This is a genomic window from Rhodoferax sp. EU05-FHT12H12 (assembly GCF_058791215.1).
Genome location: NZ_JBYTDI010000002.1, coordinates 1 through 112,506, shown reverse-complemented (window position 1 = coordinate 112,506; position 112,506 = coordinate 1). Strand labels below are relative to the sequence as shown.

Sequence of the window (112,506 nt, the reverse complement as noted above, 5' to 3'; positions counted from 1 at the left end):
GCGGTGGCTGCGTGCACGGTGGTCATCAGGCCACGCTTGATGCCGAACTTGTCGTTGATCACCTTGGCCAAAGGCGCCAGGCAGTTGGTGGTGCAAGACGCGTTGGAGATGATGGCCTCACCCTTGTAGGTGGCGTGGTTCACGCCATAGACAAACATGGGGGTGTCGTCTTTGGAGGGAGCGGACAGGATGACCTTCTTGGCGCCTGCGTCGATGTGCTTCTGGGCGGTTTCCTTGGTCAGGAACAGGCCAGTGGATTCGACCACGATGTCGGCACCAACGTCGGCCCACTTCAGGTTGGCAGGGTCACGCTCTTGCGTCAGGCGGATCTTTTTTCCGTTGACGATCAAGACGCCGTTGTCGACGGACACTTCGCCCTTGAAGCGGCCGTGCACGCTGTCGTATTGCAGCATGTAAGCCAGGTAGTCAGGCTCCAGCAGGTCGTTGATACCAACGATCTCGATGTCATTGAAATTCTGAACTGCGGCACGGAACACCATGCGGCCGATGCGGCCAAAGCCGTTGATACCAATCTTGATTGTCATTTGCTTCTCTCTTCAATTAAAAAATCGTAGGACACAGAAACCAGAATTACTTGCGGGCCAGTGCGGTCTGCACGGTGTCGGCCACGTTCTCGGCCGTGAAGCCGAAGTGCTTGAACAGCACCGGTGCGGGGGCGGACTCACCGTAGGTGTCCAAGCCGACCACGGCTGCGGTGCCGTACTTCCACCAGCCGCTGGTGGAGCCCATTTCCACCGCAATGCGGGGCACACCAGCCGGCAACACGCTGGACTTGTACTCGGCGCTTTGCAGATCGAAGGTGGTGGTGGATGGCATGGAGACCACACGCACGGCGATCTTGCGCTCAGCCAGCAGTTTTTGGGCGGCGATGGCCAGTTGCACTTCGGAGCCAGTGGCGATGATCACGGCTTGGGCCTTCTTCTTGATACCGGCGTCGGCAGGTTCGGCCAGCACATAGGCACCCTTGCTGATGGCGTCCAGGCCCGAGGCGTCGGGCGCCACGGCGGAGTCGCCCTTGGCGATGTAGGCAATGTTCTGGCGGCTCAAGAGCAATGCTGTGGGCTTGGCTTTGTTTTGCAAAGCAACCGTCCATGCCACGGCGGTTTCAGCCGTATCGGCGGGACGCCACACATCCAGGTTGGGGATCAGGCGCAGGCTGGCAGCGTGCTCGATGGACTGGTGGGTGGGGCCGTCTTCGCCCAGACCGATGGAGTCGTGGGTGAACACGTGCACCACGCGCAGCTTCATCAGGGCGGCCATGCGGATGGCGTTGCGGCTGTAGTCGCTGAAGGTCAGGAAGGTGCCGCCGTAGGGGATGAAACCACCGTGCAAGGCCACGCCGTTCATGATGGCGGCCATGCCGAATTCGCGCACGCCGTAGTTGATGTGGCGGCCGCCCTGACCGGCTTCGTTGGTCACCACGTCACCCGTCATGGCGTCAAAACGCAGGTTGGGTGTGCTCTTGGTGTTGGTGAGGTTGGAACCGGTCAGGTCGGCCGAGCCACCCAGCAGCTCGGGCAGCGCAGCGGTGAAGGATTCCAGAGCCAACTGGCTGGCCTTACGGCTGGCCACGGTCTCGCCCTTTTGGTGGGCCGCGATGACGGTGTCCACGGCGGTCTGCACAAAGTTCTTGGGCAGGTCGCCCTTCATGCGGCGCACGAATTCTTTGGCCAGCTCGGGGAAGGCGGCTTTGTAGGCGGCGAACGTGTCGTTCCAGGCAGCCTCGGCGGCCTTGCCCTTTTCCTTGGCGTCCCAGTCTGCATAGACTTCCTTGGGGATCACAAAAGGTGCGTGGCTCCAGCCGATGGCTTCACGCGTGAGCTTGATTTCTTCGGCGCCCAAAGGCTCGCCGTGGGCCTTGGAGGTGTTGGCGCGGTTGGGGCTGCCCTTGCCGATATGGGTCTTGTTGATGATCAGGGTGGGGCGGTTGTCGGTGCTGGCCTTGGCTTGTGCAATGGCGGCAGACACGGCGGCGGCGTCGTGGCCGTCCACCGGGCCGATCACGTTCCAGCCGTAGGCGACAAAACGCTGGGCCGTGTTGTCGATGAACCAGGGGGCAACCTGGCCGTCGATGGAGATGCCGTTGTCGTCGTACAGGGCAATCAGCTTGCCCAGCTTCCAGGCGCCGGCCAGGGCGGCGGCTTCGTGGCTGATGCCTTCCATCAGGCAACCGTCACCCATGAACACATAGGTGTGGTGGTCCACGATGGCGTGGCCTTCGCGGTTGAACTCTTTGGCCAGCAGCTTTTCAGCCAAGGCAAAGCCCACGGCATTGGTGATGCCCTGGCCCAGAGGGCCGGTGGTGGTTTCCACGCCGGGGGTGATGCCGAATTCGGGGTGGCCCGCGGTCTTGCTGTGCAACTGGCGGAAGTTCTTCAACTCGGCGATGGGCAGCTTGTAGCCGGTCAGGTGCAACAGTGCGTAGATCAGCATCGAGCCGTGGCCGTTGGACAGGATGAAACGGTCGCGGTTGGCCCATTGGGGGTTGCCGGGGTTGTGGCGCAGGTGCTCGCCCCACAAAGCCACTGCCATGTCGGCCATGCCCATGGGGGCGCCGGGGTGGCCGGAGTTGGCTTGTTGCACAGCGTCCATGGACAGTGCGCGGATGGCATTTGCCATGTCTTGGGTATTGGGGGTGGGGGCCATTGAGGGCAACTCCGGGGTAAGGTTGGAAAACGGTGGGAAGGGTGAAACTCCCCCGATTTTACCGGGCCGCGCCAAAGGGACGTTACAGCGCGGTACCGCGCGGAATTTGAACCATGGGCTATGCTTTTGTGCATGAGCCAACTCTTCACCCCCCTGACCCTGCCATCGCCGCGCGGTGGCCTCACGCTGCCCAACCGCATCGTCATCGCGCCGATGTGCCAGTACCAGGCCGTCGACGGCTGTGCCACCGACTGGCACCTGATGCACTGGGCCAATCTGCTCAACGGCGGCGCTGGGCTGTTCATGATTGAGGCCACGGGTGTGCTGCCCGAAGGCCGCATCACCCCCGCCTGCCTGGGCCTGTGGGACGACCGTACCGAAGCCGCACTGGCCGACAAGCTGGCACGCGCGCGCAAACTGGCGCCCCGGGTGCCGGTGTGCATCCAGCTCGCCCACGCGGGGCGCAAGGCCTCCAGCCACATCCCCTGGGAAGGCGGCCAGCTGATGGCGAAAAACGACGGCGGCTGGGAAACCTTTGGCCCCTCGGCGCTGCCACAGCTGCCCGGTGAAACCCCGCCCACGGCACTGGACGCGGCCGGCATGGAACGTGTCAAGCAGGCCTTTGTAGACGCTGCGCGCCGTGCGGACCGCTTGGGGCTCGACGCGATTGAAGTCCACAGCGCACACGGCTACCTGCTGCATGAATTTTTGTCACCGATTGCCAACCAGCGTGACGACGCCTATGGCGGCAATTTCGAAAACCGCATCCGCTTTCCCCTGGAGGTGTTTGCCGCAGTCCGTGCCGTGTTTGATGGCGTGCTGGGCCTGCGCCTCTCGGCCAGCGACTGGGTGGACGGCGCCTGGGATGTGGAGCAAAGCGCCGAGTTTGCCAAACGCCTGAAGGGCCTGGGCTGCGACTTCATCCATGTGTCCAGTGGCGGCGTGTCGCCCCAGCAAAAGATTGCCCTGGGCCCCAACTACCAGGTGGATTTTGCGCAGCGCATCCGCGAGGTGAGCGGGCTGCTGACGATTGCCGTGGGCCTGATCACCGACCCGCAGCAGGCCGAGGCGATTTTGCAAAACGGCGAGGCCGACCTGGTGGGCCTGGCGCGTGCGTTTTTGTACCAGCCCCGCTGGGGTTGGCAGGCGGCTGCCGCACTGGGTGGGCAGGTAGAAGCCCACCCCACCTACTGGCGCAGCCTGCCGCGCGAGGCGCAGCAGGTCTTTGGTGCCGTGAAGGTGGGCGGACGCTGAGCCAGGCATGCAGGGCCTGCACCTGACCGCGGACTTGTACGGCTGCCGCTGTGCCATGCCATGGTTGACCGAGGCCACGGCCCTGGGTGCCTTTTGCGTGCAGGCCGTGGAAGCAGCCGGGCTGCAGGCCGTGGGCCAGCAGTTCCACACCTTCCCCGCCACCGCCCTGGGCCCGGGCGGTGTCACCGCGACCGTGCTGCTGGCCGAGTCACACCTGTGTGTGCACACCTGGCCCGAACAACGTGCGGTAACGCTGGATGTGTACGTGTGCAACTTTGGCGCAGACCATTCGGACAAGGCGCACGCGCTGCTGGCCGCGCTGCTGCAGCGTTTTGACGCCACACAGGTGCAGCAGCACCAGTTGCTGCGCGGCACGCCACCTGGCGGGTAAAGGGCCCAGCACCAAAACAAAAAGGGAGCCAGTGGCTCCCTTTTTGTTGGCAGGCCACAGGCCGATCAGGCGCGGTGACGCATGCGACGGCGGCTGATGGTGCCGATCAGGCCCAAGCCTGCGAGCAACATGGCATAGGTTTCTGGCTCGGGCACGGCGGTCACCACGTTGGACTGCAAAAACTCCACGCGTAGGCCGGCGGGGTTGCCACTGCCTTGGGCGAAGTTGGTCAGCACAAACTCCAGGGTGTTCAGGCCGGCGTTGAAGCCGCTGTTGGCCGCAAAGCTGGCGTACTGGTTGAAACTGCCTGCGCTACCGATGGTCACGCCATTGAGCTTCACGATGGCCTGGTTGTCTGCCGCAAACTGGCCGGTGAAACTGGCCGTGCTGGCATCAAAACCGCTCAGGTTGAAGGACAGGGTCCAGGAGTAGGTGCCCGTGTTCACGGGGTCCAGCGATGCGGCCTGGTTGGCGGTGGGGGTGATCCACTTGGACGCCGACGTGTTGGCAAGCCAGGGGTTGACGGGCCAGGCGTTGTCGTAGCTCACATAACCGTAGCCATTGCCGTTGAGCACGTAGTTGGTGTCCTGCAAGCCGCTGGCGAAGCTGCCGGTGTTGACCAGGCCGGAAATAGACGCGGCCTGGGCCGAGAGGAAGGAGCTGGCGGCCAGAACGGCGGCGATGGCTATTTTTTTCATGGATTCCCTGGAAAGAGGCCTGCGACGAACAATGCCCTGATTGCAAAGAGGCAGGCGGGTTGGCACGGGTGGCGCGCGGCGCCATCCGGCGGGCTGCGTGTGACAAAAATCACACTTTGCGGCCCGGATTAGCCCCCGGGCGTCGCAGCGGGGGGCTCGGGGGCCCAGGTGGGGTGCACCGCCAGGGCTGGGCTGATGGCCTCGCCGTCCACACCCAGGCTGGAAATAAAGCCCCCCCAGTTCCACTCGGCATAGCGCCACTCGCTGCCTGCGCGCACCACGCCGTCAGGCGGCTGCACCTCCTGCACCGGCACCCCCTTCAGCGCAGTGGCCATGTAGTCGATCCACGCAGGCAGTGCCAAGGCCGAGCCAGATGCGCGCGTGCCCAGGCTGCGCGGCGTGTCGTAGCCCACCCACACCACGGCCACCAGACCCGGCTGGTAGCCGGCAAACCAGGCGTCCACCACATCGTTGGTGGTGCCGGTTTTGCCATACAGGTCGGGGCGCTTGAGCGTAGCCTGCGCGCGCGCGGCGGTGCCGCTGCGCGTAACCTCTTGCAGCAGGGTGGAGACCATGAAAGCGTTGCGCGCAGGAATGGCACGCTGGGTTTCGTCCACCACCGGGATGGGCGCCTCGAACACCACCTCGCCACTGGCGCGGGCGATGCGCTGGATCAGCAGCGGGCTGACACGGTAGCCACCATTGGCCAGCACGGCATAGGCACCCGCCAGTTGCAGCGGCGTGGTGGCACCGGTGCCCAGGGCCTGGGTCAGGTCCGCGGGCTGGCGTTCGGCCTCGAAGCCAAATCGGCTGGTCCAGTCGCGAGCCCCCTGTGGCGAGAGCAACTGCAGGAGACGGATGGACACCAGGTTCTTGGAGCGGGCCAGCGCGTGGCGCAGGGTGATGGGGCCGTCCGCGCTGCCGTCGTCGTTCTCGGGGGCCCAATCGCCCACGTTCTCCAGCGGCGCATCGTTGACCAAGCTCTCGGGTTGCATGCCGTTCTCAATGGCGCCGGAATAGATGAAGGGCTTGTAGCTGGAGCCAGGCTGGCGCCAGCCCTGGGTCACGTGGTTGAACTGGTTGCGGTGGAAGTCAAAGCCACCTACCAGCGCGCGGATCTGGCCATTGGCCGGGTCCATGGCGACGAGTGCGCCCTCGGTCTCGGGCCACTGCACCAGGCTCCAGGCCTTACCCTGCTGCAGCACGCGCAGCACCGCGCCCCGGCGCACGCGCAACTTGGCCGAGGCGTTGTCGGCCAGGCCGCTCTGTGCCGGGCGCAGGCCGGAACCTTCCACCGTCACCACCTCGCCCGAGGCGAGCACCACGGTGACGGACTTGGTGCTGGCGCGCGTGACGATGGCCAGGCGCAGGTCTTCGTCATCGTCGTAATCGGCCAGCGCCTGGGCGACCGCGGGGTTGTCGTCTTTGAGGGAATCCGCCAGGCTCTCCTGCCCCTCGGGGCCGCGCCAGACCTGGCGCAGCGAGTGCTCCACCAGCGTGCGACGCAGCGCCTTGTAGGCGGCCTGCTGGTCGGCTGCGCGCAGCGTGGTGGTGACGTTGAGGCCGGTGGTGTAGCTGAGCTCGCCAAACTGGGCGTAGACCTGCTGGCGCACCATCTCGGCAGCGTATTCGGCGTGCACGTCCACGTCATTGGGCCTGCGCACCACCAGCTTTTCCAGCAGGGCCGCGGCGTACTGGCCGCCGTCGATCACCCCCTGCGAACGCATGCGACCCAGGGCAATCAGCTGGCGCGCACGCGCGCGGTCCAGGTTCTGGATGGGGTTGGCAAAGTAGGGGTTTTGCGGCAGGCCGGCCAGCATGGCGCACTCGGCCGGCGTCAGGGCTGCGAGCGTTTTGCCAAAGTAGGTTTGGGCCGCAGCCTCAAAGCCGTACGAGCGCGCGCCCAGGTAGATCTGGTTCATGTAGAGCTCCAGAATCTGGTCCTTGCTGAGCTGCGACTCGATCTTGAAGGCCAGCATCGCCTCCTTGAGCTTGCGCTCCAGGGTGCGCGAGCGGCTCAGGAAGAAGGTGCGCGCCACCTGCTGCGTGATGGTGGAGGCGCCCTGCATGCGCCCACCAGTGGTGATGGCGAGCAGCGCCCGCGCCACACCGATCGGGTCCAGCCCGCCGTGGCTGTAGAAGCGCGCGTCTTCCACCGCCAGCAGGCTGTCCTTCATGAGCGGAGGGATCTGGTCGATGCGCTGGTAGACGCGGCGCTCTGCGCCAAAGCCGCCTATGGGCACACCATCGGCCGTCAGCACCCGCAAGGGCTGCTTGGGCTGGTAGTTGGAGAGTGAGGAGGTGTCGGGCAGCTGCGGGTAAAAAAACGCGGCCGCTGCCAGCAGAAAGAGGGCGAACACCACCACCAGCACCAGGCCGGTTTTGAGGACGCGCATGGGCCATGGGCCCCAGGAGTTGGTGTGCATAAGAAAGCGTGGCTGAGGGCGGATTATGGGCAGGTCTGCCGCGCAGACACCGCCAGGGGCTGTGTCACAAGTGTGTCCAGCTGTTGCTCAGGCCCCGGCATGGTGGCCCTGCGTGAAGGCTTCTTCAAAGATGGAGTAACCCGCCCAGTCGCTGTGGGCGAAGCGCAAACGGCCATGGGCCAGCACAAAATGCTCTTGTTTTGATAGCTGCTTGCGCACATTCGACGGGGGCTGGAGGCCGATTTGACCACTCATTGACGGGATGGGGATGGCCATGGCGTGGCCGTAGCGGGTCAGCTCCACGCGGCTGGCTTTGGCGGGCAGGTCGGGGTGGGCGGTGGCCAGCTCGGCCAGGATGGTGTCGCGCCAGTGCGTCCAGGGCTGCGCCAGCAGCTGCTTGCGCCCGGCAGCCGGACCACCGGGCACATCGCCCAGCGCGCGGTAGTGGGTGAGCACCGTGGCGCCGGGCACGGGCTGCAGGCTTTGGTGCATGGCGTCCACATAACCCAGGCCACCGCCGGTCTCGCTGTAGATCACATTGTCCCAACTCGGCGCCGGGCCTGGCCGGTCATGCAAGGGCGCGCGGATGTGGATGTTGGCCACCAACCAGGGGGCGTAGACCACACGCTGCGCCGCTTGGCGCAGAAACTCGGGCGCGCCCTCCACCACACGCGCAGCCACAAAAATGGGCAGCGCCACGATGGCTTGCTGTGCCTGCCAGCGCTCTACCTGCTGGGTGGCGGTGTTGAAGGCATCCACCTCCACGCCGTGGCGGCTCTGTGCCACGCGCAGCACCACGCAGCCGGTGCGCAGGCGCTCGCCCAAGGGCGCGGCCAGGCGGCGTGTGAGCCAGGCATTGCCCTCGGGCCAGGTCAGCAGGCCCTCGCGCTCCACCGCATCACTGCCCGGCGCATGGAAGCCGTGGCGGCTGGCAAAGTAGTGGATGCCGGCCCAGGCCGACACGGTGGCGATGCCGGCGCCGTAATCGTCGCGGCAGCAGTAGTCCAGGTACCAGCGCAGCGGCGGGTCGGTCAGTCCGTTTTGCTCCAGATATGCTATAAAAGTCATAGCCGACAGCGCACGCTGCACGGGGGCTACAGGCCTATTTCTTATAGGAATGGCCCACTTCGCCGCCTGGCGTGCCTGCTCCACCAGCACCGCAAAACGGCGGTACTGCGCCAGCGTGGACGCACCCACGCCCTGCACTGGCAGCAGACCGTCCTGCCAGGCACCGTGAAAGAACAGGCGCTCTTGCGGGCTGTGGCACAGGTGGCGTTCGTCGTACTGCCAGCGCCCGGCCACCCGTTGGCGCAGGCCCAGTTCCTCCAGCAGGCCTTGCACCTCGGGTGCGTCATCGCTGGGCAGCGGCAGGTAGTGCGCGCCCAGCGGGCAGGCCATGCCGCCCACCGTGCCGCCGCGTGCATTGCCACCGGCGCTGTCTTCCAGCTCCAGCAGCGCAAAGTCGTCCTGCCCGCGCAGGCACAGCGCACGCGCGGCAGCCAGGCCGGCCACGCCACCACCGGCAATAACGGTGTGGGTGCGGTGGGTGACGGCAGGGGTGGGCCAGGTTGTGGTGTCGCGCAGCCGGTGGCCGCGTTCGTGGGCGATTCCGGTGAAGCCGCCGGTGATGTCGTTGTGGGCTGAACACGCCGCCAGGGGTATCGCCGCAGCGGCCAGAAAGTGGCGACGCTGCATCACTTCGCCACCCTGCCCCATTCCTCTTCGTAGGTCGTCACCAGCACCTGGTTAGACAGCCGGTTCACCTCAGTGGGCACACGGCCCATGTCTTGCGGAAAGTCAAACAGCAGCGGCAGGCTGGGCACGTTCAAAAAGCGCAGGCCTGCGGGCAACGCGGTAGGCATGCGCCAAGGGCGGCGGCTGGCCAGCACAAAGCCCCATTCGCCAAAGCTGGGCACATGCGCGTGGTAGGGCGTGGCGGTCAGTCCCACGGACTCGATGGTGGTGACCACGGTCCAGAAGCTCTTGCGCGCAATCAGCGGTGAGGTGGTCTGCACGACGGCGTAGCCGCTAGCGGCCAAGTGTTTGTCCAGCAGGGCGTAGAAGGCGTTGGTGAAGAGCTTGCCGACCGAGAAGTTGGTGGGGTCGGGAAAGTCCACCACCACCACGTCAAACACCTCGTCGGTGCCCTGCAACCAGGTGAAGGCGTCGGTGTTGATGACCTTCACCTTGGGGGAGCGCAGCGACTCGCTGTTGAGCGCGGCCAGCTCCGGCGTCTGGGTGAACAGCGTGGTCATGGCCGGGTCCAGCTCCACCAGCGTGACGCTCTCTACACCGGAGTACTTGAGGACCTCACGCACCGCCATGCCATCACCACCGCCCAGTACCGCCACTTTTTTGGGCGAGGCGCCGCTGGCTGAAAACGCGGCCATGGCGGGGTGCACCAAGGCCTCGTGGTAGCGGTACTCGTCGCGCTGGGCAAACTGCAGGTTGCCGTTGAGGAACAGGCGGTAGCCCAACTGCCCCTCGCCCGACGAGTGCGTCACCACGATGCGCTGGTAGGGGCTGGACTGGGCGATGATGGCCTTGTCCTGGTAGAGCCGGTCTTCGGCCCAGGTGGTGATGTGGTCGGCCGCGACCATGCCCACACCCAGCAGGGCCAGCACCACGCCACAGGCCCAGGCATGCGCGGCAAACCGACGCAACTCATGGCGGAACAGCCACAGCGCCCACAGGGCCACCGCTGCATTCAACAGGCCGAACAGCAGCCCGGTGCGCACCAGCCCCAGCTTGGGCACCAGCAACAGCGGGAATGCGACCGATACGGCGAGCGCGCCCAGGTAGTCAAAGGTCAGCACCTGCGAGACCAGGTCCTTCAGCGCCACATTGCGCTTGAGGATGCGCATGACCAGCGGAATCTCCAGCCCTACCAGCATGCCCACCAGCAGCACCATGGCGTAGAGCACAAAACGGAAGGAGCCCGGCACCCAGGCGTGCGCTACAAAAAGAATAGCTGGCAGCGCACCACCAGCAAGGGCCACCATCAGTTCTATGCGTAAAAAGTGAGCGGTGAGCTGGCGCTCGAAAAAGCGCGATAGCCAGGAGCCAATGCCCATGGCAAACAGGTAAGCCCCGATGACGGTGCTGAACTGCAGCACCGAATCGCCCAGCAGGTAGGACGCCAGCGCCCCGGCCGCCAGCTCGTACACCAGCCCGCAGGCCGCCACCACAAACACCGAGGCCAGCAGCGCGACTTCGACCGGGCGCGGCCCGACAGCGTGTGGAGACACAGGTTTCACCGCCGGGCCGCCCCAAGGTGTGGACTTGGGGTTTTGCCAAACGCGCCCCCGCGGGGGGCAGCGACCCGCGCAGCGGTGGAGCGTGGGGGCATCAATGGATGGCAGCCGCCACGATGATGCAAATGCCCAGCGACATGGCCGCCACCACCAGGGCCAGCGCCTTGTTCTGCTTTTCCACAATCTCCAACCACAGGTTGTAGGGCGTGATCTTGTCAATGATGAGGAAGCAGATCCAGAAAATCAGCACCCCCATCACCGCATACAACACCGAGCCCAACACCACATCCGGTTTCAACCATTCCATGGTCATCTCCTTAAATGCACTGCACGTTGCAGGCGTGAACCATCAGCCCTTGGGCACCACCAGTTTTTGCCCGACCTGAATTAGGTTGGGGTTGGGAAGGTTGTTGCGTGTCTCGATTTCGGTGTAGCGCTGGCTATTGCCCAACTGCGCCGCCGCAATTTTGGACAGGGTGTCGCCCACCTTGACTACGTAGACGACTTCATTGCGATCGGCCCCTTTAACCTGAGCCAGATTGGCACTCATGAAGTATTTCTTAATGAGGTCCAGATACTCCGGGCCGGCCTTGACCTTGCGAATCGCAATGTTCAGGTTCTCCAGCAACTGTGCGTCGCCCTTGCGTACACCGATTTTGTATTTGAGATCGGAACCAGGGAGCTTGGAGACGGCAAACTGAAGGTCGGTACCGCGTATCTCTGAAACAGCAAACGGGTAGTCATAAATCACACCATCGACCTTTCCACCCTTGATGAAATGTTGGATCCAGATCCGTTGACCGTTAATGGAGGCATCGCTGAGTTCAACTAGGCGGGCCTTGGGAAACTGCTGGGATGCATAGGCCTTTACATCGGGGTCACCCTTGAGGATCCCGATGGTCATGCCATTCACATCTGCAATGCTTTTGATGGAGGAGGACCTGGGTGTGATCAGTGCATAGCCAAAGTCATCGACATAGGGAATGGAATACACCACGCCAGGCAGATCCTCATCGGAGAAGGTGAGGCCATCAATCGCAATATCGACGGTGGCGTTGCCACGGTTATCCGTCTTCAGCAAAGCCTCTGGCACAGCGGGGTAGGTGTCCACCACATTGTCCGTATCCACGGCAATTTGTTTGTGTTTTTGCACAAACTCCGATTGCGCAAACAACACCTTCAAGAACTCATAGTTGAAGCCTTGTGGGCGGCCATTTTCTACATAATAGAACGGTGGTGAAGGGGATTGCACGCTGGCACGCACCACACCTTTTCCCACGATCGTGCTGTAGGTGTCGGCCGCGGCGGCAGACGCTGCAGGCTGTGCCTGCTCCTGCGGTTTGGCAGGGGCAGCTGGCACATTCGCGGCTATCGGGGCGTGGGCATCGCTAGCCTCTTGTTTGCGTGATTCGTTGAATTTGATGAAGCCATACATTGCACCGCCCACGGCGACGGCAATGAGAACCAGGCGGGGAAAGGGTTTTAAAGCCATATATCTTCTCTGAATTCGTTGAGTTATTTGTTATCGGACTGGGACTTGAACCAATCGACACCATCGGTCGAAGGACCGGTCGGAACGTTCTGGCGGACATGTTGGGTCAATGTGCTGGGCAGGGCATTCGACGCATTGTTCTCAATCAGCAAGCGCTTGGTGTCACCCAGCACCAGGGACTCCGCGTTCTTCTCCCACTCGGCCAGCATCTGCATGGCGTCTGCCTCGTAGATGCCATTGTTCAGATCCACCGAGCGCATGAAACTGTCAGACATGCGAGCAAAGTCTTCGATCTCCCCGATCTTCATGGCGTAGTCTGCCGCCAGGTATTCATTGGCCATATCAAACATGGCACGGGTATCGGGGTCTCCATTGATGATGGCCTGCGCAGACTTAATGGCAGAGTAGGCGTTATCCATCATCTCCTTCTTACGCTCCTTGACCTTGATCTCGCTCTTCATGTCTTTGATGAGGAAGCTGGAGACTTCTTGGTACTTGGTGAGGACGCGGTACAGCAGCTCCAGCTTGGCCAACAAGTCCTGATACGTCAAATTGGCATCGTTCATGCGCCCTACCTCGCGGGAGGCAAGCGCCAGATCCATAGTCTTGTTCTGTTTCTTGGCCTCACTCATCAGTCGCATGGAACCATCGCGCGACTTGTTGTTGTTGCTGATTTCTTCCTTGCATTGACGGATCATTCCAGACAATTTGGCAATTCGCGTGTTCATGTTGGCGAGCTTGCCTTCCAGCTCTTCTACATAGTTCTTCATGATGCCGATGGGGTCAATCTCCACAAAGATCTGAGTGATCTTGCGCATCAGGCTCATGTACATGTACTTGCCCAGACGCCAGAAGCGCTTGTCGGAAACCACGAAACCCAACACCACTGCCGCAACCCCCAGCAGAGTGGCGTAGATCGTGTTCTCCAGCAAGGTGATGATGTAGGGCAATGCCTTGTACAGCAGGTACCCAGTACCTGCCACCAGGGTCACACCCACTATTTGTCCGGTAACCCCTTCGGGGCGCTCCCAGAAATTTTTGGGCTTGAAATTCTGCGGTATGAGGTCGGTCATCATTTGGCCTTTCTGGCTGTCAAACGTTGGGGGAGGCGCATGATTCAGCTCCCCAAGTACTTCAGAACTTTGGTCCGGGCTTCCACCATCCGGCCCTTGACGGTGGCTAGCGCTTCTTCAAACTGCTGGTTCACTTGCGCAATATCGCGCTGCTTTTGCGCCATTTCTTTTTCTATCTCGCCAATTTTTTCCATGGCGTTGGCCGCGTCCTGACGGAGCTGCACCAGCCGGCGCTCCATTTGCTTTTGCTCCTGCTCCGTGTCGGTAATGATTTTGCGCAAAGTCTCCATTTCCCGTCCTCGGGCGTGAACCTGCTGATCTTGTTGTGCCGACGCCTGTGTCTGAAAGCGCTGGGTTTCTGCCTCCAGAGCCGGCAGATGCTGCATGTCTATCGATTGAATGATCTGTTCGAGGCTGCGCGTCTTGCCCACAATCCCAAAGGCGGCTTTGTAGCGCGAGCCTTCGTCAGCGATGTAGCCCTCCAGCGGGGTAATGGCCTCCATCAGCGCCGTATAGGCCGTGGTTCTGTCCATCACGATGGCCATCATGCGATCGGCCATGGGGTTGTTCAACGCGGGCGGTACAGGTCGATTGATGCTTTCCCCAGCGGAAGGCGTCACCGCAGCGGCTGAAGTCGTGGCCGCAGGCGGTTCGGGTTCAAACAGCACATTTTTGATCTTTGCCAACAGTCCCTGACCGTCATCTTTGGAATTATCGTTTTCCGACATGTTGCCCTCTCCCTCTCCGAGTAAATGAAAAATATACCGAATTTATTTGTGCCCGCCGCCCGATGAGAAGCCGCCGTACGATCCGCCCGAGGAACGGTAGCTGCTGCCGGAGCAGTTCTCCACGTTCGGGTCACAGTCGGGTGAGCAGCGTGTCATCGCCACGAAGAACAGCACCACCACGATAAACACCCAAAACTCCTGGCGCATCAAGGGGTTGGTGCCGGACACCAGCGGCCCCACGTCGGCGCGTTTGAGCAGGTCTTGTTTGTCCTTCAACTTGAAGGCCATGGCCACCGTCGCACTGTCAATCGTGTTGCCCACCGACCAGGTCAGCTCGTTGGCCGTTTGTTCCAGCGACAGCAGATTTTTGCCGCTGCTGTAGTCGCGGTTTTCCGTCACCTGGTCACGTTGCACCTGCCAGTAGAACTCGCCCACCACATAGTTGGTGCGCGCGGTGTAGCTTTCCTTGAGCTGGTAGTGCGTGCCCAGGTATTTGGCGCTTTGCCGGTTGTCGCTCACCACCGGCGCTCCGGTCGCAGGGCGCACCACGCTCCAGCCCTCGGTGGAATCCACCAAAAAGATGAAGCCGCGTTTGGCGTTGTACAGCAGGTACTCCTCCCAACCGAAGTGCTCGTCGGGGTCGGACGGGTCAGTCCCCATGCGGTGCTGAAAGCCCACCACCTGCCACTGCGCGCCCTGCAGCGTGCCTGTAGTGCCCAGCGGGATCAAGGGCTGCACCGGCTCGTCCTGGATCGCGTGTTTGAGTTCGCCGCCTATGCCCTGCGACAGGTCGATGATGCTGTTGCACGAACCGCAGCTCATGCTCTGGCTGCCGGCCAGTTTCACGGTCAGTGTGGCGCCGCAGTTCGGGCAGGCGAACTGCCGGCCCTTCTCATCCTTGGCCGATTCGTCCTTCAGGCCCGTGAGCTTCAGGTCCTCCAGCAGCACCGATTGGCCCATGCTCACGCTGGTCGGCTGGCTGCTGTAGTCCACGCTGAGCACCTCGCCCGCGCCCTTGGCGTCCACCGCCTGGCTGCGCAGCTCCACCATCGCAAAGCTGGTGCCCAACTCAGGCAGGCGCGGCAACTCGCCCTGCGCCGCGATCAGTGCGACCGACTGGTTGGAGGCGACGGTAAACGACTTGCCATTGATGGCCGTGGTGGCCCCCACACGGAAGCGATCGGCCGGCGGCATCTCGCGCTGCACGGCCTGCGCTGTGGTGAAGACATAGGCGCCGTTGTCTTCGCTCAAGTACGCACTGCTGCCATCCCCCAGCACTGCATGCCACTCGGTCCAGGTGCCTTCGCCGTACTTGTATTGCAGCCGCCCCAGCAGCGTGAAGCTTTGGCCGTTCCAGGTGCCGCCGGCGCCCAACTGCAACAGGCTGTGGTCGTCGAACAGCTCGGCCATCTTGCCGATGCGCTGCAACACGTCGCCATTGCGCACCACGGTGCTCTGGCAAAAGCCGCACACCGCATGCGTGCTCTGCGCACTCAAAAAACTGACAGGCGCACCACAGCCCGGACACGGGGCCCGGTAGGCGCGTTGGGTGTTGCTAGTGTCGAGTGCCAAGGCGTGAAGAGGAGTCTGGGTGACCGAGGGTTATGCGGAGGTAAAGGAGGAGCCCGAAGGGCGGGGGACACGCAGCAGAACGCTCGGCCGCTCCGCCCGCCGCGTCGACGACTACACCAGCTTCTTCAGCAGTTCCGCCTTCTTGGCGTCAAACTCTTCCTGCGTCAGGATGCCCTTGGATTTCAGGTCGCCCAGCTTCTCCAACGTGGCCATCACGTCTTCTGGCTTCACACCCGCAGCCTGCACCACTGCGGCTGCAGCAGGAGCCGCGTTGCCCTGCAGTCCAGCGGCCAGGTTCTGCGCCAGCACCTGGCCCAAGGCCACGCCAGCCCCCAGACCCATGGCATCGCCCGCCACGCCACCACCGGAGCCTGCGCCTTCGGCAAACTTGGGGATGGCCTGTGCGGTCTGGTACTGCATGAACTTGCCCATGTCGTTGCCGACCATGCCCATGCCGATCTTCTGATCCAGGATTTTTTGCAGCTCTTCGGGCAAGGAGACGTTTTGCACCGTCATGCCTTCTAGCTTCAGGCCAATCTTTTCAAACTCGGGCGCCAGCTGGCGCACCAGCGCCTGTGCAAAGCTCAGCTGGTTGGCCGCCAGGTCCAAAAAGGCAATGCCGCTGCTGGCCACCGCATTGCTGATGTTCTGCAACACCAGGCCACGCAGCTGGCCGTCGATGTCGGCCGTGGTGTAACTCTCGCGCGTGCCCGAGATTTCGGTGTGGAACAGCTTGGGGTCGGCAATGCGGAAGTTGTAGTTGCCAAAGGCGCGCAGGCGCACGGCGCCAAAGTCCGCATCGCGGATGGTGATGGGTTGGGGCGTGCCCCACTTCTGGTCGATCTGCTGGCGCGTGCTGAAGAAGTACACATCACTCTTGAAGGGGGACTCGAACAGCTTGTCCCAGTTCTTGAGGTAGGTCAGCACCGGCAGGGTCTGGGTAGTCAGCGTGTGCGTGCCGGGGCCAAACACATCAGCCACCTTGCCCTCGTTCACAAACACCGCCAGCTGCGACTCCCGCACGACCAGCGTGCCGCCGTTCTGGATTTCCATACCCGCCATGGGGAAGCGCCAGGCCAGCGTGCCATCGTCTTCCTCAGTCCATTGAATGACGTCAATAAACTGTTTCTTGATGAAGTCCATCAGTCCCATGGTGCCCTCCTGAATATGTGTGGGGAAGATGATAGCCGCAGGCCGTGGCACTGGGCTATGCTCTGCGCCCATGTCTTCCCTGTCCTCCGCCATCGTGCTCGCCGCCGGCCGCGGCGAGCGCATGCGCCCGCTGACCGATACCTGCCCCAAACCCTTGCTCGCCGTGCAAGGCAAACCCCTGATGCAGTACCACCTGGAGGCGCTGGCCCAGGGTGGTTTTGGCAGCGCGGTGGTGAACACGGCGTGGCTCGGTGAGCAGATAGAGGCCCGTTTTAAGCATGTTTTAGGCCTCAAGCCCCCGTCAAATATTCGCGAGCAGCTATCAAAAACAGAGCAAATCTCTCTTTCCTACTCGCACGAAGGGCAGGACTTTGGCGGCGCACTGGAGACGGCGGGCGGCATTGCCCGCGCGCTGCCGCAGCTGGCGCCGGTGTTCTGGTCCATGGCGGGTGATGTGTATGCACCCGACTTTGTCTTCACCCAGGCTGCGCTCGACCGCTTTGCCGCCAGCGGCAAGCTGGCCCACCTGTGGCTGGTGCCCAACCCGGCACACCACCGCCGTGGCGACTTTGGCCTGGAACAGGTGAACGCGCAAGGCGTAGGCCTGTGCACCGACCCACCCGCCGACAGCCCCACGCCGCGCTACACCTTCAGCACCTTTGCACTGTTCCACCATGCCCTGTTTGCGGCGCCCTGGTGCGACATCCCGCCCGGTAACCCGGAAGGTGTGAAAGCACCGCTGGCCCCGCTGCTGCGCAAAGCCATGGCGCAAGCGCAGGTGAGCGCTGAGATTTACACTGGCCGCTGGACCGATGTCGGCACGCCCGAGCGGCTGGCAGAACTGAACCACTGACACCATGACACACCCCCTATCCGCCCACTACGCCGCCCGCCGTGCAGCCTTGGCCGCGCGCATTGGCAAGCACGGCGTGGCCGTATTGCCCACCGCACCCGAGCAACAGCGCAACCGCGACAGCGACTTTCTTTTCCGTTTTGACAGCTACTTCCATTACCTGAGCGGCTTTGCCGAGCCCAGGGCCTGGCTGGTGATTACGGGGGATGGCAAGACCACCTTGTTTTGCCAGCCCAAGGATATGGAACGCGAGATCTGGGACGGTTTTCGCCTGGGGCCCGATGCAGCACCGGCTGCACTGGGCGTGGACGCGGCCTACTCGGTGGATGAACTGGACCAGCGCATGCCCGCGCTGCTGGATGGGGCCGATGCGGTGTGGTACCCCTTTGCCACACACAAGGGCCTGGAGACCCGGGTGGACGGCTGGCTCAGCGGACTGCGCGCCCGGGTGCGCTATGGCGCGCTCACCCCCGAACAGGTGCGCGACCTCTGCGGCCCGCTGGACGAAATGCGGCTGATCAAAGACGCCTACGAGCAGGACACCATGCGCCGCGCCGCGCAGATCAGCGCGCAGGCCCACATCCGCGCCATGCAGCGCTCGGCCCGCATGCTGCGCGCCGGCCAGGACGTGCGCGAGTACCACCTCGACGCCGAGTTGCTGCACGAGTTCCGCCAGCAGGGCTCGCAGTACCCGGCCTATGGCTCCATCGTGGCCGCGGGAGCCAATGCCTGTGTGCTGCACTACCGCGCCGACGCCGGCCAGGTGCGCAATGGCGAGTTGGTGCTGATTGACGCGGGCTGCGAGCTGGACGGTTACGCCAGCGACATCACCCGCACCTTCCCGGCCAATGGCAAATTCAGCGGGCCACAGCGCGCGCTGTACGAGCTGGTGCTGGCCTCCCAAATTGCCGCGATAGACGCCACCAAGGCGGGCGCCCGCTTCACCGACCCGCACGAGGCCACCGTGAAGGTGTTGGCCCAAGGCATGCTGGACCTGGGACTGCTGGACAAAAACGCCGTGGGCGGCCTGGACGATGTGATCGAGAGCCGTGCTTACTTCCAGTTTTATATGCACCGCACCGGCCACTGGCTGGGCATGGACGTGCACGACTGCGGCAGCTACACCGAGCCCAGCGAACTGGGCCAGGGCAGCGTGCGCAAGGACGCGTTGACCGGGGCCGACATCGTCAACCGGCCAGCGCGCATTTTGCGCAGTGGCATGGTGCTGACGATCGAGCCTGGCATGTACGTGCGCCCGGCGCCCGGCGTGCCGGAGCAGTTCCACAACATCGGCATCCGCATCGAGGACGACGCCATCGTCACCGACACGGGTTGTGAACTGATCACCCGGGGGGTGCCGGTGGAGCCGGATGCGATTGAAGCGCTGATGCGCGACTGACATGGCCGCCTCCGCCCGCCCCACCAGCAAAGACAGCAGCCCCCAGCGGGCCGCGCTGGCCTTGCGACTGGAGCGGGGGCCACTGACCGTCTCACTGCGGCGCAATGCGGTCAAGGCTTTTGTGATTGCCAAGAGTCCGCATGTGGTGATTGGGGTGGTGCGCTGGGGCCAGGAGTATGGCCTGCTCGCCATCTCGCCCGCGGGAGACTATCTGCGCGTGAATGGCTCGTACGAAGAGCTGCTGGACACCCAAGAGGTACGCACCGCCATCGTCAAGGTGTTCATGAGCGGCGAGTTGCCTCCGGGCCGCTCACGCGGGGATGGCCCGCCGGTGTGGGGCATTGAATTTTTGGATGGCGCATTGCGCCAGGCACCACGCTGATGCCTGCGGGCCTCCGCCCGCTACGGGCGTGACGCGTCCCCGTCCTCTGCAGCACGCTGCACCTCTTCCCAGTGGCGCTTGGGCAGGTGGCCAAGCAGGCGCTCCATCACCGTGTCCATCACCGCATCATTGATTTCGTGGCCCAGGAAGGGGATCACATCGGCGGTCACGTCGGCACCCAGGCTGATCAGGTGCTCTGCACCGGTGACGGTATAGCCATAGTGGATGACGGCATCGCTCTTGCCGTGCACCAAGTGCAGGGTGGTGTGGGGGTGGGGTGCCTGCGGTAGCGCGGCAAAGCGGCCAGACAAGGCCACCACACGACCCGCCAGATGCTGCGGCAACTGCGTGGCTTCCAGCGACATGATGGCGCCCTGGGAAAACCCAATCAGCGCAGTGGCCTCGGGCCCCACGCCGCTTTGGCGCTGCCAATCCTGAACCATAGCCACAAAGGCGGGCATGGCTTCGGCCACGCGTGCGGGCCGGTCTTCCTCGGTGATGCCACGCACCGAAAACCATTGGTAACCCTGCCCCAGGTCCGAGGGATGCGGCGCCTGCACACTGACCACCAGGGCATCAGGAAAGGCCTGGGCCAGGCGTTGGCCCAAGGGCACCAGCCCCTGGGGTGTCGCACCCACGCCGTGTTGCAACAGCATGAGCTGCTTGGCTGGCCCCGCAGGGCGCTGCACCACAACGGCTTCAGACATAGGCTTTCTCCTCCAAACGCTGGGCATGGCCCAGGGTCAGCCGCGCCAGCACCAGTGCCACGATGGCCGAGCCCGCGATGCCCGCCACCATGGGGCGTGCGCTGCCATCCACAAACAGACCGGTGAGCGCCATGACCACCGCACCGGTGACGAACTGCAGCGTTCCCATCAGGGCCGAGGCCGTGCCTGCAATGCTGCCATGCTCTTCCAGCGCCAGCACCGCGGTGGTCGGCACCACCAGGCCCAAAAAGCCGTAGCCCACAAACAGCACACCAATCATCACGTCCAGCCGGTCCACACCGGCCAGATTGATCGCCAGCAGCAGCGTCATCATGGCGGCATAGCCCACCACCGCAAACTTGACCAGGCGCACCAAGCCAAACCGCGCGCTGAGCTTGCCGGTGAACTGCGAGATACCAATGAAGGACGCCGCGTTGGCAGCAAACGCAAGGCTGTATTGGCGAGGCGTCAGCCCGTAGTGATCGATCAGCACAAACGAGGAGTTGGCCAGGTAGGCAAAGAAGCTGGAAATACCAAAGGCGCCGATGAACACCAAACCGAGGAAATGCCGGTCACGCAGCAACACGCCGTATGCGGCAATGGCGCTGCCCACGCTGCTGTTGACGCGGTCTTGGGCGGTACGGGTTTCGGGCAGGCTGGTGGCCAGCAACACGATGCCCAGCAACGCAGCCACCATCACCGCCCAGAACACGCTGCGCCAGCCCACAGTCTCGATCAACACACTGCCCGCCAGCGGCGCCAGAATGGGCGACACGCTGAACACCAGCATCAACAGCGACATCAGGCGCGCAGCGTCGTGGCCGGTGTGCAGGTCGCGCACCACGGCACGTGGCACCACCATGCCAGCGCAAGCGCCCAGGCCCTGGATGAAACGCAGCACCACCAAGGTTTCAATGTCCGGCGCCAGGGCGCAGCCCACGCTGGCCACGGCAAACAACACCAGACCAAAGTACAGCGGGGGTTTGCGTCCCACCATGTCCGACACGGGCCCGTAGATGATTTGGCCAATGCCCAAAGCGATGAAGAAGGCCATCAAACTGGCCTGCACGGCCCCCATGGAGGCCCCCAGGTTCTGCCCGATGGAGGGCAGGGCGGGAAGGTACATGTCGATGGCAAACGGGCCAATCGCCGACAGCAGACCGAGCACCAGTGCGGTGCCAAAAAACGAAGATTTCATGGCTTGGAGAATACCCTTCACCCCCCAACCTGTGGGGGCATAGGGATACTTTGACGTTCGCACAAAAACGACCGCCAGGCGCCCCGTCGGCTTGGGCTCTAATACGGCGTTGAGTCCCTCACTGCAAAGCCCCATGACTGATACATCCTCTTCGACCGCCCCTCTTCTCATCATTGGGGCAGGTCTCGCCGGTTGGACCACCGTCCGCGAATTCCGCAAGCTGGACACCACCACCCCGGTAGTGCTGGCGACCGCCGACAGTGGCGACTTTTACGCCAAACCCACCCTGTCCAACGCCTACGCCCAGAAGCGCACGCCCGCCCAGCTGGTGAGCACGCCTGCAGCCAAGATGGCGGAGACCCTGAACGTCACCTTGCTGGCCCACCACCGGGTGCAATCGCTGGACAAGGCGGCGCGCAGCGTGGTCGTGTCCCATGAAGGCCAAAGCCAGACACTGCACTACAGCCGACTGGTGCTGGCCACGGGCGCCCAGCCCATCCGCATCCCGATGGGCGGCAATGCAGCAAGCCAGGTGAAGTCCATCAACACCCTGGACGACTTTGCGGTCTTCCACCAAGCACTGGGACTGGACCCCGGCGCGACCGGAGTGGCCTCCGGCAAAACCGTCGTCATCATGGGTGCGGGCCTGATTGGCTGCGAGTTTGCCAACGACCTGTTGCTCGCCGGCGCCACGGTGCATGTGGTGGACCCATCCCCCCGCCCCTTGGCCCTGTTGCTGCCTGCTGAAGCCGGCGAGCAACTGCAGGCCGCCCTGCTGGCGCGCGGTGTGGTGTGGCATCTGGGGACCACTGTGACCCACCTGGACCAGCAACAAGGCGGGCTGCAGGTGCAGTTGGCCGATGGCAGCACGGTAGGCGCCGACATGGTGCTCAGCGCTGTGGGCCTGCGTGCCGACACCACGCTGGCCGCCGCCGCGGGCCTGGCCTGCGAACGTGGCATTGTGGTGAACGACCTGCTGCAAACCTCGGCCGCCGGCATTTATGCGCTGGGCGATTGCGCGCAATACGCCTCGGCCGGGCAGCGCACCTTGCCCTACGTGATGCCCATCATGAACGCCGCCCGAGCCCTGGCCGCCACACTGGCCGGCACGGCCACACCCCTGGTGTTTCCGCTCATGCCCGTGAGCATCAAAACCCCGGCTTTGCCTACGGTGGTGGCCGCACCACACCCCGACCAGCCAGGCACATGGAAAGCCGGGGATGGCGAGGGCTTTTGGCAGTTCGTGGATGCCGACGGCGTGCAGCGCGGTTTTGTATTGACGGGCGCAAGCACGGCCCGCCGCATGGAACAAAGCAAGGCCACACAAGCCTGAATAACCCCATTCTTTATGCGCATAAAGTTTCATGCTTCTGCGACAAGGGATTAGGTAGCCAGGTCTACAATCCACAACCCATGACCGCACTGAGGGGCATGCAACTGTGCAAGGCCCCTCGTCCAGAGGACCTTCAATGCCCCAGCCACCCGCCGCTCTTGTTCCCCACCCGCCAGTGTCCAACTCGGTCGAAAAAAAGGCCCAGTTGCGCCAGGCCGCGCTGGAGTACCACGAGTTCCCCACCCCCGGGAAAGTTGCCATCTGTGCGACCAAGCAGTTGATCAACCAGCATGACCTGGCCCTGGCTTACTCGCCCGGCGTGGCCGCGCCCTGCGAAGAAATTGTCAAAGACCCCAACAACGCCTTCAAGTACACCAGCCGGGGCAACCTGGTGGCCGTCATTACCAACGGCACTGCCGTATTGGGCCTGGGCGACATCGGTCCGCTGGCCTCCAAGCCGGTGATGGAAGGCAAGGGGGTTCTGTTCAAGAAGTTCGCCGGCATTGATGTGTTCGATATCGAAATCGATGAGAAGCACGACCTGGACAAACTGGTCGACATCATTGCCTCGCTGGAGCCCACCTTCGGCGGCATCAACCTCGAAGACATCAAGGCACCCGACTGCTTTTACGTGGAGCGCAAGCTGCGTGAGCGCATGAAGATTCCGGTGTTTCACGACGACCAGCATGGCACTGCCATCTGTGTGGGCGCGGCCATCCTGAACGGCCTGAAGGTCGCCGGCAAAGACCCCAAACACGTGAAGCTGGTGACCTCAGGCGCCGGTGCTGCCGCGCTGGCCTGCCTGGGCCTGCTGGTAAAGCTGGGGATTCCACGCGAGAACATCTATGTCACAGACTTGGCCGGTGTGGTCTACGAGGGCCGCACTGAACTGATGGACGAGGACAAGATCCAGTTCGCCCAAAAGACCGATGCGCGCACGCTGCGCGAAGTGATAGTGGGCGCAGACATCTTCCTGGGCCTCTCCGCAGGTGGCGTTCTCAAACCTGACATGGTCAAGTCCATGGCAGACAAGCCCTTGATCTTCGCCTTGGCCAACCCCACGCCGGAAATTTTGCCGGAAGAGGTCAAGGCCGTTCGCGACGACGCCATCATGGCCACCGGCCGCACAGACTACCCGAACCAGGTCAACAACGTCCTGTGCTTTCCTTACATTTTCCGTGGTGCGCTGGATGCAGGGGCCTCCACCATCACCCTGGAAATGGAAATTGCCGCGGTGCACGCCATTGCGGAATTGGCGCAGGCCGAGCAGAGCGAAGTGGTGGCAGCCGCCTATGTGGGCGAACAACTGGCGTTCGGCCCCGAATACCTGATCCCCAAGCCGTTTGACCCGCGCCTGATGATGAAGATCGCCCCAGCCGTCGCACAAGCGGCAGCGGACAGTGGCGTGGCGCTGCGCCCCATCACCGACATGGACGCCTACTGCGAGCGACTGCAGAGTTTTGTCTATGCCTCTGGCACCACGATGAAACCCATCTTCAACGCCGCCAAGAAGGCCCTGCGCAAACGCGTGGCCTACGCAGAAGGCGAAGATGAACGCGTCCTGCGCGCTGCCCAAATTGTGGTGGACGAGCGCTTGGCGCTGCCCACACTGATCGGTCGGCCTGCGGTGATTGCCGAGCGTGTGGAGAAGTTTGGCCTGCGCCTCAAGGAAGGCGTGGACTACAACGTGGTCAACGTCGAGCAAGACCACCGCTACCGCGACTTCTGGCAAACCTACCACCAGATGACCGAGCGCAAAGGCGTGACGGTGCAGATGGCCAAGATCGAAATGCGCCGCCGCCTGACCCTGATCGGCTCCATGCTGTTGCACAAGGGCGATGTGGATGGCCTGATTTGCGGCACATGGGGTACCACCGCGACCCATTTGCACTACATCGACCAGGTCATCGGCAGACGCCATGGCGGCAGCCCCAGCACACCGCAAGACGTACAGATCTATGCCTGCATGAACGGTCTGATGCTGCCCAACCGCCAGGTATTCCTGGTCGACACCCACGTCAACTACGACCCGACGGCTGAGCAACTGTGCGAAATCACGGTCATGGCCGCCGAAGAGATGATGCGCTTCGGCTTCAAGCCCAAGGCCGCCCTGCTCAGCCACTCCAATTTCGGCAGCAGCAACGAGCCCAGCGCGATCAAAATGCGCCGAACCCTGGAGCTTCTGCGCGAGCAAGCTCCGTGGCTGGAAGTGGATGGCGAAATGCACGGCGACGTGGCACTGGATGGTGCCGCCCGCAAAGCGCTCATGCCCAATAGCACCCTGCAAGGTGATGCCAATCTGCTGGTGCTGCCCAACATCGACGCAGCGAACATTGCTTACAACCTGCTCAAAACGGCTGCAGGTGGCAACATTGCCATTGGCCCCGTGTTGCTGGGCGCCGCCAAGCCGGTGCATGTGCTGACCGCCAGCACCACCGTGCGCCGCATTGTGAATATGACGGCCTTGACGGTGGCGGACGCCAACGCGACCCGATAGACATTGCCCTAACAGTTAGTACACACTTTAGTCTGTAAAAACCCGCAAGGCCTTGCTCATTTCTTGAGCAAGGCCTTGCTTTTTTGTGCCGGATACGCGACACTATGCGCTTGCTTTTTCGGGTTTACCCGCAGTAAACACACAAGGATTCAGGGTGCGCAAGGGTGATTCCAAGTTAGTACTCACTGGCTTGTTCTTGAGCCTGGCACTGGTTGCCGGCTCCCTCTTTGCCAAAGATACGCGGTCTTTGCCGCCCGGTACCGAAGTTGCACTGGGTAGTCTGCCAGTCCAGGCCCAAACCACTTACGCGCTGGTCCGGCAAGGCGGCCCCTTCCCCTACGCCAAAGATGGCGTGGTCTTCGGTAACCGAGAGCGTCTGCTGCCCCTGAATACCCGTGGGTATTACCGCGAGTACACCGTCAAAACCCCGGGTGCATCGACCCGTGGCGCACGCCGGTTGGTATGCGGTGGCCCGGCCACCGTGCCAGATGCCTGTTATTACACGGCCGATCACTATGCGAATTTTCGCAAGATCGTGCCTTGATTTGAATTTTGTACTTTGAGAAAGAGAATCGGGGATGGATATGCCACTTCGAACTGTCAGAACGAACATCGTTCAATCGATCCGCGCCTTCCGGGTGTCGGATCTGCAGGAAGCCGCCCAAGGCTTGGGACACCACTTTCTGTACGCCAACCTGGCCAATGCCCAAACCAAGCAGGATGTGCTGGACATGATTGGTCAGCAGTTCATGCTGCCCACCACGGTCAGCAAAAACTTCGACGCCTTGTACGACAGCATGACCGACCCGGTGCACAAATCGGGCCCACAGCCCGGCTTTATTGCCGTGCTGGAGCACATCCCTGCGAACGTGAAGTTCGACAAGGAAGCGCGCGAACAGCTGCTGGACATCTTCCGCGACACCGCCGATTACTGGGGAGACCGGAAGATTCCATTCCGATGCTTCTATTCTTTTCTGTAGCCCGTTCTGCACACACCAGCCAAGCAGAACGGGCGAACGAGGCAAGTAATGAAGCCGCACCTACCGAGGTGGTGGGCGTGGAGTTGGGCACCGACGCCGGAGAGAAAATGCCGACCGACAAGTTGTTGGACGTTTCTCCCTTGGCACTGCGCATGAGCAGCCCCTTCAACGCAGGGTACTGGCTGGCCGCAGCCTGAGCGACTGACGCCCCGCGCGGAACCCATTGGTTCCGCGGCAAAGCCTGTCCCCGCGACAGGCTTTTGCGTTTTTCAGCGCTGTACTATTGCGCCAAACACATAGACACTCGTTGGCATGGGCATCCTGGCAAGGCTTATCCCCAAGGCGTTGAAGCGCCGGATTCTGAACGCGCTCTCGGATGGAGAGGACATGTTCTCGCGGATCTTCAATACCAGTGCTGACTGGATTGTGATCACCCGCCTGAGTGACAGCACGATTGCCAGGGCCAACTCCGGTTTCGAGGCCATCAGCGGCTACCGCCAGGAAGAGGTCTTGGGACGGCGCATGCTGGACTTCAATGTCTGGGCCCATCCCGAGCAGCGCACCGCACTGGTTGCAGACATGATGCGGGAAGGTTCGGTCCGCAACCGCATGGTCACGCTGCGCCGACGCGATGGGGCCCTGCGCGACTGCGTGGTCAATTGCACCCTGATCGCCTTGGACAGCCCGGAACACTCGCACGCCGTCTGGATTGCCCGCGATGTGACCGAGCACAACATCGTGCATGAACAGTTCAAGGCGGCGTTCCAGCTCACGCCGGATTTCATGTCCATCTCGCGCGTCACCGATGGACGGTATGTCGAGGTGAATGCCGCCTTCGAACGCATCACCGGCATTGCCCGGGCAGACGCGTTGGGCAAGACTTCCACCGAACTGCGTATCTGGGCCGAACCGGACAAGCGCCCCAGCCTGATCCAGTTGCTGGAATCAGAAGGTGCGGTGTACGACTTTCCCATGGCCTTGAATGCCAAGGGCCAGGTCCGCGAAGCCCTGCTCAATGCGGTGGCGTTTGAGTCCCGTGGCGAGCACTACATCATTGCCCTCCTGCGCGACGTCACAGATGAACGCAAGGCAGCTCGCGCCCTGCAAGAGAGCGAATCCCGCTTTGCACGCTTGTTCGACCAGTCGCCGCTGCCCATGTGTTATTCCAGCGACGAGAACCAGTACCAGACCACGCAGTGGAATCTGGCATGGTTCGAGGCCTTCGGTTTTGACCCGGTGGAAGACCAGGGTAAATCGGGCCTGACGCTCAATGTATGGGTAAACCCGCAGGAGCGGGTACGGCTGCTGCGCCAGACGGCAGAAGGTACCGCCTTCACGGATGTCGAGGTGCAGATGCGCCGTCGCGACGGCGAGTTGCGCTGGATCTCACTGTCCACGCGTCTGTTTGACGAGTTGCGGCGCACCATGGTGCTGTTCACCTACTTTGATATCACCGAACGCAAACACGCCCAAGAGGGCATTCTGGAGCTCAATGCACAGTTGGAGGCTCGCGTAGCGCGGCGCACGGCGGAGCTGCAAGGGGCTAACGAGGAGTTGTCCCAGGCGTTATCCACTCTGCAAATCGCGCAGAACCAGCTGGTTCAAAGCGAGAAACTGGCAGCACTCGGTGCCTTGGTCGCCGGGGTGGCCCATGAGCTGAACACGCCGATTGGCAATGGCCTGACCGTGGCCAGCACACTGGAGCACCGCATTGAGAGCTTTCAAGGGCTGATGCACAGCGGTCTGCGCAAGTCGGACCTGCAAACGCTGCTGACCGACATGCAACTGGCCTCCGAGATTCTGGTGCGCAACCTGGGCCGTGCTGCCGCCCTGGTGGCCAGCTTCAAGCAAGTGGCGGTGGACCAGACCAGCTCCCAGCGGCGCAAGTTTGACCTCGGCGCCGTGGTCGCAGAAATTCTGGTGACGCTGAACCCGGCGCTGCGCAAAACCGCATGCAGCGTCCACACCCACATCGAGGAAGCCCTGGTCATGGACAGCTACCCCGGCCCGCTGGGGCAGGTGCTGACCAACCTGATCAACAACGCGGTACTGCACGGCTTTGCGCCCGGCGATGCGGGCAAGATTGAGGTACAGGCGTGGGCCCAGGATGGCAAGCAGGTGGTGATAGAGGTACGCGACAGTGGCCGCGGCATCACACCCGAGAACCTGCACCGCGTATTCGACCCCTTCTTCACCACCCGGCTGGGCCAGGGCGGTTCAGGGCTGGGCCTGCACATCGTGCACAACCTGGTGCACAGCGTGCTGGGGGGCCATATCGAGGTCCACAGCCGCCCCGGGGCCGGTGCCACGTTCAGCATCACCCTGCCAATCACCGCGCCCGAGCGTGTGGAAGGTGCCGCCAGTCTGCACCTCAGCGACGGCTAAGGCACGCCGCCCCTTCAGGCTGCGGGGTGCAACTGCTGAACCAGGTCCAGGTAATCCTGCACCGGCACTTCTTGGGCACGGCGCTGTACGTCGAAGGTACCGGCGAACCCTTTGTCCTCCAGCCAGCGGCCCAGGGTGTGGCGCAACAGTTTGCGGCGCTGGCTGAACGCCACCTGCACCATCTCGGAGAACAGGCGCTGGTCGATGGCTGGCGGCTGGGCCAGCGGCACCATGCGTACCACGGCGCTGTCCACGCGCGGCGGCGGGTCGAAGCTCTCCGGTGGCACAAACAGCACATCCTCCATGGCGTAGCGCCACTGCAGCATCACACTCAGGCGGCTGAAGTCGGAGGTATCGGGCAGCGCCACCATGCGGTCGATCACCTCTTTTTGCAGCATGAAGTGCTGGTCTTCGATGCAACCCACATGGTCCAGCAGGTGGAACAGGATGGGGGTGGAAATGTTGTACGGCAGGTTGCCCACCACGCGCAGTTTGGGGCGCGGCACGGGCATCGTGCTTGCTATTGTTTTAGTAGCTGCTGGCGCAGTATCTATAAGGCTAAAGTCCACATTTAGCACATCAGACTCGATCACGGTCAGCTGCCCGTGGCTGCGCAGGCGCTTGGCCAGGTCGCGGTCCAGCTCGATCACCGTGAGGTGGCCCAGCCGCTCCACCAGCGGCTGCGTCAGCGCGGCCAGGCCGGGGCCAATTTCCACCATGGGGTCACCCGGCTTGGGGTCAATGGCCCGCACGATGGCATCGATGATGCCGCCATCGGACAGGAAATGCTGGCCGAAGCGCTTGCGGGCAATGTGCGGCTGGGTCATTGGGGTAACTCGCGCATTTCCACATAGGCGCGGCCGCGCACATCCTGGGCCCAGTTGCGGTAGGCCTCGTCGTAGCGGCTGCGGCGCAGCTGGTTGCGTACCGACTCGCGCACCTGCTGCGGGCTCAGCTCCACGCGGCGGCGCTCCAGGAGCTGTATCAAGTGCACACCAAACCGCGACACCACGGGCTGGCTGATTTCACGTTCCTTGAGTCCATTCATGGCTTCCTCAAACTCTGGCACAAACATGCCGGGGTTGGCCCACCCCAGATCACCGCCTTGCTCGGCGGACGTGTCCTGGGAAAGGCTGCGCGCTGCATTGGCAAAGTCAGTTTTGCCACCCATGATGCGCTGGCGCGCATCGGCCAGCTTGGCGATCGCCTGGGCCTGCGAGAGTTGGGGGCTGCTGCGCAGCAGAATGTGGCGCGCGTGGCTCTGGACCACGGTTTGCACCAAGCGGGGGGGGGGCCGTTTCTCTATGACTTTGAGGATGTGGAAACCGGCACCAGAGCGCACGATCTCGGACACCTCACCCACCTTGAGTGCCTGCGTGGCTTCCACAAAAAGCAGGGGATAGCGGTCGGCGCGGCGCAGACCCAACTGGCCCCCGTTGTTGCGGTCGGCCGCCGAGGCTTCTTTCACCACACGGTCAAAATCTTCCCCCGCACGGACGCGATCGAGCAAGCGTTTGGCCTGCACAAAAATGGCGGCAGCCTGCTCAGCAGTCGCTTTTTCGGGCACCGCCACCAGAATCTGGGCCAGGTTGATGTCAAAGGTCAGCGGGTCGGTGTTGGCTGCCAGCTGGGCTTGCATTGCGCGCTCCACGTCCACATCGGAAACCTTGATGGTGGACTCCACGTCGCGTTCGTGCAGGCGGTTGAGCATGAGCTGGTCACGCAGACCATTGCGGAAGGTGTCCACACTCACACCGTCTTTGGCCAGGCGCTCGCGCAGGCCGGCCACATCCACTTCGTTCTGCGTCGCCACGGCTTGTTCGGCCCGGTCGATGGCCGGAGTGTCAATGCGGATACCGGTTTCCCGGGCCAGCTGCAGCTGGGCACGGTCATTGATCATGCGCTCCAGCACCAAGCGGCGCAGTTCGGCAGCGGGCGGCATGGCCTGGCCCTGCTGCACGATTTGTTGCGCCACGCGCTTGATGTCACGCTCCAGTTCCTGGTGCGTAATCGGTTCGGAATTGACCAGCGCCACGATGTAATCCAGTGACTGGCTGGTTTGCGCGTGCAGCGATGGCAGAGCCAAACCGCACACACAGGCAAGGGCCGTGGCCCACAGGCGAAATTTCATGGTTTTCAATCGTAGTTACTGAAGCGGCTGTTGGAGCCGCTGGCGTCACGCAAGTTCTGGTAGCGCGAAATATTGGATTTCAGTGTTGACAAGGGGCTCACGCCCAAGCGGGTGAAGCCCACGAATTCCAGCTCGAATTTGATGCTCTCGGTGGCCGAGGAAGTGCTGGTCTGTACCCGTCCCACCACCACCCGTGCCAGCCAGCAGCCCGCATCGTACTCGACACCCAAAATGGTGTCGACCAGGCGACGCTCGTTCATGCTGTAGTTCATGCGACCCACGGCGTAGTAGCGACCTTCCCCTTGGCCACGGCCGGTGCCCAGGTCCTGCCCGCGGTCTCCCCACAGGTCGTTGAGCGGCCACTGCCAGCTCACATCCACCTGCTCGCTCACATCGCGCTGAAAACGGTAGGCTGCATTGAGCACCCGGTAGCTGCTGGGGCTGTAGCGGGCGCCGATGGTGGAGCGCACCGACTTGTCGGTGCGGGGGTTGTACTGGACCGTGGAATCCAGTGCCCAGCGCTCATTGACATTCACACTCGCCCCCAGCAGCACATCACTGAAGCCCGCGCGGGCTGGCTCCGTGGTGGGCGTGAGGGTAACCAACTGGTCTTCAAACCGGAAACGTTGCGCAATGCCGAAGCGGGCCAGTTGCGCGCCGCTGCTGGCATCCAGAAAGCGCGTCGTCAACCCGAAGGTGAGCAGGTTGTTGTCCGAAATCTTGTCGTGCCCGCCATAGGCGTTTTCGGTGAAGATGGTGGCAAAGTTGAAGTCATTGGCACCGGTGTCGTAGTTGGGCAGCAGGCTCTGGTTGCGGTAGGGCGTGCGCACATAAAACAGGCGCGGCTCCAGCGTCTGCACCATGCTTTGGCCCCAGTAGCTGGTGTCGCGCTCAAACACCAGGCCCGCATCCAGGCTGAAGGTCGGCACCGTGCTGTCGGCCGAGCGGGTGCCATCGGCCAGCATGGCGTCAAACTGGTACGCCGCGGTGTGCAACTGCAGCTTGGGCACCACAAAACCGGCCGAACCCAGCCAGGGGTAGCTGACCTGGGCCAGGCCATAGACACGCTGCGCATTGGGCTGCAGCGTGAGGCTGCGGTCTGCCTCGAACTGGGTGAAGTCGCCTTCCACCGACCAGTCAAACCCGCGGTCGTTGGTCTGCGCATAACGCGCTACCAGCTGGGGCACACGGTCATAGGGCGGCACGATAGGCGACGTGGCATCTTGCAGCGTTTGCCACTTCAGCACACTGGCACTCAGGCTGTAAGGGCCCTGCGACCAGCTCACGGACCCATTGCTTTGCAGAAGACGCTGCGTCAAAGTCCCGTTCGAGGAGCTGGTGAAATCGCGCCAGTAGTTGTCGTCGCTGACGCGGTTCACGTTCAGCAGGTAGCTCACCTGGCCCACCTCGGGCCAGCCGGTGTCCACCGTGCCGGTCTGGTTGATCGATGCGCCCCAGCGGTCGGCACTGCGCAGCTTGTCACCGGGCATGTAATTGGCGCGCAACACCCCCGAGTAGGTGGGTTCAAGGTAGCGGAACTCCCCGCCCAGATCCACGCCACGCGCCGTCATCAGCGTAGGCGTGATGGTGGCATCGCGTTGGGGCGCAATGTTCCAGTAGTACGGAACACTGAGTTGCGAGCCGTTGACGCTGTCGGCGCCAATCGTGGGGGGCAACACACCAGATTTGCGCTTGTCGCTCAGCGGGAAACTGATGGCCGGCACCGGCAGGATGGGTACGTCCTTGAAGCTCAGGTAGCCGCCATGGGCCACACCTACATCTTCGCCACTGTCAAATTCGATGTTCGCTGCCTTGAGCACCCAGTCGGGCATCCAGCTGGGGCCGGGTTTGCGTCGGCAGGTGGTGTACGTGGCGTTGTGGACCACGGTGGTATTGGCATCCACAAAGTCGGCGCGGCTGGCCTCGCCATGGGCATCCCCCTGCAGAAATTGGTAGCGGGGCTCCACAAAGAAGCCCTCGAAGGTCTCCACCTGCAGTTCCAGCAAGGGGCCTTCAAACACATTGCCGCCGCGGTTGATGCGCACGTTGCCGCTGGCCTTGGCGCGGTCCGTGGCTGCGTCGTACTCCAGCCGGTCGGCCTTGATGACGGTGCCGGGCTTGCGCAGCTCGGCCTGGCCTTCCACCACGGTCTCCAGGTCCGGGCGGCCGGAGATGCGCTCGCCCATCAGAAAGGTCGGTGCTTCGTTGCGCTGGGCTGGCGACAAAGACTCGACGAGCCTGGGGCTGGTCGTCAGGCGGGCAGGCTCAGCCTCGGGGTTGGTGGCGGGCGCCTCCTGCTGGGCCTGCGCCGCCATCTGCGCGCACGCCAAGGCCACCAAGGCAACCTGTCGGGTCAGTGGGGGCAAACAGGGGGTCGGCCTGCTGGTCAGGTCGCGCAGAGAAAAACGCATGGGGCAGGGCGCAGGGTCGGTCGGCAAATCGGTTCAAAGAAACAGCCACTACCGGGTGGGCGCATCAGGCGCTGCCAAGGGGCTTTGTAGAATGGATTATCCATGAGCCCAAGCACCGCCCTTCCCCCGAACGCCCCCACCGCCGCCAACGCCGACATCCACTGGTCTGACCCGGTGCGCCAGGCCTTGTTTGCCACCTGGTTCGCCCAGGTACAAGCCACCCACCAGCTGGATGCCAGCAGCCTGGGCCTGGCCTCGGCCGATGCCAGCTTTCGCCGTTATTTCCGGGTGCAGGGCCCCAATGGCACGCGGGTCATCATGGACGCACCACCCGACAAGGAAAACTGCCAGCCCTTTGTGGACATTGCCGGGCTGCTCACCCAGGCCGGACTGCACGCACCCGAGATCCTGGATTGGGACCCGTCGCATGGCTTCATGCTGCTGAGCGACCTGGGCACGCTGACCATGATGCAGTTCATGGCCGCGCGCGGCGACCTGGACCCCGCCATCAGCGTCACCGGCCAGGCGCTCAGTGCGCCGCCGCTGGACCTCTACCTGGGCGCGGTGGACACGCTGCTGCAGTGGCAACTGGCCTCCAAACCCGACGTGCTGCCGCCCTACGACCACGCGCTGCTGCTGCGCGAGCTGGAACTGTTCCCGCAGTGGTACATCGGTGCACACCGCCAGGTCACCCTGGATGCGGCCCAGCGCAAGGTGCTGGACGACACCTTTGCCCTGCTGATTGAAAACAACCTGTCCTGGCCCAGTGTCTATGTGCACCGCGACTTCATGCCGCGCAACCTGATGGTTCCCCTGGCAGGCCTGCCGCCCAAACTGGATGCCACCACGCTGGGCGTGCTCGACTTTCAGGACGCGGTCTACGGCCCCATCACCTACGACATCGCCAGCCTGATGCGTGACGCCTTCCTGAGCTGGGACGAAAGCTTCTGCCTGGACGTGACCATCCGCTACTGGGAAAAGGCCCGCAAGGCTGGCCTGCCCGTGGGCGACGACTTTGGCGAGTTCTACCGCGGCGTGGAATGGATGGGCCTGCAACGCCACCTGAAAATTGCCGGCATCTTTGCCCGCCTGACCCTGCGCGACGGCAAACCCAAGTACTTGGCCGATACGCCGCGCTTCATCCACTACATCCGCAGCACCTGTGGCCGCTACATGCAGCTCAAGCCGCTGCTGCGCCTGGTGGAAAGCATCGAGGGCATCGAGATGCCCAATGTCTTTGCATTCGGTCGTTCGTAGCACCAATTTATAGCCAAATAGGCCTCTAGCCCCCGTATATATTGCGCGAGCAGCTCCTGATTCAATAGCAAAACCTGCCGCCATGCCCCGCTTTTACTGCCCCGCCCCCCTGGTGCCCGACGCCCTGCTGGAGCTGCCCGCCGGTGCGGCACGCCATGTGCAGGTGCTGCGCCTGCAGCCCGGCGACACCATCACCCTGTTCAACGGGGAAGACCACCGCGAGTTCGACGCCACCGTCACCCGCATGGGCCGCAGCGATGTGCAGGTGCAGGTGGGCCAGGCCCGCGCCACCGCACGTGAACCGGCCCGCCGCGTACACCTGGCGGTCGGCATGCCGGCCAACGACCGCATGGACTGGTTGGTGGAAAAAGCCACCGAGTTGGGCGTGGCCAGCATCCAGCCCCTGATGACGGAACGCAGCGTGCTGCGCCTGGCCGGTGAACGCGCCGAGAAAAAAGTGGCGCACTGGCACAGCGTGGCCGTCTCGGCCTGCGAGCAGTGTGGCGGCAACCGCGTGCCCACAGTACACCCGGTGCAGACGCTGGCGCAGTGGCTCAAGACCTTGCCGGTGGCGGCGGCGGACTCGCAGCGCCTGCTGCTGTCGCTGCGCGAGAGCAGCGCAGCGCTGCACACCCGCCCCCTGACGCAGGAGGCCACGTTTCTCTCCGGCCCCGAAGGCGGCCTGGGCAGCACCGAGGAAGACCTGGCACTGGCCCACGGCTTTGCCCCGGTATCGCTAGGTTCGCGCATACTGCGTGCAGAAACTGCCGCCTTGGCCGCGCTCACCACCTTGGCGCTCCTGCCCTAACCCACCCCGCCTTCGGGCAATCCCCATGAACCGCAACCTCTGGCTGCTGGCCCTGTGCCAGGGACTGTTCCTCACCAACAACGTGACCTTCATCGCCATCAACGGCCTGGTGGGGCTGGCGCTGGCGCCCTATGGCTGGATGGCCACACTGCCGGTGATGGGCTATGTGGTGGGCGGGGCACTGGCCACGCCACTGGTGGCGCAAACACAGGCACGGTATGGGCGACGCGTTTCGTTCCAGATCGGGCTGGCCGTGGCTGTGGTCTCCGCACTCTTGGGCGCCTGGGCCGTGGCCGACAAACAGTTCTGGTGGCTGGTAGCCGCCACCGTGGTGGCGGGCTATTACAGTGCCAATGGCCAGCTTTACCGCTTTGCCGCCGCTGAACTGGCCCTGCCCGCGTTCCGCGAAAAAGCCGTGTCGCTGGTGCTGGCCGGGGGACTGATTGGCGCCGTAGCCGGCCCCAACCTGGCCGCGCGCACACGTACGCTGCTGGACGTACCGTTTGCCGGCGCCTATGTGGTGCTGGCCGGGGTGGCGCTGCTGGCGATGGTGTTGATGGCGTTTGTGCAGTTTCCAGCACACCAGGCGCCCACGGCCCAGACGGTTCGGGGGCGCCCACTCTGGGACATTGCACGCCAGCCGGTGTTCATGGTGGCCGCCGTCAGTGCGGCACTGGGCTATGGCGTGATGAACCTGCTGATGGCTGCCACACCGCTGGCCATGCAGCAATGTGGCCTGGGTTTTGACGATGCAGCTTTTGTGCTGGAGTGGCATGTGATCGGCATGTTTGCGCCCGGCTTTTTCACTGGCCACCTGATCAAGCGTTTTGGCACGCTCACCATCATGGGTGTGGGCGTGCTGCTGAACCTGCTGTGTATTGCCATTGCGCTTTCCGGTGTGGAGCTGCACCAGTTCACCATCGCGCTGTTTTTGCTGGGGGTAGGCTGGAATTTCCTGTTCACCGGCAGCACCACGCTGTCGCTGGCGGCTTACCGACCTGAGGAGAAAGACCGGGCCCAGGCGGCCATCAACTTTGCCGTGTTTGCAGTGATGGCACTGAGCTCCCTGGCCTCGGGGGCACTGGTGGTGACCAGCGGCTGGACCTGGCTCAACCTGGGCTCGCTGCCCCTGGTGCTGCTGACCGGCGCTGCCCTGCTCTGGCTGGCGTTGTACCAGCGCCGGCAACGGGCCTGAGGCGGTTTCAGCGCCGGGCCGCCCCAAGCTGAAAGCGCACCCCCTTGGGGGCAGCGCCCCACGTAGCGATGGAGCGCTGGGGCTTACTGGCCCAGCAGGGCGTCTTTGAGCTTGAAGTCGGCGGGGGCCGGACCCACCCAGATCTTGAGCACCATGCCGAAAAACTCGGCATCGCCCACCGGGGCGCCCTGTGCTTGGCCCTGGATGAAGAAAGTGGTGCCCTTGCCCGGCACATACTCCATGGCAAAGGTATCCCCGGCCACCAGCCTGGGTTTGCCCGAGAAGATGTCGATCAATCGGGTGCTGGATGCCGTGTGCTTCTGCACAAGTTCAGGCGAGGAGTTGCTGTTCAGGCCCTTGATGAAGGCCAGCCCCAAGTCGGTGCCGGGCACATCGCGCAGGGCCACAAAATTCAGGCGTTTGGGCCCCGCCAATGCCAAAAGGGCCTCGGGCGTGCTGACCTTGCTCTGGGTGTAAAGCGCCAAGTCATAAACCTTGAAGATGGCTTTGTAGCGTGTCCCCATGCCATTGACCAGCAGCGTGGTGCCCTGGACTACCTGGGTGGGAGCAAAGGTACTGGTCACCGTGGTGGCTGCCTGCACCTGCAAGACAGCGCAAGCACAGAACAAAGCCCCAACCAACAGCGTTTGCCGAAGGGGGAATGGAATGGGTTTCATGATTCACTCTCGTTGTTGTGGCGGTTTGCCATCCACGCCTCCAGGGCCTCCACCGCCAACGGTCGGGCGATGTAATAACCCTGCAGGGTGTGGCAACCACTCTCACGTAAAAATGCCTGCTGCTCTACCGTCTCCACACCCTCGGCCACCACGTTCAGGCCCAGGGCCTCGGCCAAACCAACCACACCACGCACAATGGCGCGCGAATCACTGTCCACATCGGCATCGTTCACAAAAGAGCGATCGATCTTGAGCTGGTTGGGACGCAGGCGCTTGAGGTAGGCGAGTGAAGAGTATCCGGTGCCGAAATCATCGATGGCAATCCCGACACCAAGCTGACGCAGACGCTCGATGATGCGCTGGCTGGTTTCCGTCTCGGCCATCAGCACACTCTCGGTAATTTCGATCTCCAGCTCGTTGGGTTCAATGCCACTGGCGTCCAGCGCGGCCTGCAGGCTGTCGAGCAGGCGGTGGTCGCGGAACTCCAAGGCCGACACATTGACCGCCATATTGCCCACCTGGATGCCACGGGCCTTCCAGTCAGCCAGTTGGCGGCAGGCCTCGCGCAAGGTCCAGACACCCATCTCGGCAATCTTGCCCGACTCTTCGGCCAGACCGATGAACTGGCCCGGCAGCAACAGCCCCCGGGTGGGGTGCTGCCAGCGCACCAAAGCCTCGACGGCCACCATGCGCCCGGTCTTGGCATCGACTTGCGGCTGGTAGTACAGCACCAGTTCGCCATGGGCAATGGCGTGGGCCAGTTGCTGCTCCAGCTCCAGGCTGGCCTGCAGGCGGAAGTTGAGTTCGGAATGGAAAAAGCTGTAGCGCGCACGCCCCAGGGTCTTGGCCTGGTAGACCGCAATGTCGGCGTGTTTGACCAGGGTCTCAAAGTCCTGCGCGTCTTCGGGGAACAGCGCAATACCAATGCTGGCCGATACCCGCACCGTGGTGTTGGCCAATTGCACCGGATCTTCCACCACGCGCAGAATGCGCTCGGCCATCTCGCCCAATGACTCCCAGTGGTCAATGTCGCTCACCATCACCAAAAATTCGTCACCGCTTTGGCGGCACACCACGTCGACCTCGCGCAAGGTATCGCGCAGGCGGCGGGCCACCTCGATCAACAACTCGTCGCCCGCAGCGTGGCCCATGGAATCGTTGACGGCCTTGAAACGGTCCAGGTCGATAAAGAAGATACCGAACTGCTGCTGGTTGCGGTGGGCCTGCAGCATTTCGCGCTGCACCAGGTCAATGAACAAGGCACGGTTGGGCAGCCCGGTGAGCTGGTCGTAAAACGCCATCTGCTGCAGCTGGGCGTTTTTGGTGCCCAACTGGCCAAACAAGGTGCGCAGCTCTTCCTGCACGCGCCCCAAGTGGCGACCCAGCAGGCCCAGCTCATCCTGGCGGCGCCAGACAAAACGGGCCCGGTCCACGATGCTGTCTTGTCCGTGGTCCAGCAGGGCCGAGGCCTGTTCCTTGAGCCGTTCAATCGGGCGCAGCACGCGTGACACCAGCACCGGCATCAGCACCGCCAAAATGGCAAGCACCTGGAGTGCCACCAGCGACAGCATCTGGCTGCGCCGGGCCTGCAGCAAGCCCTGGCCATAGGTCGCATCGAACCACACCACCAGGGTGCCCAGTACTTCGCCTGAACGCACCACGGTCTGGGTCCGCCGGGTCAGGCTGCCGGCAGCGGTTTCGGTGGCCAGGGTCTTGCCGTAGTCCGGGCGCACACGCTCCAACTCCGGGGTGTTGGCCAGTCCGTCTTCAATACGCACCGCCACAACTTGCGGGCTCTCCAGCAAACGCACCGCCGCGGCGTCCAGCGCCACGCGGTCCACGACCCACATGGGTTCGGCAATGGAGACGCTGCCGATCTTCATGAGCGCCGTCTCGCTCTGGGCCAGCAGGGCCTTTTGCGACTTCTCGGCCAACTCCTGCTCCATCGTCAGCAGCAGCAGGGCTGGCAGGGTCACGCCCACCACCACCACCACCATCATGGTGTAACGCAAAGGCAATCCGGCCCGCCAACGGGCACGCAGGCTGGACAAGCTCAGGGGAAAGCGGTTCATAGGGGCGTGTGGCACTCAGACAAGCACAGGTAATGCCAGGCTCAAAAACGCTGGTCCAACCACTGGCGCAGCGCGGCAAACACAGGCGTGGCATCCAGCTCATTAAAAATCTCGTGGTACAGGCCCTCAAAACAGCGCGTGGTGACCACGGCGGCAGGTGCCGCAGCCGCAAAGTCGCGGCTGCCCTGCGGCTGCACCAGCCGATCGTCACCGGCGTACATCAGCAAGGTGGGCACCTTCCACTGCGGCGCCAGGGCTACGGTGGCCGGGCCAGCCGTGGCAATGAAGCGGGCCAGGCGGGCGGAAATGCGGTCGTGCACCAAGCGGTCCGACTGGTACGCCGCCACCACCGCGGGGTCGTGCGAGATGTAGTTGGCGTTGAGCCCATTGCCCACGCGCAGATTGGGGAAAAACTTGGGCAACACCGCCACCAGCAGCTTCTGGAAGCCACTGAGTCCGGGGTTCAGCGCGGGCGAGGACATGACCAGCGCATCCACCGGGCGGATACCCAGTGACACAAAACGCCCCGCCACCAGCCCGCCCATGCTGTGGCCGAGCACGATCAACGGTGTGCTTTTTTCCATGCGGGCGCGTGTGCTGTCCACAATGTCGGCCAGATCGTCGAGCAGGCGGGTGTCGGTGGGCAGGCTGCCCGGGGCACCGCCCGATTCGCCATGGCCACACTGGTCGTAGCCCCGCACCGCAAAGCCCCAGTCATTGAGCTGGCGCGCCACATGGTCATAGCGCCCTGCGTGCTCGCCCAGGCCGTGTACCAAGATCACCACGCCGCGCAAGTGCACACCGGGCTCCAGCGGCCAATCTTGAATGACCACGTTATCGCCATCGCTGGCCACGAAGGTGGTAAGGGTGGTATCAGCGCACATGCAGGACTTCCAGGGTTCAGGGGAAACGGGAGATCACCTGGGCCACCGCTGCAGTGAGCTTCTTGGCATAGGGGACGTGCAAAAATTCGTTGGGCCCATGGGCATTGCTCTTGGGCCCCAGCACACCACACACCATCATCTGCGCCTTGGGAAATCCCTTGGACAGCATGTTCATGAGTGGAATGGTGCCGCCTTGGCCGATGTGGCCACAAGGTGCGCCAAAGTGGGCTTGCGACGCTTCGTTGAGCGCAGCCTCGAACCAGGACGCGGTGCCCGGCGCATTCCAGCCCGTAGCGCTGGACAGCCCCTCGAACGTGACTTTGGCCTGGTAGGGCGCATTGTCTTCCAGCAGCGCTTTGAGCTCCTGCACCGCTGTGGCGGCCTCCACCAGCGGCGGCAGGCGCAGGCTGAGCTTGAAGGCGGTGTAGGGGCGCAACACATTGCCAGCGTTCTTCATCTCCGGAAAACCATCGGCTCCGGTCACGCTCAAGGTAGGCTGCCAAGTACGCTTGAGCAGGGCCTCCAGCGGGTCTGTGGTGGTGGGGAGGGCAAAGGTGGTGGCTCCACCACAGTCGTAATGGGCCCAGGGGAAGCGCTTGAACAGTTCGTCGCCCAAAATACCCGCGGTCGCCTGGGCCTGCTGCAGTCGCTCGCTTGGCACTTCGCAGTGAAAGCTGGCTGGCAAGAGGCGACCGGTCTTGCTGTCTTCCAGACGGTCCAGTACCTGGCGCATGATGCGAAAACTCGATGGCACCAGACCGCTGGCATCGCCCGAGTGGATGCCTTCGGTGAGGATCTCCACCTTGAGCACGCCACTGGCCATGCCACGCAGGCTGTTGGTGAGCCAAAGCTGGTCGTAATTGCCGGCGCCCGAGTCCAGGCACACCACCAGCCCCACATCGCCCAGACGGGGCTTGAGGAGGTCAATGTACGGTAGCAAATCGTAGGAACCGCTTTCCTCGCATGTCTCAATCAAGCCGACCACACGCGGGTGGGCGACGTTCTGGCTCTTGAGCGCCTGCAGTGCAGCGATGGCGGCGTAGGCGGCATAACCATCGTCGGCGCCGCCCCGACCATACAACTTGCCGTCTTCGTATTTGGGGGTCCACGGGCCCAGGTCGTTGCGCCAGCCCGAGAACTCGGGTTGCTTGTCCAAGTGGCCATACATCAACACGGTCTGGGCTGAAGCGCTACCGCTGGCCGCCACCTCAAAGAAGATCACTGGCGTGCGCCCTTCCAGGCGCACCACCTCCAACGTGAGGCCGGAGACCTTTTGCGACTCGATCCACTGCGCAGTGTTGCGCACGACGGTGTCGATATAGCCTTCGCTGGCCCAATCAGCATCGAACAAGGGGGACTTGGCGGGAATGCGGATGTAGTCTTCCAGACGGTGAACAATGTCACGGTCCCAGACTTGACTGACCTGCTCCAGCGCTTGCGGCGCATTCAAGGCGGCGGACGGTACGCGGGCGTTCATGGCGAACTCCTGAATCGGCAGAGTTGGTAAGGCGACATCATGCCATGGGCTCGGCCGCTTCCGGCCGTGGCAAACCCTCAACGCAACAGCGATTGGCGCCAGCGCAGGCCCTGACTGGTGGCGCCAGGTACAGCCCCCCCCCGTGGACGGTACTCGCACCCCACCCAGCCGGCATAGCCCATCTGGTCCAGCAGTTTCAGCAAGTAGCTGTAATTCAGCTCGCCCCCGTCGGGCTCCTCGCGCTCGGGCACACTGGCAATCTGGATATGGCCCACGGCGCCGGTGGGCAGGTACTGGCGCAGCTTGCTGGCCACGTCCCCCTCCGTCACCTGGCAGTGGTAGAGGTCCATCTGCACCTGCAAATTGGGCGCCCCCACCTCCGCCACCACCGCATGGGCCCGAGCCTGGTGGCGCAAAAAGTAGCCTGGCATGTCGCGTGGATTGAGCGCTTCAATCAGCAGGGTGCAGCCCAGCGCCGCCGCCTGCCCAGCGGCCCAACGCAGGTTGTGCACATAGGTGGTGTGCAGCGTGTCCAAATTGGCATCCGGCGGCACCAGCCCCGCCATCACATGGATGCGCGGGCATTGCAAGGCCTGGGCATAACGCAAGGCTTCGATGATGCCCGCGCGAAACTCCGCCTCGCGCCCCGGCAGGCTGGCGGTACCGCGTTCACCGCGGTCCCAGGCGCTGGCCATGGTGGCCAGGTCAGCGCCCCCCGGCGGTGCATTGAGCAGAACCTGCTGCAGGCCCGCCTGTCGCAGCGCGTGCGCAATCTCGCCCGCGGTCCACGCATAGGGAAACAAAAACTCCACCCCCGCAAAGCCGTCATGGGCCGCCGCGGCAAAGCGCTCCAAAAACGGGAGCTCGGGGTACAGAAAGCTCAGGTTGGCGGCAAAGCGGGGCATGGCAGTGGCGGGTTCAGCGCGGCATTCAGCGGGCCAGCTTGTAGACCGAGGTACCGGCGCGCAGATTCGGCACGAAGCGGACGGTACGGCCATCCTGCAGACCAAAGCTGTCAAGCACCCGCAAGCCATTGCGCTGCGCCAAGACAGCCAGGTCGGCGTGGGTGCCGACGCGAATGTTGGGCGTGTCGTACCACTGGTAGGGCAGGCGCTTGGTGACTGGCATGCGGCCTTGCAGGATGCTCAGGCGGTTGGGCCAGTGCGCAAAGTTGGGGAAGGCCACGATGCCGACCCGACCTACACGCGCCGTTTCCTTGAGCATGGTTTCGGCATTACGTAAGTGCTGCAGCGTGTCGATCTGCAGCACCACGTCAAAGCTGGCGTCGCCAAACATGCTCAGGCCCTGATCCAGATTGAGCTGCAGCACATTCACTCCGCGCTGCACGCAGGCCAGCACGTTGGCATCGTCCAGCTCCACGCCGTAACCGCTGCAACCGCGCTCGCGCTGCAAGTAGTCCAACATGGCACCGTCGCCACAGCCGAGGTCGAGCACGCGCGCACCGTGGGGCACCAGGCCGGCGATGGCGTGCAGGGTATTCAAGTCCGTCATGCCGCCACCTTCAAACCGCTGGAAATGCTATCGAAATAAGAGCGCATCACGCCCATGTAACGGGGGTCGTCGAGCAAAAAAGCATCGTGGCCGTGCGGCGCATCGATTTCGGCGTAGCTGACGTCACGCTTGTTGTCCAACAAGGCTTTCACCACCTCGCGGCTGCGTTTGGGACTGAAGCGCCAGTCGGTGGTGAAACTCACCAGCAGGAATTTGCAGGTGGCGCGTGCCAGTGCCTGGCTCAGGTCGCCGCCAAAGGGCTTGGCCGGGTCAAAGTAGTCCAGCGCCCGCGTGATCAGCAGGTAGGTGTTGGCGTCAAAGTATTCGGCAAACTTGTCACCCTGGTAGCGCAGGTAGCTCTCAATCTGGAACTCCACATCCTGGGTGCTGTATTTGTACCCACTGGCACTGGCCAGCACCGCATCCTTCAGCTCACGCCCGAACTTTTCGTTCATCACATCGTCGCTCAGGTAGGTGATGTGGCCAATCATGCGGGCAATGCGCAGCCCCCGCTTGGGGATGACACCATGTTCGTAGAAATGCCCGCCATGAAAGTCGGGGTCAGTGACGATGGCGCGGCGTGCCACTTCATTGAAGGCAATGTTTTCCGCATTCAGGTTGGGCGCACTGGCCACAACCACGGCATGGCGCATGCGTTCGGGGTACTGCAGCGTCCAGCTCAAGGCCTGCATGCCGCCCAAGGACCCCCCCAACACCGCGGCCAGGGTCTGGATGCCCAGCGCATCCAGCAGGCGGGCCTGGGCATTGACCCAGTCTTCCACGGTCACCACGGGAAAGTCGGCGCCATAGACCTTGCCCGTGTCGGGATGGGTGTGCATGGGGCCGGTGGAGCCGAAGCAGGAGCCCAGGTTGTTCACGCCAATCACGAAGAACTTGTTGGTATCCACCGACTTGCCGGGACCAATCATGTTGTCCCACCAGCCTTCGGACTTGTCCTGGCCTTCGTACACACCCGCCACATGGTGTGAGGCGTTGAGTGCATGGCAGACCAGCACGGCGTTGGATTTGTCGGCGTTCAGGGTCCCGTAGGTCTCGTAACTCAGGGAATAGCCGTGGATGCTTGCCCCGCTTTGCAGCGGCAAAGGGGCATCAAACGTGATGGACTGGGGCGTGGCAATCAGCATAAAAACAAAACCCGGCAACGCTAAACGCGGGCCGGGTTGCAATGCCAGAAGGCGGGTCCGTGTTTAGCTGTATTTATTAAGCGCCCGCAAGCTGGAGCAAATTGGCGCTGTGAGCGGGCAGTATACCAAGCGGGCCCTTTCAGGCCAGCAGCGCCACCAGGCCCAGCACCGCAAAAATCAGCGCCGATACCAGGTGCACCACGCGCATCGGCACCAGGCGCGTCATGCGCTCGCCCAGCCAGACCACGGGCGCGTTGGCCAGCATCATGCCCAGCGTGGTACCTGCCACCACCCAGAAGTAGGCGTTGTAGCGGGCGGCCAGCATGACGGTGGCGATTTGGGTTTTATCGCCCATTTCGGCCAGAAAGAAGGCCACCACGGTCGTGCCAAAGACGCCCCAGCGCGGCTGTGCATCGGTGTCTTCTTCGTCGAGCTTGTCGGGGATCAACATCCACACGGCCATGGCAATGAAGGAGGCGCCCAGAATCCAGCGCAGGGTCGTGGGGCCGATGACGGTGGTGACCCAGGCCCCCAGGGCGCCGGCCATGGCATGGTTGGCCAGGGTAGCGACCAGAATGCCCCAGACGATGGGCCAGGGTTTGCGAAAACGCGCGGCGAGGATGAGCGCGAGCAACTGGGTTTTGTCGCCCATTTCTGCAAGCGCAACGATACCGGTGGAGAGGAAAAAGGCTTCCATGAATGAAGAGTCCATGGCCGGGGACCTACCCATGACTGCACGACACCCCCGGCCGAAATCAGAGGCGTGCAGTCAAAGGTCTCGCCAAAACCCGCGAAACGGGCTCTGCTTGCGCCATGGGTGCCGTTGCCGGCACCACAAGTCTGTTGACGCAAGCCCCTCTCAATGAAGAAGGGCGGCTACTCCCCAATGACAGCCCGCATTGTACCCGCCGGCCCCTCAGGCCCCGCGGCCCCGATCTGGCGCATTTTTTGCTTTCTTTTGGTGCATGGAGCAAATTTCACATGGATTTGCACCAATAAGCAGCATTTCAATACAAGAGGAACTTATGGAAGCACTCAAACAGGGCGCGGATGCCTTGTTCATCCTGCTCGGCGCCATCATGGTGTTGGCCATGCACGCCGGTTTTGCCTTTCTGGAGCTGGGTACGGTCCGCCGCAAAAACCAGGTTAATGCGCTGGTGAAGATCCTGGTGGACTTCTCGGTCTCCACCGTCGTCTACTTTGCGGTGGGCTACGCCGTGGCCTATGGCACCACCTTCTTCGTGGGCGCAGAGCAGTTGGCCGCCAAGAACGGCTACGACCTGGTGAAGTTCTTCTTCCTGCTGACCTTTGCTGCCGCCATTCCCGCCATCATCTCGGGGGGGATTGCCGAGCGCGCCAAGTTCTGGCCCCAACTGATTGCTACCGCGGTCATCGTCGGTTTTGTCTACCCCTTTTTCGAGGGCATTGTGTGGAACCAGCACTTTGGCGTGCAGGCCTGGATCAAGGGCCTGACCGGCGCCGAGTTCCATGACTTTGCCGGCAGCGTGGTGGTGCACGCCGTGGGCGGCTGGATTGCACTGGGCGCCGTGCTGCTGCTGGGCGCGCGCAGCAACCGCTACCGCAAGGATGGCGCCATCTCCGCACATCCACCGTCCAGCATTCCCTTCCTCGCACTGGGCGCCTGGATTCTGACGGTGGGCTGGTTTGGCTTCAACGTGATGAGCGCGCAGACGCTGGACAAGATCAGCGGGCTGGTGGCAGTGAACTCCCTCATGGCCATGGTGGGCGGCACACTGGCCGCGCTGGCAGTGGGCAAAAACGACCCGGGCTTTGTGCACAACGGCCCGCTGGCCGGGTTGGTGGCAGTGTGTGCGGGCTCCGACCTCATGCATCCGCTGGGCGCGCTGGTGGTGGGCGGCGTGGCCGGCGCCATCTTTGTGGTGATGTTCACGCTCACGCAGAACAAATGGAAGATTGACGACGTGCTGGGCGTATGGCCCTTGCACGGCCTGTGCGGCACCTGGGGTGGCGTGGCAGCCGGTATTTTTGGCAGCCAGACCCTGGGTGGCCTGGGCGGCGTGAGCCTGGGCGCACAGGTGATTGGCACGCTGATGGGCGTGGCCTGGGCCACCGCCGGGGGCTTTGTGGTCTACGGCGTGCTCAAGGCAACCATCGGCCTGCGCCTGAGCCAAGAGGAGGAATTCGACGGCGCCGACCTCTCCATCCACAAAATCAGCGCAACCCCCGAACGCGAGGCCAACTGGTAGAACGGAACCAAGAGGCCTGATTGCTCCTGATTCAGGAGCTGCTTGCGCATATTCCACGGGGCCTAGAGGCCAATTTGATACTCAAGGTACCCCGCCGGATCGCGGACTCAGGTTGGCAGCGATGCCCAGCGCCGCAACACAGGCCCCAGCGATAGGCGGCCACAACCATACAAGGCCAACACCGCCAGCAGCACACCCCAGGTCACGTGCTGTTGCAAGGCCGCGGGCGCAATCTCGGCCAGTGCCAGCACCGCCACGCCATTCACCACACTGAGGCCCAGCGCCGCAAACCGCCCGGCCAGGCCCAGCACCAGCAACACGGGCAAGACCAGTTCACCCGCAGTGCCCATTGCTGCGGCCACTGCGGGCGAAAGCAGGGGCACGTGGTACTCGTCCGCAAACAGGGCCAGCGTGATGTCCCAGTCGCGCAGCTTGGTCAGACCCGAGAGAAAAAACACCTGCGCCACATACAGGCGCGCCAGCAGCGCAGCCAGGGGTTGCAAGGCGTTCAGACCTCGCTCTACCCAGTCCCACAGCGCCAGCGCGCGGGCAGTCCTGGAAGAGGCGAGGAGGTGCAAAGAGGGCATGGAGGTAGGCGTCATCGCGGCGTGGGTGGGGTTGAAAAATCAGGGGCCTGGACGGCCAGCAGCAGTCCGCTCTGCACGGCGTCGGTGAACCAGGCGTTGATGTCGAGTTGCGGGGCGGCATCCATGGCCGCCCCCAGCGACACGCCTTGCAGCAGGGCCGTCGCAAAAAGGGCCTCGTCGGGCAAGGCATGCCGCAACCGCGGGCGGTAGCCCTGGCGCCAGACCAGGGCATTTTCCGCCTGGCCCGCGCGCAGCAGGGTTGCCGCCTCGGCCAGGGTCACCCCCTCATCCCCATGCGCCAGCACCAGGCTGGCCGCGGGCCATGGGCTGTGCAGCAGTGCCGTGCCGGGGGCGAGCTGGAGCTGCAGCACGTCCAGGTCGTGGCTACCCAGCAGGGCCAGGGTGGCGGGCTGCAGTTCGGCATCGGGCGCACTGGCACAGGTGTGCAGCGCCCACTCCACCCGGGCAACATCGGCCAGGTACGGATCGTCTGCCAGCTGTGGGCTGGCAGCCACAAAATCGATCAGAGTGTTGCCCCACCGCGCCATGTCGCCCACCTGGGGCGGCGAGGCATGCCACAGCGCGCGCGCCAGGGCGGCAAAACTCTCTGCGCCCAACATTTGGGCCAGCACCGGGTAGGCCGCCAGCAGCGCACGCTCAGCCAGGGCACGCCCATTGGATTGGTAAGCTTTTAGGCCTCTAACCCCCATGGAATCTGCGCAAATAGCTATATTTTTTATAGCGTTTTCAATGTCCAGCGAAAACAAGCCTTCCAGGAAACGCTGCTGTTGCTGTGCCAGCGCGCTCATGCCAGGGCCTCTGCCGTGTCGCGCATGGTCGGCGCCGCCTGGCGTGCGATGGCCACCTCGTCCAGCAGCACGTCCAGCGCAGGTACATCGGTGTCCCACTCCACCAGCGTGGGGACCGCACCAAAGCGCGCCAGCGCATGCTGGTGCAGCGCCCACACGGCAGGGCTCACCCGGCTGCCATGGTCGTCAATCACGATGTCGCCATACGCGTCCTGCACATGGCAGTGGCCCGCCACATGCAGCTCGCCCACGGCATCGGGCGCGATGGCGTCCAGCCAATCGCGGCAGGCCTGCACAGGGTCGCCCGCCTGGCCTGCCAGTTGGGCGTTGCGTGCATTCACGTAAATATTGTTCACATCGACCAGCAGGCCACAGCCGGTGCGCCGGGCCAGGGTCGTCAGAAAATCGGGCTCCGACCAGTCTTGCGCATCGGCACTGCACCAACGCACGTAGGCCGACAGGTTTTCCACCAGGAAGCGGCGCCGCAGCCGATCCTGCACCTGCTGCACATGGCGACACAACAGGTCCAGGGCTTCGTTAGAAAAGGGGATGGGCAGCAGGTCCGCGCCGTGCACACTCTGCGCTCCCAGCGTGCCGCGCGCAAAACAGGCGTGGTCGCTCACACGCACCGGGTCCACGCGTTGCACCAAGTGGGCCAATTGGTCCAGGTGCCAGGGGTCCAGCCCCACCGCAGAACCCAGCGACAGCCCCACGCCATGCAGGCTGATGGGGTACTGCGCCCGGGCTTGCAATAACACCGCCATTGCCGCGCCGCCATGGTCAAAGAAATTTTCGGAGTGAACTTCCAGAAAATCCAGCGCTGGGCGCCGCGCCAGCAGCTCTGCGTAATGGGGGTGCCGCCACCCAATGCCCACCTCGCCACAGGGCGCAGGCATGGATGAAGGCGAAGGGGTGGCGGTCATGCGACGAATGATCAGCTTTTCATCTTCTTGGCATCGTCCATGGACATGCCCTTCATGTCCTTGCACGTGCCTTTGACTACGTATTTCCATTCGCCCTTGTCCATGTCCACTTTGGATTGGCCCGCGCAAGAATGGGTACCCGAGAGGTTGGCACAATCGTTTTGTCCCGCTTTGGCGATACCAAAGCACTTTTCTTTCTCTTGCGCCGCCACGGGGGCAGAAGCCAGGGCCAAAGTCATCAGGCTGGCAGCAGTGACGGCGATCAGGGCACGTTGATTCATGAGAAAACTCCTAGGTTGGAAAGGAAACAACCAGATGGGTGTGGCACGGGATTGCGCCAGAACGCTGGTTGGGGTTTAGTCCCGCGGGCAGCCTGTTTCTTACAACAGGGCGTGGCAGTTTTTGAGATCCAAGGGTTTTCCCCTGTCAGTCCCAGCGCCCCAACGCGGCGAAACCGTACACTGCGCCCACACCACCCACAGACCACCATGCCCAGTTTTGAACTGCAGGTCGCCGACCTCCGCGATTACCTCCTCAAGTTTGCACGCCTGCAATTGCGCAACGAGGTTTGGGCCGAGGATGCCGTCTCCGAGACCGTACTGGCCGCAATCGCCAAGCCCCAGGCGTTTGACAACCGCTCCCAACTCAAGACCTGGCTGGTGGGCATCCTCAAGCACAAGATCATTGACGCCCTGCGACACCACCGCCGCGAAGTCACTGCGCCGGACACCAACCCTGACAACCAAATGGACCCACTGGACTTGATGGCCTTCCAGCCTGACGGACACTTCAGCCAGATGCCGTCAGAGTGGGGCAACCCCGAACAAGACACCAGCCGCCGCCAGTTTTTTGAGATCCTGGAGGCCTGCACAACCAAATTGCCTGCGGTACAGGGCCGACTCTTTTTGATGCGCGAGTGGCTGGAGCTCTCCAGCGAGGAAATTTGTAAGGAGCTGCAGCTCACGCCGACCAATCTGTACGTGCAGCTGCACCGAGCCCGCCTGCGTTTGCGCGAATGTTTGGAGATGCATTGGTTTGCAAAGGCTGTTCAACCATGATGCCATTTAGAAAAAGCTGCCGCGAGGTGGCGGCCCTTCTGGTCGCCCGGGAAGACCGTGCCCTGCCCCTGGGGGACCGTATTGCCCTGCGCCTGCACCTGCTGGCATGCGCGGCCTGCCCACGCTTTGAGCGCCAGATCCTCACCATGCGCAACAGCCTGCAACAGTGGCGCAACTACGCCGAGACCGAACCCAATGCAGAGGCCGACGGTAAAAAAAATAAAAAATAGACGACTTTCCAAAAAAAAGCGCATAATGATCTCGCATTGCCCTGAGTATGGGTGTGCAAGTTTGCGGTGTTTAGTCAGTTTCGCGTCTGCTTTAAGTCTTCACTGGTTTGTTGATTGCGGTTAAGGACTCCATCGCGTTTTGAGTTATTTTGAGGAGTCCCTCCATGGGCAACAAACTTTACGTAGGCAACCTGCCTTATTCTTTCCGTGACGAAGACCTGCAACAAGCGTTTGCCGCACACGGTTCCGTTTCCAGCGCCAAAGTCATGATGGAGCGCGACACAGGTCGCTCCAAAGGCTTCGGTTTTGTGGAAATGGGCAGCGATGCTGAAGCACAAACCGCCATCAACGCCATGAACGGTCAACAGTTCGGTGGCCGCGGCTTGGTGGTGAACGAAGCACGTCCCATGGAACCCCGTCCTCCCCGTTCCGGCGGCTTCGGCGGTGGTGCTGGTGGTGGCGGCTTCGGTGGCGGCCGCTCCGGTGGCGGCGGCTACGGCGGCGGCGGTGACCGCTCCGGTGGCGGCGGCTACGGCGGCGGTGGCGGCGGCCGCTCCGGTGGCGGTGGTTACGGCGGTGGCCGTAGCAGCTACTAAGCAGCAGACAGCAAGTACACGTACTTTGCAAAAAAAAGGGACCGCAAGGTCCCTTTTTTATTGCTACGTCAGCCTTTAATTCTCATCTTCACGGCGTTTGCGCGGCCGCCCCGCCAACACCTTGTCATACAAGCCGTTCGGCAGTGCGCGCAAGATTTTGGCCACCCAGCCCATCTGCCACGGAATCACGCGGTAACTTGCACCTTGTGCAATCGCATCAAACGCCCGCGCAGCAAATTCATGGGGCTGCATCAAGAATGGCATGCTGTAGCGGTTCTGGCGTGTGAGTGGTGTGTCGATATAGCCAGGACACAGGGTAACGACCTTGATGCCGCTGCTACCCAGCTCACCGCGCAAAGATTCGCAGTAACTGATCACTGCCGCCTTGCTCGCGCAATAGGCACCATGGCCCGGCAAGCCACGAATCCCTGCCACACTGCCAATACCTACCAAAGCGCCGCTTCCGCGCTGCTCCATCGCCCGCACAAAGGGGTGAAAGGTTGCGGCCAATCCCACGTTGTTGGTGCTGAAAGTGCGCACCATGACATCCAGGTCACGGCGAACACCCGTGTCCATCCCCACGCTGATGCCTGCATTGGCAATCACCACATCGGGCACACCGAGCTCTGCGAGACAAGTTTGTCCTGCCGCCACAATGCTGTTGATGTCTGACACATCCGCACCGTACACCCGGTAACGCGTGGCATCCAGCGCCTGGCTGCGGGCCCAGGTGTGGATTTCTTCGACCCGGCGGGCAACCAGGGCCAAGGTATAGCCAGCCTGGTAATAGCGCCATGCCAGGGCCTGGCCAATGCCACTGGAAGCACCAGTAATGAAAATCAAAGCGGCCATTGGGTGCTCCAGAAACGCGGGTAAAAGTTAGCGGGAATCAGGCACCAAAGTGCCATGCACACGACCGCGCAGGCGCATGACTTGGTCCACGTTGTCGAAGTCCATGGCATCGGCCGTGAACCGGTCCTTGCCACGGGTGAGCTCCACCGGCTGCTGGGATTTCACCACTTCGGTGTCCATGAACGCGTGCAGAAATTCACCCCGGTATTCCATGCGAGGCGTGGCCTTACCAGCCGCCGTGGTGTCTGCCTCGCGCACCACCACGGCTTTGCCTATCAGCTGGACCTCCGAGCCACTGTCATTGGTCAGACCGCGAAGGGCACTGGCGGTGGTGAGGCGACCCTGGGCATCAAACGAACGGATGCGAATGCCGTCAATCTCGATCCATTTGGTGTCGGGGTAGTGACGTGCCACACTGCCTTGGACCTCGGAACGCATACGCCCCGTTGCATCGTAGGTCTTGATGGAAAACCCGTGCATGAAATAGTCAGGTTCGTGACCGCGCACACGCTCGGCCAGCGCCACCTCCGGTGTTGGCGTGCTACGCACCAGCCAGTATGTGCCAAGCGCCAGCGTGCCCATCACCATCAGGGGGAGGTAGAGCAGGACGCGATCCCACACTTCGTACAGGAAGTTTTTCACTGTGTATAACTTTCCAGCAAGTCCGCATAACGGCCACTTGCCACCAGCAACAAGTCGCACAGCTCGCGCACCGCGCCGTGGCCGCCCGAGGCGCGGGTCACGTACTGCGCAGCACCCAGCACTTCCACATGGGCGTTGATCGGCGCACACGCGAGCGCAGCGCGGCGCATCACGGGGAGGTCGGGCCAGTCGTCGCCCATGGCGGCGGCCCGCGACCAGTCCAGGCCTAGTGTCTGCAGGGTCTGCTCGGCAGCAGGGCGCTTGTCCTCGGTTCCAAAGTGGGCATGCAGCACCCCCAGAGCCTGCAAGCGGACCCGCAAGGGCTGTGAGTCACGGCCGGTGATGATGACCGGGGTGATGCCGGCCTTTTGCAGCAGCTTCAGGCCGTGGCCATCCAGGGTGTTGAAGCGCTTGAGGGTTTCGCCAGATTCGGAGAACAAGAGACCGCCATCGGTCAACACACCGTCGACATCCAGGAACACTACCTGGATACCCTGCGCACGCAGCAACAGATCGGGCGCAAACTGGATTTGGGGTGTTGCGGCCATCAGATGACTTTCGCGCGCATCAAGTCGTTGCTGTTGAGCGCACCGCACAAGGCACCCTGTGCATCCACCACCAGGACGCTGGTGATGCGCTTGGCCTCCATCAGGTCAGCCGCATCCACCGCCAGTGCATCGGCTCCCATGGTGTAGGGGCCTGCGCGCATCACGTCCTGCGCCGTCTTGGCCCGAAGGTCCACGCCCTGCTCGACCAAACGGCGCAAATCACCATCGGTAAAAATGCCCAGCACGGTGTTGTCAGACCCCACCACGGCGGTAGCGCCTAGGCCTTTGGCGCTCATCTCGCGCATCAGCTCACTGAAACTGGCCGTCGGTGCCACGCGCGGCACGGCATCGCCAGAACGCATCACATCGCTCACATGCGTCAACAGTTTGCGGCCCAGGGCGCCGCCGGGGTGCGAGCGCGCAAAGTCTTCCGCGCGGAATCCTCGTGCATCGAGCAGGGCCACGGCCAGCGCATCGCCCATGGCCAACTGGGCCGTGGTACTGGCAGTCGGCGCCAAGTTGAGCGGACAGGCTTCTTTGGCCACTCCCGTATCGATCCAGAGGTCCGCGTAACGCGCCATGGTGGAGTCGGCGTTGCTGGTCATGGCCACCAAAGCAGAGCCGAGTCGTTTGAGCACGGGCAGGATGGCCGCCATCTCCTGCGACTCACCGCTATTGGAAATCATCAGCACCAGGTCGGTCGGAGTGACCATGCCCAAGTCGCCATGGCTGGCCTCGGCCGGGTGCACAAACAGAGCGGGCGTCCCGGTGGAGGCCAACGTGGCGGCAATCTTGCGGCCCACATGGCCGCTTTTGCCCATGCCCATCACCACCACACGGCCCTCAATAGCCAGAATCCGCTCCACGGCCTGGGCGAATCCTTCGCCCACACGGGTCTTGAGCCCCAAAACGGCCGCAGCCTCGATATCGAACGTTTCTCTGGCCAAGGCCAAAGCCCGGTCGGCGCGTGAAGACCCGCCACTTGCTGCATGTGCTGTCATGTGCGCATTTTATAGACGCGCATGTCTCTTGCTAGTATGGCGCCATGACTGGACTTGAAATCACTCTGCTCTACCTGCTGGCGACCGTGCTGGGGGTGGTGGCGTGCCGCTCGCTCAAGTTGCCCCCTATGTTGGGGTACCTGGCTGTCGGCGTGGTGATTGGCCCCAACGCACTGGCACTGTCCCAAAATTCGGATGGAGTCCGTCACTTGGGCGAATTTGGCGTGGTGTTTTTGATGTTCGTGATCGGCTTGGAATTCAACCTGCCGCGGCTACGCGCCATGCGCAAGCACGTGTTTGGGCTGGGGCTGCTGCAGGTGGTGGTCACGATTTTCCTTGCCACCGCAGCGACCCTGGGCATGGCAGCCGTATTCCCACGGATCTGGAGCATGGAGTGGCAAGCGGCCCTGGCCCTGTCCTGTGCGCTGGCCATGAGCAGCACGGCCATTGTGGTGAAACTTATGGTGGAACGACTTGAGCTGGACTCCGAACATGGCAAGCGCGTGATGGGGGTGCTGCTGTTCCAGGATCTGGCCGTCGTGCCACTGCTGGTGCTGATTCCGGCGCTTGGAGCCTCAGGCGAACAACTGTTTGAAGCGCTGGCTCTGGCCGCATTCAAAGCCGTGGTTCTGGTGACCGTGTTGCTGGTAGGGGGCCAGCACTTGATGCGGCGCTGGCTCACACTGGTGGCACGCCGCAAAAGCGATGAGTTGTTTGTACTGAATTTGCTGTTCATCACGCTGGGCCTGGCCTGGTTGACCGAGCTGGCGGGCTTGAGCCTGGCCCTGGGCGCCTTCATTGCCGGCATGCTGATTTCGGAGACTGAATACAAACACCAGGTGGAAACCGACATCCGCCCCTTTCACGACGTGCTGCTGGGATTGTTTTTCATCTCCATTGGCATGCTGCTGGACTGGCGCCTGGTGCTGGAACGCTGGCCACTGGTCTTGCTACTGGTGGCATTGCCGATTGTGTTCAAAGCCGCACTGGTCACCGGCCTGGCCAAAGCCTTGGGCACGTCATCGGGCGTCAGCCTGCGCACCGGTTTGTATTTGGCACAGGCTGGTGAATTCGGGTTTGTATTGCTGACTCTGGCGCAGAAAAATTCCCTGGTTCCTCCCGCTTTGCTAAACCCGATTTTGGCCAGCATGGTGTTGTCCATGCTGGCCACACCATTCATCGTGATGTACAGCAACCGCATCGTGATGAAACTGGTGAGCAGCGAATGGCTGCTGCAATCGCTACAGATGACCACCATCGCGCGCAAGTCCATCGGCGCTAACCAGCACGTCATCATTTGCGGCTTCGGCCGTTGTGGACAAAATCTGGCTCGCATGCTGGAGCACGAAGGTATTCCCTACATGGCGCTGGACCTGGACCCTGACCGGGTACGCCAGGCCGCCGCCGCCGGGCAATCGGTAGTGTTTGGCGATGCAGCCCGCCTGCAGGCCCTGATGGCAGCCGGACTGGCCCGGGCGAGCGCCGTGGTGATCACCTACCTGGGTGAGGGGGCCGCACTCAAGGTACTGGGCAACACCCACACCCATGCCCCCCAAGTACCCGTCATTGTTCGCACCCAGGACGACCATGCTTTGGACAAGTTGCGCGCTGCGGGTGCTACGGAAGTGGTGCCTGAAGCCATTGAAGGCTCGCTGATGCTGGCCAGCCACGCGCTGGCACTGGTGGGCGTGCCTATGCGCCGCGTGATCCGTATCGTGCAGGACCAGCGCGATGCGCGCTACAACCTGTTGCGCGGCTTCTTTCATGGCGCCGACGACGACTCGGTGGACGAGTTACAACAAGAGCGCCTGGTCACGGTCAATTTGCCCGCAGGCGCCAAGGCCTCTGGCAAACTTTTGGCACACTTCGATTTGGAGGCTCTGGACATTCGTGTGCTGAGCTTGCGCCGCGACGACGGTGCCGCCGTTCGCACCGATGCCCACTGCCGACTGGAAGGTGGCGATACGCTGGTGCTGTCCGGCAAAGCGGGCGCCTTGGCGATAGCCGAGCAGAAGCTACTCAAAGGCTAGGCCAGCGCTGCACAGTTGGGGGCACAATAGCGCCTGCCTTTATTTCCGCACCCGTCCAGTCTTATGCAACACCTCAGCGTCAACCAATACCTCCGGGACAACATCCGCACCGTGCCCGACTGGCCAGCGCCGGGCGTGCAGTTCCGCGACATCACGCCACTGCTGCAGGATGCCAAGGTATTCCGTGTGCTGATTGATGCCTTTGTGCACCGCTATATGGACCCCAGCATGCGGCCCGATGTGGTGGCTGGCTTGGACGCGCGTGGCTTCATCCTGGGAGCCGTGGTGGCCTACGAGCTGAACATCGGCTTTGTCCCGATCCGCAAGAAAGGCAAACTGCCTTTCACCACGGTGGAAGAAACCTATGAACTGGAATATGGCAGCGCCACCGTGGAACTGCACACCGATGCAGTGAAAGCAGGCGACCGTGTCCTGCTGATTGACGATCTGATCGCCACTGGCGGCACCATGATGGCCGGCAAAAAATTGCTGGAACGACTGGGTGCCCATGTGATGGAAGGCGCCGCGATTGTGGACCTGCCCGAGCTGGGCGGTTCTGATCGCCTGCGGGAGTCAGGTCTGCCCTTGTTCACACTGGTGGATTTTGCGGGCCACTAAGCCACGCTAAGGTGCGCCTCAGTTGAGGTCGCCGTACTGGGTCCCACTCAGCGGCGAATTGCGATCATCCAGCTCCGTGTCCTGAAAGCTGGGCGGTGCCGGATTGCGGCGTCCAGAGCGCACAATTTCCCCGGGCGCCGAGAGTGCGCTAGGTGAGGGAATGGCTGCCAACGCCTGCTTGAAGGCGGCCACTTCATCCGCCTGCAAAGGCTCGTACCGCGGGGCAGTTGGCGCTACCGGGGTGGACACGGCCGGTACCACACTGGCACTGCGCGCCAGACCTGTCGTCACATGTTCATTGACACGCCAATACACAGCCGTGACCAAAATATCGTGCCGTGACTTGGCCACCTTGGCAATGTGGGTTTCCATGTCAGCCAGACGCTGCGGGTCGCCCACGTTCTGGCGTGCCATGTCCATCATGATCAGGTACTGACGCCCCCTGGAGTCCAGCGACAACACCTTGAACTTGTAGCTGGTGGAGAGCAACCCGGCACGGGTCATGGACTCACGCACCACCGTGTACAGCAACTCCCGGCGCTCCAGGCGCTCATTTTTCCGATTGGCTGCGCTGCCCGGCACGGAATGAGGCCCCTTGGAGCGCGACTTCCCGCTGTGGTTGAACGGCAGCGTGGCATCGATATGCCCCAGGCCGGAACTTTCTGCCGCAGGCGCAAGTCCCTGCTTTTTTTTGGAGAACCAACGGAAGAGGGACATTGTTGAGGCTTTCGGGGCTGAGAGCGATGGAGTGTAGTGCAGGCTATTTGCCAATGCAAAATTTGGAAAAGATCACGCCCAGCAAGTCATCGGAGCTAAATGCACCCGTAATTTCGCTCAGTGCGTTCTGCCCGAGGCGCAGCTCCTCAGCCAGCAGGTCCAGCGCGTTGCCCCCCAAACTGAGGTGTGCATAGGCTTCCATCAAATGGGCATCCACGTGGCGTAGCGCCTGCAGATGTCGCTGACGGGCGATGAATCCGCCCCCCGACGAGGGCTGCCAACCGGCGGACACTAGCAGACGCTCCCGCAAAACATCCAAACCCTTCCCGGTTTTGGCCGACAGCACAATGCCCGCATCAGTCACCGCATCAGTCACCGCATCGGCCTTGTTCCAGACATGAATAACAGGGGTATTTTTAGCAAGTTTTTGGGCTAAAGCCCCCGCGATATCTGCGTCAGCAGCTATATATTCCATAGCATTCTGGCGCGTCAGATCGTGGAGAAACAGCACCGCATCGGCTGTCTCAATGGCTTGCCAGGCACGGGCAATGCCGATCTGCTCCACCGCATCATCGCTGCTGCGCAAACCGGCGGTGTCGATCACGTGGATGGGGATGCCATTGATCTGGATGGTCTCTTGCACTTTGTCACGCGTAGTGCCGGCAATCGGCGTGACGATAGCCAGTTCGGCGCCCGCCAGGGCATTGAGCAAGGACGACTTGCCGGCATTGGGCTGACCTGCGATCACCACCGTGATGCCCTCGCGCAACAGTGCGCCTTGGGTGGCCTGCTGCAGCACCTGTTGCACGGTGGCCTGCAGTTTCTGCAACTGGCCCAGCGCATCGGCTTTTTGCAGAAAGTCGATTTCCTCTTCCGGAAAGTCCAGCGTCGCCTCGACCAGCATACGCAAATGAGTCAGCGCCTCCAGCAGGGTGTGGACCTGCTTGGAGAACGCGCCTGCCAGCGACTGTGTGGCGCTGCGCGCAGCCGCTTCGGTGCTGGCATCGATCAAGTCGGCAATCGCCTCGGCCTGGGTCAGGTCGATCTTGCCGTTCAGAAAGGCCCGCTGAGAAAACTCCCCGGGCTCAGCAATACGCAAACCAGGCAAGAGCGCCCCCCCCGTAGTGACGGAGGTACTGACCGCGAGCTCCAGGCAACGCGCGACCAACAACTGCAAGACCACAGCGCCACCATGGGCCTGCAGCTCCAGCACGTCTTCGCCGGTAAAGGAATGGGGGCCCGGAAAGTACAAAGCCAACCCCTGGTCCAGGGGCTGGCCTTGTGCATCGGTGAAAGGCAGATAGGTGGCCTCACGCGGCCGCAGCGTGCGGCCCAGAAAGGCGTGGGTAAAACCGGAAAGGTCTTTGCCACTGATCCGGACAATGCCCACGGCTCCCCGTCCGGGTGCCGTGGCCACCGCCACGATGGGGTCGCTATGGCGTGTCAGCACGGCCGCTCTGCCCCAGCCTGCTTACTTGAACTTGGGCAGATTGAACTGGGGCGGCACGCCCATGCGGGTGTTGATGATCCATTGCTGCGCGATGGACAAGATGTTGTTGGTGATCCAGTACAGCACCAAGCCCGACGGGAAGAAGAAGAACATCACACTGAACGCCAGCGGCATGAACCACATCATCTTGGCCTGCAGGGGGTCCGGCGGCGCGGGGTTCAAAGCCGTCTGCAGCAACGTAGTCAACGTCATGATCAAGGGCAGTATGAAATACGGGTCTGGCGAAGACAAGTCCTGAATCCAGCCCAACCATGGCGCATTGCGCATTTCGACGCTGGACAACAGCACCCAATACAGAGCAATGAACACCGGGATCTGCACCATGATGGGAAAGCATCCGCCCATGGGGTTCACTTTTTCCTCACGGTAGATGCGCATCATCTCTTGCTGCATCTGTTGCGGGTTGTCCTTGAGGCGCTCGCGCATCTCCATGATCTTGGGGTTGACCGCCTTCATCTTGGCCATGCTGGCGTAAGCCTTGGCGTTGAGCCAATAGAACGCGATCTTCAACAACAGCACCAGGGCAACAATGGACCAGCCCCAGTTCTGGATGAAGCCGTGCAACTTGTCGAGCAACCAGTACAAAGGCTTGGCCAGGATGGTCAACCAGCCATAGTCCTTCACCAGTTCGAGGCCCGGAGCCAGGGCTTCCAGCGCCTTTTCTTCTTGCGGACCCACGAACAAAGTAGCCGCCATGGTCTGGGTCTTGCCTGGTTCAATGGCCGGCACAGGCGCAATCATGGTGGCGCGGTAGCAGCAGTCCGCTGTGGTGGAGCCGATATCCACACCGTCCAGGGAATAGGTACGGGCAGTACCCGCTGGCAGAATCCAGGCGCTGGCAAAGTAATGCTGCACCATGGCGATGTAGCCGTTGTCGGCCTCTTTCTCAAAGGTAGCACTCTTCTTGATCTCGCTGAACTCCACCTTCTGGTACTTCTTGGCCTCGGTGTAGACCGCTGGGCCTGTGAAGGTGGAATAGAAGGAGGACTCGCCTGCTGGCTTGTTGCCATCGCGCACCAATTGCAAATACAACTGTGGAGACAGGGGCGCGCTGGAAGCGTTGGTCAACTCGTGCTTGACGGCGATGTCGTAAGCACCACGGCGCAAGGTATAGGTCTTGACCAGCTTCAATCCACCCACTTCGGGTGAAGTAAAGGTGATGACCAGTTCGTCTTGGCCTTCTTTCAATACGCGGTCACCGCTGACCGTCATGACCGATTTGTGCGTTGGCGATGCGCCACCGGCAGCACCCGGGATGACCCCGGTTTGCGCCAAGTACACACGGTCTTTGGAATCGTCCAGCAACACGAAGTTACGGATCTTGTCTGCCATGTCCGAGTATTTGAGGAACTCGGAGCGCACCAAGGATCCACCTTCTGTGTCAAAGGTCAGTTTCAGCACATCGGTGCTTACTTCAAACCGTTCGCTGGCTACGGCTGGGGCAGCGGGTGCCACACCTGCCTGGGTGGCAACTGCAGGCACCAAAGCGTCTGTCTTGCCTGCTGGCGCCGCGGCCGCAGGAGCGGCAGCCTTGGTAGGGCTCGGGAAGAAAGTGGCTTTCTTCCCGTTATGGATTTGCCATTGGTCCCACAGCAAGACCATGGAGAAGCCAAAAATCACCCACAGGATGGTGCGGCGAATATCGTTCATGAAGGTTTCTTTTCAGAAGGAGAGGAAATCAGACGGCCAAAGAGCCGGGGGCGTTCGGCAGGAACCGGGTCGTGCCCACCCGCGCACCAAGGCTGGCAGCGAGCCAAACGGGCCAAGGTGAGATAAGTGCCTGCGGCAGCGCCATGGGCTTGCAACGCCTGCAAGGAATAGGCCGAACAAGTGGGCTCAAACCGGCAGGCGGAACCCAGCCACGGGCTGAGAAAGAGTCGGTAGGCCTTCACCAAGCCGATGAGTGCAGTCTGCATCATGGCCTTGTACCCACCACAGTGACTCTGGCAAATAGCTGTTGCAATTCACTGCGCACCGCTGCCTTTAAGGCATCCGACGTAGCGCTGGGAAATTGGGCGCGGTCAAAGCCAGAGCGCAGGCGCACCAGATGGGCGCGTGGCTCCAAGCCATCGGAGTACTCCGCCCCCAACGTGTAAATCTGGCGTTTGATGGTGTTGCGCGTAACCGCACGCTTAGCCCATCGCTTGGGCACCATGGCACCCAACCACACGGCAGGCTCCGGAAACAACAAAGCCCCCGACGCATCGGAGGCCTCCGCCAGAGCACGGGCATGCAAAGTGAAATGCGCTGTTTTGGACACAGTCATTCCTCCCAGCACCGCTTGGAACTGGGCACGGGTTTTGAGGCGCCGCACCAGGGCGTTGCCGGCATGTGGCGAATCCGCAAGTACCAAAAGCCAGTCAGCCTTGGTTTGCCAGATCCGCGCGAATTAGACAGCCAGGCGCTTGCGGCCTTTGGCGCGGCGCGCATTGATCACGGCGCGGCCGCCACGGGTCTTCATGCGAACCAGAAAACCATGGGTGCGTGCACGGCGGATTTTGGAGGGTTGGTAAGTGCGTTTCATGTGAATTTCCTAACAGGCTCAGTGGGTATCCGCGCCCCCATCCACAAGGGAATCAAGGCACGAATTTCGGTCTATCGCCCCGAACACAATCAGGGGAACCCGGCATTATCGCAAATTTTCTGAACGACAGCAACACCTTAGGGCCCACATGGCAGGCAGCACTGTAAGATTTGGCTATGCCGGCAAGAATGTGGATAAAGTCTTGATAAATTACAATCCAACGCGCAGCAATCCATAACTATCCACAGAAGCTGACCCCCACAATGACCCAGGGACTCCCTCCCCACACCCCAGACCCCCACAGCCAGGAACTCGGGCAAAGCCTGTGGCAAAGCTGCGTGGACCAGCTGGCCCAGGAGCTGCCGGAGCAGCAGTTCAATACCTGGATCAAGCCGTTGGCAGCCCAGGTCCATGACGACATGTCCAAGGCCACCATCTTTGTGGCCAACCGTTTCAAACTGGATTGGGTGCGGGCCCAATACAGCCAGCGCATTGCCGCCTTGCTGGAGAAGTTGTATGGACAGCCCGTACTGGTTGAGTTAGCAATTACTCCGCGTGAAGCCCCCGTCAGACAAGCCAGCATGCCACGCGTTGCCGAAATTCCCACAGCCGTTGATGAGGTGGAAGTCGGCGAAGACCGCGTCAGCGGCGGCCCCAAAAACCGGCTCAACAGCCTGCTCACATTTGAAAGCTTGGTGGAGGGCACGGCCAACCGCATGGCCCGCGCCGCCGCCATGCACGTCGCGACCATGCCAGGGCATCTGTACAACCCCCTGTTCATCTACGGCGGTGTGGGCCTGGGAAAGACCCACTTGATGCATGCGGTGGGCAACCGCCTGCTGGCAGACAAGCCTGGTTCCAAAGTTCTCTACATCCATGCCGAACAATTTGTCTCAGATGTGGTTAAGGCCTATCAGCGCAAAACTTTCGATGAATTCAAAGAGCGCTACCACTCGCTGGATTTGTTGCTGATTGACGATGTGCAGTTCTTTGCCAACAAGGACCGCACCCAGGAAGAGTTCTTCAACGCCTTTGAAGCCCTGCTGGCCAAAAAGTCACACATCGTGATGACCAGCGATACCTACCCCAAGGGCCTGGCGGACATCCACGAGCGCCTGGTATCCCGTTTCGACTCGGGCCTGACAGTGGCCATTGAGCCGCCCGAACTGGAAATGCGGGTGGCGATTCTGATCAACAAAGCACGTGCAGAGGGTTCGGAAATGCCCGAAGAAGTCGCCTTCTTCGTGGCCAAAAACGTGCGGTCCAACGTGCGAGAACTCGAAGGGGCGCTGCGCAAGATCCTGGCCTATTCACGCTTCAACCAGAAGGAAATCTCCATCCAGCTGGCCCGCGAAGCGCTGCGCGATTTGCTGTCCATCCAGAATCGCCAGATTTCTGTGGAAAACATCCAGAAAACCGTGGCCGACTACTACAAGATCAAGGTCGCGGACATGTATAGCAAGAAGCGCCCGGCCAGCATTGCCCGCCCGCGCCAGATTGCCATGTACCTGGCCAAGGAACTGACACAGAAGAGTCTGCCCGAAATCGGCGAGCTGTTTGGCGGACGCGACCACACCACGGTGCTGCATGCGGTTCGCAAAATCGGGGGGGAGCGCCAACAACTCACCGAGCTGAACCAGCAGCTCCACGTCCTGGAGCAAACCCTGAAGGGGTGAATGTAAAAACAAGTGCCAGACCCCTCAAGTCGCTATCAAAAAAGGGGAAAATGGTGAGATTGTTTGTAAATGCAAGGCTTTTTGGGCCTTGCAACCATGGTTGAGTTTCAAAAAGAGGTTGACATGATCGTATTGAAGGCAACGCAAGACAAGGTTCTATCGGTTCTTCAGTCCGTGGCCGGTATTGTCGAGCGCCGCCATACGCTGCCCATCCTGGCCAACGTGCTGTTGCGCAAAACGGGAACATCACTTCAGCTGACCACCAGCGACCTGGAAATCCAGATTCGCACCACGGCTGAACTGGGGGGCGATACGGGCAACTTCACCACCACCATCGGTGCACGCAAACTCATCGACATCCTGCGCACCATGCCCGGCGACCAGACCGTGTCACTGGAGTCCAGCCAGAGCAAGATCATCCTCAAGGGCGGCAAAAGCAAGTTCACGCTGCAGACCATGCAAGCCGAAGACTTTCCGCTGGTACAAGAAAGCGCCAGCTTTGGCCCCGTCTTCAGCGTGCCGCAAAAGACCCTGAAAGACCTGCTGAGCCAGGTGTCCTTCGCCATGGCGGTGCACGACATTCGCTACTACCTCAACGGCATTTTGTTTGTCGCAGAAGGCAAGCAGCTCAGCCTGGTCGCCACCGACGGCCACCGCCTGGCTTTTGCCTCTGCCACGCTGGACGTGGAAGTGCCCAAACAGGAAGTGATCTTGCCGCGCAAGACCGTGATCGAGCTGCAGCGCCTGCTCTCCGATGCCGAAGGCGCGATCGAGATGCAGTTTGCCAATAACCAGGCCAAATTCACCTTTGATGGCATGGAGTTCGTGACCAAGCTGGTGGAAGGCAAGTTCCCCGACTACAACCGCGTCATCCCCAAGAACCACAAGAACAGCATCACGCTGGGCCGCGAAGCGCTGCTCAGGACACTGCAACGCACCGCCATTTTGACCAGCGACAAGTTCAAGGGCGTGCGCCTGAACATCGACCCCGGTAGCCTGCGCGTGGCATCCAACAACGCGGAGCAGGAAGAAGCGGTGGACGAGCTGGACATCGACTACGGTGGTGACAGCATCGAGATCGGCTTCAACGTCACCTACCTGATCGATGCCCTGAGCAATATGGGCCAGGAGATGGTGAAAGTGGAGCTGTCGGACGGCAACAGTTCGGCCCTGATCACCATTCCGGACAACGCGACCTTCAAGTACGTCGTGATGCCCATGAGAATCTGACGCTACAAAAACAGTAGCTGCTTGCGCAATCAAACCCCCGGCCTCCGGGGGTTTGGTCATTAAAGAATCGAGAGAAAGTTAGCCATGACCGAAGAAAACAAGTCTGTTCCAGCCCCCGAAAACAACGATGGCGCAGTCCATACGGGCGATGCCGGTGCGGACAGTTCCAACTTCCAGCCCACCATCGACACCAACCAGGCCGGTGCGACCGAGGCCTATGGCGAAGGCTCGATCCAGATCCTGGAAGGCCTGGAGGCCGTGCGCAAGCGCCCCGGCATGTACATCGGCGACACGTCCGACGGTACCGGCCTGCACCACCTGGTGTTTGAGGTGGTGGACAACTCGATTGACGAATCGCTGGCGGGCCACTGCGACGACATCCTGGTCACCATCCACTCCGATAACTCCATCAGCGTGGTGGACAACGGCCGTGGCATTCCCACCGGCATCAAAATGGACGACAAGCACGAGCCCAAGCGCTCCGCTGCAGAAATCGCGTTGACCGAGTTGCACGCAGGCGGCAAGTTCAACCAGAACAGCTACAAGGTGTCCGGCGGCCTGCACGGCGTGGGCGTGTCCTGCGTGAACGCACTGTCCAAAATGCTGCGCCTGACCATCCGCCGTGACGGCAAAGTGCACACGCTCGAATTCAGCAAGGGCTTTGTGCAGGGCCGCATCGTGGAGAAGCAAAACGGCGTCGATGTATCGCCCATGAAGGTGATTGGTGACACCGAAAAACGCGGCACCGAGGTGCACTTTTTGCCCGACACCGAAATCTTCAAAGAGAACAACGACTTCCACTACGAGATTCTGAGCAAGCGCCTGCGCGAACTCAGCTTCCTGAACAACGGCGTGCGCATCCGTCTGAAGGACGAGCGCAGCAGCAAGGAAGACGATTTTGCTGGTGCCGGTGGTGTGCAGGGCTTTGTGAACTACGTGAACAAGGGCAAAAACGTCTTGCACCCCAATGTGTTCCACGCCATGGGCGACCGCCAAAGCGACCAAGGCACCAACATTGGTGTGGAAGTGGCCATGCAGTGGAACAGCGGCTTCAACGAGCAGGTACTGTGCTTCACCAACAACATTCCGCAACGCGACGGCGGTACCCACCTGACCGGCCTGCGCGCCGCGATGACCCGCGTCATCAGCAAGTACATCGAGCAAAACGAACTGGCCAAGAAGGCCAAGGTCGAAGTGACTGGTGACGACATGCGCGAAGGCCTGTGCTGCGTGCTGTCGGTCAAGGTGCCCGAGCCCAAGTTCTCCAGCCAGACCAAGGACAAACTGGTCTCCAGCGAAGTGCGCGGCCCCGTGGAAGACATCGTGGGCAAGCTGCTGGCCGACTACCTGGAAGAACGCCCGAACGACGCCAAGATCATCGTCGGCAAAATTATTGAAGCCGCTCGCGCCCGTGAAGCTGCCCGCAAGGCCCGTGACATGACCCGCCGCAAGGGCGTGCTGGACGGCATGGGCTTGCCCGGCAAGCTGGCCGACTGCCAGGAAAAAGACCCCGCCGGCTGCGAAATCTACATCGTCGAGGGTGACTCCGCCGGTGGCTCTGCCAAGCAGGGCCGCGACCGCAAGTTCCAGGCGATCCTGCCGCTGCGCGGCAAGATTCTGAACGTGGAAAAAGCCCGCTACGAGAAGCTGCTGACCAGCAACGAAATCCTGACGCTGATCACCGCCCTGGGCACTGGCATCGGCAAGGCCGGCGGCACCACCGGCAACGACGACTTCAACGTCGCCAAGCTGCGTTACCACCGCATCATCATCATGACCGATGCGGACGTCGACGGCGCCCACATCCGCACCCTGCTCTTGACCTTCTTCTACCGCCAGATGCCCGAGCTGGTGGAACGCGGCCACATCTACATTGCCCAGCCGCCACTGTACAAAGTGAAGTCCGGCAAAGAAGAGTTGTACCTGCAGGGCCCCGCCGAACTCGACAGCTTCTTGCTGCGCATCGCACTGGTGAATGCCTCCGTGTTCACCGGTGGCCCCAACGGCACCACCCTCAGTGGTGACACGCTGGCCGAGCTGGCACGCAAGCACCAACTGGCCCAAGCGGTGATTGCCCGCCTGAAGAACTTCATGGATGCCGAAGCCCTGCGCAGTGTGGCCGACGGCGTGGTGCTCAACCTCGACACGGTGGCTGACGCAGAAGCCTCTGCCGCTGCCCTGCAAGCCAAGCTCCCCGACGCCGAAGTGGCTGGCGAGTTTGACGCCCGTACCGACAAACCCATTTTGCGCATCAGCCGTCGCCACCACGGCAACGTGAAGAGCAGCGTGCTCACGCAAGATTTTGTGCACGGAGCCGACTACGCCGCCCTGGCCGAAGCCGCCAACACCTTCCGTGGCCTGCTGAGCGAAGGCGCCCGCGTGATGCGTGGCGAAGGCGAACGCCAGAAGGAAGAAAAAGTCTCCGACTTCCGCGAAGCCATGGCCTGGTTGATCGGCGAAGCCGAACGTACCTCCAGCCGCCAGCGCTACAAGGGCTTGGGCGAAATGAACCCCGCCCAGCTGTGGGAAACCACCATGGACCCCACCGTGCGCCGCCTGCTCAAGGTGCAGATCGACGACGCCATCGAAGCCGACCGCGTGTTCACCATGCTGATGGGCGACGAAGTGGAGCCGCGCCGCGACTTCATTGAAACCAACGCACTGCGGGCGGGAAATATCGACGTTTAGTGTTTTGGCACCGGGTGTCCCGCCAGGGCACCTGGGTCAGCCCTCGCGCTGCAACAGCCACTTCAGCGCCTGCTCCGTGGTCGGCGCTGCGGATTCGAGGGGATGGGTTTCCAGCCCGGCCATCGTCTTCTCAAAGCGCTGCGCTACGCCCGGCAGCACTTGAGAGCGGATGCCTTGGTTGGACATTGCCTCGGTAGCCTCTTGCACTTCAACCGCGCGGCGCTTGGCATGGACCACGTGGGTACGCACCAGCATGTCGATGAATGTGCGCAGCGGGGTGTCGTCAATGTCCTGCAATTGCGCATAGAGCTTGTCGCGCACACCCTGCCGCTCTGCCGTCATCAGCAGCTCCACGCTCAGTGCTTCCAAGCCCTTGGTAAAGGTGCTGCGCAAGATTTTCAAGGCCATGGCATCACCAGCCGCAGCGCCCTCAATCACCGTGACGCGGCTACCGGCGCTCCCCATCCATGCCTGAAACGCGGTGGCGCCGTCCCCCGCCACCAGCAGTGGCGTGGTATGCATGCCCAGCGCCACGGCACCCATGATGGCGACATCCAGATAGAGCCGGCCGTGCTGTTTGGCCACCGCAGCCGCTGCGCGCTTGGCATGCGGGCTGGCAGTGGTCATGTCGCAAAGCGTGGCATGTGGCGCCGCCCACGGCATACATTGCTCAAGCACCTGCGCGGCCACGCTGCCAGTGACGCACAACAGAATCCAGTCACAAGCACGTAGCCACTCTGCGGGAGCGAGGTGCAAAGGCAGGCCACACTCGCTGGCCACAGCCAGTGCGGCGGAACCTGCGCGTGCATTGCACACGTGCAAAGAGTGCCCCGCCGCGTGAAGGGACCTCGCATACGTCCGCCCGACTTCTCCCAAACCGATGATGGCGATCTGCATGCGGTGCTCAGCTTTCTGAAATCTCTTGGAGGTGCCGGAGGTGCAGGATCAGTCCATCACAGGCGTCCTCCACCAAATCAAGCACATGCTCAAAACCCGCCGGGCCGTCGTAATACGGGTCAGGCACCACCGGTTCGTCATGGTGTCGGCAAAACTCGGTCAGGCGCCGGAGCTTGTGCTGGTGCTGCGCTGGGCAACGTTCCTGCACCAGGGCCAGGTTGTCCCAGTCCATCGTCAAGATCAGATCGAAGGTCTCGAAGTCCGCCGCCATGATCTGCCGGGCACGCAAGGGCGACAGGTCGTAGCCCCGCTGCGCAGCATGCTTTTGGGACCGGGCATCCGGTGGGCTGTGCGGGTGGTAGTTGTGGGTGCCGGCAGAGTCCACCACCACCTTGTGCCCCAGCCCATGCTCCCGCACCTTGTGGCGCAGCACGCCATCGGCAGTAGGGCTCCGGCAAATATTGCCCATGCAGACGAAGAGGATGCGGTAGTGGGTCATGAGGGGGGACGGTACTTCCAGTGAAGGGCTCCCTATTGTGTTTCTTTCTCTGGCCCTTGGTCACGGATGCAAGGGCTTGTATGCAAACCGGCGTCCGTCAGGCGCCGCACTTTGCGGTGCATCCATAGCTTGGCAGGCAGGTGCAGTAGTATCCGCCGCACTGTTTTGCTACACCTTCAAGCCCACGTATGACCTCTGCACCCATCACCCGCATCAACCCCGCCGCCCAATGGTCCGACGCCGTCGTCCACAAGGGCACCGCCTACTTTGTGGAGGTGCCGGAAAGCGGCACGGACATCACCAGCCAATCGCTGGCGCTGTTCGCACAGGCCGAACGCACCCTGGCTTTGGCCGGCAGCAGCAAGGCGCACGTGTTGATGGCCACCATCTACCTCAAACACATGGCCGACCGCGCAGCCTTCAACGCCACCTGGCAGGCCTGGTTGCCCGAGGGCTGCGCGCCCGCGCGGGTGTGTGTGTGTGCCGAAATGGCCAGCCCGGACTACCTGCTGGAAATTGCGTTCACCGCCGCGGTGGTCTGACGCTGTGAGCGCACCGGCCCCAACGCCCTTTCAAGCCGCCCCCGACAGCCTGGACCCGACCGATTGGACGTCGGTGCGCCAGATAGGCCATCGCATGCTTGACGACATGGTGGACATGCTGGCCGGGCTGCGCGAAGCGCCCGTGTGGCAACCCATGCCCACGGAGGCACGCCAGACCCTGCGTACAGGGGCACTGCCCGCGGAGCCAGGTGATCTGGACGCGGTGTACCAGGACTTCCAGACCCTGGTGCAGCCCTATGGCAGCGGCAACAGCCACCCCCGTTTCATGGGCTGGGTGCAGGGCGGGGGCAACCCGGTGGGCATGCTGGCCGAGCTGCTGGCCGCAGCCACCAACCCCAACCTGGGCGGGCGCGACCACGCGCCGATCGAGGTGGAGCGCCAGGTGATCCGCTGGGCCGCCGAGATGCTGGGTTTTCCGCAGGACGCCAGCGGTGTGCTGGTCACCGGCACCTCCATGGCCAACCTGATTGCCGTGCTGGTGGCGCGCACGCGGGCGCTGGGCACGGACGTGCGACACCGCGGGCTGCAGGGCCGTCCGCTGGTGGCCTACACCTCGGTGGAAGCGCACAACTGTGTGGCCCGCGCCATGGACATGGCGGGTTTGGGCAGCGACGCGCTGCGCCTGATTGGGCTGGACGCGCAGCACCGCATGGACATGGACGCCCTGCAAGCCGCCATTGCACAAGACCGCGCGACCGGGCTGCAACCCTTTCTGGTGGTGGGCAGCGCGGGCACCGTGGACACGGGCGCGGTGGACGACCTGAGCGCCGTGGCCGCGCTGGCACGCGCGCAGGGCCTGTGGTTCCATGTGGATGCGGCCTACGGGGCGCTGGCCATGCTCTCGCCCGCGCAGCGTCCGCTGGTGCAGGGGTTGAGCGCGGCCGACTCGGTGGCGTTTGACTTTCACAAATGGGCGCAGGTGCCTTACGACGCGGGCTGCATTGTGGTGCGCGATGCGGCTCTGCACGCAGCCACCTTTGCCAGCCAACCGGCCTACCTGCAGCGCAGCGTGCGCGGGCTGGCGGGCAACCAGCCCTGGCCCACCGACTTCGGGCCCGACCTGTCACGCGGTTTCCGGGCGCTTAAGGTCTGGATGACGTTCAAGACCTATGGCGCGGCCAAGCTGGGCCAGGTGGTGGCGCTGAACTGCAGCCTGGCGCAGCAGCTGGCCCACCTGGTGGACGCGCAGCCGCAGCTGGAGCGGCTGGCACCGGTCACGCTGAATGTGGTGTGCTTTCGTGTGCTGGCGCCGGGGGTGGACCTGGACGCGCTGAACGCCGACATCGTGGCCGATGTGCAGGAGTCTGGCGTGGCGGTGCCATCCACCACCCGCATTGGTGGGGTACTGGCGATTCGGGTGGCACTGGTGAACCACCGCACCCGGCTGGACGATGTGCAGATGTTGCTGGGCGCCGTGCTGATGGCGGCACAGGAACGGCTGGTGTCCGGCGATTTTCAAGCCAAATAGGGCTCTAGCCCCCATGAATATTGCACAAACAGCTCCTTATTTGATAGCATTTTGAGACGCTGGTCGGCGATCGGCATGCGCCTTGCAAGCGCCTGCGCGCATGACCGAAGTCGATTTTTCCCAGATCAGCGCTTACCAGCGCTACAAGCTCATGGCCAGCCTGATCGTGCCACGCCCCATCGCGCTGGTGACCACGCTCAGCGCGCAGGGCGTGGTGAATGCGGCGCCATTCTCGATGTTCAACATGCTGGGCGAAGACCCGCCGGTGGTGATGCTCAGCATCAACCGCCTGCAGGACGGGCGGCTCAAGGACACGGCGGCCAACATCCTGTCCCAGCGCGAGTTTGTGGTGCACATGAGCGACGAGGCACTGGCTGCCCAGATGCACACGTGTGGCGAGAGCTTTCCGGCCTCCGTGAGCGAGCTGGACGCCGTGGGTCTGCACGCCACCCCATCGCACAGCGTGCGCCCGCCGCGCATCGCCGAGGCGCCCGTGGCCTTTGAATGCGTGCTGCACGAAACCCTGGAGACGGCCAGCCGCTATGTCTTTATTGGCCGGGTGCTGTGGCTCAGCGCGCGCGACGGCCTGATTGACACCGAGGCCTGGCGCGTGCGCCTGCAGGACTACCACCCGGTAGGGCGTTTTGGTGCGAGTTTTTACACGCGCTGCCGCGACCGTTTCGCCATCGGCAACGAGGCCACCAGCAACCCCATCGACACGCTTTAGCGCGCGCCTGCCGCGGCCCGCTCAGGCGCCGCTGCGCACCGGACCGGTGGAGGCGCGCACCACCAGCACCGGGTCAGGCACATGCACGATGGTGGGCTCGTGCGCCGGGTTTTCAATCAGGTCCAGCAGCAGGTTGATGGAGATGGTGGCCACCTGCTCAATGCCCAGGGCCACGGTGGTGAGGGCCGGGCGCATGTCGCGCGCCAGCTGGATATCGGTCACGCCGATGAGCGAGATGTCTTGCGGGATGCGGATGCCGCGGTCGGCCAGGGCCTGGCTGGCACCGTAGGCCATCAGGTCGTTGGTGCAGAAAAGGGCGGTGAGGTCCGGGTGTTGTGCCAGCAGCGCGTCGGTGGCTTCGTGGCCGCCGGCCACGGTGTCGCTCACGTTGCGAACCATGGCATCGTCCAACGTGATGCCGCTGGCGGCGAGGGCGCTTTTGAAACCGTTGAGGCGGCCAAGCTGCATGCCCTCCAGGCCACAGCCGACGATGGCACCGATGCGGCGGTGCCCCAGCGCCAGCAAATGTTGGCCCGCAATCTCGCCCGCGCGGTGGAAGTTCACCACCACGTGGGGAATCTGGTTGGCCAGGTCCACCTGCTCTTCGGACGCCAGCACGATGGGCGAGCGGCGGGTCTTCAACTCATTGATGTCATCCGCACTGATACCGGTGTGCAGCACCAGCACGCCGTCGGCCAGGGTGCCGGCAATCTGCTGCAGGTAGGCGCGGCCAATGTCGGGGCGCTCGTCGGTGTTGCACACCATCAAGAAGTAGTTGCGGTGCCGCGCCACCCGCTCGGCCACGCGCACGAACTCGGGGTAGAAGGGGTTGTTGATATCGGGCAGCACCAGCGCCACCATCGACGATTTGCCCTCGGCCAGTGCGCGTGCCATGAGATTGGGCCGGTAACCGGTGGCGGCAATCGCTTCTTGCACCTTTTGCACGGTGGCAGGCTTCACCTTCTGCGTGTTGCGCAGCACGTTGGAGACGGTGGCGGTGGTAACTCCGGCCAGGCGGGCGACTTCACTCAGGGTGGCCATGGTGCTGCAACTTGGTGTGAACTGGCATCGATTGATACGTTTTTTGAATCCTAGGACTTACCCTAGGACGCAGTTATTTTGCGAATACCCCTAGGTATACTCCAAAAATTGCTGAATTTAACCGCTTAAATTTTAATTTTCGGGGTGTGGCAAGGGCGCTTCCGGGAGGGTGCGCCCTTGGCCAGTCAGCGAACGCAGGCCGCAGGTCGGGTCAGAAATTTAACCGCTTAAATTTTGGAAAGGATGCCAGTCGCACCACCGTCATCACACGCCAACCGGAGACAACAAGCCCGGCGCACCAGTGTTCTACTGCGCGCCACTTGCCCACAACATTCATTGACACAGAGACAGGAAAACACACCATGAATTTCGCCAAACGCAGCACCCTCAGCACCATGATCGGTCTGGTCCTGAGCACCTCCGGCCTGATGGCCAGCCACGCCGCCAACGCCGGTGAAGTCACCATCTGGGCCTGGGACCCCAACTTCAACATCGCCATCATGCAAGAAGCGGCCAAGCGCTACACCGCCAAGCACCCCGGCGTGACGTTCAAGATCATCGACATGGCCAAGGCCGACGTGGAGCAAAAGCTGCAAACCACGCTGGCCTCGGGCGTGACCAAGACCCTGCCGGACATCGTGCTGGTGGAAGACTACAACGCCCCCAAGTACCTGCGCTCTTTCCCGGGCGCGTTTGAGCCCCTGTCCGGCAAGGTGGACCACAAGGGTTTTGCCAGCTACAAGGTCAACCTGATGACCATGGGCGGCAAGGTTTATGGCGTGCCGTTTGATACCGGTGTCTCCGGCATGTACTACCGCAGCGACCTGATCAAGCAGGCCGGCTTCAGCGACAAGGACATGCAGAACATCACCTGGGACCGCTACCTGGAAATCGGCAAGCAGGTCGAAACCAAAACCGGCAAGAAGATGTTTGCCATGGACCCGCAAGACATTGCCAGCATCCGCATCATGATGCAGTCCGCCGGCCGCTGGTACTTTGACAAGGACGGCAAGCTCGACATCAAGAACAACCCCGCCCTCAAGGCCGCGCTGGAAACCCAAGTCAAGTTCATGAAGACCGGCATCTACAAGCCCACCTCGGGCTGGGGCGAGTGGGTCGGCGCCTTGAACAAGGGTGATGTGGCCTCCGTCATCACCGGCGTGTGGATCACCGGCTCGGTCAAGGCCGAAGCCAGCCAGTCCGGAAAATGGGCCGTGGCCGCCCCCCCCCGTTTGAGCGTGCCAGGCGCCGTCAACGCCTCCAACCTGGGCGGCTCCAGCTGGTACGTGCTGGCAGCCGGCAAAGAGAAGGCTGCCGCAGCGGACTTCCTCAACGAGGTGTACGCCAAGGATGTGGACTTCTACCAGACCATTCTGCAATCCCGCGGTGCGGTGGGCTCGCTGCTGGCATCGCGCAATGGCAAGGCGTACTCCGAAGCCGACCCCTTCTTCGGTGGCGCCAAGGTGTGGCAGCAGTTCAGCGACTGGATGGGCAAAGTGCCTAGCGTGAACTACGGCATTTACACCGCCGAAGGCGACGCCGCCGTGGCCGCCCAACTGCCTGCTTTGGCACAAGGTCTGCCGGTCGAGAAGGCGCTGGAAAACATCCACAACCAGCTCGCCTCGCAAATCAAGTAAGACACGGCAACACTGCACCCAAGGAGCACCATGGCGCCCAAGCCTACGACCAGCTACCGGCGTTTTTACGACGTCAACGGTTGGCTATTTGTTTCCATTGCGCTCGGACTGATCGGGGTCTTCATGGCCTACCCGATCGTCCGCTCGCTGTGGATGTCCCTGCACGCCGGGCAGGGAACGGTGGTGGAGTTCGTAGGCGTGGGCAACGTGGTGCGTCTGGCCGGTGACCCTGTATTCCTGAAGGCGCTGCAAAACACCTGCATTTTTCTGGTGATCCAGGTGCCCATCATGCTGTTGCTGGCGCTGGTCATGGCCAGCTGCCTGAACATGCCGAACCTGCGCTTTCGCGGGCTGTTGCGCACGGCAGTGTTTCTGCCGTGCGTCACCTCCCTGGTGGCGTATTCGGTGGTGTTCAAGAGCATGTTTTCGTATGACGGCCTGGTCAACCACGCACTGGCGTGGCTGGGCCTCATCAGCGAGCCCATTCCCTGGCTCAACGACCCGTTCTGGTCCAAGGTGGTCATCATCATCGCCATCACCTGGCGCTGGACTGGCTACAACATGATCTTTTATCTGGCGGCCATGCAGAACATCGACAAGTCGATCTACGAGGCCGCCCGCATCGATGGCATCTCGGCCTACCGCCGCTTTGTCTCCATCACCATTCCCAATCTGAAGCCGGTGATCCTGTTCACCACGGTGACCTCCACCATCGGCACGCTGCAGTTGTTTGATGAACCCATGAACATCACCACCGTGGGCACCGTGTTCTCTGACAACACGCTCACGCTGTCCATGTACATCTACAACCTGTCGTTCAAGTTCGTGCCCAACTTCGGCTACGCCGCCACGGTGTCCTACGTCATCGTGCTGCTGGTCGCTGCGCTGGCCGCCATCCAGTTTTATGCCGCCCGGGAGCGCAACTGACATGAGCAACTGGACCGAAAAATTTCGCATGGCCGGTGTCTACCTCTTTCTGGGGGTGATGGCCTTTGTTTCCCTGTTCCCCTTTGCCTGGATGGTGATCAGCGCCACCAACGCCTCGGTGGACGTGACCAAGGGCAAGTTCACGCTGGGTAGCGCCTTGCTGGAGAACTTCGACAAACTCAACAAGAGTTTTGACGTGGCCCAGGTCTTCTGGAACTCCGGAAAGATTGCCATCGTCGGCGGCTTTTTCACGCTGCTCATCTCCTCCCTGGCGGGGTATGGCTTTGAAGTGTTCAGCTCCAAGGCGCGCGAGCGCGTTTACAACGGTCTGCTGCTCACGCTGATGGTGCCGTTTGCCGCGCTGATGATTCCGCTGTTCATCCTGATGGCGCAATTCGATTTGCTGGACACCCACCTGGGCGTCATCTTGCCGGCACTGGCCTCGGCCTACATCGTGTTTTACTTCCGCCAGAGCACCAAGGCCTTCCCGCCCGAGCTGCGCGAAGCCGCGCGCCTGGACGGCCTCAAGGAATGGCAGATTTTTCTGTTTGTCTATGTGCCGGTGATGCGCTCCACCTATGCGGCGGCCTTCATCATCGTGTTCATGGCGGCCTGGAACAACTTCCTCTGGCCCCTCATCGTGCTGCAGTCCCCGGAGCTCAAAACCATCACCCTGGTCTTGTCCTCACTGGGCTCGGCCTACTTCCCAGACTTCGGCGTGATCATGCTGGCGGCCATGCTGGCCACCTTGCCCACCCTGGTCGTCTTTTTCGCAATGCAACGGCAGTTCGTACAGGGCATGCTGGGCTCCGTCAAATAAGGTTTTTCACATGCGTACCGTTAGCAAGCTCGTCTCGGGCTGGACCTTTCACACCTCTTTTTCGCCTGCACTGATCACCCAGGCCCAGCCCGGCACTGCCGTGCGCCTGCCGCACAACGCGGTGGACCTGGACATGACCTACTTCGACGAACGCAGCTTCCAGGCGGAGTTCGGCTACCAAACCACCCTGGCCTGGCAGCCCGCATGGGCGGGCCGCGAAGTGACCCTGCGCTTCGACGGCGCCATGGCCAACAGCGTGGTCTGGGTCAACGGTCAGCAAGTGGCCGCCCACAAAGACGGCTACACCCCCTTCAGCGCCCGCCTCACCGGCCTGCTGAAAGAAGGCGACAACCTCATCACCGTGAAGGTGGACGGCAGCGAGAACCCCGAGATTCCACCCTTTGGTGGCCAGATCGACTACCTGACCTATGCCGGCATTTACCGCGACGTATGGCTGCAGGTCGCGGACCCAGTATCGATTGCCAACCTCAAGGTCGAAACTTCCCACGAGCTCAGCGACGCCAAGGGGGTGCGGGTCAAAGGTTGCATCGCCAACCCCAGCAACGCCGCGGTGGGTGGCAAGGTCTTGGTGGAACTCTGCCAGGTAGACGGCACCGTGCTGCATCAGCAGACCGTGGGCCTCGGCACCACGGGCTTTGAAGCCACGTTTGAATCTCTGCCCGGCCTCGAACGCTGGGAGCTTGATGCACCCCAGCTGTACCTGGTGCGCGCCACGCTGGACAACCGCGACCAACTCAGCACGCGCTTTGGTTTCCGCACCGCACGCTTCACCACCGAGGGTTTTTTCCTCAACGGCAAACACCTCAAGATCCGCGGCCTGAACCGCCACCAGAGCTACCCCTATGTGGGCTACGCCATGGGCCAGCGCGCGCAGGAAAAAGACGCCGACGTGATGAAGCACACGCTCAAGTGCAACCTGGTGCGCACCTCGCACTACCCGCAGTCCAGCTACTTTCTAGACCGCTGTGACGAGATTGGCCTGCTGGTGTTTGAAGAGATCCCGGGCTGGCAGCACATTGGTGGTCAGGCTTGGCAAGACGAGTCGGTAGAAAACGTGCGCCGCATGGTGGAGCGCGACTGGAACCACCCCTCCATCATCATCTGGGGCGTGCGTATCAACGAGTCGCAAGACAACCACGACTTCTACACCCGCACCAACGCCATGGCCCGCAGCCTGGACACGACCCGCCAGACCGGTGGCGTGCGCTACATCGAGAACAGCGAACTGCTGGAAGACGTGTACACCGTCAACGACTTCTGCCACGTGGCCACGCCCGAGTGGATGAAAGGCATTGCCCCCACGCCGCTGCGCCAGCCACGCCAGGTGACCGGGCTGGACCATGAGGTGCCCTACCTCATCACCGAGTTCAACGGCCACATGTACCCCACCAAACGCATCGACCCCGAAGACCGCCAGGCCGAACATGTGACTCGCCATCTGGATGTGCTGAACAAGGCCTATGAGAACCCGGTCATCAGCGGCGCCATCGGCTGGTGCATGTACGACTACAACACGCACAAAGACTTTGGCGCGGGTGACCGCGTCTGCCACCACGGCGTGATGGACATCTTCCGCGAACCCAAATTCGCCGCCTGGGGCTACACCAGCCAGTGCAGCCCGGCCGAACAAATCGTGTTGCAGCCTGTGACCTACTGGGCTCGTGGCGAAAAGGACCGCTGCGAAGTGCTGCCCCTGATCGTGCTGACCAACTGCGACTACGTGGAACTGCAAGTGGGCGACTTTGCACCCAAACGCGCCGAACCCGACCGCGAGCGCTACCCGCACCTGCCGCACGCGCCAGTGATCTTTGACAGCCGCCACGTCAACATGAACGACCTAGGCGCCTGGGGCATGTTGTGGCGCGATGCCACAGTGACCGGCTACATCAATGGCAAGGCGGTTTCCACCGTCAAGCTCTCGGGCAACCCGGTGCCCACCACCCTGCAAGTGCAGGTGGACGACACCGAGCTGCACGCCCATGAGAAGGACGCCACCCGCGTCATCGTGCGCGCGCTGGACCAGGCCGGCCGCTTGCTGCCGTTCATGGACGATGTGGTGCAGGTCGAAGTGACCGGTGCCGCCAAGCTGCTGGGCCCGGACCTGCTGACGCTCAAGGGAGGCACCACCGGCTTTTGGCTGGAGACCACCGGCGCGGTGGGCGACATCTCGCTGCGCGTATCCACCCGCCGCATGGGCGAACAGCGCGTGGCGCTGCGCGCCGCGTAAATTATCGAGTCGACGAGGAACACAACATGGCAGACGTCAAACTCACCCAGGTCCGCAAATCATTCGGCAATATCGACATCATCCGGGGCGTGGACCTGGACATCAAACACGGCGAATTTGTGGTGTTTGTGGGCCCCTCGGGCTGCGGCAAGTCCACGCTGTTGCGCGCCATCTCGGGCCTGGAGGACATCACCAGCGGCGAGTTGCGCATCGGCGACCAGGTGATGAACCATGTGGACCCGTCCAAGCGCGGCATTGCCATGGTGTTCCAGAGCTACGCGCTCTACCCCCACATGACGGTGCGCGAAAACATGGGCTTTGCTCTCAAGCACGCCGGTGTTCCCAAGGCCGAAGTCGCCACCAAGGTAGACGCTGCGGCCAAGATTCTGGGCCTGGAGCCGCTGATGGACCGCAAGCCCAAGGCCCTGTCGGGCGGGCAGCGCCAGCGCGTGGCCATCGGCCGTGCCATCGTGCGCGATCCGCAGGTGTTTTTGTTTGACGAGCCGCTCTCCAACCTGGACGCCGAGCTGCGCGTGCACATGCGCATCGAGATTGCGCGCCTGCACCGCGAACTGGGCAGCACCATCATCTACGTGACGCACGACCAGGTGGAGGCCATGACGCTGGCCGACAAGATCGTGGTGCTGCGCGCCGGTGTGGTGGAGCAGGTAGGTGCGCCGCTGGAGCTGTACGACAACCCGGCCAACACCTTTGTGGCCGGCTTCATCGGCTCGCCACGCATGAACTTCTTTGACGGCACCGTGAGCGGCCACCTGCGCGCCAACGGTGTGAACCAGTGCCAGGTGCGTCTGGCCGGCTTTGGCAATGCCGTGGTGACGCTGCCACTGGACGGCAACCTGCCCGCCGTGGGCACCGAGGTGTCGGTCGGCGTGCGGCCCGAACATTTTGTGGAAGACGGAAGCGCCACGCTGCCCGTCACCATCGACATGCTGGAGCACCTGGGCGGCGAGACCTTTGTGTACGCACGCTCCAGCAGCGGCGTGATGGTGGTGATGGAGAGCAAACACGGCCGCAGCCTGCGCTCGGGCCAGGCATTGGAAGCGCGCTTTGATGCGGCCAAGGCCCTGTTGTTCGACAAGAGCGGCGCCCGCATTTACTGCCACTAAACTGCTTTTTCCGTCCCGCTCTCTGCCCTGCCCATGCCCACCCACGCCTCCGAGGCCTCTGCCGCATTCACCGTTTTGCATGGCACCCACAGCAGCGTGGTGCTGGAGGTGCGCCCGCACGAGGCGCCACTGTGGCGCTACTGGGGCCCGCGGCTGCCGGACCACTGTGTGCCGCTGGCGCCGCTGCGCGATGGCCGGGCCATCCCGCCCAGCAGCATGGAGTTCGACCAGCCACTGACCGTGGCGCCCACCTTTGGCGTGGGCTGGTACATGCAAAGCGCGCTGCTGGCGCACCGTGGTGGGCAGCAGTTTGCACAGCAGTTCACCGCCTGCCGCGTGGAGACGCTGGTGGCCGGCAAAAGCATTGCGATTCATCTGACCGACAGCGTGGCCCAGCTGCGCCTGGTGCTGCATATGGCACTGGACGCACACGACGTGCTGCAACTGCGCAGCGAGCTGTTCAACGACGGCAGTGATGTGCTGGATGTGCAATGGCTGGCCGCCGGCACCGTGCCGCTGCCGGGCGATGCCCAGGCCGTGCGCTCCTACACCGGCCAATGGGCCCATGAGTTCCAGCTGCAGGTCGACGCGCTCTCGCGCAGCACCTGGCAGCGCGAAAACCGGCGTGGCCGCACCTCGCACGACAGCTTTCCGGGCGCCGTGGTCACCACGCCAGGCGCCACCCAGCACACGGGCACCGTGTATGGCGCGCACCTGGCCTGGTCGGGCAACCACCGCCTGGCCATTGAATGGCTGCACGACGGGCAATACCAATGGCAAATGGGTGAATGGCTGGCGCCGGGCGAAGTGCGCCTGGCTTCGGGCGAATCGCTGCAGACGCCCACGCTGTTTGCCAGCTGCGCCACCACGGGCCTGAACGGCCTGGCCGCCAACTTCCACGCCACCGTGCGCAGCCGCCTGCCCTGGCCCGGTGGCCGCATGCGCCCGCGCCCCGTGCACCTCAACACCTGGGAGGCGGTGTACTTTGACCACCGCACCGACGACATCCGCGCGCTGGCCACCGCAGCCGCCAGCGTGGGCGTAGAGCGCTTTGTGCTGGACGACGGCTGGTTCCAGGGCCGCCACAGCGACCAGGCAGCCCTCGGCGACTGGTGGCCCGATGCCGGCAAGTACCCCCACGGCCTGCAACCGCTGGCGAACTATGTGAACGGCCTGGGCATGGAATTTGGCCTGTGGGTGGAGCCCGAGATGGTGAACCCCGACAGCCAACTCTTCCGCAGCCACCCCGACTGGGCGCTGCAGCTGGAAGGGCGCCCCCTGCTCACCATGCGCAACCAGCTGGTGCTGGACGTGGCCCGCCCCGAGGTGGCCGACTACCTCTTCACCAAGTTGGACACCCTGCTGCAAAACGTGCCCATTGCCTACCTCAAGTGGGACATGAACCGCGACCTGACCACGGCCGGCAACGCACTGGGGCGCCCGGCCTACCGCAGCTTTGTGCACGCGCTGTACGCACTGCTGGACCGCGTGCGCGCCGCCCACCCGCTGGTGGAGATTGAGAGCTGCGCGTCTGGTGGCGCACGGCTGGACATGGGCGTGCTGGCCCACACCCACCGCGTCTGGACCAGCGACTGCAACGATGCACTGTCGCGCGTGGCCATCCAACGCGGTGCGCTGCAGTTTTTGCCGCCCGAGATTCTGGGGGCCCACATTGGCCCCGCGCCCGCGCACACCACGGGCCGCAGCCAGAGCCTGAACTTCCGCGCCGGTGTGGCCCTCAGTGGCCACCTGGGCATCGAAGCCGATGTGCGCCACCTGACCGACGCCGAGCGCATGGCGCTGGGGCAGTGGGTGGGCTTGTACAAGCAGCTGCGCAACCGCCTGCACACCGGCCAGGTGTGGCTGGGTGAGGCCGGCGACGGCGTGCTGTGGCAAGCCCATGGCGACGCCAATGCCAGTGAGGTACTGCTGCTGGTTTACCGCACCACGCCCACCAGCCATCGCAACACACCGCCACTGCGCCTGCCCATGCTGCGCCCGGCGGCGCACTACACCATCGAGCGCCTGGACCCCACGCCGCCCGACTGGACCAGCAGCCCCCTGAACGACGCAGCCCTGGCCGCCGGTGCCCAGCAGGCCCTGCCGCCCACCGCCCACGGCGCCTGGCTGGCCGCGGTGGGCCTGCCGCTGCCCCGCATGAATGCCGAGAGTGCGCTGATTTACCGGCTGCGGTTTATCCCGCAGTAGGCAAGGCAGGCGCGGGGCGGCGACAATCTGCAGGAACCCACCGCCCCCTGAGACCCTCGCATGAAAACACTGCTTGCCAGCATCACCCTCTCCCTGCTTGCCCTCTCGGCCCAGGCCAAAGACGTCATCATCGACGTGCGCAGCCCGCAAGAGTTTGCCGCCGGCCATGTGGAAGGTGCCATCAACATCGAGCACACCACCATCGCCCAAGAGATTGCCAAAGCCGGTGTGAGCAAAGACGACACCGTGCTGTTGTATTGCCAGTCCGGCCGGCGCAGCGGCATGGCGCTGGACACACTCAAGGGCTTGGGCTTCAGCAAGGCCCAAAACGTGGGCGGCATCGAAGTGGCCCGCAAAACCCTGGCCAAAAAGTAAAGCAAGGCACGCGCATGGCGGCAGTCACCCTCACCGGCCTGGCGCCGCTGGTGTCACCCGCCACACGGGTGCTGATTCTGGGCAGCTTCCCCGGTGTGCGCTCGCTGCAGGCGCAGCAGTATTACGGCCATCCGCAGAACCAATTCTGGAAGCTTTTGCAAGCCATTTGGCCTTCTGATGCCCATGAAATATGCGCAAGCAGCTATGAAATTCGTAGCAATTGGCTGTTGCAGCGTGGCCTGGGTGTGTGGGACGTGTACGCCAGCTGCGAGCGCGAAGGCAGCCTGGACAGTGCCATCCGCAACGCAGTGCCCAACGACATCGCCGCACTCCATCTTCCGCAGCTAGAGGCTATCGCCCACAACGGCAGCGAGAGCTTCAAACACGCGCGCCACACACAAACGCTGGGCGTGCCGGTCTACCAACTCCCCAGCACCAGCCCCGCCAACGCAAGCTGGAGCTTTGCGCGCAAGCTGGCGGCGTGGCGGGCGGTGATGGAGCGGCACGGGCTGGCCGACCCCATCCCCCCTGCGGCTTAGGCCAGCAAAGCCGCCCGGTTGTCCTGCGCATAGGTACGCAGGGAGCGTGGAGCACGGCCCGTCAGCGTTTGCACCGCTTCGGTGGGCGCAGCGGTCCAGCCTTCGCGCACGGGGTAGAAGATGGACGCCAGAAAACTGGCATAGCCCCGCGGCACGCCCGCACCGGCGAGCATGTCCACAAAAGGCGCATCCTCAATCGGCGTGTAGGCCACGGGCTTGCCCAGCACCTCGGTCAGCAAGGCGGCGGCCTCGGCGTAGCCCAGCGCTTCGGGGCCGGTGAGGTTGAACGCCCGGTTGTCGAATTGCGAAGAGGTCAGAGCAGCCGCCGCGCTCTCGGCAATGTCGCGCGTGTCGATAAAGCTGGACTTGCCCTGCGCTGCCGGCACAGCAATCTGCCCATGGGCCACACCCGCTTTCCAGTAGGTGTGGAAGTTGTCGGCGAACCAGTTGGGCCGCAGGATGACGAAAGGCACGCCCGCACGTTCCACGGCCAGCTCCACCTGGCGGTAGGGGATGGAGTCGTCCGCATCCACACCAATGGCGCTCTGGAACACGATCTTGATCTTGCGCGCGGCCAGGGCATCCACCACCGGCAGCAACAGCTGGGTGGCTTCCAGGTAGCCGGCCGGCAACAACAGGTAGGCACGGTCTACACCCTCCAGCGCCGGGCCCACGGTGGCGAAGTTGGCAAAGTCAAATACCACGCCCTCGGCGCCTTCTACCGGTGCACCACTGCGGCTGGCCGCCAGCACCGTTTCGCCGCGTGCCTGCAGCGCCTTGACCAGGGGACGGCCCACATTGCCACCGGCACCGATAACCAAAATTTTTCCGCTCATGATGAAACTCCTTGATGGTATTTAAAAGAAACCAGGTATATTTTTGCCATCTGTTTGAATTTGCGAAAGAACGCACTTCAACGTAACCAGGTTTCCTGCGGGAAACCACCCCCCACCCAGGAGCCCCCATGTCCATAAACCCGAACTGCATGCCTTTGGATGTGTACGAAGACCGCTGCCCCACACGGCTGGTACTGGAGCGCCTGGCCGATAAATGGGCGCTGCTTATCCTGGACCGGCTCAAGGGCGGGCCCTTGCGCTTCAATGCGCTCAAGCGCGACGTCAAGCGCATCACGCAGAAGGTGCTAACGCAAACCCTGCGCAAGCTGGAGCGCGACGGTTTGGTGGCACGCCAGGTCTTCCAGACCAGCCCGGTGACCGTGGAATACACGTTGACACCGCTGGGCAGCACGCTCACCCAAACCGTGTCGGTGCTGGCCCACTGGGCCGAGAGCAATATGGATGCGGTGTGGGCAGCCCAGGCCGCCTATGACTCTGCAGCACAGAAGGATGCGGCACCCCAGGCCGGCGTGTACCGGCTCAGCCAACGGCCGGCGCCCAGCGCTGCCAAAACCTCACTCGCGTAGCTAGCCCTGCAGGGCTACTGCGGCTTGGGCCTGAGCGTCATTTGTTTGTCGGCCAGCGTGATCTCGAACTGATTCAAGAAGCTCTGGCCCAGCAGCGCCTCGTCGGGCTCCGCGCCCACCAGCCCCACGCCGACCCGCACGCCCGATACCTGTGCGGGCCCCAGAGACACCGGCACATCCGTCAGCACCCGCCCCTGCAAATCGCCATTGGCCGTTTTGAACACCGTGGGTGTGCCGCCCACCAACCCGGCCTGCTGCGCAAACGCCTCACTCACCGTCACCATCGACGCTCCCGTGTCCACCAAAAACTGCACAGGCTTGCCGCCCACGATGCCCGTGGCATAGAAGTGGCCATCGCGCGACATCGGTATCACCAACACACCACCGGGCAGCACCGCCACCGGCTTGGGCTTGAGGTACTGCGCGGACAGCAAGTACAGCACGCCCATGACTGCCAGCCAGACGGCAACGATAGCCAGCGGGCCCCATTTGAGGCCGGTGGGGAGGTCGTTGGGGGACGGGGCGGGTGAGGTGGACATGCACTGGAGTGTAAGAAGAGAGCGGGCTATGACCATCTTCCCCCTAAAATTCATATGTTTTAGGCCTCTAGCCCCCGTGCAATCTGCGCAAGCAGCTATCAAATTCATAGTATGACCCACTCCACCATCGCCGCCCTGACCACCCACGACACCACGCGTATTGACGACGTGCGCATCGGCGCGGTGCGCCCGCTGATCACCCCCGCGCTGCTGGAGGAAAAGCTGCCGGTGCCGGCGGCGGCCGAGGCGCTGGTGGAGAGCAGCCGGGCTGCCATCTCGCGCGTGCTGCACGGGCAGGACGATAGGCTGGTGGTGGTGGTGGGGCCATGCTCCATCCACGACCATGACCAGGCGATGGAATATGCGCGGCAGCTGAAAGTGCAGGCCGATGCCCTGAAGGATGACCTGCTGGTGGTGATGCGCGTGTACTTTGAGAAGCCGCGCACCACCGTGGGCTGGAAGGGTTACATCAACGACCCGCACCTGGACGGCAGCTTTGCCATCAACCAAGGGCTGGAGATGGCGCGCCGCCTACTGCTGGACGTGCTGGCGCTGGGCCTGCCTGCGGGCACCGAATTTTTGGATCTGCTGAGCCCTCAGTTCATCAGCGAGCTGGTGAGCTGGGGCGCCATTGGCGCGCGCACCACCGAGAGCCAGAGCCACCGCCAGTTGGCCAGCGGCCTATCGTGCCCCGTGGGCTTCAAGAACGGCACGGATGGAGGCATCAAGGTAGCCACCGACGCGATTCAAGCCGCGCAAGGTGCCCACGCCTTCATGGGCATGACCAAGATGGGCCAGGCTGCCATTTTCGAGACGCGCGGCAATAACGATTGCCACGTGATCCTGCGCGGCGGCAAGCAACCCAACTACTCTGCAGCCGATGTGAAGGCGGCCTGCGCGCTGCTCAAGGCGGCCGGCCTGCGCGAGCAGGTGATGATTGACGTGAGCCACGCCAACAGCAGCAAACAGCACGCGCGCCAGATTGTGGTGGCGCAAGATGTAGCCGCGCAGATTGCCGCGGGCGACCAACGCATCACCGGCATCATGATCGAAAGCCATTTGAACGAAGGGCGCCAAGACATCGTGGCTGGCCAGCCACTGAAACACGGCGTGAGCGTGACCGACGCCTGCATCAGCATGGCGCAGACCGTGCCGGTGTTGCAGGAGTTGGCGGCCGCAGTGCGGGCGCGGCGCCAAAAGGGCTAGCCGCAGGCTCAGGCGGCCGAGGTGGCGGTGTAAAACTGGTTTTTCATACCAATAGCACCTCAGGGCAGACTGGCTTTGACCTTGGCCCAGTCCAGTGCCAACGGCTCCCAGGGCCCGGGGTGCTGCGCCGCCAGCGCCCGCAGCTGAGCGGCACGCTCGCTGGATGCGGGGTGGGTCGACAGCAGCGCGGGGGGAGTGGCGCCCTGGCTTTGGGCAGCCAGCTTGTCCATGAAGCGCGCCATGCCCTCGGGGTTGATTTTGGCGGCCACCATTCGGCGCAGGCCCTCGGCATCAGCCTCTGTTTCGGCTTCGCGTGAGAACTTCATCTCCAGCAAACCAGTGGTGGCTTCGCTGAGCACAGCGCCGCTCCAGTCGCCCAACAACACGGCGGCAGCGGCACGCAGGCCCATGCTTTTGACCATGCCCTGCAAGCCGTGGCGCAACTCGGCGTGGGCCACTTCGTGGGCGATGACACCGGCGGCTTCTTCGGGCGTGTCTGTGCCCTTGAGCAAGCCGCTGTAGACCACCACCACGCCGCCGGGTGCGGCAAAGGCGTTCATCTCGTTCTTGTCCACCACCAGCCAGCGGTAGCGGTGCAGGGTGCCTGGGGTCAGGCGCTCGCCCATGCGCTTGACCGCGTCAACGGCGGGGCCGCTGTCAATCACGCGCATCTGCGCACGGGTCTGCGCCAGCACCAGGTCGCCCAGCCTGGCTTCTTGCGCATGCGGTATCTGCCGCACCGCCCAGTCCACCGCATCGCCGCCGCGCAGCACCAGCAGGGCCAGCGCCAGCACCGGTAGCAGCGCCACCGCCGCCAGTACAGCCCACCAGAGTTGGAAGCGACGTGCTACGCCGCGTGCCGCACGCTGGGCTGCGCCATGGGGCGTGGCTAGACTGGTTGGCATGCCAGCGGCAAACGCTGAGCGTGCAGCACCCGCATCCACAAAAAACTGCACCTGGCCGCCATCTACGGGCCACGCCACACTGAGCTGCGCGGCGTTGAAGCCACCCGCGCTGAGCGTGGGGTGCTCAGGAGCCAGCCACTCGGGGCCGGTGGCACCGTCTTGCACCCACACCACCAGCCGCCCCTGGCGCCACTGGCCGGTGGCGGGCACGCCCACGCCGTCCAGGCCGGGCGCAAACAGCCGGCCACCAAAGGTGGAGTGGGGAGCGTGCATGGCGCGGGTGCTCAGTCGTCGCTGCCGCCACCAATCAGCCCACCCAGCACACCAGCGCCCAACAACGAGCCCTGGTCTGCCGATCGGCCCCCTGCGGCCGGTGCCGACAGGATGATGCGGTTGGCCAGGCGCGACAGCGGCAGGCTTTGCAGCCACACCTTGCCGGGGCCGCGCAGCGTGGCGAAGAACAAGCCTTCACCGCCAAAGATGGCGGACTTGATCTTGCCCACAAACTGGATGTCAAAGTCCACCGTGGGCTGGAAGGCCACCACGCAACCGGTGTCCACGCGCAGCGTTTCGCCGGGGGCCAGGGTGCGCTCCATCAGCGTGCCACCGGCGTGCACAAAGGCCATGCCGTCTCCATCGAGCTTTTGCATGATGAAGCCTTCACCGCCAAACAGGCCCACGCCCAGTTTCTTCTGGAACGCAATGCCCAGTGCCACGCCCTTGGCCGCGCACAAGAAAGAATCTTTCTGGCAGATGATGGTGCCGCCCAACTGGTTCAGGTCCATGGGCACGATCTTGCCGGGGTAGGGGGCCGCAAAGGCCACACGCTGTTTGCCCACGCCGCTGTTCTGGAACACGGTGGTGAACAAGCCCTCACCCGTGAGCAGGCGTTTGCCCGCGCCCATGAGCTTGCCAAAGAAGCCGCCTTGTTGCGAGCCATCACCAAAGATGGTGTCCATGGTGATGCCGTCTTGCATGTACATCATCACACCCGCTTCGCCGATGGCGGCCTCGCCGGGGTCCAGCTCCACCTCGACGTATTGCATCTCGGAACCAAAGATTTCGTAGTCCACCACATCCATTGCCATCACGCACTCCTATGAACAAAAAAGCGCCCCACATTGGGACCAACCCCTAACGATAGCAGCCCGGTTTGGTGCAGCGTGTCTCCCCGCAAAAATCAGGCTTGTGCGCGCCATGCGCTTGACATATAACTGACACCTTGCTGTCTTAATCTCCGAAGGGTTTGGCCACTTTCTGGCTAAAACTTCCATCCACTTCAAGGACGATTCCATGACTTTCAAACGTGCTTCTATTGCTGCTGCCGTAGTGACTCTAGTGTTCGGCAGTTCTGCCATGGCCCAAGAAAAAACCCTGCGTCTGCTGACCTGGGCCGACTACGCACCCGCCGCGGTGGTGGCACAGTTTGAAAAGGAAACCGGCTACAAGGTCGAGCTGACCTTGTCCAACAACGAAGAAATGATTTCCAAGCTGCGCGCCACCGGCGGCGCAGGCTTTGACCTGGCCCAGCCTTCGCAAGACCGCATTGCCGGCCCGCAAAAAGAGTTCGGCATCTACAAGCCGCTGGACCTGAGCAAGCTCAAGAGCGAGCTGTTCATCCCCTCCATGCTGGACGCCACCAAGGGCAACACCACCGTGGACGGCAAGGTCTACGGCCTGCCCCACATCTGGGGCACGGATGGCCTGGTGGTGAACACCAAGCTGGCCCAGATGGCCGACTACACCGACCTGTGCAAGGCCGACTACAAAGGCAAGGTGGCCTACCGCCTGAAGCGCCCCACCTTGCTGGCCTTTGCCTTTGCCGCGGGCAAAAACCCGTTTGCGCTGTACAACGATGCCAAGGCCTATGGCGCGCTGATGGACGAAGTGGGCAAGACGCTGATTGCCTGCAAGCCCAACGTGAAGTTCTACTGGGACAACAAGGACCAGCTGCTCAACGGCATGCGCGCCGGTGAAATTGTGGGCGCCATGATGTGGGACACCGGCGGCTGGAAGCTCAATGGCGAAAAGGCCGAGATCCAGTTTGTTGCTCCCAAGGCGGGCGCCATGGGCTGGATTGACACCTTCGCCATCCCGGCCAAGGGCAAAAACGATGCAGCGGCCTACGCCTGGATCAACTTCAACATGCGCCCTGAAATTGCCGCCAAGGTGGCGGGTTCGGCTGGCAACTTCACCGCGTCCAAGGGTGCGGACCAGATGATGGAAGCCAAGCTCAAGGCCCAATTTGCGGCCAGCTTCCCCGAAGCCGCACTCAAGAACATCAAGTGGTACCCCGCCGTGCCCGCTGGCATTGAAGAGATTGAAGGCCGCGTGCTCGACCGCATCAAGGCTGCCAACTAAGCGGCAGCGTTGAGCGCCGCCACCATTGACCTCGAAGCCGTAGGCGTAGCCAAACGCTACGGCGCGTTTGCCGCGGTGGACGACCTGTCGTTCACCGTGCAACGCGGGTCGTTCTTCTCCATCCTGGGCCCGTCCGGCTGCGGCAAGACCACGCTCTTGCGCATGGTGGCGGGCTTTATCCAACCCGATGCGGGCGAGATCCGCATTGGCGGCAAACCCATGAACGGCGTGCCGCCCAACCAACGGCCCGTGAACATGGTGTTCCAGCACCTGGCGCTGTTCCCCATGATGAATGTGGGCGAGAACGTGGGCTACGGCCTGGCCCGCCGCGGCGTGCCGGCCGACGAGATCCGACGCCGTGTGGGCGAGATGCTGGAACGCGTGAGCCTGCCCGGCGCACAGGGCAAGCGGGTGGACCAGCTCTCGGGCGGCCAAAAGCAGCGCGTGGCCATCGCGCGCAGCCTGGTGCTGGAGCCCACACTGCTGCTGCTGGACGAGCCACTGGGCGCGCTGGACCTGAAGCTGCGTGAGCACATGAAGATCGAGCTCAAGCAGCTGCAGGCAGCGTTTGGCACCACCTTTGTCTACATCACCCACGACCAGTCGGAAGCGCTGGTGCTGTCGGACCACGTGGCGGTGATGAACCACGGCCGCTTTGAGCAGCTGGGCACGCCGCAGGCGCTGTACTACGAGCCGCACACCCCATTTGTGGCAGGCTTTGTAGGCGCCAACAACCGCCTGGTCGGCAAGGCCGCGGGCGTGCAGGGCGACATCGTGCAGGTGACCACGGACAACGGCTTGGCCCTGCATGCACGGGCGGCCCATGGCCATACACACATCAAGGCAGGCGACGCCGTAGAGGCTTTTGTGCGCCCCGAGGTTGCCAGACTTGCGCGAGCAGCTACTGAATTTATAGCAACCGGCATGCCGCATTTCACCGGCGTGGTGGAAAGCCTGCTATTTGACGGCGCCAACTCCGCCGTGCTGCTGCGCGAGAAGCACAGCGGCGCCGAATTCCGCATTGCGCTGCCGCAGACCGGCCAGTTTGCCGACTTGCGCGCGGGTGAAGACCTGGTGTTTGGCTTTGACCCGCAGCGCGCCGTGTGTTTTGCCGCACCGGCGCAAGCCCATGCTGGCTGAAGGCGCCCCCCGCGGCCACATGGCCCGGCTGTTGGGCATGCTGCTGCTGGCCCCAGCCCTGCTGTGGCTGCTGGGCCTGATCATCCTGCCGCATGCCGAGCTGGCGGTGCTGTCGCTGCGCGCACGCGTGGCACCCCGGGTCTACGAGCCCAGCCTGGCGCAGTACCTCACTTTTATTGACGAGCCGCTGTACTGGCGCACCTTTGTGCGCACGGCCGTGATGTCGCTGATGGCCACCGCCATCACGCTGTTGATGGCGTTTCCGATTGCCTGGACGATTGCCAAGATTGCGCGCGGCCGCGCCAAGGCACAGCTGTTTGTGCTGTGCCTCATTCCGTTCTGGGTGAGCGAAACCGTGCGCACGCTGGGCTGGATGATTTTGCTGCGCGAGTCGGGCGTGTTGCCCGGCATTCTGGTGTGGCTGGGCGTGACGCCCGCCCCGGTGGAGATGCTGTACCACGACGTCACCATTCTCGTTGGGCTGGTCTACACCAGCATGCTGTTCATGGTGATTCCGCTGATCAGCGCGCTGGAAAGCCTGGACGATTCGCTGATTGAGGCGGCCTACGACCTGGGCGGCAATGGCTGGTCCATCCTGCGGCACATCATCATTCCGCACGCTGCGCCGGGCATGGTGGCGGGTTGCATTGTGGTGTTCATGCTCACGCTGGGCAACTACCTCACTCCCACCTTGCTGGGTGGCAAAAACTCGCTCTGGTTCACCGAGCAGATCTACACCCAGTTCATCACCCGCTTCAACTGGGAGCAGGGGGCGGCGTTTGGTTTTCTGCTGCTGGCACTGAGCACCGGCATTGTGTGGCTGGGGCTCAGGCTCTCGGGCCAAAAGTTTGGTGAAGTGATGCAACGCTCATGATCCCCTCGCTCCCCCGCCCCGCCTGGCTGCGCGCCAGCACCGTGGTCTACGGTGTGTTGTTCTTCGCCTTCTTGTTTTTGCCGCTGGCGGTAGTGGCGGTGTTTGCCTTCAACGATGCGCCTTACCCCGCACCGCCCTGGAATGGCTTTACGCTGGACTGGTTTTTGGGCGGCGCCGACGGCCCGCGCCGTGGCCTGTTTGCCGACACCGCACTGTTGGGCAGCTTGTGGACCAGCGTGGTGGTGGCCTGCTGGGTCACGCTGCTGTCGGTGCTGGTGGGCACGGCCAATGCTTTTTTGATCGAACGCACGCAGTTCCGTGGCAAACAGGCGCTGAGCATGCTGATGCTGGCGCCGCTGGTGATTCCGGGTGTGATCCTGGGCATCTCCATCCTGGCGCTGGCCAGCCGCGTGGCCAACCTGGCCGACGACCTGTGGGGCCTGGAGCTGGAGTTTTTGCGGCCCGGCCTGCCGCTGGTGGTGCTGGGGCAGTTTGCCTACATCGCCTCCATTGCCACGCTCACCATCTCGGCACGGCTCAAGCGTTTTGACATCACGCTGGAAGAGGCGGCCTACAACCTGGGCGCCTCGCGTTTTGCGGTGCTCACCACCATCACGCTGCCCTATCTGCAACCCGCGCTCATCGGTGCAGCGGCCATTTCGTTTCTCATGTCGTTCGAGAACTTCAACACCACGCTGATGCTGGTGGGCTCAGACGCGCCGCTGACCGTGATGATGTACGGCCGCATGCGCGAGGGCGCCACGCCGGTGCTCAATGCGGTGAGCCTGTTCCTCATGGTGGCCTCCGCCATCCTGGCGCTCACCCTGCTCAAACGCGCAAGCGCCCCACAGGAGCGCTGAGCCACGGGCCGCTGCGGGCTCAGGCCTTGCGCAGGTGCCAGGCCTTGGGCCGCGTGAAGGTCTGGATGCCGTAGGTGGAAAGCGTGAGGCCCACCCCCGAATCCCCATGGCCGCTCCAGGGCAGGCGCGGGCTCACGCGGTCGCAGCAGTTCCAGTACACGGTGCCAGCGTTCACTTGCTCCAGCACGGCCTGGGCCCGTGCTTCATTGGGCGTGAACACACCGGCGGTCAGGCCATAACGCGTGTCGTTCATCAGCTTCACGGCCTCGGCATCGCTGCCCACTTTCTGGATGCCGATGACCGGGCCAAAACTCTCTTCCCGCATGATCTCCATGCTGTGGTTCACATCGGAGAACACGGTGGGTTCGAACCAGTTGCCTTCGCCGCTGCCACGGTGCCCCCCCGTATGCAAGGTGGCGCCCTTGGCTTGGGCGTCGTCCACCTGCGCCTGCAACACATCGAGCTGCGGGGCCCGGGTGATGGCGCCGATGTAGGTGTCCTCGGCCACGGGGTCGCCGGTCTTGAAGGTTTTGACGGTGGCGACAAAGGCCTGCACAAACTGGTCGTACACCTTCTCGTGCACATACACACGCTCCACCGAGCAGCAGCTCTGGCCGGTGTTGTACATGGCGCCATCAGCCAGGCTTTCGGCGGCCACTTGCACGTTGGCGTCGTCGCACACATAGGTGGGGTCCTTGCCCCCCAGCTCCAGCTGCAGTTTCACGAACTTGCTGCCCACCGTTTTGGCAATGCGCGCGCCGGTGGCGTAGGAGCCGGTGAAAAACACCCCATCCACCTTTTGCTCCAGCAGCGCGGCACCCACGGCACCACCACCCACCAGGCAAATCATCACGTCTTCGGGCACACCGGCCTTGTGCAGCAGGCGGGTAATTTCCAGCCCGGTGAGGGTGGCGTACTCCGAGGGTTTGTAGAGCACCGTGTTGCCGGTGAGCAGCGCGGGCACGATGACGTTGCAGCCGACAAACCAGGGGTAGTTCCAGGCTGAGATATTGGCCACCACGCCCAGCGGCGTGTGCTGGATCTGCTCGGTCATGCCGCCGTCGTTGAATACGGTTTCGGTGGCCAGGGTGGCATCCGCCTCGGCCAGGAAGAAATCGATGCGGCCCAGCAGGCCGTTGAGCTCGTTGCGCGACATCTTGATGGGTTTGCCGGTCTCACGTGTCATGGTGAAGGCCAGCGACTCCAGGTCGTGCACCACCCCGGCGCGGAAGGCGCTGATGCAGGCTTTGCGATCGGCCAGCGGGGTGGCCGCCCAAGCCCGCTGTGCTGCACGTGCACGTGCAGCCTTGGTGGCCACGGTGCTGGCATCGTCGGCGCCCAGGGTGGTGATGAGGTGGCCGTTGGCCGGGTTGTGGATGGCGAGTTGGCTCATGGGGGTGCTCAAAGTTCAGGGGAAAGGATGTGGCCGGCCGCCGCACGCACTGCATGCGCCTGGGCCAGAAAGTCGTGCAAGAGCGGCGTGTCGTCCAGGGTGCCGTGCTCGGGTTTGTGGAACTCGGGGTGCCATTGCACAGCCGCAATCCAGTCGGGGCCGGTGGCGCGGATGGCTTCGATGGTGCCGTCGTCGGGGCAGCGTGCTTCGACCTCAAAGCCGGGCGCCAGGTCTTTGATGCACTGGTGATGTACGCTATTAATTTTATAGCTACTCGCACAATCTAGAAGCGCGCTAAGGCGTGTTTTTGGCACCAATTCGAGCTGGTGGAAGTTCTGGTCGTAACGCTCCGCATCGCGGTGTTGCAAGGCCGCGGGGCGTTGCGTGGGAATGTCCTGCACCAGCGTGCCGCCATAGGTGGCGTTGATGAGCTGCAGACCGCGGCAGATGCCGAAGACCGGCTTGCCCGCGGCCACAAAGGCTTTGACCAGCGCCATCTCATACGCGTCACGCAGCTTGTCGCCCTGCCAGCGTGGGTCTATGGGTGCCTCACCATAACTGCCCGGCCACAGGTCGGCGCCGCCGTGCAGCACCAAGCCGTCCAGCCACTGCGCGTAGTCGTCCAGTGTGATGCTGCCGCGTGCGGTGTCACCGTCCACCGACGGCACCATGACCGGCAGCGCACCACCGGACATGAGCCAGTGCGGCACCGACAGCTCCACGTAGTTGAGCGTCTTCTTGGCAAACGCGGCGCGCGCCGGGTCCGGGTGCATGAAACATGCACTCACGGCAATCTTGAGGCGGTCCGCGGCGCTGCGCATCACATGGCGGCCTTGAAGAGGCGTTCGAAGTCGGCCGCAGTGCAGGGGCGCGGATTGGTCTGGTGGCAGATGTCGGCCGTGGCCACCTGCACCAGGCGGGGCAGGTGCTCGGGCTTGACACCATGGCTGGCCAGCGTGCCCGTGATGCCCACGCTGGCCTTGAGGGCCTTGAGCCAGCCGACAAAGGCCTTGCCCCCCCCCGCCACGCCACACACATGGGCCAGCTCGTCAAACTTGGCGGGCGCAGCCTCCAGGTTCCAGGCCATCACGGTGTCGATCATCAGCGCATTGGCCAGGCCGTGGTGCAGGTCACACACGGCACCCAATGCATGAGCGCAAGAGTGCACGGCACCCAGGTCTTTCTGGAAGGCAATGGCGCCCATCATGGAGGACATCATCATGTCGGAGCGCGCGGGCAGGTTGCCGGGGTCTTTGACAGCCGTGACCAAAGCCGCCGCCGCAATGCGTGTGCCTTCCAGCGCAATGCCATCGCATAGCGGGTGGTAGGCGGGCGAGAGGTAACTCTCGATGTTGTGGGTCAGTGCGTCCATACCGGTAGCGGCCGTCACATGCGCTGGCAGGCCCAACGTGAGCTCGGGGTCTGCAAACACGGTCTTGGCCAGGATTTTCGGGCTGAACACCACACGTTTCAAGTGCGTGTCGTTCTCGCTCACCACACTGGAGCGGCCCACCTCCGAGCCTGTGCCCGAGGTGGTGGGCAAGGCCACGAAGTAGGGCAGCTCGTGGACGATGGGGCGCACCTGCGGGTGGTCCCACACGTATTCCAGAATGTCCCCCGGGTGCGTCGCCGCCAGGCCCACGACCTTGGCCACGTCCAGTGCCGCACCACCACCAAAACCAATCACGCAGTCGGCCTTGTGGGCTTTGTAGGCGGCCGCACCGTCCATCACCTGGCTGCAGGTGGGGTTGCCAAATACGCCGGAGAACACGGCCACCTCCAGCCCGGCCAGGTGGGTCTGGAACTCGGCCAGCACGGGCAGGGCACCCAGGGCCTTGTCGGTGACGATGAGCGGGCGCTGGAGGCCCAGGTCCCGCAAGTGCTGGGCTACGAGCTTGCGGGCACCGGCACCAAATTTGATGGGGGTGGGGAATGAAAAAGAAGTGATGCTCATGGTCGGTCTCTAAATGATTTCGAAGTAACGTTTCATTTCCCAGTCGGTCACGGCGTCCAGCCACTGGCGCCACTCCCATTCGCGGGTGGCGGCAAAGTGGTCCACAAAGGTGTCACCCAGCCAGTCGCGTGCCACGGCCGACTCCTTGAAGTTGCGCGTGGTCTCGATCAATGTGCGCGGAGCGCGCGGGATGTGGTCGGCGCCCTGGTTGGTGCCGGTGATGGGCGGAGTGGTGAGCTTGAGGCCTTTCTCCACCCCGTCCAGCCCCCCTGCGATGACCGCGGCCATGGCCAGGTAGGGGTTCACATCGGCACCGGGGCAGCGGGTCTCCAGGCGCGTGGCCTTCGGTGACCCTGCAATGACGCGAAAACTGGCCGTGCGATTGTCCATGCCCCAGGTGGGTTTGACCGGAGCCCAGAAGCCGTCCACCAGGCGCTTGTAGCTGTTGATGGTGGGCCAGATCAGGGGACCAAACTCCATCAGGCAATTCACCTGCCCGGCCAGATAGCTCTCAAACACCTTGCTCATCTTGCGCGGCGATTTGGCGTCAAAGAACAGGTTGTTCTTGCCGTCACTCAAACTCTGGTGGATGTGGCCGCTGCAACCCGGCAGCGACTGGTGCGGCTTGGCCATGAAGCTGGGCATGATGCCAAAACGTGCCCCGATTTCCTTGGCACCGGTCTTGAACAGCACGGCACGATCGGCCTGCTCCAACGCCTCGGAGAAACCGATGGCCACCTCAAACACGCCGGGGCCGGTTTCGGTGTGCAGGCCCTCGATAGGCACCTTGAAGGCCAGCATGTCGTCCATGATGGCATTGAAGAAGCCACGGTTCTGGTTGGCCCGCAAGAGTGAGTAACCAAACATGCCGGGCGTGAGCGGTGTGGCACCCACGCCTTTTTTGTCGGCCCAGCTTTGCGGAGTTTCCAGAAAGTTGTACCACTCGAACTCCATGCCGGTCATGGGCTGCAAACCCATCTTCTCGGCACGCTGGAGCACACGTTTGAGCGTCTGGCGCGGACAGAGCGGGTGGGGCGTGCCGTCGGCATTGACAAACTCGCCCAGGAAGAAGGGCACGCCGTCGTCCCAGGGTACGTGGCGCGCAGTATCCAGGTCCAGCCGCGCCAGCGCATCCGGAAACCCATGCTGCCAGCCGGTGACGGTGGTGTTGTCGTAGCAGGCATCCATCATGTCCCAGCCCATCACCACGTCGCAGAAGCCGAAGCCCCCCGCCGGGTAGGGCTCGGCCGCACCGAGGAACTTGTCCCGGTGCAGGTACTTGCCGCGCAGCACCCCGTCGATGTCGGTGACTGCCACCTTGACTTTGGGAGCGCCCGATTTCTGCACGGCGGCCAGCGCCGCATGGGTGGCGGCCGGCTTGGCCCGTGCGATGCTGGCGGAAGGCTTGCGTGTCGCCATGTGGGTCTCCGGTCGGTTCAAGAGCGTGCTTTGTCAGCCATGTCCATGGCGAACTCTTCTTCGGGCGAAAGAATCAGGCGCTTGCGCCCCACCAAGGCAAAGTAGGTAATGCCGGCGGCAAACCACAGGGCCACCCACATCACGCCGTCGCGGTAGAGCGGGTCGCTGAGCTGGAAGTACAGCGTGACCACAGCAATCACCACAGTGAGCGCAGCACCCACCACGCCCAGAGGGCTGCGGTAGGGGCGGGGAATGTTGGGCATGTTCTTGCGCAACAGGATGAAGGACAGGGCCTGCATGATGTAAGAGAACATGGCGCCGAACACGGCCATGTTGAGCAGCGTGCCGCCAATCACCGCAGCGCCCTTGTCGGACCCCAGGCTGAACCACAGCACAAACATCACGGCCAGTGCCACCACCGAGCCCAGGATCATGGCCAGGTGGGGTGTCTTGCGGCTGCCATGGGTGATGGACAACACCGAGGGGAAGTAGCCAGCGCGGCTCAGCGAATAGATCTGACGGCCCTTGGCAAAAATGATGGTGTGGAAGCTGGCAATCAGGCCAAGCACCGCCACCAGGGCCAACACCTTGGCAATGCCGTCACCGTAGATGGCCTTGAAGCCGTCCAGCAGCGGCTCACCTGATTTGGCCAGTGTGTGGGCACCGATACTGGCAATCGAGGGGTTGAGCCACAGCACCATGAAGGCCGAAAAAATCAGAGTGAAGATGCCGGCCAGGATGCCGCGCGGCATGTCGCGTTTGGGGTCCACCGACTCTTCGGCTGCCAGCGGCAGTTGCTCGATGGCGAGGAACAGCCACACGGCAAACGGCATGGCAGCCAGCACCCCGGTGATGCCCATGGGCAACAGGGGGCCGTTGCCGTTTTCCAGCAAAACACCGCCCTCACCGACGTTCATGGCCCAGCGGCCAAAGTCGATATAGGGCAGCGCGCTGACCCAGAACACCACCAGGCAAGCCAGCGCCAACAGCGTGATGACCAGGGTGACCTTGAAAGACAGCTCCACCCCCACGATGTTGAGCCCCACGAAGAAGATGTAGAACCCAATCCACCACAACGGCAGGTACTCCACAGGCGTGCCGAAAATGCCCCCCATGTAGCTGCTGATGAAATACACGATGACCGCAGGGGTGATGACGTACTCCACGTTTTCCGACAAGCCGGTCAGAAAGCCACCCCAGGGTCCCATGGCGGTGCGCGCAAACGAGTAGGCGCCGCCGGTGTGCGGCAGGGCGGGCGACATCTCGGCCAGCGAGAAGGTGAGCCCCAAATACATGATGGCGATGATGATGGTCGCAAACAACATGCTGCCCCAGCCATTGGCCAAGCCCAGATTCCAGCCGGAGAAGTGACCCGAAATCACGGCCCCCACGCCCAAGGCCCAGAGGGACCACACCCCGGCGTAGCGGCGCAGCCCGCGCTTCTCAAAGTAACTGGGGTCAACTTTGGTGTACTGGACACCCGAATGCTCTGACATGAACGACTCCTTGACTGGGTTGGACAAAAGTAAGCAGGCCCATTGTGGGGAGGGCCTGCGCCTGCGGCTATCCCGTATCGGCAGGACACAGGGCGACATGGGGCCGGGTGTAAACACCTAGAAGCACTACGGCGTCTTGTTTGCAAAATCTTCGGCCTATGTCTCAACATCCCATTTCGGCAATCCACCCCGGCGCCACAGCCGCCGGTGCGCAAGCCCTTGGGTTTGAATCTGCGATTTATGCCGATGTGGATGAACAGGCCGCTGCCCTGACGGGGTGGAACCAGTCTTACCTGCAGTTGTCAGGTGGCGGTTTTCGGGGCGCCATCCAGCGCGTGGATCTGGGCCCGGTGCGTTTGTTCATGGAAGGGCTGGGGTCCACGGTGTACCAAAGCGGGCAACTGGAGCGTGGTGTGTTGGCCCTGGGTGTGCCACTGCGCTGCGACGGCAGCAGCGTATTTTGCGGGGTGCAGTCCGATCGCAATGCCTTGCATGTGTTTTCGGGTCAATCGGGGTTTGAGTTCCGCACCGGAAGTGACCACGTGATGATGGGCCTGGAACTGGATCCGGTGCTGACCAACACCTTGTACCCCTGGGGCCACGGCGCCCTGGCCCGCAACGAGGCGGGCTTGCGCTCGACCGACCCGCATGCCCTGGAGAGCTTGCGGCAGGTCATGCTGATGCTGTTTGAAACCGCCCATACGGCACCGGCCATGTTTTCATTGCCCGCCCTGCGCGCCGGCATGGTGGACACCCTGGTGGAAAAAGTGACGGCCCTGAACCTGGCGACTTGCAGCACCGAAGTGGCACACGATGTGCACTGGCAGCTGGTGCAACAAACCCGCGCCCTGGTGCAAGGGCAACTGCAGCAAGCCCCCACCGTGGGTGCGTTGTGCCTGCAACTGGGGGTGAGTCGGCGGACTTTGCAAAACGCGTTTCAACGCATTCTCGGTATCAGCCCCCTGGCCTATTTGCGGGCGATCCGGCTGGGCGCGGTTCGCCAGGCCCTCAAAACGGCGAGCTCTGTGACGGAGGCTGCCACCGACATGGGCTTCTGGCACTTCGGCCACTTCGCCAAGGACTACCAGGCCATGTTTGGCGAGCTGCCGTCCCAAACACACAAGCGCTGCACGCCGCCACTGCAGTAGCGGCCAGGGCTCAGCGGAACTGATCGGCTTTGTAGTAGCCCGAAGCCACCAGCGTGGCACGCCAGTTTTTCACATCCACAACCACCGGTTTGAGCAGGAACGAAGGCACCACTTTCTGTCCGTTGTTGTAGGTTTTCTCGTCGTTGACAAGAGGTTTTTTGCCAGACAACAAGGCATCGACCATGGCAGTCACCACTTGGGCCAGCTCCCGGTTGTCCTTGAAGATGGTGGAGGTCTGCTCGCCGCGAATGATGGAGCGCACGGTGGGCATTTCGGCATCCTGCCCCGTCACCACAGGCAGGGCTTGCCCCCCCTGGCCGTAGCCGGCTTTTTTCATGGCGGTCAGCAACTCGATGCTGATGCCGTCATAGGGCGAGAGCAGGGCATCCAGCCGCTGTTTGCCGTAGTACTTGTCCAGGATCTGGCTCAGGCGTGCCCGTGCAACCGAGCCGCTCCAACGCTGCGTGGCCACCTTGTCCATGCCCATCTGGCCCGAACCCACCACGAGTTTGCCTTTGTCAATGTAGGGCTTGAGCACAGACATGGCGCCGTCGTAAAAGAAGAAGGCGTTGTTGTCATCAGACGAACCGCCAAACAACTCGATGGTGAACGGGCCCTTGCCCTTGTCCAGCCCCAGGTTTTCTAGGATGTACGTCCCCTGCAGAACGCCGACCTGGAAGTTGTCGAAGGTGGCGTAGTAGTCCACATTCGGCGTATCGCGGATCAAGCGGTCATACGCAATGACCTTGATCTTTTTCTCCGCCGCCTTTTGCAACACCGGTGCAAGTTTGCTGCCGTCAATGGCACCAATCACCAGCACCTTCATGTCGCTGCTCTTGAGCATCTCTTCCACCTGGGCGATCTGGGTGGCAACGTCGTCGTTGGCGTACTTGAGGTCAGGGCGGTACCCCAGTTTGTCCATGGCGCGCACCATGGCCAAGCCGTCCACCACCCAGCGCTGAGACGTGATGGTCGGCATCAAAAGGCCGACCCCACCCTTGCTGGAGATTTGTGCGTGGGCCCAGGGCATGGACACCACCAACAGAGTACCTAGAAAGATTCGTCGAAGGGTGCGCATGGTGGTGGGCCTTGAAGGTTTATGCCAGGGTATAGGCCGTCTTCACCGTGGTGAAGAATTCGGCGGCGTATTTGCCCTGCTCGCGCGAGCCGTAGCTGCTGCCCTTACGCCCACCAAACGGCACGTGGTAATCAACACCCGCCGTTGGCAAATTCACCATCACCATGCCAGCCTGGCTGTGGCGCTTGAAGTGGGTTGCGTACTTGAGGCTGGTGGTCGCGATGCCAGCGGACAAACCAAAGGGCGTGTCGTTGGCCACGGCCAGGGCTTCGTCGTAGTCTTTCACGCGAATCACGCTGGCCACGGGGCCAAAGATTTCTTCGCGGTTGATGCGCATGGCGGCAGTGCTGTCTACCAACAGTGCGGGCGCCATGTAGAAGCCCTCGGTGTCGCGACTCAGGCGTTCGCCCCCCGTCAGCAGCGTGGCGCCTTCGGCTTTGCCGATTTCCACATACGACAAGTCCTGCTCCAGCTGCGCCTGGGAGGAGACGGGGCCGATGTCGATACCGGCCGCCAAGGCATCACCGACTTTGATAGCGGCCATGCGCTTTTGCATGGCTTCGATGAAAGCGGGGTAGATTTTGTCGGTCACGATCAAGCGGCTGGACGCGGTGCAGCGCTGACCGGTCGAGTAGAACGCGCTTTGCACGCTGAGTTCGACGGCGACGTTCAGGTCGGCGTCGTCCAACACCACTTGCGGGTTCTTCCCACCCATTTCCAGTTGCACCTTCTTCATGTGGCCTGCACAGGCGGCAGCAATGCGTTGGCCCACCCCCACCGAGCCGGTGAAGCTCACCGCGGTGATGCCAGGGTGGTTCACGAGGGCATCGCCAATGACGCGGCCCGGGCCCATGACGAGGTTGAACACGCCCGCAGGAATTCCGCTGCGATGGATGATGTCGGCCAGGGCCCAGGCACAACCGGGCACCAAGTCGGCAGGCTTCAGGACCACGCAGTTACCGTAGGCCAATGCAGGCGCAACCTTCCAGGCGGGAATGGCGATGGGGAAGTTCCAGGGGGTGATCAGGCCGATCACGCCCAAGGGTTCACGCGTGACGTCCACCCCAATGCCGGGGCGCACAGAAGGCAAGGTTTCACCCGCCAGGCGCAGGCATTCACCCGCAAAGAACTTGAAGATGTTGCCGGCACGGGCGGCTTCACCGATACCCTCTGCGCGGGTCTTGCCCTCTTCGCGGGCAAGCAAGGTACCCAATTCGTCTTTGCGGGCCAGAATCTCGTTGCCAATTTTGTCCAGCGCATCGGCGCGGGCCTGGATGCCACCGGTGGACCACGCGGGGAAGGCCTTTTGTGCAGCGGCCACGGCAGCGTTGAGCTGGGCCACGTCGGCCTGCGCGTACTCACCGATCACGTCGGCCAGGTTGGAGGGGTTGAGGTTGGGCGCGTAGCTGGCCGCGGCCACCCATTCACCATTGATGAGGTTGTTGTGTTGAGCGATGGTCATAAAAAAGTAACGGGTTAAAGCGCGGTCCACGCGCCGTTGTGTTGACTGGAGGCCACCGATGCGGCAACAAAACGAATGCCTTGCAGGCCGTCGGTGGCATTGGGAAAATGCAGGGACAGCGGATCGGCATGCTGCCCGGAGCGGCGTGCCGCAATGGCGTCCGCTGCGTCGGTGTACAGATTGGCAAAGGCCTCATGAAAGCCCTCAGGGTGGCCCGCCACAATGCGCGAGGCGCGGGCAGCCAGCGGCAGGGTACCGGGGCCATTGGGCGTGCGCACTTGCGCGGGTGCATCCAGCGGCTTGAAGTGCAAGACTTGTGGATGCTCCTGGTGCCACTCCAGGCTGCCTTTGGACCCACTCACACGGATGCGCAAACCGTTCTCCACACCTGCCGCAGCCTGGGTCACCCAGAAGCTGCCGCGTGCACCATTGGCCATGCGCAGCATGGCACCGGCATAGTCATGGGTGACGCGGTCGGGCACGATGCTGCCCAACTCGGCCGCAACCTGGGCCACTTCGAGCCCGGTGATAAACCGCAACAGGTTGTGCGCATGGGTACCGATGTCTCCCATCACCAGCGAAGGCCCTCCGCGCGCGGGATCTTCCTTCCAGGCACGGCGTCCGGGCCCGGCCTTGGCACGCCCGCCCTGGACATACTCCACCTGCACCAGCCGGATGTCGCCCAATTCGCCGGCCATCACCATGGCCTTGGCCTGGCGGACCATGGGGTAGCCGGTGTAGTTGTGGGTCAGACAAAACACCAGGCCCGTAGCTTGCACGCGGGCGTGCAGCGCTTCGGCCTCTGCCAGGGTGTTGGTCATGGGTTTGTCGCAAATGACATCCAGGCCCCGCTCGAGTGCCTGCATGGCGAAGGTGTAGTGGCTGTCGTTGGGCGTCATGATGGCCACGACCTCGGCGCCGTCAGAGCGCTGGGCCTCGGCATCAATGAGGGCCTGACCACTGGGGTAACAACGGTCTTGCACCACGCCAATGCCCTGCCCCGTGATGCGTGAACGCTCGGGGTCGGACGACAACGCCGCCGCTACCAGCTCATAACGGTCGTCCAGGCGGGCAGCCTGGCGGTGCATCGCGCCGATGAAGGAGCCGGGCCCGCCACCAATGACCGCCAAACGCAGGCGGCGACCCAGCAGCTTGAAGACGGTGTTGTCTGACATGCAGTGGTCCCTGTTTACTTGCCCCAGCGCAGGACCAGGGGGTCCAGACGCTTAGCGGTGTCAATCAAACCGGAACGCACCGCCGGGTGCATGGGCGGGAACGGGTGACGCCCGGCCTCGCTGGCGATCACGCCGCCTTCTTTCATGAGGGCCTTGGCGGTGAGGATGCCACCTTGGCGGTTCTCGTAGTTGATGAGGGGCAGCCACTTTTCATAGTGGGCGGCCGCCTCGTCACGGCGGCCAGCGGCATACGCATCGACGATCTTGCGGATACCGTCGGGGTAAGCACCACCCGTCATGGCGCCAGTAGCACCGGCGTCCAGATCGGGCATGAGGGTGATGGCCTCTTCGCCGTCCCATGGGCCTTCGATCGCGTCACCGCCCACGCGGATAAGTTCACGCAGCTTGGAGGCGGCGCCGGCTGTCTCGATCTTGAAGTAGGAGACCTGCTTGATCTCTTGTGCCATGCGGGCCAGCAAGGGCACGGACAGTGGCGTGCCGCTGACCGGCGCGTCCTGGATCATGATGGGAATGTTGATCGCGTCTGACAGGCGGGCGAAGTACTCGTAGATCTGCCCTTCAGGCACGCGGATGGTGGCCCCATGGTAGGGCGGCATCACCATGACCATGGCGGCCCCCCATTGCTGCGCCTGCACGCTGCGTGCAACAGTGATCTGGGTGCTGAAGTGCGTGGTCGTCACGATCACAGGCACACGGCCCTTGACGTGCTCCAGGATGGTCTTGGTCAGAATCTCGCGTTCCGCATCGGACAGCACAAACTGCTCGGAAAAATTGGCCAGGATGCAAAGACCGGTGGAGCCGGCGTCGATCATGAAATCGACGCAGCGCTTCTGGCTTTCCAGGTCAAGTTCACCGGCTTCATTGAAGGTCGTCGGGACGACCGGGAACACGCCCTTGTAGCGGGCATTGGCAGCGGAGTACATGGGAAATCCTTATTTGTTTTTGTTGTAGACGTCGAAGCACACGGCAGCCAACAGCACCAGGCCCTTGATGACCTGCTGGTAGTCAATGCCAATACCCATGATGGACATACCGTTGTTCATGACACCCATGATGAAGGCGCCGATCACGGCACCCAGCACCTTGCCCACGCCGCCAGAAGCGGAGGCGCCACCGATGAAGCAGGCTGCAATCACGTCCAGCTCAAAACCCAAGCCCGCCTTGGGCGTGGCCGTGTTCAGTCGGGCCGCAAAGATCAGACCGGCCAGCGCGGCCAACACCCCCATGTTGATAAAGGTGTAGAAGGTCAGGCGTTCGGTGCGAATGCCGGAGAGTCGGGCCGCTTTTTCATTGCCGCCCAAGGCGTAGATGCGACGGCCGATGGTGGTTTTGGATGCCACAAAGTCATACGCCAGCATCAACAACAGCATGACCACCAGCACATTGGGCAAGCCCTTGTAAGTGGACAGCATGTAGGTGAAGGCCACGATCATGGCTACAAACACCAGGTTCTTGATGGCGAAGATCGCCAGTGGCTCGTTCTCCATACCGTGCTGGTTACGGCCGGCGCGGTCGCGGATTTTGGCAATCAACATGGCCAGCGCAATCAGCAAGCCCAGCATCAGGGACGCAATGCGCAGGGTCTCGCCCGAGAACGGGTCGGGAATGAAACCGGTGCTGAGCAACTGGAACTCGGGCGGGAAGGGTCCCACGGACGCACCTTCCAGCACGGCCAGCGCAAGACCCTTGAACACCAACATGCCAGCCAGCGTGACGATGAAAGACGGAATCTTGTAAAAAGCCACCCAGTAGCCTTGGGCCGCACCAATGACGCCGCCCAACACCAGGCAGACGATGGCGGCAGGCACGTAATGCCAGTTGTAGTTGACCATCAGCACGGCGGCCACGGCGCCAATGAAGCCGCAGACAGAACCGACCGACAAGTCGATATGGCCGGCCACGATCACCAACAGCATGCCCAGCGCCATGACGATGATGTAGCTGTTTTGCAGGATCAGGTTGGTCAGGTTGAGCGGCTGGAACAGCGTGCCATCGGTCATGACCTGGAAGAAGCCCATGATGACCACCAGGGCCATGAGCAAACCGTATTCGCGCAAGTTGTTTTTCAGGAAAGCGGTGGCGCCCGTGGTCGTGGGGGTTGCACCTGTGTTGGGGGTTGCCATATCAATTCACTCCTGATGTCACGATAGATCGCATAATTTTTTCCTGTGTCGCTTCCGCTGCCGAAAATTCGGCCACGAAGACGCCCTCGTTCAGCACGCAGATGCGGTCACACATGCCCAGCAGCTCCGGCATTTCGCTGGAGATCATGAGCACACATTTACCTTCAGCCGCCAGCTGCGCAATGATGGTGTAGATCTCGTACTTGGCGCCCACGTCAATACCGCGAGTAGGCTCGTCCAAGATCAGCACTTCGGGTTCGGAGAACAGCCACTTGCTGAGCACCACTTTTTGCTGGTTGCCGCCCGACAGATTGACTGTGCGGGCAAACACATTGGGACTGCGGATGTTGAGCTTCTTGCGGAAGTCCTGGGCCACGCTGAATTCCTGGCCCTCGTTCACCACCGTCCGTTTGGCTACGGCGGGCAGGTTGGCCAGCGTGGTGTTCCAGGCAATGGTTTCGTCCAGCACCAGGCCGTAGCCCTTGCGGTCTTCGGTGACATAGGCAATGCCATGGTTGATCGCCTTTTGCACGGTGCTGGTATCGACTTCTTTGCCATTCAGGAACACTTGGCCGCTGGTATTTTGCCCGTAGGTGCGGCCAAAAATACTCATGGCCAGCTCAGTGCGGCCCGCACCCATCAGGCCGGCAATGCCCACAATTTCGCCACGCTTCACGTGCAAGTCCACACCTTTGATGACTTTGCGGTCGGCGTGTTCGGCGTGGTGCACGGTCCAGTTTTTGACCTCGAATACCTTGTCGCCCACGTTGGGGGTGCGTTTGGGGTAACGGTCGGCCATTTCGCGGCCCACCATATTGCGGATGATGGTGTCCTCGTTGGCCGGACCTTCGCTGCAATCCAGGGTCGCCACGCTGGCGCCGTCGCGCAGCACGGTGATGGCGTCGGCTACCTTGGAAATTTCATTGAGTTTGTGGGAGATCAGGATGCAGGCAATGCCCTGGCGCTTGAGCTCCAGCAGCAGTTCCAGCAAGGCATCGCTGTCTTTTTCGTTCAGGCTGGCAGTGGGCTCGTCCAAGATCAGCAGCTTGACTTCCTTGGACAGGGCCTTGGCAATCTCAATCAACTGCTGTTTGCCCACCCCCAGGTTGGTGATCAGCGTATTGGGCGATTCGTTCAAACCCACCTTTTGCAGCAGCGCCTTGGTTTTGACGTAAGACGTGTTCCAGTCAATCACACCACCCTTGGCCTGCTCGTTGCCCAAGAAGATGTTCTCGGTGATCGAGAGCAAGGGCACGAGAGCCAGCTCCTGGTGGATGATGATGATGCCCAGGGCTTCACTGTCGTGGATGCCCTTGAACTTGCATTCCTGGCCCTGGTAGCGAATCTCGCCTTCGTATTCGCCATGGGGGTACACCCCACTGAGCACTTTCATCAGGGTGGATTTGCCGGCGCCGTTTTCTCCAACGATGGCATGAATCTGGCCCGGCAGCACTGTGAGGTTCACATTGCTGAGCGCTGTCACACCATGGAATGTTTTGCGCATCCCACGCATTTCTAGAATTGGTTCGACCATGTTGCCTCAACTATCGTTCTCTTGAACCCGGGAGAATGTAAAAAGCCCTGTGCTTTGGGGCACAGGGCCTCTTTCGCTCGTTACCGAGATTACTTGAGTTGCTCTTCCTTGATGTAGCCGCTGCCCACCAAGACTTGCTTGTAGTTAGACAGGTCCACAGAGACAGGCTTCAACAGGTAGGAAGGAACGACCTTGACCTTGTTGTTGTAGGTCTTGGTGTCGTTGATTTCAGGCTGCTTGCCACCCATCACGGCGTCCACCATGTTGGCAGCCACTTTGGCCAGCTCGCGGGTGTCCTTGAAGATGGTGGAGTACTGTTCCTTGCGGATGATGGACTTCACGGAAGGCACTTCAGCATCTTGGCCGCTCACAAAAGGCATGGGCTGAGCAGCGGTACCGTAGCCAACACCCTTGAGTGCGGACAGAATGCCGATGGAGATACCGTCATAGGGAGACAACACGGCATTCAGCTTGTCCTTGCCGTAGTAGGCGCTCAACAAGTTTTCCATACGGGCTTGTGCCACTTGGCCGTCCCAACGCAGGGTTGCCACTTTTTGCATGCCGGTTTGCTTGGAACGCACCACCAGCTTGCCGGACTTGATGTAGGGGTCCAGAACCGACATGGCGCCGTCATAGAAGAAGAAGGCGTTGTTGTCATCCGACGAACCACCGAACAGTTCGATGTTGAAAGGACCCTTGCCTTCTTTCAGGCCCAAAGCCTTTTCCAGGGACTGGGCTTGCAGCACGCCCACTTGGAAGTTGTCGAAGGTTGCGTAGTAATCGACGTTCTTGGAGCCCACGATCAAACGGTCATAAGACACGACTTTGATGCCCTTGTCAGCAGCTTTTTGCAGCACGTTGGTCAGGGTCGTGCCGTCAATGGCGGCAATCACCAGCACCTTGGCACCCTTGGTGATCATGTTTTCGATCTGGGCCAACTGGTTGGGGATGTCGTCTTCGGCGTACTGCAGGTCGGCCTTGTAGCCCTTGGCAGCCAAAGCGGCGACCATGCTGTTGCCGTCCGCGATCCAGCGGGTGGAGCTCTTGGTAGGCATGGCGACGCCGACCAGGCCTTTGTCCTGGGCGTTGGCCACAGTGCTGCCAAATGCCAGGCCGATGGCCAAGCTGGCAACCAAGGCCTTCAGAGTGCTTCTACGTGCTGTCATGGGATGTCTCCTGTTTAATTAACTTGATTCACGAGGGGTCTTTGCCAGGTCGGCGCAGAGCCCGGATGATAAGGATGTGATAGATTAATTTCTAATATAGTTTGCAGCTCATTCGATACTTAAATACGGATTAGTGATAACCCTCATATGACAAACTACACTCATTGGTTCTTGCGCGCCCGCCTCAAAACACGGCAGTTGCTGCTGCTTGTAGCCTTGTCCGAGGAAGGAAACATCCATCGCGCGGCCCAAGTCCTTAACATGACGCAGCCCGCGGCCTCCAAACTGCTCAAGGACCTGGAGGACGTGCTGGGCGTTTCGCTGTTCGAGCGGCTGCCGCGTGGCATGCGCCCCACCTGGTACGGCGACACCATGATCCGCCATGCGCGCGCGGCACTGGCCAGCCTGAACCAAGCCCATGAAGAGCTGCAAGCGGCCAAAAGCGGACAGTTCGGCCAGGTCAACCTGGGCTCCATCACCGCGCCCGGGCTGGCGCTGCTGCCTCCCACGGTGGCCGCCGTCAAGCAGGCCCACCCCAACCTGCACATCACCATCCAGATCGAGCCCAGCAACGTGCTGATCGAGCGCCTGAACCGCGGCACACTGGACATTCTGGTGGGCCGGCTCTCCCCCGAGCACGACAAAGCGGCCTTGCGCTATGAGGTGGTCACGGACGAGCCCATCTGCGCAGTGGCGCGCCCTGGCCACCCGCTACTGACCGCCATCAAGCCCAGCCTGGAAGACGTGTTCCAGTACGGCTGGATCGTGCCTCCTGCCGGCAGCATGTTGCGTCATCGCTTCGATTTGATGATCCAGGAACTCGGCTTGCGGCAACCCACCAACAGCGTAGAAACCAGCGCCATGTTGTTCATCAGCAAAATGATGCAACAGAGCGACATGGTGAGCGTGATGGCCGTGGATGTGGCGCGCTATTACGCCAACCACGGCCTCATGTCCATCCTGCCCGTGGCCTTGCCGCTAGACATGGAGCCCTTTGGCTTTATCACCCGGCGTGACCGTTTGCTGTCCCCTGCGGGTGAGGTGGTGCTGCGCGCCCTCAAGGCCTCGGCCATGACGGTGTACGGCAAGGAATTTGCATTTGCCCCGCCCCCGGTCTGAGACGCCGTCAATTCAGGACCAGCCCGCGTCCACCTTGAATTCCTGGGCGGTGCACATGGCGCCGTCGTCGGACGCCAGAAACAACACCATACGCGCGACATCCGACGGGCGCAGCTTGTCAGGCAGGCACTGGTTGCGCTGAATTTCCGCTTCGCCAGCGGCATCCAGCCACATGCTGATCTGTCGCTCGGTCATCACCCAGCCGGGTGACACGGTGTTGACCCGAATGCGGTCTGCGCCCAGGCTGTCGGCCAAACCGCGCGTCAAGCCATTCACCGACGATTTGGCCACCGCGTAGCAGGGATAGCCACTGCCTTTGGTCTGCCAGCCGGTAGAGCCCAGATTGATTACCGAGCCGCCCCCCAGCCGGCGCATGCCCGGCACCACAGCCTGAATGGCGAAAAAAGCGGGCCGCTGGTTCACCGCCATGCGCTCGTCCCAATACTCGGGTGTGACCGACTCCAGGGTATGGCGGTCGTCCCGGGCCACGTTGTTCACCAGGGCCGAGAAGTCTCCCAGCGCCGTTTGCGCATCACCGATGGCCTGCTGCAGGGCGGCCACGTCGCGCACATCACAGTGCTGCCACCAAACCGTACCCCCCTGGGCGCGCAGTTGCGTGGCCAGGGCCTCACTCTCGGTGGCGGCCACATCCACAAAAGCCACGTGGGCGCCTTGCTCCACAAATGCGCTCACCATGGCAGCCCCGATACCAGTGCCGCCGCCCGTAATAAAGACGTTTTTACCGCGCAAACTGAGGTACTGCGCCAAGCCAGAAACTGCCGACATGATTTTCCTTTTTAATTGATTGCAATATAGATATATGAATTGCTAGTTAATTCATTTTCTATTATCACTGTGCATTGTTACCATGCCTGCTGTCAAGAACCGGAGGCCCTGCCTCCACGAATAAAGAGGCCCACCCATGGATTCCGAAAAGCCCCCATTCCGCCGCAGCCACGCTTGGTTCGGCCGCCAAGACCGCGACGGCTTTGTGCACCGCAGCTGGCTCAAAAACCAGGGTTACCCGCACGACCTGCTGGACGGCCGCCCCATCATTGGTATCTGCAACACTTGGAGCGAGTTGACGCCCTGCAACGGTCACTTCCGTGAGCTGGCCGAATTCGTCAAACGCGGTGTGTACGAGGCCGGCGGTTTCCCGCTCGAATTCCCCGTCATGTCGCTGGGCGAAACCCAGCTGCGCCCCACGGCCATGCTGTTTCGCAACCTGGCTTCCATGGACGTGGAAGAAAGCATCCGTGGCAACCCGATTGACGGCGTCGTGCTGCTCATGGGCTGCGACAAGACCACCCCATCGCTGATGATGGGTGCGGCGAGCTGCGATTTGCCCACCATCGGCCTGTCCGGCGGCCCCATGCTCAACGGCAAATTCCGTGGCAAGGACGTGGGCTCCGGTACCGGTGTCTGGCAAATGTCTGAAATGGTGCGCGCTGGTGAAATGACCATGGAAGAGTTCTCGTCCTGCGAGAGCGACATGCACCGATCCAGTGGCACCTGCATGACCATGGGCACTGCGTCCACCATGGCCAGCATGGTTGAAGCCCTGGGTATGGCCTTTCCGGAAAACGCCGCGATCCCCGCAGCCGACACACGCCGCAAGCGCCTGGCCCAACTCACCGGTCGCCGCATTGTGGAAATGGTCAAGCAAGACATCAAGATGTCGCAGATCCTGACCCGCCAGGCCTTCGAAAACGCCATCCGCACCAATGCAGCCATTGGTGGCTCCACCAATGCCGTGATCCACCTGCTGGCCATTGCAGGCCGTATTGGTGTGGACCTGAATCTGGAAGACTTCGACAAGCTGGGCTCGGAAGTAAACAACATCCTGAACCTGCAGCCTTCCGGCAAGTACCTGATGGAAGATTTCTGCTACGCCGGTGGCCTGCCTGCGGTGATGCGTGAAATCCTGCCTCTGCTGCATGCTGACGCCATGACCGTGAACGGCAAGACCATCCGTGAGAACGTAGCCAATGCGCCTTGCTACAACCGCGATGTCATCAAGACCGTGGCCGAACCCTTCATGCCAGCCGCCGGCATTGCCGTGGTGCGGGGCAACCTGGCCCCGAATGGTGCGGTGATCAAGCCCTCGGCAGCCTCCAAACACCTGCTGCACCACCGCGGTCCGGCCGTGGTGTTTGAATCGATTGAGGATTTCCACGCACGCATCGACGACCCGGATCTGGACATCGATGAAAACAGTGTGATGGTGCTGAAAAACTGCGGTCCACGTGGCTACCCCGGCATGGCCGAAGTGGGCAACATGCCCCTGCCACCCAAGGTGCTGAAGAAGGGCATTACGGACATGGTGCGGATTTCGGACGCCCGCATGAGTGGTACGGCCTATGGCACCACGGTGCTGCACACCAGCCCCGAAGCCGCTGCAGGTGGCCCCTTGGCGGTGGTGCAGAACGGCGACATGATTGAACTCAATGTGCCCGAACGCAAGCTGCATCTGGAAATCTCGGACGAAGAACTGGCGCGCCGCATGGCCGCCTGGCAAGCCCCCGAGAAGCCCAAGCGCGGCTGGTACAAGCTGTACGTAGAGACTGTGCAACAGGCCCACCTGGGCGCCGACCTGGACTTCTTGGTCGGTGGCAGTGGCGCCGGAGTCCCGCGCGACTCACACTGACATGGTCGCGGTGTTGCACGCAACACCACAGCGCTACCCAGCACCAGCGGTGCGCACCGAAGTGCGCAGCGTCTGGTCTGCCCAGGCGCTGCGGGGCGCGGGTGCGCTCTGGTCTGTCCGGGAAGGCGCCCTGTACTGGGTCGACACCGGGGGGCGGCAGTTGCACCGCTTTGATCCCGCGCGCAAGTTGCGCGACAGCTGGGAGTTTGGTGACAGCGTGGGCGGCGTGGCGGAGTGCAGACAACACATTGGCCTGCTGATCGCTCTGGGGCGGGATCTGGCCCGGTTTGACCCAGATACCGGACGCCTGCAACGCCTGCACCAGGCAGAGCCCGCCCAACCGGGCAACCGCGTGGGCGAGGGCCGCTGCGACGCACAGGGCCGCTTTTGGTTCGCCACCCACTCCGCCAACGGGAGCAGCGCCACTGGCGCGGCTTACCGTTACACCGGGGGCTCGCAGTGCAGCCGCATGCCCATGGTCTTGTCATCCAGCCACGCTCCCGCCTGGTCCGCGGACCAGCACACGCTTTTCTGGACGGACACGGCGCAGCACAGCGTCAAGGCCTGCGATTTTGATCCGCACAGCGGGAGCTTGGGGCCAGCCCGCACCTGGCTGCAGCTGGCCCGCCACGAAGGGGCGCCGCAGGGGCTGTGCACTGACGCAACCGGCCGTATCTGGCTCGCGCGCGCGGGCCCCCGAATGGGTAGCGTCAGTTGCCACGCACCCGACACCGGAGTAGAACTCTTGCGCATCCCGGTTCCTGCCAGCCACGTGACGGGCTGTGCTTTTGGCGGGCATGATTTGCGTACCCTATTCATCACCAGTGCCAGCCACGCATTCCCCGCGGTGTCACTGCTTGATGAACCCTTGGCAGGTGCACTTTTCGCCGTGGAAATAGACAGCCCCGGCTTGGCTGCGCATCTGTTTGTTGGATAACAAGAAGGCCCTACATAACAACGAGGAGACTGGCCATGGAATTCCGTAATCTCAAAATTTCCACCCGCCTGGTGGCGGTCATGGCACTGCTGTCCAGCGTGCTGGTCGGCATTGTGTTGGTGGCGTTGCTGCAAATGCAGGCCATGCGCAAAAGCACCCAGGAAATCACCGACAACTGGCTACCCAGCGTGATGCTGGTGGGCAATCTGAAGGCGGCCATTTCCAACCTGCGAACCCTGGAGAGCCAGCACGTGCTCAACACCGACGAAGCGGCCATGGAGCGCTTTGCACAGACGATGGTGGGTGCGGTTACCGTCATCGAGACGTTGCGACAGGACTACACCAAGCGGGTCAACACCCCCGACGAACAGGCGCTGAGCGCCACGCTGGAGGCCGACTGGAAGAAATACCAAGCGCAGCACCAAGAATTGGTGGACATGTCTACCCGGCGGGAAAAATTCCCGGCGCGCAAGTTGCTGGAAGGTGATGCCAAACTCACCTTCGACGGCCTGAGCGCCACGGTGGACAAAGTCATCACATTGAACCAACAAGGGGCCGGCACTGCGGCGCTGAACACCGAGGCCCACGCCAGCCAGGCACGCATCATCATGTTGATCGCCACGGCGGTGGCGTTGGGGGTGGCTGCCGCTGCGGCAGTGTGGTTGATTCGCTCCATCACAACCCCCATCCGTACCGTGGTCACCTTGGCAGACCAGATTGCGCAAGGCGACTTGTCGCAGTCCATCACCGTGGACTCCAACAACGAGACCGGGCAATTGCTGGCCGCCCTGCAACGCATGCAAACCCAGCTGGTACAAGTCGTCGCCAACGTACGCAGCGGCAGCGAATCCGTCGCCACCGCCAGCGCCGAAATAGCGCAAGGCAACCACGACCTGAGCGCACGGACCGAACAACAAGCCAGCGCGCTGGAAGAAACCGCCGCCAGCATGGAAGAACTGGGCTCCACCGTCAA

The 112,506-nt window shown here is 62.6% G+C and carries 104 protein-coding genes and 1 riboswitch (1 of these 105 only partly in view); of the genes, 45 read left to right on the top strand and 59 right to left on the bottom strand.

The window, feature by feature from the left end:
- Window positions 1–545: the 5' portion of a type I glyceraldehyde-3-phosphate dehydrogenase gene (gene gap / locus AC3WS7_RS05315; protein ID WP_296465181.1), read on the bottom strand. 454 nt of this gene lie to the left of the window's left edge; only the first 545 of its 999 coding nucleotides appear in the window; the start codon lies at window positions 543–545; the stop codon falls past the left edge of the window.
- 46 nt (window positions 546–591) lie between these two features.
- Window positions 592–2,640 carry a transketolase gene (tkt, locus tag AC3WS7_RS05310; protein ID WP_492655635.1) on the bottom strand — a complete coding sequence of 683 codons (2,049 nt, stop codon included), beginning with the start codon at window positions 2,638–2,640 and terminating at the stop codon, window positions 592–594.
- A 159-nt stretch (window positions 2,641–2,799) separates the two neighbouring features.
- On the opposite strand from tkt, the gene AC3WS7_RS05305 reads away from it, so the two are divergent.
- The gene (locus AC3WS7_RS05305) at window positions 2,800–3,921 is read left to right on the top strand and encodes an NADH:flavin oxidoreductase/NADH oxidase (RefSeq protein WP_492655634.1); all 1,122 of its coding nucleotides are present in this window, start codon (window positions 2,800–2,802) and stop codon (window positions 3,919–3,921) included.
- Window positions 3,922–3,928: 7 nt separating this feature from the next.
- The gene (gene speD, locus AC3WS7_RS05300) at window positions 3,929–4,312 is read left to right on the top strand and encodes an adenosylmethionine decarboxylase (RefSeq protein ID WP_492655633.1); all 384 of its coding nucleotides are present in this window, start codon (window positions 3,929–3,931) and stop codon (window positions 4,310–4,312) included.
- Window positions 4,313–4,377: 65 nt separating this feature from the next.
- Here the strand turns inward: speD and AC3WS7_RS05295 are convergent, their stop codons facing one another.
- From AC3WS7_RS05295 to AC3WS7_RS05250, 10 genes are all read right to left on the bottom strand, one after another.
- A complete protein-coding gene (locus AC3WS7_RS05295) occupies window positions 4,378–5,010 on the bottom strand; it encodes a PEP-CTERM sorting domain-containing protein (RefSeq protein ID WP_492655632.1) in 633 nt (210 codons plus the stop codon).
- Between the two features lie 128 nt (window positions 5,011–5,138).
- A complete protein-coding gene (locus tag AC3WS7_RS05290; protein WP_492655631.1) occupies window positions 5,139–7,436 on the bottom strand; it encodes a penicillin-binding protein 1A in 2,298 nt (765 codons plus the stop codon).
- Window positions 7,437–7,523: 87 nt separating this feature from the next.
- On the bottom strand, window positions 7,524–9,131 hold the full coding sequence (locus AC3WS7_RS05285; RefSeq protein ID WP_492655630.1) for an FAD-dependent oxidoreductase: 1,608 nt from the start codon (window positions 9,129–9,131) through the stop codon (window positions 7,524–7,526).
- Window positions 9,131–10,693 carry a polyamine aminopropyltransferase gene (locus AC3WS7_RS05280; protein WP_492655629.1) on the bottom strand — a complete coding sequence of 521 codons (1,563 nt, stop codon included), beginning with the start codon at window positions 10,691–10,693 and terminating at the stop codon, window positions 9,131–9,133. The genes AC3WS7_RS05285 and AC3WS7_RS05280 overlap by 1 nt, the downstream gene beginning before the upstream one ends.
- Before the next feature lie 91 nt (window positions 10,694–10,784).
- The gene (locus tag AC3WS7_RS05275; RefSeq protein ID WP_492655628.1) at window positions 10,785–11,003 is read right to left on the bottom strand and encodes a DUF350 domain-containing protein; all 219 of its coding nucleotides are present in this window, start codon (window positions 11,001–11,003) and stop codon (window positions 10,785–10,787) included.
- A gap of 36 nt (window positions 11,004–11,039) precedes the next feature.
- Complete coding sequence (locus AC3WS7_RS05270; RefSeq protein WP_492655627.1) at window positions 11,040–12,182, bottom strand: transporter substrate-binding and LysM peptidoglycan-binding domain-containing protein; 1,143 nt, start codon at window positions 12,180–12,182, stop codon at window positions 11,040–11,042.
- Window positions 12,183–12,205: 23 nt separating this feature from the next.
- On the bottom strand, window positions 12,206–13,255 hold the full coding sequence (locus tag AC3WS7_RS05265) for a hypothetical protein (RefSeq protein ID WP_492655626.1): 1,050 nt from the start codon (window positions 13,253–13,255) through the stop codon (window positions 12,206–12,208).
- A 44-nt stretch (window positions 13,256–13,299) separates the two neighbouring features.
- Window positions 13,300–13,983, bottom strand: a complete 684-nt coding sequence (locus AC3WS7_RS05260) for a hypothetical protein (protein ID WP_492655625.1) — start codon at window positions 13,981–13,983, stop codon at window positions 13,300–13,302.
- A gap of 42 nt (window positions 13,984–14,025) precedes the next feature.
- On the bottom strand, window positions 14,026–15,555 hold the full coding sequence (locus AC3WS7_RS05255) for a DUF4178 domain-containing protein (protein ID WP_492655624.1): 1,530 nt from the start codon (window positions 15,553–15,555) through the stop codon (window positions 14,026–14,028).
- Window positions 15,556–15,666: 111 nt separating this feature from the next.
- Window positions 15,667–16,707, bottom strand: a complete 1,041-nt coding sequence (locus AC3WS7_RS05250; protein ID WP_492655623.1) for an SPFH domain-containing protein — start codon at window positions 16,705–16,707, stop codon at window positions 15,667–15,669.
- A gap of 70 nt (window positions 16,708–16,777) precedes the next feature.
- Between AC3WS7_RS05250 and AC3WS7_RS05245 the strand changes: the two genes are divergently transcribed.
- Genes AC3WS7_RS05245 through AC3WS7_RS05235 form a run of 3 tightly spaced genes read left to right on the top strand, consistent with a single transcriptional unit; the run spans window position 16,778 to window position 19,341 of the window.
- Entirely contained in the window at window positions 16,778–17,560 is a 783-nt protein-coding gene (locus AC3WS7_RS05245) for a nucleotidyltransferase family protein (protein ID WP_492655622.1), read from the top strand.
- A gap of 4 nt (window positions 17,561–17,564) precedes the next feature.
- The gene (locus AC3WS7_RS05240; protein ID WP_492655621.1) at window positions 17,565–18,959 is read left to right on the top strand and encodes an aminopeptidase P N-terminal domain-containing protein; all 1,395 of its coding nucleotides are present in this window, start codon (window positions 17,565–17,567) and stop codon (window positions 18,957–18,959) included.
- 1 nt (window position 18,960) lies between these two features.
- The gene (locus AC3WS7_RS05235; RefSeq protein WP_296465229.1) at window positions 18,961–19,341 is read left to right on the top strand and encodes a hypothetical protein; all 381 of its coding nucleotides are present in this window, start codon (window positions 18,961–18,963) and stop codon (window positions 19,339–19,341) included.
- A gap of 20 nt (window positions 19,342–19,361) precedes the next feature.
- Here the strand turns inward: AC3WS7_RS05235 and ypfH are convergent, their stop codons facing one another.
- Window positions 19,362–20,048, bottom strand: coding sequence for an esterase (gene ypfH, locus AC3WS7_RS05230; protein WP_492655620.1), 687 nt, complete (start codon window positions 20,046–20,048; stop codon window positions 19,362–19,364).
- The gene (locus AC3WS7_RS05225) at window positions 20,041–21,246 is read right to left on the bottom strand and encodes a multidrug effflux MFS transporter (RefSeq protein ID WP_296465234.1); all 1,206 of its coding nucleotides are present in this window, start codon (window positions 21,244–21,246) and stop codon (window positions 20,041–20,043) included. The genes ypfH and AC3WS7_RS05225 overlap by 8 nt, the downstream gene beginning before the upstream one ends.
- Window positions 21,247–21,379: 133 nt before the next feature.
- On the opposite strand from AC3WS7_RS05225, the gene AC3WS7_RS05220 reads away from it, so the two are divergent.
- From AC3WS7_RS05220 to AC3WS7_RS05195, 6 genes are all read left to right on the top strand, one after another.
- Entirely contained in the window at window positions 21,380–22,579 is a 1,200-nt protein-coding gene (locus tag AC3WS7_RS05220; protein WP_492655619.1) for an NAD(P)/FAD-dependent oxidoreductase, read from the top strand.
- Between the two features lie 136 nt (window positions 22,580–22,715).
- Window positions 22,716–25,076, top strand: coding sequence for an NADP-dependent malic enzyme (locus tag AC3WS7_RS05215; protein WP_296465240.1), 2,361 nt, complete (start codon window positions 22,716–22,718; stop codon window positions 25,074–25,076).
- 202 nt (window positions 25,077–25,278) lie between these two features.
- On the top strand, window positions 25,279–25,620 hold the full coding sequence (locus tag AC3WS7_RS05210) for a guanyl-specific ribonuclease (protein ID WP_492656160.1): 342 nt from the start codon (window positions 25,279–25,281) through the stop codon (window positions 25,618–25,620).
- Window positions 25,621–25,654: 34 nt separating this feature from the next.
- Window positions 25,655–26,056 (top strand): barstar family protein, encoded by a 402-nt coding sequence (locus tag AC3WS7_RS05205; protein WP_094481228.1) that lies wholly within the window; start codon window positions 25,655–25,657, stop codon window positions 26,054–26,056.
- Window positions 26,035–26,253 carry a hypothetical protein gene (locus tag AC3WS7_RS05200; RefSeq protein WP_492655618.1) on the top strand — a complete coding sequence of 73 codons (219 nt, stop codon included), beginning with the start codon at window positions 26,035–26,037 and terminating at the stop codon, window positions 26,251–26,253. Before AC3WS7_RS05205 ends, AC3WS7_RS05200 begins: the two co-directional genes overlap by 22 nt.
- A 190-nt stretch (window positions 26,254–26,443) precedes the next feature.
- Window positions 26,444–28,441 (top strand): PAS domain-containing sensor histidine kinase, encoded by a 1,998-nt coding sequence (locus AC3WS7_RS05195; RefSeq protein ID WP_492655617.1) that lies wholly within the window; start codon window positions 26,444–26,446, stop codon window positions 28,439–28,441.
- A 14-nt stretch (window positions 28,442–28,455) separates the two neighbouring features.
- Here the strand turns inward: AC3WS7_RS05195 and rsmA are convergent, their stop codons facing one another.
- From rsmA to AC3WS7_RS05180, 3 genes are read right to left on the bottom strand one after another with little or no spacing between them, the layout of a single operon-like run.
- The gene (gene rsmA, locus AC3WS7_RS05190; RefSeq protein WP_492655616.1) at window positions 28,456–29,268 is read right to left on the bottom strand and encodes a 16S rRNA (adenine(1518)-N(6)/adenine(1519)-N(6))-dimethyltransferase RsmA; all 813 of its coding nucleotides are present in this window, start codon (window positions 29,266–29,268) and stop codon (window positions 28,456–28,458) included.
- Window positions 29,265–30,572, bottom strand: a complete 1,308-nt coding sequence (locus tag AC3WS7_RS05185) for a peptidylprolyl isomerase (RefSeq protein WP_492655615.1) — start codon at window positions 30,570–30,572, stop codon at window positions 29,265–29,267. Before AC3WS7_RS05185 ends, rsmA begins: the two co-directional genes overlap by 4 nt.
- 5 nt (window positions 30,573–30,577) lie before the next feature.
- The gene (locus AC3WS7_RS05180) at window positions 30,578–32,983 is read right to left on the bottom strand and encodes an LPS-assembly protein LptD (RefSeq protein WP_492655614.1); all 2,406 of its coding nucleotides are present in this window, start codon (window positions 32,981–32,983) and stop codon (window positions 30,578–30,580) included.
- Window positions 32,984–33,085: 102 nt separating this feature from the next.
- Between AC3WS7_RS05180 and AC3WS7_RS05175 the strand changes: the two genes are divergently transcribed.
- From AC3WS7_RS05175 to AC3WS7_RS05165, 3 genes are all read left to right on the top strand, one after another.
- On the top strand, window positions 33,086–34,240 hold the full coding sequence (locus AC3WS7_RS05175; RefSeq protein WP_492655613.1) for an aminoglycoside phosphotransferase family protein: 1,155 nt from the start codon (window positions 33,086–33,088) through the stop codon (window positions 34,238–34,240).
- Between the two features lie 82 nt (window positions 34,241–34,322).
- Window positions 34,323–35,048 (top strand): 16S rRNA (uracil(1498)-N(3))-methyltransferase, encoded by a 726-nt coding sequence (locus AC3WS7_RS05170; RefSeq protein ID WP_492655612.1) that lies wholly within the window; start codon window positions 34,323–34,325, stop codon window positions 35,046–35,048.
- A gap of 25 nt (window positions 35,049–35,073) precedes the next feature.
- A complete protein-coding gene (locus AC3WS7_RS05165) occupies window positions 35,074–36,243 on the top strand; it encodes an MFS transporter (protein WP_492655611.1) in 1,170 nt (389 codons plus the stop codon).
- An 83-nt stretch (window positions 36,244–36,326) separates the two neighbouring features.
- On the opposite strand, the gene AC3WS7_RS05160 is transcribed toward AC3WS7_RS05165, so the two are convergent.
- The 8 genes from AC3WS7_RS05160 to AC3WS7_RS05125 all read right to left on the bottom strand — a co-directional run bounded on the left by AC3WS7_RS05160 (window position 36,327) and on the right by AC3WS7_RS05125 (window position 44,707).
- Entirely contained in the window at window positions 36,327–36,920 is a 594-nt protein-coding gene (locus AC3WS7_RS05160) for a chalcone isomerase family protein (protein WP_296465265.1), read from the bottom strand.
- Complete coding sequence (locus AC3WS7_RS05155) at window positions 36,917–38,992, bottom strand: putative bifunctional diguanylate cyclase/phosphodiesterase (protein ID WP_492655610.1); 2,076 nt, start codon at window positions 38,990–38,992, stop codon at window positions 36,917–36,919. Before AC3WS7_RS05155 ends, AC3WS7_RS05160 begins: the two co-directional genes overlap by 4 nt.
- A gap of 41 nt (window positions 38,993–39,033) precedes the next feature.
- Window positions 39,034–39,876 (bottom strand): alpha/beta hydrolase, encoded by an 843-nt coding sequence (locus AC3WS7_RS05150; RefSeq protein WP_296465270.1) that lies wholly within the window; start codon window positions 39,874–39,876, stop codon window positions 39,034–39,036.
- A gap of 16 nt (window positions 39,877–39,892) precedes the next feature.
- Window positions 39,893–41,353 carry a M20/M25/M40 family metallo-hydrolase gene (locus tag AC3WS7_RS05145; RefSeq protein ID WP_492655609.1) on the bottom strand — a complete coding sequence of 487 codons (1,461 nt, stop codon included), beginning with the start codon at window positions 41,351–41,353 and terminating at the stop codon, window positions 39,893–39,895.
- 77 nt (window positions 41,354–41,430) lie between these two features.
- Window positions 41,431–42,258, bottom strand: coding sequence for a 2-oxo-tetronate isomerase (gene otnI, locus AC3WS7_RS05140; protein ID WP_492655608.1), 828 nt, complete (start codon window positions 42,256–42,258; stop codon window positions 41,431–41,433).
- A 25-nt stretch (window positions 42,259–42,283) separates the two neighbouring features.
- Complete coding sequence (metW, locus tag AC3WS7_RS05135; protein ID WP_492655607.1) at window positions 42,284–42,865, bottom strand: methionine biosynthesis protein MetW; 582 nt, start codon at window positions 42,863–42,865, stop codon at window positions 42,284–42,286.
- Window positions 42,862–44,010 (bottom strand): homoserine O-succinyltransferase MetX, encoded by a 1,149-nt coding sequence (gene metX, locus AC3WS7_RS05130; RefSeq protein ID WP_492655606.1) that lies wholly within the window; start codon window positions 44,008–44,010, stop codon window positions 42,862–42,864. Before metX ends, metW begins: the two co-directional genes overlap by 4 nt.
- 139 nt (window positions 44,011–44,149) lie before the next feature.
- On the bottom strand, window positions 44,150–44,707 hold the full coding sequence (locus AC3WS7_RS05125; protein ID WP_296465316.1) for a TMEM165/GDT1 family protein: 558 nt from the start codon (window positions 44,705–44,707) through the stop codon (window positions 44,150–44,152).
- A 5-nt stretch (window positions 44,708–44,712) separates the two neighbouring features.
- Window positions 44,713–44,907, bottom strand: a riboswitch (yybP-ykoY riboswitch).
- A 128-nt stretch (window positions 44,908–45,035) separates the two neighbouring features.
- Between AC3WS7_RS05125 and AC3WS7_RS05120 the strand changes: the two genes are divergently transcribed.
- Window positions 45,036–46,238, top strand: coding sequence for an ammonium transporter (locus AC3WS7_RS05120; protein ID WP_492655605.1), 1,203 nt, complete (start codon window positions 45,036–45,038; stop codon window positions 46,236–46,238).
- A 107-nt stretch (window positions 46,239–46,345) separates the two neighbouring features.
- Here AC3WS7_RS05120 and AC3WS7_RS05115 read toward each other — a convergent pair whose 3' ends face one another.
- From AC3WS7_RS05115 to AC3WS7_RS05100, 4 genes are read right to left on the bottom strand one after another with little or no spacing between them, the layout of a single operon-like run.
- Window positions 46,346–46,825 carry a DoxX family protein gene (locus AC3WS7_RS05115; protein ID WP_492655604.1) on the bottom strand — a complete coding sequence of 160 codons (480 nt, stop codon included), beginning with the start codon at window positions 46,823–46,825 and terminating at the stop codon, window positions 46,346–46,348.
- 11 nt (window positions 46,826–46,836) lie between these two features.
- Window positions 46,837–47,634: an HvfC/BufC family peptide modification chaperone gene (locus tag AC3WS7_RS05110; protein WP_492655603.1), complete on the bottom strand. Its 798-nt coding sequence runs from the start codon at window positions 47,632–47,634 to the stop codon at window positions 46,837–46,839.
- Window positions 47,631–48,557, bottom strand: coding sequence for an MNIO family bufferin maturase (gene bufB / locus AC3WS7_RS05105; protein ID WP_492655602.1), 927 nt, complete (start codon window positions 48,555–48,557; stop codon window positions 47,631–47,633). The genes AC3WS7_RS05110 and bufB overlap by 4 nt, the downstream gene beginning before the upstream one ends.
- An 11-nt stretch (window positions 48,558–48,568) precedes the next feature.
- The gene (locus AC3WS7_RS05100) at window positions 48,569–48,838 is read right to left on the bottom strand and encodes a BufA1 family periplasmic bufferin-type metallophore (RefSeq protein WP_492655601.1); all 270 of its coding nucleotides are present in this window, start codon (window positions 48,836–48,838) and stop codon (window positions 48,569–48,571) included.
- A gap of 207 nt (window positions 48,839–49,045) precedes the next feature.
- Here AC3WS7_RS05100 and AC3WS7_RS05095 point away from each other — a divergent pair, with 207 nt between their 5' ends.
- The 3 genes from AC3WS7_RS05095 to rbp all read left to right on the top strand — a co-directional run bounded on the left by AC3WS7_RS05095 (window position 49,046) and on the right by rbp (window position 50,441).
- Entirely contained in the window at window positions 49,046–49,615 is a 570-nt protein-coding gene (locus AC3WS7_RS05095) for a sigma-70 family RNA polymerase sigma factor (protein ID WP_296466682.1), read from the top strand.
- Window positions 49,615–49,845 (top strand): zf-HC2 domain-containing protein, encoded by a 231-nt coding sequence (locus AC3WS7_RS05090; protein WP_492655600.1) that lies wholly within the window; start codon window positions 49,615–49,617, stop codon window positions 49,843–49,845. The genes AC3WS7_RS05095 and AC3WS7_RS05090 overlap by 1 nt, the downstream gene beginning before the upstream one ends.
- Window positions 49,846–50,009: 164 nt before the next feature.
- Window positions 50,010–50,441 (top strand): RNA-binding regulator, encoded by a 432-nt coding sequence (gene rbp, locus AC3WS7_RS05085; RefSeq protein WP_296466677.1) that lies wholly within the window; start codon window positions 50,010–50,012, stop codon window positions 50,439–50,441.
- A 75-nt stretch (window positions 50,442–50,516) separates the two neighbouring features.
- Here rbp and AC3WS7_RS05080 read toward each other — a convergent pair whose 3' ends face one another.
- Genes AC3WS7_RS05080 through AC3WS7_RS05065 form a run of 4 tightly spaced genes read right to left on the bottom strand, consistent with a single transcriptional unit; the run spans window position 50,517 to window position 53,484 of the window.
- Window positions 50,517–51,293, bottom strand: a complete 777-nt coding sequence (locus AC3WS7_RS05080; RefSeq protein ID WP_492655599.1) for an SDR family oxidoreductase — start codon at window positions 51,291–51,293, stop codon at window positions 50,517–50,519.
- A gap of 27 nt (window positions 51,294–51,320) precedes the next feature.
- Window positions 51,321–51,935 carry an LPS export ABC transporter periplasmic protein LptC gene (lptC, locus tag AC3WS7_RS05075; protein WP_492655598.1) on the bottom strand — a complete coding sequence of 205 codons (615 nt, stop codon included), beginning with the start codon at window positions 51,933–51,935 and terminating at the stop codon, window positions 51,321–51,323.
- The gene (locus AC3WS7_RS05070) at window positions 51,932–52,483 is read right to left on the bottom strand and encodes a KdsC family phosphatase (protein WP_492655597.1); all 552 of its coding nucleotides are present in this window, start codon (window positions 52,481–52,483) and stop codon (window positions 51,932–51,934) included. The genes lptC and AC3WS7_RS05070 overlap by 4 nt, the downstream gene beginning before the upstream one ends.
- On the bottom strand, window positions 52,483–53,484 hold the full coding sequence (locus AC3WS7_RS05065; protein ID WP_492655596.1) for a KpsF/GutQ family sugar-phosphate isomerase: 1,002 nt from the start codon (window positions 53,482–53,484) through the stop codon (window positions 52,483–52,485). The genes AC3WS7_RS05070 and AC3WS7_RS05065 overlap by 1 nt, the downstream gene beginning before the upstream one ends.
- 44 nt (window positions 53,485–53,528) lie before the next feature.
- Between AC3WS7_RS05065 and AC3WS7_RS05060 the strand changes: the two genes are divergently transcribed.
- Complete coding sequence (locus AC3WS7_RS05060; RefSeq protein ID WP_492655595.1) at window positions 53,529–55,514, top strand: monovalent cation:proton antiporter-2 (CPA2) family protein; 1,986 nt, start codon at window positions 53,529–53,531, stop codon at window positions 55,512–55,514.
- Between the two features lie 63 nt (window positions 55,515–55,577).
- Window positions 55,578–56,132 carry an adenine phosphoribosyltransferase gene (locus AC3WS7_RS05055; RefSeq protein ID WP_094476681.1) on the top strand — a complete coding sequence of 185 codons (555 nt, stop codon included), beginning with the start codon at window positions 55,578–55,580 and terminating at the stop codon, window positions 56,130–56,132.
- An 18-nt stretch (window positions 56,133–56,150) separates the two neighbouring features.
- On the opposite strand, the gene AC3WS7_RS05050 is transcribed toward AC3WS7_RS05055, so the two are convergent.
- The 6 genes from AC3WS7_RS05050 to rpmH all read right to left on the bottom strand — a co-directional run bounded on the left by AC3WS7_RS05050 (window position 56,151) and on the right by rpmH (window position 60,883).
- Window positions 56,151–56,849 (bottom strand): hypothetical protein, encoded by a 699-nt coding sequence (locus AC3WS7_RS05050; protein WP_296466658.1) that lies wholly within the window; start codon window positions 56,847–56,849, stop codon window positions 56,151–56,153.
- Between the two features lie 43 nt (window positions 56,850–56,892).
- Window positions 56,893–58,299 (bottom strand): tRNA uridine-5-carboxymethylaminomethyl(34) synthesis GTPase MnmE, encoded by a 1,407-nt coding sequence (mnmE, locus tag AC3WS7_RS05045; RefSeq protein WP_492655594.1) that lies wholly within the window; start codon window positions 58,297–58,299, stop codon window positions 56,893–56,895.
- A 21-nt stretch (window positions 58,300–58,320) separates the two neighbouring features.
- A complete protein-coding gene (gene yidC, locus AC3WS7_RS05040; RefSeq protein ID WP_492655593.1) occupies window positions 58,321–60,009 on the bottom strand; it encodes a membrane protein insertase YidC in 1,689 nt (562 codons plus the stop codon).
- The gene (yidD, locus tag AC3WS7_RS05035; RefSeq protein ID WP_296466648.1) at window positions 60,006–60,278 is read right to left on the bottom strand and encodes a membrane protein insertion efficiency factor YidD; all 273 of its coding nucleotides are present in this window, start codon (window positions 60,276–60,278) and stop codon (window positions 60,006–60,008) included. The genes yidC and yidD overlap by 4 nt, the downstream gene beginning before the upstream one ends.
- Entirely contained in the window at window positions 60,275–60,673 is a 399-nt protein-coding gene (locus AC3WS7_RS05030; RefSeq protein ID WP_492656159.1) for a ribonuclease P protein component, read from the bottom strand. Before AC3WS7_RS05030 ends, yidD begins: the two co-directional genes overlap by 4 nt.
- A 75-nt stretch (window positions 60,674–60,748) precedes the next feature.
- Window positions 60,749–60,883 (bottom strand): 50S ribosomal protein L34, encoded by a 135-nt coding sequence (gene rpmH / locus AC3WS7_RS05025; protein WP_006299042.1) that lies wholly within the window; start codon window positions 60,881–60,883, stop codon window positions 60,749–60,751.
- 263 nt (window positions 60,884–61,146) lie between these two features.
- On the opposite strand from rpmH, the gene dnaA reads away from it, so the two are divergent.
- The 3 genes from dnaA to gyrB all read left to right on the top strand — a co-directional run bounded on the left by dnaA (window position 61,147) and on the right by gyrB (window position 66,477).
- A complete protein-coding gene (gene dnaA, locus AC3WS7_RS05020) occupies window positions 61,147–62,559 on the top strand; it encodes a chromosomal replication initiator protein DnaA (protein WP_492655592.1) in 1,413 nt (470 codons plus the stop codon).
- Window positions 62,560–62,682: 123 nt separating this feature from the next.
- Entirely contained in the window at window positions 62,683–63,789 is a 1,107-nt protein-coding gene (gene dnaN, locus AC3WS7_RS05015) for a DNA polymerase III subunit beta (protein ID WP_296466638.1), read from the top strand.
- An 84-nt stretch (window positions 63,790–63,873) separates the two neighbouring features.
- Window positions 63,874–66,477 carry a DNA topoisomerase (ATP-hydrolyzing) subunit B gene (gyrB, locus tag AC3WS7_RS05010; protein ID WP_492655591.1) on the top strand — a complete coding sequence of 868 codons (2,604 nt, stop codon included), beginning with the start codon at window positions 63,874–63,876 and terminating at the stop codon, window positions 66,475–66,477.
- Window positions 66,478–66,513: 36 nt separating this feature from the next.
- On the opposite strand, the gene AC3WS7_RS05005 is transcribed toward gyrB, so the two are convergent.
- Window positions 66,514–67,374, bottom strand: a complete 861-nt coding sequence (locus AC3WS7_RS05005) for an NAD(P)-dependent oxidoreductase (protein ID WP_492655590.1) — start codon at window positions 67,372–67,374, stop codon at window positions 66,514–66,516.
- A 7-nt stretch (window positions 67,375–67,381) separates the two neighbouring features.
- On the bottom strand, window positions 67,382–67,873 hold the full coding sequence (locus tag AC3WS7_RS05000) for a low molecular weight protein-tyrosine-phosphatase (RefSeq protein ID WP_296466613.1): 492 nt from the start codon (window positions 67,871–67,873) through the stop codon (window positions 67,382–67,384).
- Between the two features lie 188 nt (window positions 67,874–68,061).
- Between AC3WS7_RS05000 and AC3WS7_RS04995 the strand changes: the two genes are divergently transcribed.
- From AC3WS7_RS04995 to AC3WS7_RS04985, 3 genes are all read left to right on the top strand, one after another.
- On the top strand, window positions 68,062–68,415 hold the full coding sequence (locus tag AC3WS7_RS04995) for a RidA family protein (RefSeq protein WP_492655589.1): 354 nt from the start codon (window positions 68,062–68,064) through the stop codon (window positions 68,413–68,415).
- Between the two features lie 4 nt (window positions 68,416–68,419).
- Entirely contained in the window at window positions 68,420–69,904 is a 1,485-nt protein-coding gene (locus AC3WS7_RS04990) for a pyridoxal phosphate-dependent decarboxylase family protein (protein WP_492655588.1), read from the top strand.
- A 100-nt stretch (window positions 69,905–70,004) separates the two neighbouring features.
- Window positions 70,005–70,631, top strand: a complete 627-nt coding sequence (locus AC3WS7_RS04985; protein ID WP_492655587.1) for a flavin reductase family protein — start codon at window positions 70,005–70,007, stop codon at window positions 70,629–70,631.
- Between the two features lie 21 nt (window positions 70,632–70,652).
- Here the strand turns inward: AC3WS7_RS04985 and AC3WS7_RS04980 are convergent, their stop codons facing one another.
- Window positions 70,653–71,672 carry a LacI family DNA-binding transcriptional regulator gene (locus AC3WS7_RS04980; protein WP_296466596.1) on the bottom strand — a complete coding sequence of 340 codons (1,020 nt, stop codon included), beginning with the start codon at window positions 71,670–71,672 and terminating at the stop codon, window positions 70,653–70,655.
- 362 nt (window positions 71,673–72,034) lie between these two features.
- On the opposite strand from AC3WS7_RS04980, the gene AC3WS7_RS04975 reads away from it, so the two are divergent.
- Genes AC3WS7_RS04975 through AC3WS7_RS04940 form a run of 8 tightly spaced genes read left to right on the top strand, consistent with a single transcriptional unit; the run spans window position 72,035 to window position 81,553 of the window.
- Window positions 72,035–73,309 (top strand): ABC transporter substrate-binding protein, encoded by a 1,275-nt coding sequence (locus AC3WS7_RS04975; protein WP_492655586.1) that lies wholly within the window; start codon window positions 72,035–72,037, stop codon window positions 73,307–73,309.
- A gap of 30 nt (window positions 73,310–73,339) precedes the next feature.
- Window positions 73,340–74,236 (top strand): carbohydrate ABC transporter permease, encoded by an 897-nt coding sequence (locus AC3WS7_RS04970; RefSeq protein WP_296466590.1) that lies wholly within the window; start codon window positions 73,340–73,342, stop codon window positions 74,234–74,236.
- Between the two features lies 1 nt (window position 74,237).
- Window positions 74,238–75,056 carry a carbohydrate ABC transporter permease gene (locus tag AC3WS7_RS04965; protein WP_296466586.1) on the top strand — a complete coding sequence of 273 codons (819 nt, stop codon included), beginning with the start codon at window positions 74,238–74,240 and terminating at the stop codon, window positions 75,054–75,056.
- A 10-nt stretch (window positions 75,057–75,066) separates the two neighbouring features.
- The gene (locus AC3WS7_RS04960; RefSeq protein WP_492655585.1) at window positions 75,067–77,304 is read left to right on the top strand and encodes a glycoside hydrolase family 2 protein; all 2,238 of its coding nucleotides are present in this window, start codon (window positions 75,067–75,069) and stop codon (window positions 77,302–77,304) included.
- Between the two features lie 26 nt (window positions 77,305–77,330).
- The gene (locus tag AC3WS7_RS04955; protein ID WP_296466578.1) at window positions 77,331–78,431 is read left to right on the top strand and encodes an ABC transporter ATP-binding protein; all 1,101 of its coding nucleotides are present in this window, start codon (window positions 77,331–77,333) and stop codon (window positions 78,429–78,431) included.
- A 33-nt stretch (window positions 78,432–78,464) separates the two neighbouring features.
- Window positions 78,465–80,639 carry an alpha-galactosidase gene (locus AC3WS7_RS04950; protein WP_492655584.1) on the top strand — a complete coding sequence of 725 codons (2,175 nt, stop codon included), beginning with the start codon at window positions 78,465–78,467 and terminating at the stop codon, window positions 80,637–80,639.
- Between the two features lie 60 nt (window positions 80,640–80,699).
- A complete protein-coding gene (locus AC3WS7_RS04945) occupies window positions 80,700–81,014 on the top strand; it encodes a rhodanese-like domain-containing protein (protein WP_296466572.1) in 315 nt (104 codons plus the stop codon).
- 14 nt (window positions 81,015–81,028) lie between these two features.
- Entirely contained in the window at window positions 81,029–81,553 is a 525-nt protein-coding gene (locus tag AC3WS7_RS04940) for a DNA-deoxyinosine glycosylase (RefSeq protein ID WP_492655583.1), read from the top strand.
- On the opposite strand, the gene AC3WS7_RS04935 is transcribed toward AC3WS7_RS04940, so the two are convergent.
- The gene (locus AC3WS7_RS04935) at window positions 81,550–82,389 is read right to left on the bottom strand and encodes an SDR family oxidoreductase (RefSeq protein WP_492655582.1); all 840 of its coding nucleotides are present in this window, start codon (window positions 82,387–82,389) and stop codon (window positions 81,550–81,552) included. The two genes, AC3WS7_RS04940 and AC3WS7_RS04935, sit on opposite strands and share 4 nt — an antisense overlap.
- A gap of 128 nt (window positions 82,390–82,517) precedes the next feature.
- Here AC3WS7_RS04935 and AC3WS7_RS04930 point away from each other — a divergent pair, with 128 nt between their 5' ends.
- Complete coding sequence (locus AC3WS7_RS04930; RefSeq protein ID WP_492655581.1) at window positions 82,518–82,976, top strand: winged helix-turn-helix transcriptional regulator; 459 nt, start codon at window positions 82,518–82,520, stop codon at window positions 82,974–82,976.
- Window positions 82,977–82,990: 14 nt separating this feature from the next.
- On the opposite strand, the gene AC3WS7_RS04925 is transcribed toward AC3WS7_RS04930, so the two are convergent.
- Entirely contained in the window at window positions 82,991–83,515 is a 525-nt protein-coding gene (locus AC3WS7_RS04925; protein WP_492655580.1) for a retropepsin-like aspartic protease family protein, read from the bottom strand.
- Window positions 83,516–83,626: 111 nt separating this feature from the next.
- Here AC3WS7_RS04925 and AC3WS7_RS04920 point away from each other — a divergent pair, with 111 nt between their 5' ends.
- Window positions 83,627–84,721, top strand: coding sequence for a 3-deoxy-7-phosphoheptulonate synthase (locus AC3WS7_RS04920; protein ID WP_492655579.1), 1,095 nt, complete (start codon window positions 83,627–83,629; stop codon window positions 84,719–84,721).
- 59 nt (window positions 84,722–84,780) lie between these two features.
- On the opposite strand, the gene AC3WS7_RS04915 is transcribed toward AC3WS7_RS04920, so the two are convergent.
- Window positions 84,781–85,899, bottom strand: coding sequence for a M48 family metallopeptidase (locus tag AC3WS7_RS04915; RefSeq protein WP_492655578.1), 1,119 nt, complete (start codon window positions 85,897–85,899; stop codon window positions 84,781–84,783).
- A gap of 11 nt (window positions 85,900–85,910) precedes the next feature.
- Window positions 85,911–86,714, bottom strand: a complete 804-nt coding sequence (locus AC3WS7_RS04910) for a TIGR00266 family protein (protein ID WP_492655577.1) — start codon at window positions 86,712–86,714, stop codon at window positions 85,911–85,913.
- 205 nt (window positions 86,715–86,919) lie between these two features.
- On the opposite strand from AC3WS7_RS04910, the gene AC3WS7_RS04905 reads away from it, so the two are divergent.
- From AC3WS7_RS04905 to AC3WS7_RS04890, 4 genes are read left to right on the top strand one after another with little or no spacing between them, the layout of a single operon-like run.
- Window positions 86,920–87,987: an extracellular solute-binding protein gene (locus tag AC3WS7_RS04905; protein WP_492655576.1), complete on the top strand. Its 1,068-nt coding sequence runs from the start codon at window positions 86,920–86,922 to the stop codon at window positions 87,985–87,987.
- A gap of 9 nt (window positions 87,988–87,996) precedes the next feature.
- Entirely contained in the window at window positions 87,997–89,127 is a 1,131-nt protein-coding gene (locus tag AC3WS7_RS04900) for an ABC transporter ATP-binding protein (RefSeq protein WP_492655575.1), read from the top strand.
- Window positions 89,117–90,001 carry an ABC transporter permease gene (locus tag AC3WS7_RS04895; protein WP_492655574.1) on the top strand — a complete coding sequence of 295 codons (885 nt, stop codon included), beginning with the start codon at window positions 89,117–89,119 and terminating at the stop codon, window positions 89,999–90,001. The genes AC3WS7_RS04900 and AC3WS7_RS04895 overlap by 11 nt, the downstream gene beginning before the upstream one ends.
- Window positions 89,998–90,861: an ABC transporter permease gene (locus AC3WS7_RS04890; protein ID WP_492655573.1), complete on the top strand. Its 864-nt coding sequence runs from the start codon at window positions 89,998–90,000 to the stop codon at window positions 90,859–90,861. The genes AC3WS7_RS04895 and AC3WS7_RS04890 overlap by 4 nt, the downstream gene beginning before the upstream one ends.
- 19 nt (window positions 90,862–90,880) lie before the next feature.
- Here AC3WS7_RS04890 and AC3WS7_RS04885 read toward each other — a convergent pair whose 3' ends face one another.
- From AC3WS7_RS04885 to AC3WS7_RS04865, 5 genes are read right to left on the bottom strand one after another with little or no spacing between them, the layout of a single operon-like run.
- Window positions 90,881–92,254 (bottom strand): aldehyde dehydrogenase family protein, encoded by a 1,374-nt coding sequence (locus tag AC3WS7_RS04885; RefSeq protein WP_492655572.1) that lies wholly within the window; start codon window positions 92,252–92,254, stop codon window positions 90,881–90,883.
- A gap of 8 nt (window positions 92,255–92,262) precedes the next feature.
- Complete coding sequence (locus AC3WS7_RS04880) at window positions 92,263–93,075, bottom strand: gamma-glutamyl-gamma-aminobutyrate hydrolase family protein (protein ID WP_492655571.1); 813 nt, start codon at window positions 93,073–93,075, stop codon at window positions 92,263–92,265.
- Entirely contained in the window at window positions 93,075–94,208 is a 1,134-nt protein-coding gene (locus AC3WS7_RS04875) for an iron-containing alcohol dehydrogenase (protein ID WP_492655570.1), read from the bottom strand. The genes AC3WS7_RS04880 and AC3WS7_RS04875 overlap by 1 nt, the downstream gene beginning before the upstream one ends.
- A 9-nt stretch (window positions 94,209–94,217) precedes the next feature.
- Window positions 94,218–95,627, bottom strand: coding sequence for a glutamine synthetase family protein (locus AC3WS7_RS04870; protein ID WP_492655569.1), 1,410 nt, complete (start codon window positions 95,625–95,627; stop codon window positions 94,218–94,220).
- 17 nt (window positions 95,628–95,644) lie between these two features.
- A complete protein-coding gene (locus tag AC3WS7_RS04865; RefSeq protein WP_296466530.1) occupies window positions 95,645–97,123 on the bottom strand; it encodes an amino acid permease in 1,479 nt (492 codons plus the stop codon).
- Between the two features lie 158 nt (window positions 97,124–97,281).
- On the opposite strand from AC3WS7_RS04865, the gene AC3WS7_RS04860 reads away from it, so the two are divergent.
- Window positions 97,282–98,271: a helix-turn-helix domain-containing protein gene (locus AC3WS7_RS04860; RefSeq protein ID WP_492655568.1), complete on the top strand. Its 990-nt coding sequence runs from the start codon at window positions 97,282–97,284 to the stop codon at window positions 98,269–98,271.
- A 10-nt stretch (window positions 98,272–98,281) separates the two neighbouring features.
- On the opposite strand, the gene chvE (AC3WS7_RS04855) is transcribed toward AC3WS7_RS04860, so the two are convergent.
- The 7 genes from chvE (AC3WS7_RS04855) to chvE (AC3WS7_RS04825) all read right to left on the bottom strand — a co-directional run bounded on the left by chvE (AC3WS7_RS04855) (window position 98,282) and on the right by chvE (AC3WS7_RS04825) (window position 106,830).
- Window positions 98,282–99,349: a multiple monosaccharide ABC transporter substrate-binding protein gene (gene chvE, locus AC3WS7_RS04855; RefSeq protein ID WP_296466523.1), complete on the bottom strand. Its 1,068-nt coding sequence runs from the start codon at window positions 99,347–99,349 to the stop codon at window positions 98,282–98,284.
- A gap of 19 nt (window positions 99,350–99,368) precedes the next feature.
- Entirely contained in the window at window positions 99,369–100,811 is a 1,443-nt protein-coding gene (locus AC3WS7_RS04850) for an aldehyde dehydrogenase family protein (protein WP_492655567.1), read from the bottom strand.
- A gap of 14 nt (window positions 100,812–100,825) precedes the next feature.
- On the bottom strand, window positions 100,826–101,986 hold the full coding sequence (locus tag AC3WS7_RS04845) for a Gfo/Idh/MocA family protein (RefSeq protein WP_296466520.1): 1,161 nt from the start codon (window positions 101,984–101,986) through the stop codon (window positions 100,826–100,828).
- A 14-nt stretch (window positions 101,987–102,000) separates the two neighbouring features.
- Window positions 102,001–102,930 (bottom strand): dihydrodipicolinate synthase family protein, encoded by a 930-nt coding sequence (locus tag AC3WS7_RS04840; protein WP_492655566.1) that lies wholly within the window; start codon window positions 102,928–102,930, stop codon window positions 102,001–102,003.
- 9 nt (window positions 102,931–102,939) lie between these two features.
- Window positions 102,940–104,130, bottom strand: coding sequence for a multiple monosaccharide ABC transporter permease (mmsB, locus tag AC3WS7_RS04835; protein WP_492655565.1), 1,191 nt, complete (start codon window positions 104,128–104,130; stop codon window positions 102,940–102,942).
- A 1-nt stretch (window position 104,131) separates the two neighbouring features.
- The gene (gene mmsA / locus AC3WS7_RS04830; RefSeq protein WP_492655564.1) at window positions 104,132–105,664 is read right to left on the bottom strand and encodes a multiple monosaccharide ABC transporter ATP-binding protein; all 1,533 of its coding nucleotides are present in this window, start codon (window positions 105,662–105,664) and stop codon (window positions 104,132–104,134) included.
- Window positions 105,665–105,753: 89 nt separating this feature from the next.
- Window positions 105,754–106,830, bottom strand: a complete 1,077-nt coding sequence (gene chvE / locus AC3WS7_RS04825) for a multiple monosaccharide ABC transporter substrate-binding protein (protein WP_296466510.1) — start codon at window positions 106,828–106,830, stop codon at window positions 105,754–105,756.
- 147 nt (window positions 106,831–106,977) lie between these two features.
- Between chvE (AC3WS7_RS04825) and AC3WS7_RS04820 the strand changes: the two genes are divergently transcribed.
- Entirely contained in the window at window positions 106,978–107,949 is a 972-nt protein-coding gene (locus AC3WS7_RS04820) for a LysR substrate-binding domain-containing protein (RefSeq protein WP_296466508.1), read from the top strand.
- Between the two features lie 12 nt (window positions 107,950–107,961).
- Here the strand turns inward: AC3WS7_RS04820 and AC3WS7_RS04815 are convergent, their stop codons facing one another.
- Complete coding sequence (locus tag AC3WS7_RS04815) at window positions 107,962–108,735, bottom strand: SDR family NAD(P)-dependent oxidoreductase (RefSeq protein WP_296466505.1); 774 nt, start codon at window positions 108,733–108,735, stop codon at window positions 107,962–107,964.
- A 136-nt stretch (window positions 108,736–108,871) separates the two neighbouring features.
- On the opposite strand from AC3WS7_RS04815, the gene AC3WS7_RS04810 reads away from it, so the two are divergent.
- The 3 genes from AC3WS7_RS04810 to AC3WS7_RS04800 form a co-directional block, all read left to right on the top strand.
- Window positions 108,872–110,596, top strand: coding sequence for an IlvD/Edd family dehydratase (locus tag AC3WS7_RS04810; protein ID WP_492655563.1), 1,725 nt, complete (start codon window positions 108,872–108,874; stop codon window positions 110,594–110,596).
- A 1-nt stretch (window position 110,597) separates the two neighbouring features.
- Complete coding sequence (locus tag AC3WS7_RS04805) at window positions 110,598–111,533, top strand: SMP-30/gluconolactonase/LRE family protein (RefSeq protein WP_492655562.1); 936 nt, start codon at window positions 110,598–110,600, stop codon at window positions 111,531–111,533.
- A 35-nt stretch (window positions 111,534–111,568) separates the two neighbouring features.
- Window positions 111,569–112,506, top strand: a 938-nt coding sequence (locus AC3WS7_RS04800; RefSeq protein WP_492655561.1) for a methyl-accepting chemotaxis protein, incomplete at its 3' end; no start/stop codon positions are given.

Excerpts from the sequence above, each read along its gene's own strand:
- chvE (WP_296466523.1), bottom strand. The coding sequence starts at position 99,349 with ATGCGCACCCTTCGACGAATCTTTCTAGGTACTCTGTTGGTGGTGTCC.
- AC3WS7_RS05165 (WP_492655611.1), top strand. The coding sequence starts at position 35,074 with ATGAACCGCAACCTCTGGCTGCTGGCCCTGTGCCAGGGACTGTTCCTC.
- AC3WS7_RS05290 (WP_492655631.1), bottom strand. The coding sequence starts at position 7,436 with ATGCACACCAACTCCTGGGGCCCATGGCCCATGCGCGTCCTCAAAACC.
- AC3WS7_RS05270 (WP_492655627.1), bottom strand. The coding sequence starts at position 12,182 with ATGGCTTTAAAACCCTTTCCCCGCCTGGTTCTCATTGCCGTCGCCGTG.
- AC3WS7_RS05115 (WP_492655604.1), bottom strand. The coding sequence starts at position 46,825 with ATGCCCTCTTTGCACCTCCTCGCCTCTTCCAGGACTGCCCGCGCGCTG.
- AC3WS7_RS05235 (WP_296465229.1), top strand. The coding sequence starts at position 18,961 with ATGGCCGCCTCCGCCCGCCCCACCAGCAAAGACAGCAGCCCCCAGCGG.
- AC3WS7_RS05265 (WP_492655626.1), bottom strand. The coding sequence starts at position 13,255 with ATGACCGACCTCATACCGCAGAATTTCAAGCCCAAAAATTTCTGGGAG.
- AC3WS7_RS05050 (WP_296466658.1), bottom strand. The coding sequence starts at position 56,849 with ATGTCCCTCTTCCGTTGGTTCTCCAAAAAAAAGCAGGGACTTGCGCCT.
- AC3WS7_RS04880 (WP_492655571.1), bottom strand. The coding sequence starts at position 93,075 with ATGCGCAGCGCCGCGGACCGCCTCAAGATTGCCGTGAGTGCATGTTTC.
- AC3WS7_RS05225 (WP_296465234.1), bottom strand. The coding sequence starts at position 21,246 with ATGAAATCTTCGTTTTTTGGCACCGCACTGGTGCTCGGTCTGCTGTCG.
- AC3WS7_RS05245 (WP_492655622.1), top strand. The coding sequence starts at position 16,778 with ATGTCTTCCCTGTCCTCCGCCATCGTGCTCGCCGCCGGCCGCGGCGAG.
- AC3WS7_RS04915 (WP_492655578.1), bottom strand. The coding sequence starts at position 85,899 with ATGCACGCTCCCCACTCCACCTTTGGTGGCCGGCTGTTTGCGCCCGGC.
- speD (WP_492655633.1), top strand. The coding sequence starts at position 3,929 with ATGCAGGGCCTGCACCTGACCGCGGACTTGTACGGCTGCCGCTGTGCC.
- AC3WS7_RS05145 (WP_492655609.1), bottom strand. The coding sequence starts at position 41,353 with ATGAACGCCCGCGTACCGTCCGCCGCCTTGAATGCGCCGCAAGCGCTG.
- AC3WS7_RS04930 (WP_492655581.1), top strand. The coding sequence starts at position 82,518 with ATGTCCATAAACCCGAACTGCATGCCTTTGGATGTGTACGAAGACCGC.
- AC3WS7_RS05160 (WP_296465265.1), bottom strand. The coding sequence starts at position 36,920 with ATGAAACCCATTCCATTCCCCCTTCGGCAAACGCTGTTGGTTGGGGCT.
- AC3WS7_RS05150 (WP_296465270.1), bottom strand. The coding sequence starts at position 39,876 with ATGTGCGCTGATACCACCCTTACCACCTTCGTGGCCAGCGATGGCGAT.
- AC3WS7_RS05220 (WP_492655619.1), top strand. The coding sequence starts at position 21,380 with ATGACTGATACATCCTCTTCGACCGCCCCTCTTCTCATCATTGGGGCA.
- AC3WS7_RS04850 (WP_492655567.1), bottom strand. The coding sequence starts at position 100,811 with ATGACCATCGCTCAACACAACAACCTCATCAATGGTGAATGGGTGGCC.
- AC3WS7_RS05180 (WP_492655614.1), bottom strand. The coding sequence starts at position 32,983 with ATGCGTTTTTCTCTGCGCGACCTGACCAGCAGGCCGACCCCCTGTTTG.
- AC3WS7_RS05120 (WP_492655605.1), top strand. The coding sequence starts at position 45,036 with ATGGAAGCACTCAAACAGGGCGCGGATGCCTTGTTCATCCTGCTCGGC.
- AC3WS7_RS05125 (WP_296465316.1), bottom strand. The coding sequence starts at position 44,707 with ATGGAAGCCTTTTTCCTCTCCACCGGTATCGTTGCGCTTGCAGAAATG.
- AC3WS7_RS05215 (WP_296465240.1), top strand. The coding sequence starts at position 22,716 with ATGCCCCAGCCACCCGCCGCTCTTGTTCCCCACCCGCCAGTGTCCAAC.
- AC3WS7_RS05200 (WP_492655618.1), top strand. The coding sequence starts at position 26,035 with ATGCTTCTATTCTTTTCTGTAGCCCGTTCTGCACACACCAGCCAAGCA.
- AC3WS7_RS04895 (WP_492655574.1), top strand. The coding sequence starts at position 89,117 with ATGCTGGCTGAAGGCGCCCCCCGCGGCCACATGGCCCGGCTGTTGGGC.
- AC3WS7_RS05005 (WP_492655590.1), bottom strand. The coding sequence starts at position 67,374 with ATGCAGATCGCCATCATCGGTTTGGGAGAAGTCGGGCGGACGTATGCG.
- mmsB (WP_492655565.1), bottom strand. The coding sequence starts at position 104,130 with ATGGCAACCCCCAACACAGGTGCAACCCCCACGACCACGGGCGCCACC.
- AC3WS7_RS05100 (WP_492655601.1), bottom strand. The coding sequence starts at position 48,838 with ATGAATCAACGTGCCCTGATCGCCGTCACTGCTGCCAGCCTGATGACT.
- AC3WS7_RS05205 (WP_094481228.1), top strand. The coding sequence starts at position 25,655 with ATGGATATGCCACTTCGAACTGTCAGAACGAACATCGTTCAATCGATC.
- yidC (WP_492655593.1), bottom strand. The coding sequence starts at position 60,009 with ATGAACGATATTCGCCGCACCATCCTGTGGGTGATTTTTGGCTTCTCC.
- AC3WS7_RS05285 (WP_492655630.1), bottom strand. The coding sequence starts at position 9,131 with ATGCAGCGTCGCCACTTTCTGGCCGCTGCGGCGATACCCCTGGCGGCG.
- AC3WS7_RS04905 (WP_492655576.1), top strand. The coding sequence starts at position 86,920 with ATGACTTTCAAACGTGCTTCTATTGCTGCTGCCGTAGTGACTCTAGTG.
- AC3WS7_RS05110 (WP_492655603.1), bottom strand. The coding sequence starts at position 47,634 with ATGAGCGCGCTGGCACAGCAACAGCAGCGTTTCCTGGAAGGCTTGTTT.
- AC3WS7_RS04955 (WP_296466578.1), top strand. The coding sequence starts at position 77,331 with ATGGCAGACGTCAAACTCACCCAGGTCCGCAAATCATTCGGCAATATC.
- AC3WS7_RS05260 (WP_492655625.1), bottom strand. The coding sequence starts at position 13,983 with ATGTCGGAAAACGATAATTCCAAAGATGACGGTCAGGGACTGTTGGCA.
- AC3WS7_RS04965 (WP_296466586.1), top strand. The coding sequence starts at position 74,238 with ATGAGCAACTGGACCGAAAAATTTCGCATGGCCGGTGTCTACCTCTTT.
- AC3WS7_RS05060 (WP_492655595.1), top strand. The coding sequence starts at position 53,529 with ATGACTGGACTTGAAATCACTCTGCTCTACCTGCTGGCGACCGTGCTG.
- AC3WS7_RS05065 (WP_492655596.1), bottom strand. The coding sequence starts at position 53,484 with ATGACAGCACATGCAGCAAGTGGCGGGTCTTCACGCGCCGACCGGGCT.
- gyrB (WP_492655591.1), top strand. The coding sequence starts at position 63,874 with ATGACCGAAGAAAACAAGTCTGTTCCAGCCCCCGAAAACAACGATGGC.
- AC3WS7_RS04940 (WP_492655583.1), top strand. The coding sequence starts at position 81,029 with ATGGCGGCAGTCACCCTCACCGGCCTGGCGCCGCTGGTGTCACCCGCC.
- AC3WS7_RS05170 (WP_492655612.1), top strand. The coding sequence starts at position 34,323 with ATGCCCCGCTTTTACTGCCCCGCCCCCCTGGTGCCCGACGCCCTGCTG.
- AC3WS7_RS05295 (WP_492655632.1), bottom strand. The coding sequence starts at position 5,010 with ATGAAAAAAATAGCCATCGCCGCCGTTCTGGCCGCCAGCTCCTTCCTC.
- AC3WS7_RS04885 (WP_492655572.1), bottom strand. The coding sequence starts at position 92,254 with ATGAGCCAACTCGCCATCCACAACCCGGCCAACGGCCACCTCATCACC.
- AC3WS7_RS04995 (WP_492655589.1), top strand. The coding sequence starts at position 68,062 with ATGACCTCTGCACCCATCACCCGCATCAACCCCGCCGCCCAATGGTCC.
- AC3WS7_RS04935 (WP_492655582.1), bottom strand. The coding sequence starts at position 82,389 with ATGAGCGGAAAAATTTTGGTTATCGGTGCCGGTGGCAATGTGGGCCGT.
- AC3WS7_RS05185 (WP_492655615.1), bottom strand. The coding sequence starts at position 30,572 with ATGAAATTTCGCCTGTGGGCCACGGCCCTTGCCTGTGTGTGCGGTTTG.
- AC3WS7_RS04870 (WP_492655569.1), bottom strand. The coding sequence starts at position 95,627 with ATGGCGACACGCAAGCCTTCCGCCAGCATCGCACGGGCCAAGCCGGCC.
- AC3WS7_RS04960 (WP_492655585.1), top strand. The coding sequence starts at position 75,067 with ATGCGTACCGTTAGCAAGCTCGTCTCGGGCTGGACCTTTCACACCTCT.
- AC3WS7_RS04920 (WP_492655579.1), top strand. The coding sequence starts at position 83,627 with ATGACCCACTCCACCATCGCCGCCCTGACCACCCACGACACCACGCGT.
- AC3WS7_RS04840 (WP_492655566.1), bottom strand. The coding sequence starts at position 102,930 with ATGTACTCCGCTGCCAATGCCCGCTACAAGGGCGTGTTCCCGGTCGTC.
- AC3WS7_RS05275 (WP_492655628.1), bottom strand. The coding sequence starts at position 11,003 with ATGACCATGGAATGGTTGAAACCGGATGTGGTGTTGGGCTCGGTGTTG.
- AC3WS7_RS04925 (WP_492655580.1), bottom strand. The coding sequence starts at position 83,515 with ATGTCCACCTCACCCGCCCCGTCCCCCAACGACCTCCCCACCGGCCTC.
- mmsA (WP_492655564.1), bottom strand. The coding sequence starts at position 105,664 with ATGGTCGAACCAATTCTAGAAATGCGTGGGATGCGCAAAACATTCCAT.
- dnaN (WP_296466638.1), top strand. The coding sequence starts at position 62,683 with ATGATCGTATTGAAGGCAACGCAAGACAAGGTTCTATCGGTTCTTCAG.
- AC3WS7_RS04810 (WP_492655563.1), top strand. The coding sequence starts at position 108,872 with ATGGATTCCGAAAAGCCCCCATTCCGCCGCAGCCACGCTTGGTTCGGC.
- AC3WS7_RS04970 (WP_296466590.1), top strand. The coding sequence starts at position 73,340 with ATGGCGCCCAAGCCTACGACCAGCTACCGGCGTTTTTACGACGTCAAC.
- AC3WS7_RS05195 (WP_492655617.1), top strand. The coding sequence starts at position 26,444 with ATGTTCTCGCGGATCTTCAATACCAGTGCTGACTGGATTGTGATCACC.
- yidD (WP_296466648.1), bottom strand. The coding sequence starts at position 60,278 with ATGATGCAGACTGCACTCATCGGCTTGGTGAAGGCCTACCGACTCTTT.
- AC3WS7_RS04890 (WP_492655573.1), top strand. The coding sequence starts at position 89,998 with ATGATCCCCTCGCTCCCCCGCCCCGCCTGGCTGCGCGCCAGCACCGTG.
- AC3WS7_RS04875 (WP_492655570.1), bottom strand. The coding sequence starts at position 94,208 with ATGAGCATCACTTCTTTTTCATTCCCCACCCCCATCAAATTTGGTGCC.
- AC3WS7_RS05055 (WP_094476681.1), top strand. The coding sequence starts at position 55,578 with ATGCAACACCTCAGCGTCAACCAATACCTCCGGGACAACATCCGCACC.
- metX (WP_492655606.1), bottom strand. The coding sequence starts at position 44,010 with ATGCTGATTGCCACGCCCCAGTCCATCACGTTTGATGCCCCTTTGCCG.
- AC3WS7_RS04910 (WP_492655577.1), bottom strand. The coding sequence starts at position 86,714 with ATGGCAATGGATGTGGTGGACTACGAAATCTTTGGTTCCGAGATGCAA.
- dnaA (WP_492655592.1), top strand. The coding sequence starts at position 61,147 with ATGACCCAGGGACTCCCTCCCCACACCCCAGACCCCCACAGCCAGGAA.
- AC3WS7_RS05240 (WP_492655621.1), top strand. The coding sequence starts at position 17,565 with ATGACACACCCCCTATCCGCCCACTACGCCGCCCGCCGTGCAGCCTTG.
- AC3WS7_RS04820 (WP_296466508.1), top strand. The coding sequence starts at position 106,978 with ATGACAAACTACACTCATTGGTTCTTGCGCGCCCGCCTCAAAACACGG.
- AC3WS7_RS05305 (WP_492655634.1), top strand. The coding sequence starts at position 2,800 with ATGAGCCAACTCTTCACCCCCCTGACCCTGCCATCGCCGCGCGGTGGC.
- AC3WS7_RS04950 (WP_492655584.1), top strand. The coding sequence starts at position 78,465 with ATGCCCACCCACGCCTCCGAGGCCTCTGCCGCATTCACCGTTTTGCAT.
- AC3WS7_RS05000 (WP_296466613.1), bottom strand. The coding sequence starts at position 67,873 with ATGACCCACTACCGCATCCTCTTCGTCTGCATGGGCAATATTTGCCGG.
- AC3WS7_RS05070 (WP_492655597.1), bottom strand. The coding sequence starts at position 52,483 with ATGGCCGCAACACCCCAAATCCAGTTTGCGCCCGATCTGTTGCTGCGT.
- rpmH (WP_006299042.1), bottom strand. The coding sequence starts at position 60,883 with ATGAAACGCACTTACCAACCCTCCAAAATCCGCCGTGCACGCACCCAT.
- AC3WS7_RS05175 (WP_492655613.1), top strand. The coding sequence starts at position 33,086 with ATGAGCCCAAGCACCGCCCTTCCCCCGAACGCCCCCACCGCCGCCAAC.
- AC3WS7_RS04980 (WP_296466596.1), bottom strand. The coding sequence starts at position 71,672 with ATGGCCACCCTGAGTGAAGTCGCCCGCCTGGCCGGAGTTACCACCGCC.
- AC3WS7_RS04845 (WP_296466520.1), bottom strand. The coding sequence starts at position 101,986 with ATGTCAGACAACACCGTCTTCAAGCTGCTGGGTCGCCGCCTGCGTTTG.
- AC3WS7_RS04975 (WP_492655586.1), top strand. The coding sequence starts at position 72,035 with ATGAATTTCGCCAAACGCAGCACCCTCAGCACCATGATCGGTCTGGTC.
- AC3WS7_RS05250 (WP_492655623.1), bottom strand. The coding sequence starts at position 16,707 with ATGGGACTGATGGACTTCATCAAGAAACAGTTTATTGACGTCATTCAA.
- AC3WS7_RS05090 (WP_492655600.1), top strand. The coding sequence starts at position 49,615 with ATGCCATTTAGAAAAAGCTGCCGCGAGGTGGCGGCCCTTCTGGTCGCC.
- ypfH (WP_492655620.1), bottom strand. The coding sequence starts at position 20,048 with ATGTCTGAAGCCGTTGTGGTGCAGCGCCCTGCGGGGCCAGCCAAGCAG.
- bufB (WP_492655602.1), bottom strand. The coding sequence starts at position 48,557 with ATGACCGCCACCCCTTCGCCTTCATCCATGCCTGCGCCCTGTGGCGAG.
- AC3WS7_RS04865 (WP_296466530.1), bottom strand. The coding sequence starts at position 97,123 with ATGTCAGAGCATTCGGGTGTCCAGTACACCAAAGTTGACCCCAGTTAC.
- AC3WS7_RS04805 (WP_492655562.1), top strand. The coding sequence starts at position 110,598 with ATGGTCGCGGTGTTGCACGCAACACCACAGCGCTACCCAGCACCAGCG.
- AC3WS7_RS05080 (WP_492655599.1), bottom strand. The coding sequence starts at position 51,293 with ATGGCCGCTTTGATTTTCATTACTGGTGCTTCCAGTGGCATTGGCCAG.
- AC3WS7_RS05095 (WP_296466682.1), top strand. The coding sequence starts at position 49,046 with ATGCCCAGTTTTGAACTGCAGGTCGCCGACCTCCGCGATTACCTCCTC.
- otnI (WP_492655608.1), bottom strand. The coding sequence starts at position 42,258 with ATGCCCCGCTTTGCCGCCAACCTGAGCTTTCTGTACCCCGAGCTCCCG.
- AC3WS7_RS04985 (WP_492655587.1), top strand. The coding sequence starts at position 70,005 with ATGACCGAAGTCGATTTTTCCCAGATCAGCGCTTACCAGCGCTACAAG.
- rsmA (WP_492655616.1), bottom strand. The coding sequence starts at position 29,268 with ATGACCCAGCCGCACATTGCCCGCAAGCGCTTCGGCCAGCATTTCCTG.
- AC3WS7_RS04860 (WP_492655568.1), top strand. The coding sequence starts at position 97,282 with ATGTCTCAACATCCCATTTCGGCAATCCACCCCGGCGCCACAGCCGCC.
- AC3WS7_RS04815 (WP_296466505.1), bottom strand. The coding sequence starts at position 108,735 with ATGTCGGCAGTTTCTGGCTTGGCGCAGTACCTCAGTTTGCGCGGTAAA.
- AC3WS7_RS05155 (WP_492655610.1), bottom strand. The coding sequence starts at position 38,992 with ATGAACCGCTTTCCCCTGAGCTTGTCCAGCCTGCGTGCCCGTTGGCGG.
- rbp (WP_296466677.1), top strand. The coding sequence starts at position 50,010 with ATGGGCAACAAACTTTACGTAGGCAACCTGCCTTATTCTTTCCGTGAC.
- AC3WS7_RS04945 (WP_296466572.1), top strand. The coding sequence starts at position 80,700 with ATGAAAACACTGCTTGCCAGCATCACCCTCTCCCTGCTTGCCCTCTCG.
- chvE (WP_296466510.1), bottom strand. The coding sequence starts at position 106,830 with ATGACAGCACGTAGAAGCACTCTGAAGGCCTTGGTTGCCAGCTTGGCC.
- tkt (WP_492655635.1), bottom strand. The coding sequence starts at position 2,640 with ATGGCAAATGCCATCCGCGCACTGTCCATGGACGCTGTGCAACAAGCC.
- metW (WP_492655607.1), bottom strand. The coding sequence starts at position 42,865 with ATGACGGACTTGAATACCCTGCACGCCATCGCCGGCCTGGTGCCCCAC.